This is a genomic window from Streptomyces sp. NBC_00647 (assembly GCF_045207245.1).
Classification (GTDB): Bacteria; Actinomycetota; Actinomycetes; order Streptomycetales; family Streptomycetaceae; genus Streptomyces.
The window spans coordinates 10552577-10660720 of record NZ_CP109040.1 but is presented as its reverse complement, the minus strand read 5'-3'; the positions used below and the strand labels follow the sequence as shown (position 1 = coordinate 10660720).

At 68.2% G+C, this 108144-nt stretch carries 83 protein-coding genes and 10 pseudogenes (1 of these 93 running past the window's edge); 51 read left to right on the top strand and 42 right to left on the bottom strand.

The genetic code is table 11. The annotated features are described in order from the left end of the window. The first annotated feature begins 834 nt into the window (after positions 1-834). Positions 835-1278: a hypothetical protein gene (locus tag OG788_RS46945; protein ID WP_406368197.1), complete on the top strand. Its 444-nt coding sequence runs from the start codon at positions 835-837 to the stop codon at positions 1276-1278. A 413-nt stretch (positions 1279-1691) separates the two neighbouring features. After that, positions 1692-1838, top strand: coding sequence for a hypothetical protein (locus tag OG788_RS46940; RefSeq protein ID WP_406368198.1), 147 nt, complete (start codon positions 1692-1694; stop codon positions 1836-1838). Between the two features lie 304 nt (positions 1839-2142). Here the strand turns inward: OG788_RS46940 and OG788_RS46935 are convergent, their stop codons facing one another. Beyond that, positions 2143-2403 carry a hypothetical protein gene (locus OG788_RS46935; RefSeq protein ID WP_406368200.1) on the bottom strand — a complete coding sequence of 87 codons (261 nt, stop codon included), beginning with the start codon at positions 2401-2403 and terminating at the stop codon, positions 2143-2145. A 114-nt stretch (positions 2404-2517) separates the two neighbouring features. Between OG788_RS46935 and OG788_RS46930 the strand changes: the two genes are divergently transcribed. Then, positions 2518-3717, top strand: a complete 1200-nt coding sequence (locus OG788_RS46930; protein ID WP_406368202.1) for a hypothetical protein — start codon at positions 2518-2520, stop codon at positions 3715-3717. Here the strand turns inward: OG788_RS46930 and OG788_RS46925 are convergent. Next, on the bottom strand, positions 3673-4503 hold the full coding sequence (locus OG788_RS46925) for a hypothetical protein (protein ID WP_406368204.1): 831 nt from the start codon (positions 4501-4503) through the stop codon (positions 3673-3675). The two genes, OG788_RS46930 and OG788_RS46925, sit on opposite strands and share 45 nt — an antisense overlap. A 484-nt stretch (positions 4504-4987) precedes the next feature. On the opposite strand from OG788_RS46925, the gene OG788_RS46920 reads away from it, so the two are divergent. From OG788_RS46920 to OG788_RS46910, 3 genes and pseudogenes are all read left to right on the top strand, one after another. Next, on the top strand, positions 4988-6169 hold the full coding sequence (locus OG788_RS46920; RefSeq protein WP_406368206.1) for a hypothetical protein: 1182 nt from the start codon (positions 4988-4990) through the stop codon (positions 6167-6169). 532 nt (positions 6170-6701) lie between these two features. Then, positions 6702-7568 carry a PIN domain-containing protein gene (locus OG788_RS46915; protein ID WP_406368208.1) on the top strand — a complete coding sequence of 289 codons (867 nt, stop codon included), beginning with the start codon at positions 6702-6704 and terminating at the stop codon, positions 7566-7568. A 32-nt stretch (positions 7569-7600) separates the two neighbouring features. Further along, positions 7601-8385, top strand: a pseudogene (locus OG788_RS46910) (hypothetical protein). Positions 8386-8428: 43 nt separating this feature from the next. On the opposite strand, the gene OG788_RS46905 reads toward OG788_RS46910, so the two are convergent. The 4 genes from OG788_RS46905 to OG788_RS46890 form a co-directional block, all read right to left on the bottom strand. After that, on the bottom strand, positions 8429-9196 hold the full coding sequence (locus tag OG788_RS46905; RefSeq protein WP_406368210.1) for a hypothetical protein: 768 nt from the start codon (positions 9194-9196) through the stop codon (positions 8429-8431). 184 nt (positions 9197-9380) lie between these two features. Further along, the gene (locus OG788_RS46900) at positions 9381-9629 is read right to left on the bottom strand and encodes a hypothetical protein (protein ID WP_406368212.1); all 249 of its coding nucleotides are present in this window, start codon (positions 9627-9629) and stop codon (positions 9381-9383) included. Continuing rightward, the gene (locus tag OG788_RS46895; RefSeq protein WP_339135258.1) at positions 9626-9883 is read right to left on the bottom strand and encodes a toxin-antitoxin system HicB family antitoxin; all 258 of its coding nucleotides are present in this window, start codon (positions 9881-9883) and stop codon (positions 9626-9628) included. Before OG788_RS46895 ends, OG788_RS46900 begins: the two co-directional genes overlap by 4 nt. 62 nt (positions 9884-9945) lie before the next feature. Beyond that, positions 9946-12408: a Helicase associated domain protein gene (locus OG788_RS46890; protein ID WP_406368214.1), complete on the bottom strand. Its 2463-nt coding sequence runs from the start codon at positions 12406-12408 to the stop codon at positions 9946-9948. Between the two features lie 191 nt (positions 12409-12599). Between OG788_RS46890 and tap the strand changes: the two genes are divergently transcribed. The 9 genes from tap (at position 12600) to OG788_RS46845 (ending at position 24836) form a co-directional block, all read left to right on the top strand. After that, complete coding sequence (tap, locus tag OG788_RS46885; protein WP_406368216.1) at positions 12600-14843, top strand: telomere-associated protein Tap; 2244 nt, start codon at positions 12600-12602, stop codon at positions 14841-14843. An 11-nt stretch (positions 14844-14854) separates the two neighbouring features. Next, a complete protein-coding gene (gene tpg, locus OG788_RS46880; RefSeq protein WP_406368218.1) occupies positions 14855-15412 on the top strand; it encodes a telomere-protecting terminal protein Tpg in 558 nt (185 codons plus the stop codon). A gap of 872 nt (positions 15413-16284) precedes the next feature. After that, positions 16285-18288, top strand: coding sequence for an ATP-dependent nuclease (locus OG788_RS46875; RefSeq protein ID WP_406368219.1), 2004 nt, complete (start codon positions 16285-16287; stop codon positions 18286-18288). Next, on the top strand, positions 18276-19916 hold the full coding sequence (locus tag OG788_RS46870; protein WP_406368220.1) for a UvrD-helicase domain-containing protein: 1641 nt from the start codon (positions 18276-18278) through the stop codon (positions 19914-19916). Before OG788_RS46875 ends, OG788_RS46870 begins: the two co-directional genes overlap by 13 nt. Positions 19917-20145: 229 nt before the next feature. After that, complete coding sequence (locus OG788_RS46865) at positions 20146-20994, top strand: hypothetical protein (RefSeq protein ID WP_406368222.1); 849 nt, start codon at positions 20146-20148, stop codon at positions 20992-20994. A 113-nt stretch (positions 20995-21107) separates the two neighbouring features. After that, positions 21108-22097 (top strand): integrase, encoded by a 990-nt coding sequence (locus OG788_RS46860; protein WP_406368223.1) that lies wholly within the window; start codon positions 21108-21110, stop codon positions 22095-22097. 142 nt (positions 22098-22239) lie between these two features. Next, positions 22240-23193 (top strand): PIN domain-containing protein, encoded by a 954-nt coding sequence (locus OG788_RS46855; RefSeq protein ID WP_406368224.1) that lies wholly within the window; start codon positions 22240-22242, stop codon positions 23191-23193. Positions 23194-23724: 531 nt separating this feature from the next. Continuing rightward, positions 23725-24534, top strand: coding sequence for a hypothetical protein (locus OG788_RS46850; protein ID WP_406368226.1), 810 nt, complete (start codon positions 23725-23727; stop codon positions 24532-24534). A 170-nt stretch (positions 24535-24704) separates the two neighbouring features. After that, entirely contained in the window at positions 24705-24836 is a 132-nt protein-coding gene (locus OG788_RS46845) for a hypothetical protein (RefSeq protein ID WP_406368227.1), read from the top strand. A gap of 99 nt (positions 24837-24935) precedes the next feature. Here OG788_RS46845 and OG788_RS46840 read toward each other — a convergent pair whose 3' ends face one another. Both OG788_RS46840 and OG788_RS46835 read right to left on the bottom strand, forming a co-directional pair. Then, positions 24936-25535 carry a hypothetical protein gene (locus tag OG788_RS46840; RefSeq protein ID WP_406368229.1) on the bottom strand — a complete coding sequence of 200 codons (600 nt, stop codon included), beginning with the start codon at positions 25533-25535 and terminating at the stop codon, positions 24936-24938. 34 nt (positions 25536-25569) lie between these two features. Beyond that, positions 25570-25686: pseudogene (locus tag OG788_RS46835) on the bottom strand (hypothetical protein); the annotation flags it as partial. A gap of 482 nt (positions 25687-26168) precedes the next feature. Here OG788_RS46835 and OG788_RS46830 point away from each other — a divergent pair. Further along, positions 26169-27373: pseudogene (locus tag OG788_RS46830) on the top strand (IS110 family transposase). Between the two features lie 16 nt (positions 27374-27389). Here the strand turns inward: OG788_RS46830 and OG788_RS46825 are convergent. Next, a complete protein-coding gene (locus OG788_RS46825) occupies positions 27390-27623 on the bottom strand; it encodes a hypothetical protein (RefSeq protein WP_406368230.1) in 234 nt (77 codons plus the stop codon). A gap of 355 nt (positions 27624-27978) precedes the next feature. Between OG788_RS46825 and OG788_RS46820 the strand changes: the two genes are divergently transcribed. The 11 genes and pseudogenes from OG788_RS46820 (at position 27979) to OG788_RS46770 (ending at position 40945) form a co-directional block, all read left to right on the top strand. Then, positions 27979-28293, top strand: a complete 315-nt coding sequence (locus tag OG788_RS46820) for a trypco2 family protein (RefSeq protein ID WP_406368232.1) — start codon at positions 27979-27981, stop codon at positions 28291-28293. Between the two features lies 1 nt (position 28294). Further along, the gene (locus OG788_RS46815) at positions 28295-31060 is read left to right on the top strand and encodes a trypsin-like serine protease (RefSeq protein WP_406368233.1); all 2766 of its coding nucleotides are present in this window, start codon (positions 28295-28297) and stop codon (positions 31058-31060) included. A 579-nt stretch (positions 31061-31639) separates the two neighbouring features. After that, positions 31640-33085, top strand: coding sequence for an NF041680 family putative transposase (locus OG788_RS46810; RefSeq protein ID WP_406368235.1), 1446 nt, complete (start codon positions 31640-31642; stop codon positions 33083-33085). A gap of 174 nt (positions 33086-33259) precedes the next feature. After that, positions 33260-33808: pseudogene (locus OG788_RS46805) on the top strand (transposase); the annotation flags it as partial. 316 nt (positions 33809-34124) lie between these two features. Beyond that, entirely contained in the window at positions 34125-35105 is a 981-nt protein-coding gene (locus tag OG788_RS46800; protein ID WP_406368236.1) for a hypothetical protein, read from the top strand. After that, positions 35102-35761 (top strand): lysophospholipid acyltransferase family protein, encoded by a 660-nt coding sequence (locus OG788_RS46795; RefSeq protein WP_406376635.1) that lies wholly within the window; start codon positions 35102-35104, stop codon positions 35759-35761. Before OG788_RS46800 ends, OG788_RS46795 begins: the two co-directional genes overlap by 4 nt. Before the next feature lie 291 nt (positions 35762-36052). Next, positions 36053-36757, top strand: a complete 705-nt coding sequence (locus OG788_RS46790; RefSeq protein WP_406368237.1) for a hypothetical protein — start codon at positions 36053-36055, stop codon at positions 36755-36757. Then, complete coding sequence (locus tag OG788_RS46785; RefSeq protein ID WP_406368239.1) at positions 36726-37775, top strand: polyprenyl synthetase family protein; 1050 nt, start codon at positions 36726-36728, stop codon at positions 37773-37775. The genes OG788_RS46790 and OG788_RS46785 overlap by 32 nt, the downstream gene beginning before the upstream one ends. Positions 37776-37936: 161 nt before the next feature. Further along, complete coding sequence (locus OG788_RS46780) at positions 37937-38698, top strand: hypothetical protein (protein WP_406368240.1); 762 nt, start codon at positions 37937-37939, stop codon at positions 38696-38698. A 1-nt stretch (position 38699) separates the two neighbouring features. Next, positions 38700-39377: a lysophospholipid acyltransferase family protein gene (locus tag OG788_RS46775; RefSeq protein ID WP_406368242.1), complete on the top strand. Its 678-nt coding sequence runs from the start codon at positions 38700-38702 to the stop codon at positions 39375-39377. After that, entirely contained in the window at positions 39371-40945 is a 1575-nt protein-coding gene (locus OG788_RS46770) for an AMP-binding protein (protein ID WP_406376634.1), read from the top strand. The genes OG788_RS46775 and OG788_RS46770 overlap by 7 nt, the downstream gene beginning before the upstream one ends. A gap of 124 nt (positions 40946-41069) precedes the next feature. On the opposite strand, the gene OG788_RS46765 is transcribed toward OG788_RS46770, so the two are convergent. The 3 genes and pseudogenes from OG788_RS46765 to OG788_RS46755 form a co-directional block, all read right to left on the bottom strand. Then, entirely contained in the window at positions 41070-41396 is a 327-nt protein-coding gene (locus tag OG788_RS46765; RefSeq protein WP_406368244.1) for a hypothetical protein, read from the bottom strand. 888 nt (positions 41397-42284) lie between these two features. Continuing rightward, a pseudogene (locus OG788_RS46760) lies at positions 42285-42592 on the bottom strand (IS1380 family transposase); the annotation flags it as partial. Positions 42593-42773: 181 nt separating this feature from the next. Then, positions 42774-43805, bottom strand: a complete 1032-nt coding sequence (locus OG788_RS46755; protein ID WP_406368246.1) for a hypothetical protein — start codon at positions 43803-43805, stop codon at positions 42774-42776. A 989-nt stretch (positions 43806-44794) separates the two neighbouring features. Between OG788_RS46755 and OG788_RS46750 the strand changes: the two genes are divergently transcribed. The 4 genes from OG788_RS46750 to drmB are packed head-to-tail and all read left to right on the top strand — an operon-like array spanning position 44795 to position 56496. Then, positions 44795-49501: a DEAD/DEAH box helicase gene (locus OG788_RS46750; protein ID WP_406368248.1), complete on the top strand. Its 4707-nt coding sequence runs from the start codon at positions 44795-44797 to the stop codon at positions 49499-49501. Between the two features lie 8 nt (positions 49502-49509). Next, positions 49510-51408: a UvrD-helicase domain-containing protein gene (locus OG788_RS46745; protein WP_406368250.1), complete on the top strand. Its 1899-nt coding sequence runs from the start codon at positions 49510-49512 to the stop codon at positions 51406-51408. Further along, positions 51405-54656 carry a DNA helicase gene (locus tag OG788_RS46740; protein ID WP_406368252.1) on the top strand — a complete coding sequence of 1084 codons (3252 nt, stop codon included), beginning with the start codon at positions 51405-51407 and terminating at the stop codon, positions 54654-54656. The genes OG788_RS46745 and OG788_RS46740 overlap by 4 nt, the downstream gene beginning before the upstream one ends. Before the next feature lies 1 nt (position 54657). After that, the gene (gene drmB, locus OG788_RS46735) at positions 54658-56496 is read left to right on the top strand and encodes a DrmB family protein (RefSeq protein WP_406368254.1); all 1839 of its coding nucleotides are present in this window, start codon (positions 54658-54660) and stop codon (positions 56494-56496) included. 115 nt (positions 56497-56611) lie between these two features. On the opposite strand, the gene OG788_RS46730 is transcribed toward drmB, so the two are convergent. Together OG788_RS46730 and OG788_RS46725 are read right to left on the bottom strand one after the other, a co-directional pair. Beyond that, a complete protein-coding gene (locus OG788_RS46730) occupies positions 56612-59083 on the bottom strand; it encodes a P-loop NTPase fold protein (RefSeq protein ID WP_406368256.1) in 2472 nt (823 codons plus the stop codon). 17 nt (positions 59084-59100) lie between these two features. Next, the gene (locus OG788_RS46725) at positions 59101-59457 is read right to left on the bottom strand and encodes a nucleotide pyrophosphohydrolase (RefSeq protein WP_406368258.1); all 357 of its coding nucleotides are present in this window, start codon (positions 59455-59457) and stop codon (positions 59101-59103) included. Positions 59458-59554: 97 nt separating this feature from the next. Between OG788_RS46725 and OG788_RS46720 the strand changes: the two genes are divergently transcribed. The 3 genes and pseudogenes from OG788_RS46720 (at position 59555) to OG788_RS46710 (ending at position 62306) form a co-directional block, all read left to right on the top strand. Beyond that, positions 59555-61462 (top strand): DNA/RNA helicase domain-containing protein, encoded by a 1908-nt coding sequence (locus OG788_RS46720; protein ID WP_406368259.1) that lies wholly within the window; start codon positions 59555-59557, stop codon positions 61460-61462. Between the two features lie 91 nt (positions 61463-61553). After that, positions 61554-61699 (top strand): annotated as a pseudogene (locus tag OG788_RS46715) (L-threonylcarbamoyladenylate synthase); the annotation flags it as partial. Between the two features lie 151 nt (positions 61700-61850). Continuing rightward, positions 61851-62306 carry an SMI1/KNR4 family protein gene (locus OG788_RS46710; protein ID WP_406376633.1) on the top strand — a complete coding sequence of 152 codons (456 nt, stop codon included), beginning with the start codon at positions 61851-61853 and terminating at the stop codon, positions 62304-62306. Position 62307: 1 nt separating this feature from the next. On the opposite strand, the gene OG788_RS46705 is transcribed toward OG788_RS46710, so the two are convergent. Next, entirely contained in the window at positions 62308-63231 is a 924-nt protein-coding gene (locus OG788_RS46705) for an ISL3 family transposase (protein ID WP_406368261.1), read from the bottom strand. A gap of 275 nt (positions 63232-63506) precedes the next feature. Here OG788_RS46705 and OG788_RS46700 point away from each other — a divergent pair. Further along, positions 63507-63683: pseudogene (locus OG788_RS46700) on the top strand (IS630 family transposase); the annotation flags it as partial. A gap of 110 nt (positions 63684-63793) precedes the next feature. Here OG788_RS46700 and OG788_RS46695 read toward each other — a convergent pair. Further along, entirely contained in the window at positions 63794-64288 is a 495-nt protein-coding gene (locus tag OG788_RS46695; RefSeq protein WP_406368263.1) for an RICIN domain-containing protein, read from the bottom strand. Positions 64289-64711: 423 nt separating this feature from the next. Between OG788_RS46695 and OG788_RS46690 the strand changes: the two genes are divergently transcribed. Together OG788_RS46690 and OG788_RS46685 are read left to right on the top strand one after the other, a co-directional pair. Continuing rightward, on the top strand, positions 64712-64927 hold the full coding sequence (locus OG788_RS46690; RefSeq protein WP_406368265.1) for a hypothetical protein: 216 nt from the start codon (positions 64712-64714) through the stop codon (positions 64925-64927). Between the two features lie 192 nt (positions 64928-65119). Beyond that, a complete protein-coding gene (locus OG788_RS46685; protein ID WP_406368267.1) occupies positions 65120-65335 on the top strand; it encodes a hypothetical protein in 216 nt (71 codons plus the stop codon). On the opposite strand, the gene OG788_RS46680 is transcribed toward OG788_RS46685, so the two are convergent. Beyond that, positions 65230-65562 (bottom strand): hypothetical protein, encoded by a 333-nt coding sequence (locus tag OG788_RS46680; RefSeq protein ID WP_406377026.1) that lies wholly within the window; start codon positions 65560-65562, stop codon positions 65230-65232. The two genes, OG788_RS46685 and OG788_RS46680, sit on opposite strands and share 106 nt — an antisense overlap. Here OG788_RS46680 and OG788_RS46675 point away from each other — a divergent pair. Then, positions 65522-65950, top strand: a complete 429-nt coding sequence (locus OG788_RS46675; RefSeq protein WP_406368269.1) for a hypothetical protein — start codon at positions 65522-65524, stop codon at positions 65948-65950. The two genes, OG788_RS46680 and OG788_RS46675, sit on opposite strands and share 41 nt — an antisense overlap. 286 nt (positions 65951-66236) lie before the next feature. Here OG788_RS46675 and fxsT read toward each other — a convergent pair whose 3' ends face one another. The 11 genes from fxsT to OG788_RS46620 form a co-directional block, all read right to left on the bottom strand. Beyond that, on the bottom strand, positions 66237-70538 hold the full coding sequence (gene fxsT, locus OG788_RS46670) for an FxSxx-COOH system tetratricopeptide repeat protein (RefSeq protein ID WP_406368271.1): 4302 nt from the start codon (positions 70536-70538) through the stop codon (positions 66237-66239). Beyond that, positions 70539-71600 (bottom strand): AAA family ATPase, encoded by a 1062-nt coding sequence (locus OG788_RS46665; RefSeq protein WP_406368273.1) that lies wholly within the window; start codon positions 71598-71600, stop codon positions 70539-70541. It lies immediately after the preceding gene. Then, complete coding sequence (locus tag OG788_RS46660) at positions 71597-73126, bottom strand: effector-associated domain 2-containing protein (RefSeq protein WP_406368275.1); 1530 nt, start codon at positions 73124-73126, stop codon at positions 71597-71599. Before OG788_RS46660 ends, OG788_RS46665 begins: the two co-directional genes overlap by 4 nt. 160 nt (positions 73127-73286) lie before the next feature. After that, on the bottom strand, positions 73287-76799 hold the full coding sequence (locus OG788_RS46655) for an SAV_2336 N-terminal domain-related protein (protein ID WP_406368277.1): 3513 nt from the start codon (positions 76797-76799) through the stop codon (positions 73287-73289). After that, positions 76771-77736, bottom strand: coding sequence for an AAA family ATPase (locus OG788_RS46650; protein WP_406368279.1), 966 nt, complete (start codon positions 77734-77736; stop codon positions 76771-76773). The genes OG788_RS46655 and OG788_RS46650 overlap by 29 nt, the downstream gene beginning before the upstream one ends. Beyond that, the gene (locus OG788_RS46645; protein WP_406368281.1) at positions 77733-79748 is read right to left on the bottom strand and encodes a trypsin-like peptidase domain-containing protein; all 2016 of its coding nucleotides are present in this window, start codon (positions 79746-79748) and stop codon (positions 77733-77735) included. The genes OG788_RS46650 and OG788_RS46645 overlap by 4 nt, the downstream gene beginning before the upstream one ends. Before the next feature lie 2 nt (positions 79749-79750). Next, the gene (locus tag OG788_RS46640; RefSeq protein ID WP_406376632.1) at positions 79751-80131 is read right to left on the bottom strand and encodes a CU044_2847 family protein; all 381 of its coding nucleotides are present in this window, start codon (positions 80129-80131) and stop codon (positions 79751-79753) included. Between the two features lie 537 nt (positions 80132-80668). Next, positions 80669-80902 (bottom strand): hypothetical protein, encoded by a 234-nt coding sequence (locus OG788_RS46635; protein WP_406368285.1) that lies wholly within the window; start codon positions 80900-80902, stop codon positions 80669-80671. Between the two features lie 203 nt (positions 80903-81105). Next, positions 81106-81774, bottom strand: coding sequence for a hypothetical protein (locus OG788_RS46630; protein WP_406368287.1), 669 nt, complete (start codon positions 81772-81774; stop codon positions 81106-81108). A gap of 59 nt (positions 81775-81833) precedes the next feature. Then, positions 81834-82259, bottom strand: coding sequence for a DUF6415 family natural product biosynthesis protein (locus OG788_RS46625; RefSeq protein WP_406368289.1), 426 nt, complete (start codon positions 82257-82259; stop codon positions 81834-81836). Next, positions 82259-82681 (bottom strand): ATP-binding protein, encoded by a 423-nt coding sequence (locus OG788_RS46620; protein WP_406376631.1) that lies wholly within the window; start codon positions 82679-82681, stop codon positions 82259-82261. Before OG788_RS46620 ends, OG788_RS46625 begins: the two co-directional genes overlap by 1 nt. 297 nt (positions 82682-82978) lie before the next feature. Here OG788_RS46620 and OG788_RS46615 point away from each other — a divergent pair, with 297 nt between their 5' ends. The 3 genes from OG788_RS46615 to OG788_RS46605 are packed head-to-tail and all read left to right on the top strand — an operon-like array spanning position 82979 to position 85089. Then, positions 82979-84052: a helix-turn-helix transcriptional regulator gene (locus tag OG788_RS46615; protein ID WP_406368293.1), complete on the top strand. Its 1074-nt coding sequence runs from the start codon at positions 82979-82981 to the stop codon at positions 84050-84052. Positions 84053-84065: 13 nt separating this feature from the next. Next, a complete protein-coding gene (locus OG788_RS46610) occupies positions 84066-84656 on the top strand; it encodes an HD family hydrolase (protein WP_406368295.1) in 591 nt (196 codons plus the stop codon). Further along, entirely contained in the window at positions 84571-85089 is a 519-nt protein-coding gene (locus OG788_RS46605) for a helix-turn-helix domain-containing protein (RefSeq protein ID WP_406376630.1), read from the top strand. Before OG788_RS46610 ends, OG788_RS46605 begins: the two co-directional genes overlap by 86 nt. 397 nt (positions 85090-85486) lie before the next feature. Here the strand turns inward: OG788_RS46605 and OG788_RS46600 are convergent, their stop codons facing one another. Then, on the bottom strand, positions 85487-86098 hold the full coding sequence (locus OG788_RS46600; RefSeq protein ID WP_406368299.1) for a hypothetical protein: 612 nt from the start codon (positions 86096-86098) through the stop codon (positions 85487-85489). After that, positions 86095-86697 carry an RNA polymerase sigma factor gene (locus OG788_RS46595; RefSeq protein WP_406368301.1) on the bottom strand — a complete coding sequence of 201 codons (603 nt, stop codon included), beginning with the start codon at positions 86695-86697 and terminating at the stop codon, positions 86095-86097. The genes OG788_RS46600 and OG788_RS46595 overlap by 4 nt, the downstream gene beginning before the upstream one ends. A 673-nt stretch (positions 86698-87370) precedes the next feature. On the opposite strand from OG788_RS46595, the gene OG788_RS46590 reads away from it, so the two are divergent. Further along, positions 87371-88309, top strand: coding sequence for a GntR family transcriptional regulator (locus OG788_RS46590; RefSeq protein ID WP_406368303.1), 939 nt, complete (start codon positions 87371-87373; stop codon positions 88307-88309). Between the two features lie 108 nt (positions 88310-88417). Beyond that, complete coding sequence (locus OG788_RS46585) at positions 88418-88600, top strand: hypothetical protein (protein ID WP_406368305.1); 183 nt, start codon at positions 88418-88420, stop codon at positions 88598-88600. A 3-nt stretch (positions 88601-88603) separates the two neighbouring features. Here OG788_RS46585 and OG788_RS46580 read toward each other — a convergent pair whose 3' ends face one another. Both OG788_RS46580 and OG788_RS46575 read right to left on the bottom strand, forming a co-directional pair. Beyond that, positions 88604-89239 (bottom strand): DUF1524 domain-containing protein, encoded by a 636-nt coding sequence (locus OG788_RS46580; RefSeq protein ID WP_406368307.1) that lies wholly within the window; start codon positions 89237-89239, stop codon positions 88604-88606. 239 nt (positions 89240-89478) lie between these two features. Continuing rightward, a complete protein-coding gene (locus OG788_RS46575; RefSeq protein WP_406368309.1) occupies positions 89479-89949 on the bottom strand; it encodes a lamin tail domain-containing protein in 471 nt (156 codons plus the stop codon). A 544-nt stretch (positions 89950-90493) separates the two neighbouring features. On the opposite strand from OG788_RS46575, the gene OG788_RS46570 reads away from it, so the two are divergent. After that, positions 90494-90853, top strand: a complete 360-nt coding sequence (locus OG788_RS46570; protein ID WP_406368311.1) for a hypothetical protein — start codon at positions 90494-90496, stop codon at positions 90851-90853. 1131 nt (positions 90854-91984) lie between these two features. On the opposite strand, the gene OG788_RS46565 is transcribed toward OG788_RS46570, so the two are convergent. The 4 genes from OG788_RS46565 to OG788_RS46550 form a co-directional block, all read right to left on the bottom strand. Beyond that, positions 91985-92794: a hypothetical protein gene (locus tag OG788_RS46565; protein WP_406368313.1), complete on the bottom strand. Its 810-nt coding sequence runs from the start codon at positions 92792-92794 to the stop codon at positions 91985-91987. Between the two features lie 47 nt (positions 92795-92841). Continuing rightward, positions 92842-92994: a hypothetical protein gene (locus OG788_RS46560; RefSeq protein ID WP_406368315.1), complete on the bottom strand. Its 153-nt coding sequence runs from the start codon at positions 92992-92994 to the stop codon at positions 92842-92844. 1153 nt (positions 92995-94147) lie between these two features. After that, positions 94148-94747: a class IV adenylate cyclase gene (gene cyaB / locus OG788_RS46555; RefSeq protein WP_406368317.1), complete on the bottom strand. Its 600-nt coding sequence runs from the start codon at positions 94745-94747 to the stop codon at positions 94148-94150. Between the two features lie 96 nt (positions 94748-94843). Further along, positions 94844-96247: a hypothetical protein gene (locus OG788_RS46550; RefSeq protein WP_406368319.1), complete on the bottom strand. Its 1404-nt coding sequence runs from the start codon at positions 96245-96247 to the stop codon at positions 94844-94846. Between the two features lie 1189 nt (positions 96248-97436). Here OG788_RS46550 and OG788_RS46545 point away from each other — a divergent pair. From OG788_RS46545 to OG788_RS46535, 3 genes and pseudogenes are all read left to right on the top strand, one after another. After that, positions 97437-97664 carry a hypothetical protein gene (locus tag OG788_RS46545; protein ID WP_406368321.1) on the top strand — a complete coding sequence of 76 codons (228 nt, stop codon included), beginning with the start codon at positions 97437-97439 and terminating at the stop codon, positions 97662-97664. Between the two features lie 826 nt (positions 97665-98490). Next, a pseudogene (locus OG788_RS46540) lies at positions 98491-98619 on the top strand (hypothetical protein); the annotation flags it as partial. A gap of 109 nt (positions 98620-98728) precedes the next feature. Beyond that, complete coding sequence (locus tag OG788_RS46535; protein ID WP_406368323.1) at positions 98729-99217, top strand: helicase associated domain-containing protein; 489 nt, start codon at positions 98729-98731, stop codon at positions 99215-99217. A gap of 216 nt (positions 99218-99433) precedes the next feature. Here OG788_RS46535 and OG788_RS46530 read toward each other — a convergent pair whose 3' ends face one another. From OG788_RS46530 to OG788_RS46510, 5 genes are all read right to left on the bottom strand, one after another. Further along, complete coding sequence (locus OG788_RS46530) at positions 99434-99643, bottom strand: hypothetical protein (RefSeq protein WP_406377027.1); 210 nt, start codon at positions 99641-99643, stop codon at positions 99434-99436. Positions 99644-99845: 202 nt separating this feature from the next. After that, on the bottom strand, positions 99846-100238 hold the full coding sequence (locus tag OG788_RS46525; protein ID WP_406368324.1) for a hypothetical protein: 393 nt from the start codon (positions 100236-100238) through the stop codon (positions 99846-99848). Between the two features lie 14 nt (positions 100239-100252). Next, on the bottom strand, positions 100253-101206 hold the full coding sequence (locus tag OG788_RS46520; RefSeq protein ID WP_406368326.1) for an FHA domain-containing protein: 954 nt from the start codon (positions 101204-101206) through the stop codon (positions 100253-100255). A gap of 960 nt (positions 101207-102166) precedes the next feature. Further along, positions 102167-102349, bottom strand: a complete 183-nt coding sequence (locus tag OG788_RS46515) for a hypothetical protein (protein WP_406368328.1) — start codon at positions 102347-102349, stop codon at positions 102167-102169. 142 nt (positions 102350-102491) lie between these two features. Then, on the bottom strand, positions 102492-103436 hold the full coding sequence (locus tag OG788_RS46510; protein WP_406376639.1) for a protein NO VEIN domain-containing protein: 945 nt from the start codon (positions 103434-103436) through the stop codon (positions 102492-102494). A 325-nt stretch (positions 103437-103761) separates the two neighbouring features. Here OG788_RS46510 and OG788_RS46505 point away from each other — a divergent pair, with 325 nt between their 5' ends. The 3 genes and pseudogenes from OG788_RS46505 to OG788_RS46495 form a co-directional block, all read left to right on the top strand. Beyond that, entirely contained in the window at positions 103762-104691 is a 930-nt protein-coding gene (locus tag OG788_RS46505) for a hypothetical protein (protein ID WP_406368330.1), read from the top strand. A 246-nt stretch (positions 104692-104937) separates the two neighbouring features. Further along, positions 104938-105861 (top strand): hypothetical protein, encoded by a 924-nt coding sequence (locus tag OG788_RS46500; RefSeq protein WP_406368332.1) that lies wholly within the window; start codon positions 104938-104940, stop codon positions 105859-105861. 69 nt (positions 105862-105930) lie between these two features. Further along, positions 105931-106322: pseudogene (locus OG788_RS46495) on the top strand (transposase); the annotation flags it as partial. Positions 106323-106824: 502 nt separating this feature from the next. Here the strand turns inward: OG788_RS46495 and OG788_RS46490 are convergent. Then, complete coding sequence (locus OG788_RS46490; protein WP_406368334.1) at positions 106825-107451, bottom strand: hypothetical protein; 627 nt, start codon at positions 107449-107451, stop codon at positions 106825-106827. A gap of 183 nt (positions 107452-107634) precedes the next feature. Here OG788_RS46490 and OG788_RS46485 point away from each other — a divergent pair. Next, positions 107635-108144: pseudogene (locus OG788_RS46485) on the top strand (transposase family protein) (its annotated part continues 41 nt past the right edge of the window); the annotation flags it as partial.

The following is a 108144-nucleotide window of genomic DNA, read 5'->3' as shown; positions in this document are numbered from 1 at the left end:
AAGAACCTGCTTCGCAGGTTCCAAGGGAACTTCCGCGCTGCGCGCGGAAGTTGGAGCGGAGCCCCGCGCTGCGCGCGGGTGACGGAGCGGCACTCCTCGCGGTGCGAGGAGTTGGCCTCGCGCAGCGCTCCGAGCCGTGTTTCCTTCCGTCAGAAGTTTGGGTGAATCCGGAGGTTGGGCTGGTGCCTTCCGGCTCTCCGCTTGCGCTCCGAGCCGGCGGCTCCTCGTCGCTGCGCTCCTGGAGGAGCCTGAGGGGTCCGTCCGCTGCGCTCCCGGACCCTGGCCCGCGTTCGCGGGCGGCTGGCTACAAGAGGCAGAGGTCGGGGTGGATGGCGGGCTGTTTCCTTCGCTTCAGAACTTTTGGTGAATCCGGGTTCGAGGTAGATGGGTTTCGAGACTGCGGGTGGGTGCTCTGTGATGTGTCTCGATGAGATGAGGGCGCGGAGGAACTCAACGACTGTGTAGCGCGGGCTGTGTGACATCACCTCAGCAGGCCATAGGTGTGGCGGTTATGGCTGGCTGTCAGTCGTGCTGTCACCGGGTGGCTGCGGGGCGCTGCTCCGGGGCGTGGTGTGGCGGTGGGGTGGGTCCGGGCACGGTCGTGCTGGTGGCCCTCTGCGGGGTCCGCGGCGGTCGGGACTGCCGCTGTGCTGGGCGTCGGCACCGTCGTGTTGGGCGCCGGCCGAGACCCGGCGGGCGCCGCTGTCCGTCCCGTTGTCCTTGTCGAGGAGCCCGTCTTTGTTCCGTCGTCCCCTCCCCCGCCCCGCTCTGTGCGCCCTTGCTGTCTGCCTTCTCTGCCTGGTGTTGCCCGGGGTGCCGCAGGAGGTCCGGAAGGTGGCCGAGTGGGTGCTGCGCCGGGTGGCGCGCACGGTCGTCCGGAAGGTGGCCCGCTCCTGTGTCAGGGCGCGGCAGGGCGGCCGGGAGACCGTTCCCTGTCCGCGGGCTGACGCGCCGGTCGAGACGGCGGGAGGCCAGGGCGGGTGTGCGTGGCTCTGGCCGACCGGCAAGGTCAATGGGGCTGGCCGGCAGGCGGCTTGGCCCGGAAAGGACTTCGTGTACCTGATAGTCGAGCTCCTGGTAGCGGTTGCCCGTCTTGTGCTCACCGCGGACGGACCTGCCGCGTCGGCGGCCCGGTCCCTCGTGGCGAAGGCGGCCCTGTGGGCTGCCGAGAAGGCCGCAGGAACGGTGATTGAAGAGGCCACCAAAGCCGCCGTGGAGAAACGGCTGAGCCGCCGCCAGACGCAGCAGGCTCCGTCCGAGGACACCGGCAACCGGTAGCGGAAGGGCGGCGGGTGGGTGGCCGGGGTTCTCTCCGGCCACCTGCCGGGCCAGGTGGAGTGGCGGGAGCACACGGACGCGGCGACGGGCCGGTGGCGTTCCGGCGCGCAGCCGGGGCCGGGGCGGTCGAGCGTGTCGGGGCGGTGCGAGACCGGCAGCCTCAGGGGCAGAGCCTGTCGGTCGTCTGCCCGGCGCCGGTCTGCCAGGGAGCCGGTCGAGCGTGCCGGGACCCCCTGCCACCTGCACGGTAGTAGTGGGGCCTGGAACACCAACAGGCCTCGCTCACCGTCCAGTTACTCATTGGAGAGCCGTTGCCCGCACGTTCGTTCCTTCCCGCTTTTTGCCTTCTTCTGTGCGGCATCGGGGCTTGCGCCGCCCTCGCCCTCCTCTGCCACGCGGTGCCGGAGGCAGAGTTGCGAGAGGCAATCTGGTGGGCGCTCCGCAAGGCCGCCGAGGCCACCGCCCGCGCGGTCATCCGGCACTACACCCGGGCCTGGCTGCGGCAGCGGTTCGGTAGCCCCGCCAGTGGTGATGCCAGCCGCAACCTGCCGCAGCGCTGACGAGGCAGCGAGCAGGGCGGGCGCCGCCACCTGCTCCCGGCCGGGACGCCACGTTCAGTCGCAGGCCCGGCCGCGGGGGCTCCGCTCGACGCCTCCCGTGGCCGGGCCCGGGCGGAAGGCGGTCGAGCGGGCACGGCGTTCCCTCAGCGGCATGGTCACTGTGAGGCTCACCGACGGGCGGCGGGCTCACCGAAAGGGCTGAGCCCCGGGCCGCCTGCCTCGTGCCAGGGGCCGACCGCGGCGCGGCAGGCCTCGTCGCCTCCGGGGGCGCCGTCCTGTGCGGGCAGCGCTCTCGCCCGTGCCGTCAGTTCTTGTACCAGGGCACCAGGCGCAGCAGGAGGTCGAGGGTGGTGCGGGCGGCCGTCCGGGTGGTGGCGGTGGGGGCGAAAGCCGCGGCGAGGGCGAGTGTGGCGGTGAGGGCGCCCAGCACGGCCGCGAGGACGGCCAGGAGGCGCATCAGGTGGCCGGGGTGGTGCAGGCCGGCGGTGATGGCGCCGGTCAGGAGCACGGTGGTGAGGGCGGCGGCGACCTGGGTGCGGACGCGGGAAGGGTGGCGAGGGGTCATGGCCGGGCTGGTTCCTTGGAGTTGACGGGCTGCCGGTGCTGCTGTTGGAGACCAGTGAGCCAGAGACGGCACTCCGTAGAAAAAGGCACTTCTCGGGGTTCTAAAATGGCGGGCATGCCTAGAGGAGCTGCGAGCCCTGCGGATCAACGGGTGATCCATGCACTGGCAGGGCGGGACCTGACGGTGACGGCGAGCCAGCTGGAGAGCTGGCGGCGGACGGGGCTGCTGCCCCGGCACCGGCGCCGGGGACTCGGGCAAGGCCGGGGATCGGTCGTCGACGCGGTCGATCCGCTGGTGGTGGAGAGCGCGGCGGCGCTGGCCCGGCATCTTCGGCAGGGACGTGACCGGCGGCTGGCCGTGCTGGAGTGGTTCGCCGAAGCCGGCATGCCACCGGCGTCGCCGGGGGCGGCCCCGGTGCCGGAGCCGCCGGTGGCCGCCGTGCGTGAGGCCCTGGTGTGGGCGCTGCAACGCTCGGCATCGCAGCGGCTCGTGGAGTTCGCGCGCAGCGCGGCCGGGGCGGGCGAGGAAGGACAGGACGCGCTGTACGCGGCCGCCGGACGGCTCATGGGCTCGTACCGCGGGGCGGTGAACCCTGCGGTGGTGCGGGCGGCGCTCGAAGCCGGCGGGGACGTGCCCGCCGAGGCCGAGGGGCCGGACTTCAGGAGCATGGTGCACGTGGCAGCCGCGATCGGCCTGGGAGCGCAGGAGGTCGGGGCGGACGCGTTGGCCGAAGCGTTCGCCGCGTTCGGCATGTTCGGGCTGACGGCCGAGAACTGGGCGCAGATGCTGGGCGCGGCCGAGCGCGGCGAGGGGCCCGAGGTGGACTGGGGACTGCTCCAGCAACACGCGGACATGGTGGCTCAGGTGCAGCGGGCGAGCGACGAGAAACTGGTGCGGGCGCGGGAGGTGCTGGTCGGCCTGCGGATGTTCTACGCGCTGTACGTACTGCACGGACTGCTCCTGCCCGACACCCCCGCGCAGGCCGCGCTGCGGCAGCGGATCGACGACCTCGGCATGTTCCCCTTCCTGGACCACGTCATCGCCATCAACCCCTCCCCCAGGCAGCTCGCCGAGTCCCTGGCGATCTGCCTCGAGCCGTTCTTCGACGACGTGTACGAGACGCTGATGGACCAGTTCGCCGAGAACCCGGACATCTTCAGCATCCCCGGCGACGAGACGGGGGCCGTCGGCTTCGGGGAGAGGTGGATGCGCTCCATGGAGGAGCTGACGAAGGGCTCGCGCGGGGTGGGTGAAGATCCCTGCCCGCCCTCAGAGGCTTCCGCGCCCACGCCGAGGCGCGCACTCCAGGGGTGACGGGGCTGGCCGCCGAAGGCCACGGCTGCGGGTGCCGGAAGGCATCACTTCGTCGTCCATGATCGACCGGAGTTGTTCGGTGAATGCCTCGTCCTCTGCGGCGCCCGGGGTGCGCGTGTAGGTGCACACCAGGCACTGTCCGTACCCGACCCGGCCGAAGACAGGGTCAAGGCCCTCCACGCAGAACGTCTCGTGCCCGCAGACGGGGCAGGTGCCAAGGTCGTGTCCATCCGGGTTGTGCTTCGGGTGGTAGGCGTTGGGGTTGGCCACGTTCTCGGCGCGCCGGGTGGCTTCTTCCCCACCGATCCGTTCGAGGTACTCGGCAGCTCGTTTCTGGGAGGCCGCGTCCTCTGCCTGGGCGATCTGCTGGATCCGGTCCTGCTGCTCCTCTCCCATCACTCCAAGGCTCCTGTGGCCGTCGAGGGCCAGCAGGGCCTCGACGTGGCGATGCTGCAGAGCTCCGGCGCCGCGGCCGTGACGGGCCGCCTGACTGGCCTCGATCCCGTTCTGGAGCGTGTGCACATCGATCCGGGTGTGCGAGGACAGACGAGGCGCCTGGAAGAGCGAGTCCGTGTCGTCCTGGGAGATGTCCGGCATCGGATGCTCGTCAGACACGCAGACGATGCCGTCCGTAGCCGGGATGTGTTCCTCGATCACCCTGAGCAGCGCGCTGGCCGACAGGACCCGTCCGTTGCGGTCCACCTCCTTCCCTGGCCACTCGGAAGCGACGATCGCAGCCAGCCCGTTGGACAGTGCCTGATCGAAGACGCCCTCCCGGCCCGCCATAAACGGAGCGAAGGGGTCATCACCTGTCGGGGCAGGAGCGGCGAAAGGGTCCGCTCCTGCCTCGGGATCGGCGGCTACCGCACCGTCTCGCCGTGTCGTGCGCAACTCCGCAGCCAGTAGTACGGCGCACCGGGCGAATTCTTCAGCTCGCTGATCCCTCATGGACAGCATGGTGCCGTCCGGCCACCCGACTCGGCCAGGCCACCCCTCAAGGGGCGGAGCAGGCCCGTTCCCGGCGCCGCGCATCAGGTCGCCTCGGACCTCGAACCTGGGACGGCCCCTGTCACCAAGGACGTTGAACCCTGGGGACGTGCCGCGCTACCCTCGTCGCGGCGACCGTGATCGCCCGACTCCCGTCTGCGGGCCCCCACGTGGCTCGCGGCCTGGTGGACAAGGTTCTGCGAATCTCACGATGAACACCCTCTGCCTGCACGTGATGCGTACCAGGCGTGGGACGTGGGGCTGCGCCGGAGACGAGACCCTCATGACGCGTAATCGTGCACGCAAGCAGGCCATCCGTGCTGCGGCGGGCGAGAGCGGGTACGCCCGTACGGCCCGCATGCACGCGGAAGGCTCCCGGGCCATCCTTACCGCCGATGTGCAGCGCACCGCGGTCCAGGCGTTCCACCAGGCCGGCTGGCCGACGGAGAACGATGGCTTCCCCGAAGGGGGGCAGTGGTCCTCGTACGCCGGGCCGGTGTGGTCACTGCTCTCCCGCCCCGGCACCGGGGACACGGACGTTCACCCCGACGACGCCGATCACCATGACCTGACGACCACTCCTGCGTTCACCTTCATCGCCCCGCCCATCAGCATCAACACCGGTGAAGCGATGGTCCTCGAGGTGCCGGGCGACACGCCCCCGCAGGAGCTGGTGAGCCAGGTGTCGGCCGCGGTGGCCCGAGCGCGGGAGAACGAGATCGCCAAGCTGGTCAACGACGCGCAGTGCGCGATCTGTGGCGACAGCTATCCGGCGCGGTACCTGCTGGCGCCCACCGCGGCACAGGAGGTGACCGTGTGCCCCTCCTGCGTCTTCGACGGTGACCTGTTCGGCGGGTACGACCCTGTGCGTCTGGCTTACGACATCGACCACCTGTGGTTCGAGGAGCTGGCCGTGCCCGCGGGGTGGGCGGCGGTGGCCGCGCTTTTGGCCTGCGCGGGCGGCGCGGCTTTCGTCGAGCGTCTCAACGATGCCGGTGGCCTGGCGGCTCCGGGCGCGCACTGGTCGGATCTGAGCCAGTTGTGGATCTGGCTGCCCCCGCACGCACGTCCGGCTGCCCTGGACGGCCTGGGTGCCGGGGCGGGTCTCACGCGGGTGGTCGAGGCCGTCGAAGCGGCCCACCCGGACCTGCGGGAGCGGTTCCGCGCGCAGCTGGCCGAGGAGTTGGAGCAGGAGTCGGGCGAGGACGGCCGGGACTACCTCGTCGAGCAGCTGTGGCCCGCTGTGATCGCCTACACGGTCGCCCTGGCGACCCAGGAGCAGGAACGGCCGGGGCATCGCCCGCCCTGGCACGTGCTGTCCGACTCTTTCGAGCCGGGCACGCTGGCCGGCCACTTCCGTCAGATCGGCAGCAGCCTCGACGCCCACGATCTGGGGGTCTGCTTCACTCTGGAGGTGGGTCTCCAGGTCGTCGCCGAGGCACTGGGCTGGAACGTCCACTACTAACCCCGTGTCGCGTCGGCCTGCAGTCCCGATGCTGCAGGCCGACGCCGCCGGTAGAGGCCACCGCCGCCGGGGCCCCTGTCTTCCCGCGAGGGGTCCCTCCGGTTACTCGAGGCGCAGCAGGTCGCCCCCGGTGCTCTCCCGGTCTCGTACGCGCGCTCGGGCCCGCTCAGACGCCGATGACCGTCGAGTCGGAAGCTCCGGCAGACGCTCCTCAGCCGGCGGTCTTCAGCGGCACCCGCTCGGGCTGCATCGCCGCTGGACGCCGTCACCCGCTTACCGCTGAGTGGCACCTGGGCAACGACACCGGGAAGTCTCGGGCACGGCGGTTCCCGCCCAGAAGGAAGAAGCAGAACTCGCATCGGACGTAATCAACGCTGGCAGGATGGCCGGGACGGGGCGCACCGAGCCAGTCCCGGGGGAGAACAGGGGCATGCTGAGATCCGGAACGACCTGTGCCGAAGCAATCAATTTCCTGGATAACGATCTTGTTTCCGGGAGCCTCAACGACGTCTCCACCCGGATCCCTCTTTCGATGAAAACGGGCGCAAAGGCCGAGGAAGCGATGCGGGCCGTGCGCAAGCGGTACGACGAGTGGACCTGGAAGGCCGCCGAGGAGCTCAACCGGCGGTTCAGCGACCGGGAGATCGCGGGACAGCTCCGCGCGGGCCGCTACCGGGCGATCCTCACCGCACCGCTGGACGAGGCCCGGCTGATGATGTACGTGGAACTCTCCGAGCTCCAGGACTACTTCAGAACCCTGGCCAACCGGGTGCGTGCCCTGCAGGAGCAGTACGGGCACGCTGGTGCCGTGCGGTACGCGGTGCTGGACACCAACACCACGCTGCACTTCACGCGGCTCGACAAGGTCCCCTGGCAGAAGGAGTTCGGGAAGGGCACCGCGGTCATGGTCCCGCACGTCGTGGTCGACGAAATCGACACCAAGAGCTACCAGACCGGGGACAAGAAGATCTCCCGGCGGGCGCGCGGCGTGTTCGGGCTACTGGAGTCGGTGCTGGAAGCGGAGCCCGAGAAAGCGGCCGCGGACGACGGAACCCACGTGTTCATCGCGGCCGATGAGCCCGGGCACGCCCGCCTTCCCGTGCCGGACGACGAGCTGGTGGCCTCGGCACTGCGTCTGCACCAGGCCGTCGCTCCCGCGGAGGTAATCGTCGTCAGCCGTGACATCGGCGTACGGACCCGCGCCCGCGCCTGGGGACTGCCGGCACGACCCCTGCCCGACAAGTACCTGATCGAGGGCGGCGAACTGCGCCGGCAAGAACTGGAACAGGCAGCCGCCGAACTCGTGCCGGGCGGAGGCGCACCGCAACAGCCCGAATCGAAGGAGTCCGGCGCGCCCTCCCCCGACTCGGCGGCACGTCAGGCAGGGAACGGCTCGTGAACGAGCAGAGTCGCCAGGAGCGTGCGGACGCAATGGACCGCGAGATGGCCGCACGCCTGCTGCCCGACGCCGCCGTACGGGCGCTAGGCCGCTGGTGGAAGACGAATGCGTCGGCTTACCCGGACGCGACACCCGGCTCGCACACCGTCCGCTACACGCCCGCCCGGTGGGCGCAGATCTCCCCCTGGCCCGCAGCGCTGGCTCCCGTCGCCGCCGAAGGTGATGCCGCGGTCAGCCGGGCGGAGGTGGCCGCGGCCGTCGCCGACGCGCTGCGGCGGGAGGCGTTCACCGAGGCGCTGGTCGCGACGTACGTGTGGGGCAAGGGAAAGCGCGGCACTCCCGGCGGCAGCGGACCGGCCACCCTCCACAAGATCCTGGCCCACGACGGCCTCGACACGGCGCTGGCCGCCGCGGTCACAGCACTGCACGAACACGGTGCACCGCAGGCGTACGCCGCGCTTCAGGGGCAGGTATCCGGGCTCGGGCCCGCCTTCTTCACCAAGTTCCTCTACTTCGCCGACACTGCGCGGCGCCCGCCCACGGCGCGCGGCCGCTCATCCTCGACCGCGTACTGGCCAGACGCCTGCGGCAGATAGCGGCTGCGGTCGGCCGCGAGAGCGGCCACGATGCGGACGGCTCCATCGCCGCCTGGGTCTGGTCGGACGGGAACTGGACGCCCCACCGCTACCGGGTCTACCTCTCCTTCATGCACGCCGCCGCCGAGCAACTGGGCGCGTATGAAGGCTGGCCGTCTGGCGCGGCCCCCGACCTCCTCGAATGCGCGCTGTTCCACGCCGACTGGGAGACATCCGGCTAAGCGACACCCCGGGGGCAGGCAGGGGCGCTGCTGGCGTGCTCGGTCAGTGGGCCTGGGCACGCGCGGTGTAGTGCTCCTGCAGTCGGCGCAGCATGCTGTGGCAGTACTGGGCCAGGGGCCGGTGCTGGTCCTCGTCGATGACCAGGGCCAGGGTGTGGATGCCGTTGTCTGCCTGGAAGGCGGCGCGGGGCTGGGAGGCCCTGAGGTTGGGCCAGTAGCGGCCGTGCGCGAATCCGGAGGCTGCCCGCCAGGCGGCACCCACCTTGATGGCGGTCAGGCCGGCCGAGGGCGCGGCGGCGAGCAGGATCTGGAGGGTGCCGGGCCGGGTGAGCGGGGGCAGGCCGAGGCGGTCGGCGATGTCCTTGATCTCGGCGCGGCGCTCCGCGCCGGTCTTGCCCGCACCCGACGGCTGGTGGCCGGTGTCCTGTTCGTGCTGGTGACGGTTGCGCATGTCCTCGTCCCACAGCGACAGGGCCCGGTGGCGGCGTTCGTCGCGGCCGGCGCCGTCGAGGAGCCACAGGCCGGTGGCGAAGTTCTCCAGCGCGCCGCGCAGCAGGGTCCAGGGGCTGATGGGGTCGACCTCGCCCGCCACCGTGAGGCGGCGCAGGGCATCGGCGTGGGCCAGACCGGCGGTGTGGGAGTTCTGGACCAGGTGGGCGATGGCGTAGGGGCCCAGCGTGGCGTCGTCGGCGGCCAGGCTGCTGGCCGGGTGCGGGGCGGGCAGTTGCCGGTAGGCGCCCTCGCCGCGGGCCTGCTCGATCGTCTCGAAGAGGGGCAGAAGGTAGGCGCCGTTGAAGGCCTGCGTGCTCATGCCCGCACGGTAGAACGCGGGCTCGGGCAGCAGGTAGCCATTTCCTATCCTGCGCTACGCCCTCCACCGCCTCGTGCCGTATGCCTCGGCCGGGAACCCGCCGCAGCGATCGGCCGCTGCGCCCAGGGCGTCCGCCGGAGCCGAGAGGCGGCGTACCGCCTTTCCTCGCGCAGCACCGTGTGCGTCAGACGGTGATGGCGAAGACCCACAGGTGGGGGTCGGGGCCGGGGATGATCACGTAGTGGACGATGGCGGTGCGGGTCGTGATGACGCGTACCGCCTCATCCATGTCGTGTTTGTCGGCCTGCGGCCAGGACCAGGGGTCGGCGCATGCCCGGATCACCGCGTCGTGGAGCTCTTCCTTGGCCGGGCCGGGCAGGTTTTTGACGGTCTCACCGACGTGCACGGCGAACCGGGCGGGGATGGCCGTCACGCGCCGAAGACCTCATCCATGGTCATGGAGCCGGTTTCGGGCCGGCCGCTGGCGATCCACTTCTGGTAGGCAACGCGGGCGTGCATGCGCGCGCGGGCCTCCCGCAGGTCTTCGGGGCCGTCCGCGGCGGCCTGGTCGGCTTCGAGGACGCCGGTGACGTAGTCGTTGAGGGACATTCCGGCGCGCTGCGCCGAGGCGCGCACCTTGTCGGCCAGCTCCTGGTCGACCCGGGTGTTGAGCTGTGCGATTCCCATAGAAGCGATGTTAGCGATTTGCTAGCAGGTGGGGAAGGGGGTCTGTCGGGCGACAAGGGCACCTACGCCACGGCGGCCGGGACGGCGCCCTCGGTGGTCCAGTCGTCGTCGAACAGTGCGGCGACCAGGCGGGCGTGAGCCTCGGGGAGTTGGCCGTCGCGGTGTTTGGTGCGGGCTTTGGCGAGCCAGGCGCCGAGGTGGACGGTGTCGCCGTCGACGACGATCTTCTCCCGGGAGGCGGGGGCGCGGCCTTCGCGGTGGAGGAAGAGTTCCAGGAGCTGGACACTCTCCTCGAAGCTGCGGCGGGTACGGCGGGCGGGGGTGAGCGGGTTGGCGTCGGGGGTGAGGCCGAGGGTGGTCATCATCTCCTGCTGGCCGGGGGTGAGGGCGGGCCAGGTGGTGAGCTGACGCTGTAGCCAGGAGCCGATCTTCACCCCAGCCAGGACCATGTCGCGGGTGAGCGCGGTGGGGTCGGCGCCGGTGGCGAGGTGGGTGCGCAGCAGGTGGTATTTGCGGTGCCAGTCCGCGCCGTGGGGCAGGCGCCAGTCGGGGGCGAGGGCGGTCAGGTCCTGCGCGCGGGCCGCGTCGAGCCGGTCGTGGGCGGCGAGGTGGCGTTGTTCTGCGAGCCAGGCGCCGACGGGGGTGGTGGCGGGGGCGGCGAGGTGGCCGTGGGCGTGCAGGTAGTCGGAGGCCGCGGTGAGGCGGGCGCGCCAGGCGGCGGTGTGCTTGTCCCAGATCATGCCGAGCGCGTCGAGTTCGGCGATCCAGTCGGCTTCGAGGCGGCCGGCGGTGCGGGCGTCGCGCATGGTGGTGATGAACGTGCCGAGCCGGTAGCCGGTGGGGTCGGTGTAGTCGGCGGGGACGTCGAGGTGGCCCATCTCGTCGCGGTAGTTCTGGGCGGCCGCGAGGCCGAGGCGGCGGCTGCGGGAGACGGGCTGGTCGCGGGGGTCGAAGGAGACCAGGTCCATCGCCTGGGCGATGCGTTCGGGGTGGACGGTGAAGTCGAAACTCCAGCGGCGCGCGATGACCTGGCTGCTCTCGCGGGGCAGGCGGTTGGCCTTGTCCGGCAGGCGCTCCATGATGCGGTGGTCGTGGCCGGCCAGCGCGGTGGCGATCGCCCACACCGGTTCGTAGGCGGTGCCCAGGATGTTCTCGCTGTCGGCGCCGGGCGGGATGTAGACGGGGACGATCAGGGAAGCGGTCTTGCCGGAGACGTCCAGGCGCAGCGCGCGGCCCAGGGCCTGGGCGCAGCGGACGACGCTGCGGGTGGGGTCGGCGAAGACGATCGCATCGACGCTGGGGATGTCGACGCCCTCGGCGATCAGGCGGGAGTTGGCCAGGATCGCGCAGTCGGCGACCGAGAAGGCGGTGAACGTGTCGCCGCGCTCGGCGGGGGTGTTATCCCCGTGCGCGAAGAACATCTGCGGGACGATGTCGGGAACCAAATCGGGGTCGGTGCGGGCCAGCAGGCGCAGGGTGTGCGGGAGTTCGCGGGCGAAGCGGCGGGCGTCGGCGACCAGGTTGAAGTAGACCAGCACCTTCTTCAGACCGTGCTCGGTCATCGCGCGCAGGACGGACAGGTGCAGGGCGGTGGCGCGCAGCGCACCGTCATCCTCCTCGCCAGAACCGGCGCCGACGGAGGTGTCCGGGGCCGTGCCCGCGGTGCCTGGGGCGGGCGTGTTCAGGCGGCGGCGCAGGTCGGCGTCGGTCAGGGTGGGCACCACGATGCGGTAGTCCGCGGCGCGCCCGTCCTCCACCGCTTGGGCGAGCGGGTATTCAAAAACTTTCTTGCCGTAGACCTGCTCGTTTTCCATCGAGTTGGCGAACGCATCGACGTCGGAGGCCGGGGGAGCGCCGCGGCGGCGGCGCGGGCGGCTGGTGTCGGCGGACTCCGCCAGCTCCGGGGCGAGGAAGGTCCGCGGGGTGGCGGTCATGTAGAGACGGCGGTCCGCATGGATGCGCTTCGCGTCGTTGATACGAAACCACTTCTTGTCCGCGCGCCCGGCGATGCGGTGCGCCTCGTCCATGACCGCGAGATCGAACGCCGGAACCGCGTACCGGGTCTTACCGGTCTTCTCGATCTTGTCCAGGGAGTCGTAGGTGCAGATCACCGTCAGCGCGGGGATCTGGTCCTCCTCGTCGCCGACCACGGACATCAGCGCGGCCAGGGTGCGCGGATCGGTCGCCGACATGACCTGGGCGGCAACCAGGTCGTCGCGGCCGGCCACGTCCATGGAGGAGACGATCACCAAGTGCTCGAGGTGCCCGTCGCGGCGCCACGCCAGCGCCGTCTGCGCGGCCAGGTCCAGGGTGGGCACGACGAACAGGACGAGCCGCGCGTCGAGTTCGTCCGCCAGCCGGATCGACACCAGCGTCTTGCCTGTACCCGTCGCCGACACGTACAGGGCACGCGTCCCGGGCCGCCGCAGATGACGCGCCAGCCGCGAGACGGCCTCGGCCTGGTCGGCGAACAGCCGCCGCCGCTCCTTCGGCTGGTCTGGGGTGAACACAGCGGCCACGGTCATGCGAGCTTCCTCAGTCCGAGAGGTGACGGCAGCCGGTCGACCACCGCGGTCGGGGAGGTCGGCGAGACCCGGTATTGAAGCCCCACCAATCGAGCACCCTACCAGCCCGCCCATCATTCGTACGCGAAAAGTACGGTATCCGTACGCACATTGTGCGATCCATGGGATAGAGTCGGTACCGGAGGTGTCCCATGTCCGAGCTCTTCGACGCGGTCGACGCGCTGATCGCGTCCCGGTCCCCGCTGCCGCCGCCGGCCGAACGCAGGCGTCTGCGGCAGGCGCATGCCCTGACCCTGGACGAGGTGGCCGCGGCCCTCGACGTCCGGCGGGCGACGATCGGCGGCTGGGAGTCGGGCAAGGCCGAGCCGAGGCCTCCGCAGCGGGAGGCGTACGCGCGCCTGCTCGCCCAACTCGCTCTCCTCTACCCGGCCGTGGAGGCCCCGGCTCCCGCCGCAGGCGCAGCCCTGCCGCCCGAGGCCCCGGCACCGGAGGCGTCCGGCGGGGCGGGGCCGCGGCCCGCGGACGCGAAGGCGACAGCCACGCCCGCCCCCGTTCCGGCCTCCGTTCCGGCCTCCGTTCCGGCCTCCGAGTCCGGTGCCGCCGCTCGGGCGCCTCATCCGGCGCCTGCTGCCGCGCCGTCCCGTCCGTCCTCGCGGCGTCCGGGTGCGCCGAAGGCTGCTGTGCGTACGCACGATGCCGGGCACGAGCACGGTCCGCTGCTGGTCCTGGACGCCGACGCGGACGGACAGGTGACCGGCTACGGCGTCGGCGGTCTGCTCCTGGACGTGCCCGCCAAGTCCCTGCCCGCCCTGGTCGAGTGGGCGCTGAGCGAGGCGCAGTTGGGGGCGGAGCGGCTGCACGGTTCGGGCAAGGACTCCGACCCGCTGCTGGTGCTGACCGGGGCGGCGTGTGAGCGCTACGGTCTGCCTGCCCAGCTGCCGGAGGCGGCGCGGCTGGCCGGGCGGCTTCCGGAGGGGCACAAGGTGCTGGGCCAGCTCGAGCCTGCCCAGTGGCAGCTCACCAAGCGGGGATTCGGGCCGTGGGCGCGGATCTACCGTCCCGCGCAGGGGGGCCGGCGCAGTTGCGTGCAGCTGTGCATCCCCTCCTGGCACGCCCTCGACGACCGTGCCTGGGGCCATGCCGCGCAGCTTCCTCCGGCGGAACTCGCCCGGGTGCTGGGCGTGTACGCGCAGCGCGTCGTCACCCCGGTCGGGACCACCGCGGTGACGGGGCTTCACCTGATGACGGCGCTCAACCCGCCGACCCGTGCCAGCGAGCCGGACGAGGACGGCAAGCGGCACCGCGAGGTGCGGCCCGGATCGCTGGGGACCGAGGCTTTGGATCCGGCGCCGTGCGAGGCGACCGACGGTCACCCCGTCCTGGCGCACCTGCCCCGCTTCCACGTGCGCGGCCCCGACGAGAAGCTGATGGAGGAGGCGTACGACTGGGCGCGGGAGATGACGGGCGCCGATACCATGCAGCGTCACCTGGTGGGCATCGACGTGAACCTGGCGTTCGGGGCGGCCGCCAACGGTGCGGTCGTGGGCCTGGCCACTCCCCCGGTGCACGTCGTGCGTCCGGCGTTCGATGCGGCGGTGCCCGGTTCCTGGCTGGTCGACCTCTCCCACGTCGATCCGTCCCGGGTGAAGATCGGCAAGCAGTGGCGCGACGTGCACGGCGGTCTGCTGCCCAGCGCGTTCACGCCGACAGGGGAACGCCCCACGGGCCCTGCCTGGTACGCCACCCCGACGGTGGCCTACGCCGTCGAGCTGGGCTACGACGTCGCCCCGCTGGAGGGCTGGCTGCGCCACGACAGCGGCCGGTACCTGGACGGCTGGTACAAGCGGCTGCGCGACGCCTACGTCGCCACCATGGCCGATCTGGGCGTGGGCGAGAAACTGGGCCCGCGCGAGTTCCTTGAGGCGATGGACGGCTACAAGCAGCGCGATCCGGAGCTGGCCCTGGTGCTGGACGCGGTGAAGATGACCGTCAAGGGCGGCATCGGCAAGTTGCAGGAGAAGGCGCGCGGCGGGGGCTGGAAGCCGGGCAACCCCTGGCCGGCGCTGGCCCGCCCGACCTGGCGCCCCGACATCCGCGCCGCCGTCATCTCCCGCGCCCGCATCAACATGCACCGCAAGATGCTCAACCTCGCCGCCGCCACCGGCCGCTACCCCCTCGCGGTCCTCTCCGACTGCGCCGTGTACGCCGCCGAGGGACCCAGCCCACTGGACGTGCTGCCCTACGGCGCCGACGGCAAGACCGTCGCGGGCAGCTTCCGGCTCGGCGTCTCCCCGGGGATGGTCAAGCACGAGGGCACCCAGAGCTTGCAGTGGGGGGCGGAGAAGTCCGAGGAGCTCGGCGGCGACGGCCACGTCGCCAACCTCGCCCGCTACATCAAGACCGGCCGGGCCGACAGCCCGGACACCGGGAAATAGAGGGGGACAGCGTGGTCACCGTCGCGGAAGAACTCGAGCGGGCTGTGCAGGGCGCGTTCACCCGCCCACTGCCCAAATCCGCCGGGGCGCAGATGCGTTACCTCGTCAAACAGCACGGCGGCAGGACGAAGCCGGTGGCCGACCTCCTCGGCATCAGCCAGCGCACCGTGGAGCGCTATGTGAGCAACCAGATCAAAACCCCCCGCCCTCAGCTCGCCGACCGGCTGGGGGCCGAGGTCCTCGCCCGCTGGCAGCCGCAGATCAGGGCCCGGGCCAGGCAGGCCGCCGCCACCAGCGGCGGCATCATGATCGACGTCCAGGGCCGGTTCGGCTACACCGCCGCCGGCGGCAGCACCGACCAGTCCCGCGTACGCCACCTCACCCTCCCCCTCCCGCCCCACCACGCCGCCCGCCTCCTTGCAGCCCAGCAGGACGGCACCGACGAGGACGACCTCCGCCAGATCGCCGCCGAAGCCCTCGGCGAGGTCTACTTCCGCGACGGCGGCCGCCGCGCCCACGGCCTCGAAGTCCACCTCAAAGACCTCGTCGACCTCCGGTTCGAGCTGTAGAAACCGTAGGAACTGGCGCGGCTTGCGTCGCGCGCTGCCGTGGCCCGGCGCGCGAGGCGACGTAAGTCTCCTAGGCCATCTGCAGGCCCGGCTGCCTTCGGCCGCGCCCGGAGCGCCCGAAAAAGTGCCAGGATCCGGCGGCGAAAAGAGATAGGGCCACGCGCCGTTCCCGGGCCGGGGCAGACGCGTTCTGCCTGGACCGTTTCGCCGACCTTCGCACCCAGCGCGTTTCCCTGCAGATTCCTGTGCAGAAAAGGCCGCCGATTCTACGAGGAATCACCACACGAAAACCTCTAGACACCCCTTCGACACCCAGGGCCGTGCGATCCCCGAGCCCGTCAGCGACACCGACGCCCGCCTCGCCTACGTGGCCGTCACCCGCGCCCGCTACCACCTCGACCTCGGCGGCCTCACCTGGATCACCACCCACCCCACCACGTGACACGCTCGCGCCGTCTTCCTCGGCCACCAGCCCACAGGCCGAAAGCTCCGCGGGCGCCGGAAAGCGATGGTCTGGTCGTGGTGGCGCAGGGCCGCGGTGGGGAGCCAGAGGGCTTCGTAGGGGGTGCCTAGGAGATCGGTGGGATCGGCGCCGGGGGATGTAGGCGGGACGATGAGGCTGGCCGTCTTCGTCTTGCGTGTGGGGCGGGGGTTACGCAGGCCGCAAGGAAACCTGCAACCCGAGCAGCAGTTGATCTACCCTGCGTCGACCGAACTCGATCGAAACAGGCGCAACCTGACGCATCATCGGCCACTTTGAGTCAAGTGATCACCCCCTTCATCTTCAGCGTCACATACTGCTTCGACTCACGGTGGCCGCAGGCATATGCCGCCACCCTGTGGGCGGGGATTGGGACGAAGTCGGGAGTGCGATGCAGCTGACCCATGCCAAGGTGATCAATTTCCGCGCCCTGGACAGGGCAGATGTGCGGATTGATCCGCGGACCACGCTCATCGTGGGACGCAACAACAGCGGCAAGACATCGTTCGTCAACCTCTTCGAGAAGTTCTTCGGCGACGACGACACTCAGTTCATGCTGGAGGACTTCTCCACCTGCCGCATCGCTGACATCGAGCAGGCACGTCAGATCTTCGGGGAAGCGAACGGGCATGCGGCCCAGGACGATCAGCAGACGCGTGAGAGCCTGCTGGCCAAGGCGTACGAGCTCGTGCCGTCCATCCGGCTGGGACTCACGATCGAGTATGACGAGGACGATGACCTCGCTCCGTTGACCGACGTGATCCTGGACCTCGACGACTCATGCTTCACGGTCAAGATCGAAGCCTCGCTGGAAGCAGCACGGCCGCACGACTTCCTCAAGGACTTCTGGACAGCAAGCCAGAGGCAGAAGTTCGATTCCAGCAAGTGGCTGCGCAGGAATTTCACGGGCTACTTCGCTCCCGTCTTTCGAGCAGTAAGCCCGATCGACGAGAAGGTGACGAAGGGGATCAAGCGCAGTGCTGCGCAGGCGATCGTCTCGGTCAGGTTCGTCTACGCGCAGACCAAGGTCGACGACACCCCTGGTGACAAGGCCCGCACGCTGTCCAAGACGTTCGAGACCTATTACAAGGTCAAGAGTGGAGCCGAGGCACGTCACCAGAGTATCGAGCAGATCGAGGACGCCCTGACGGCAGCCTCGCTGGAACTCGACACCAACTACGAATCACTGTTCGACCCGGTCTTCGAGGACCTACGCAGTTTCGGGGTAGGAACGATCACGCCGGTCGAAAAGCCACGCATCGTATCCCTCATGGAGGGGTCGGGCATCCTCAGAGGCAGTACACGGCTCCAGTACCCGTCCGGAGATGACGGCTTTCACCTTCCCGAGGGCCACAACGGGCTCGGTTACAGCAAGCTGATCTTCACCATTCTGCAGGTCATCAGCTTTCACCAGGCTTACGAGCGTGCTGCTCCAAAGCCGGCGCTGCAGGTGTTGTTCATCGAAGAGCCGGAAGCCCACCTGCATCCCCAGATGCAGGAGGTCTTCATCAAGAACATCCAGGACTTCATCAACCGCAAGGCCCCGTGGAAGGTGCAGGTGGTCATCACCACGCACTCGTCCCACATCGTCGCAAGCGGCGGGTTCCACACAGTCCGATACTTCGACCGCTCCGAACCCGATAGCAAGGTCAAAGACCTCTCCACCTTCCAAGCGAAGGTCACGGCAACCCCGCACGGCGACGAGACACTGCGGTTCCTGCGCCAGTACATGGTCCTGCACCGGTGCGACATGTTCTTCGCCGACAAGGTGATCCTGATCGAGGGCACCGCCGAACGGCTACTGCTGCCCGAGATGGTCCGCCGGTGTGCCGAAGGACTCCTGCATCAGTACGTATCGGTCATCGAAGTCGGTGACGCCTACGCGGTCCGGTTCCGGGAACTCCTGGAGTTCCTCAATGTGCGGACCCTGGTCATCACCGACATCGACTCGGTCGGCCCCACGGACCAAAAAGCCTGCCCGCCCAGCACCGCGGGTGCCCTCACCTCGAACTCCACGCTCAAGAAGTGGCTGCCAGGTGAGTCCGCGATCACCGAGCTGCTGACCGTTGACTCCAGCTCCAAGGAACATGGCCACGTGCGCGTCGCCTACCAGGTCCCGGAGAAGGAAGCAGGGGTCTGCGCACGAAGCTTCGAGGACGCCTTCATCATCGCCAACGCGAGCGTTCTCGCCCGGGACCTCAGACATCTAGAGTTGAAGCGAGCCTTCCTCGAAGAAGCCGGAGCTGACCCCACCGAAGGCGACATCGAAGCCCATGCGTATGGCATTGCCAAGCGGCTGTCCAAACACAAGACCGACTTCGCGTTCGACGTCATGCTCCTGGAGGACTGGGTCGTCCCTCGCTACATCGCAGAGGGGCTCCAGTGGCTGACCTGACCACGATCGAAACCGTCGTCAAGGAACTCGACGCCCGGCACAGCTTCCTCGTAGAGGCCGGAGCAGGTGCCGGCAAGACGACCGACCTCGTCCGTGCCCTTCAGTACCTGCTCGGTCACCGACGCTCGGAGTTGGAGTCGAGCGGCCGGCGGATCGCCTGCATCACCTACACGAACGTCGCCAAGAGGAAGATCCTCGAACGCATCTCTGCGGACCCGCTGGTCACCGTCGGCACGATCCACGAGTTCCTCTGGGACGTCATCCAGGACTATCCGCGTGAGCTGTGGCAGCAACTCCTCGACTACAACAACAGCGACGACGTGCGCAACCCGGAAGACCTCACGGAGGTGGCCACTCCCCCGGTGATCGAGTATTCGGACCGCGGGCGAAAGTTCAGCGAGGGCCGCATCTCTCACGACGACGTCATCGCACTGTCCCTACGGCTCGTCGCCGCGTATCCCAAGCTCATACGCATCATCACCAGCAAGTACCCCGTCATCTTCGTCGACGAGTACCAGGACACCTCACCGAAGACGATCAAGCTGCTCCTGGATCACCTGGCGGGTGCAGGCAAGGAACCCTGCGTGATCGGCCTCTTCGGCGACTCGATGCAAAAAATCTACCGAACCGGTGTCGGCGCGGTACAGCACGAGCGGCTCACACTCATCACCAAGCACCAGAACTACCGTTGCTCACGGCCGGTAGTCGACGTGCTCAACAAGATGCGGCCCGAACTTCGCCAGGAAGCTGCAGGCGAGAGACAAGAAGGCGAGGTGCACCTCTTCCTCAAAGCTGACACGCCACCCGGCCCCCTCCGCCTGGAGGCCGCCAAATCGGCCCTCGCAGGCATGGGCTGGTCACCCGAAAACTCCAAGTACCTGATGCTCACACACCGCGGCATCGCCGGAACACTGAACTACCCCAACCTGCTGGAGCAGTACCGACAGCTGGGCAGCCATGGGCCAGATGACCTGATGGCACGCACCGAGCCGTACGTCCAGTACCTCACACAGGTCGAAGCCCTCTGCGCAGCACACCGCGCGAGGGATTTCGTAGAGCTGACCAGCCTGCTGGCCCAGGGTAAGAGTCGCATCACTGCGCACGCCGATAAGCGAACCATCAGCGAGGCCATCCACGCACTCAACTCCGTTCGCATGGCAGGGACCGTCGGCGACGTCATGGACCTCATGACCGAGAGCCCCCTCCTGGCCCTACCAGGAAAGGTGCGAGAGCGCGAACGTCGAAGAACGGCAACTGACCTCGACGAACGACGCCAACGGCAAGCAGACTTCGCCAACAGACTCCGCGACGTGCCCTACAGCGAAGTCATCGCCGTCACCCAGTTCATCGACGAACTCACCCCGTTCTCGACCCAACACGGTGTCAAGGGCGACGAGTTCGAGAACGTCGTCGTCGTTATCGACGACTCCGCCTGGACCATGTACAACATCGGCAAGATGCTGGCCGGCATCGACAAACCCGACCGCACCCAACGGTCACGCAACCTCTTCTACGTCTGCTGCTCACGCGCCCGCCGCGGCCTGGCCGTGGTCTTCACCAACGACCTCCCGGACGGAGCGGAAACGACAGCTCGCAACTGGTTCGCTTCGGGCACTATCCATCCGTGAGCCGTACCCGGGCCAGAACCGTCTCTGATGTTGAGGGCGGCTGGCACACGTTGCAGCATGCCGCTGGCGTCAAGGCGCAGTTGAACTGCGCGGGCCAGGCCCGGGTCACCGCCAAGGAAGCGGGAGACAGCCTTCTCTGGCGTCGGATAACCTCTCCTTATCCGACGTCAGAGAACGGCCGTGGCGACCCGTCAGGCGGGCGTCGCGAGCAAGGGGAGACACCGGCGCCGTGAGCACGCATCCCGACCTGCCGAACACTCTGGTCCACTTCACGGGCCGCCCCCGGGCCGAGAAGGACGAAATTCCGGACTTCGCCCAGGGCAGCGCCGAGGAAAGGCTGGTCAACATCCTGCACAGCGGTGTACTGCGCGGGAACTCGACCTTCTGGACCGACGCCCCGGTGATCTGCTTCAGCGAGGTCACCGAGGAAGCTCGCCGGGCGATGCTGCGCGAGGGCGTCCGCCGGGGGCCCTATCCGCCGTGGGGCCTCGTGCTCGACCGCGAACGCCTCATCGCCGCCGGTGCCCGGCCCGCGCTCTATGTCTCGCGCACCGAGCTCGACCGGATGAAGGAGGAACTGCCGCGGCGCACGTACAACCGCTGCGTGGTGTACGAGCCGGACCCGGCCAAGGGGCGGTCGGACTGGCTGTTCGAACGGGAGTGGCGGCTGTGTTACGGCCCGGCGCAGAGGGCCGCGCTGGACATCACCCCCGAACTCGTGGCGGGCGTCATCGTCGGCCGCAAGGGCTGGATGCCTCCACCCCGGCAATCTGCGGTCAATGCCGTATCCCAGCTCACCACCATGCTGGAAGACATCCCGTCCATGGTGAAGTCCTTGCGCGAGAACATGCCTGCCGGGGCGTCGATCGGCAGGATCAGCGTGAGCGCGGGCTCGTGGACGACGAAGTTCGCCGGGGCGGCCGACCGTCTGGCCCGCTGGTACTGGGACGGCGACACCCTCGTCGAAGACGGCTTCTTCGACATACAGGACCAGCAGATGAGGCACTCCGCGTACGGCGAACCGCCCGCCTTCGAGGTCGGCTTCAGCTTCGGCGTCTCCGAGAAGCCAGAGCAGTGACCGCGTGGCCGGCCGGCCGCCCCGGGCACCCGTCGGGAGAGGCCGCTGCGCCTCTCGTTCGATCCGACCCTGAGCGACCTGCCCTCATCGTCCGGTGGGCGGAGCGCCACGGGGTGGAGACCGCCCGGCGTCTCGCGGACGCGGAGACCTTCGCCGACGAGGTCCAGCGGCGGCTGCGACCCGCGAACACGACGGACACGTACGCGAAGGCGTGGCGTGTCTGGGAGCGGTTCTGCGCGGCGCAGAGCTTCCCGGAACTGGAGGCGACGCGCGGCGCCCTTGTGGCGTTCGTGGTGTGGATGCTGGACCGGGGCCAGGCGAACGGGAAGGGCTACGCCGCTTCGTCGGCCGGGACGATTCTCGCCGGAGCCGTCGTAGAGCTCCGCCGCCATGGCGCGGAGGTGGGCCGAGACGACCAGGCGCAGGCCCGGACGGCACTGGAGGCTGCGGCCGTCGAACTACTCAAGGCCGGGGAGCGGCGCGGCCGCGGCCAGGCGGCGGCGGCCGGTGTGCCCGATCTGTACCGCGTGGTGCGGGCCTGCCCCGACACCCTCGCCGGGGCCCGGGACAAGGCGCTCGTCCTGACCGGCTTCCACTACGCCTCACGCGCCCAGGACCCGGCCAGCCTCCTCGCCGGGGACGTCGCCCTGACACCCCGCGGCCTGGTCGTATCGGTGCTCACCGGCAAGACCAAGCACTCCGTCCGTGACGCGAAGATCAACTATCAGAGCGACCCGGAGATCTGCCCCGTGGAGGCGTGGAAGGCATACCGGGCCCGCCTCGCTACTGAGGCTGAGCCGCGCTGGTCGGAGCCGTCCGCGCCCGCGTTCGTCGGCGTCGACCGGCACGGCAACGTCACGGGCGGCATGGTCCCAGACTCGGTCACCCGGGCCGTGAAGCGGATCAGCGTCCGTGCCGGAATCGCGATCGCCTGGACCGGCCACAGCCTCCGCATTGGCCTGGCCACGACCGGCCGCAAGAACGGCAAGGACGCCGTGGTGATCGCCGACCAGGGCGGATGGGCCCGGCACTCCCGGTCCATGACCGGCTACTTCCAGCGGGTCGACGGGTGGGAGGACAACGCCACCGCCGGCCTCACCTGACCTTCCCTCACCCGACCGAATCACCACGGCGTCCAGGGCTACGACGACATGACCGGAGCCGGGGACTGCGGTCGTGTCACCGGAGGGTCGCGACGTCGGAAACCCTGGGCGCGCCAGCGGGCCTCGCTGACAGGATCACCGCATGCTCATCACACCTCGCCCCGGCGCAGACCGGAGAAACATCCGGCAGACCCTCAGCGGCGTCCACACCGCGGCGAAGAACCTGCAGCGGCCGTACGACAGCGCCTTCGAGGGGCTGCTGACGTATCTGGAGTGGGCTACGGAGTCCGCGCGGATGCTGCGCTCCCAGATCAGCAACCGGGACCTGGACCAGCTTGTGTTCACCGACCGCTACCAGGCGCTGCTGGGCAGCTGCGGCACGCTCGCCGGGACCGCACAGCAGCGCCTCGTGAACGGCCTGGTGCAACTTGAGGTCACCGAACGGATCGAGGCGTTCGAGGCGGCCGTGGACGCGCTGGATACGCAGATCGGCCGGTGGAGCCAGCGCGAGGTGTTCGTCGTGGCCGACTCCAGCTTCTACATCCAGAACGAGGTCAAGCTGGCCGACGTCGACCTGCACGAGGTACTCGACGTGCCGCGCTGGCAGTTCGTGCGCCTACTGTTCCCGATCGTCGTGGTCGACGAGCTGGACGACCTCAAGGACGCCAGCAAGCATCGGGCCCGCTGGCGTGCCGCCCACACACTCGGCCTCCTCGACGGGGTCCTCAACGGCCACACCCACGGGGTCCTGCATGAGGGTGAGCACACCGTTTCGGACGGCGAGACGCGCGGCAGGGTCAACGTGGAGATCGTCCTCGATCCCCCCGGCCACGCGCGCCTGGACCGCCCCGATGTCGAGATCATCGACCGGACAGTGGCCATCCAGGGCCTGGCCGGTGGCCGCGACGTTCGACTGCTGACGTGCGATACGAGCCAGCACACCCGCGGCCGGGCCGCCGGACTGCAGGTGACCAAGGTGGCGACGAAGGACCCCGGGGACGAGCCGGACTGGTCGGCCCCGGACAGGGCTGGCACGGGCGTACGCGCACAACGGCGCGCCCGGCAGGCCGAGGCCAAGACTCCGACGGCCAGTTGAGGATCGAGCACCCAGGGAGCCGCCGGGCGGCTCGCTCCGTACGATGCGGGAGGTTGAGCCTCGGCCCCGTGCCCTTCCGTCCTTGCTTCTGACAGATTCCGCGAACCGCTCCCCCGCCGGGTCCGTATCGGCCCCTTTTGGGGCCTGGCGCAGTACTCCGGTGCTGGGGCAGTCCAGTCGACAGGCGCAGTTCCGTCCCAAAGCGAGGGACCGGACTGCTGCGGCGCAGGGTGAGCGCGACGAGGGGCGAATTCGATCTTGCACAATGCCGCGCGGCGGCAGAACAAACGGCACACGGCCCGCCCTGGCCGCGATCGGCGCAGGGTGCCCGCGCAGGACGAACCTTCGCTATGGCGTAGCGAGCCCCACCAGCGAGCGAACAAACTTTCGGGGCGCATGCATTTATGCATATGCGCCTGACGCGCTTCGACGCTTCGGCACCACTCTCTTCAGCGATTACACCGCTACGCGGGAACCGGAGACTGTGGAGGTGCATCCATTTGCATACACGGAAGAAAGGGTGCATTCAGCGTGCCAGAACCAGATCCGTCGGCAAGAAGCAAAAAAGTGAAGCCATGGGGCGTGGCAGTACTCAGCGCCATCTCAGTGGGCCTGCCGACTATTCCCGCATTCGCAGAGAATACTGTGGGTCCTTTTTATGTAGCAACATGTGCCGCATGTGCGGGGGCAGCTTCATTTCTCACGCTACGTACCAGTAAGTCGAAGTCGGAGATTGAGCGGTCGGCGGTTTTCGAGGCCGCAATGGGGCCTCTGTCCAAGAGGATCGGAAAAATTTTGGAGAAGCCTCAAGAATTCGAACAGGAGCGGGATGGTGCGCTGACGCGCCTGGTCGAGGCAGCAGGTGAGATCGCGCATCCGCGCGCACTGAGTGCCCTGTACTGGCTGTCCGAGGACGGCACCAGTCTCGAGCTGGGTATCGTCAACCAGCCGGCCAAGGACGCGGGAATGCCGGATTCCTTCGGGAATACCAACAAGGGTCGGTTCCTGCTGACCATCGCGCAGTCCACCGGAGAGGCAGCCGGGGACACCGTCAGCGGACGCTACGTACAGGATTATGCGAAGGATCCCGACCACCGACGCATCTACATGACGGACGACTGCAAAACAGCATTGTTCAAACCCGTCCGCACCGGATCCACCTCACATGGCCTTCTGGTGCTACAGGCACAGAAGAGCGGACACATTCCCCACGGCCTCGAAGATGACGAACGCCTCAATTCGATCGTGAACTTGATCGGATTTATGCGGCAGCTCCAGGCTCCAGTAACTCCTCGAAGGAATGTTCCAGACCAGCCCGGAGATCCCGTGGTGCAAACGTAAAACGTTACTCCTGCCTAGCCGGGATCCGGGCGCGTTTGCCACTACACGGTAGCGGACACACCTACTCTATGTAGAAATGTCCAGGCTTCAATTGCACAGCACTCGGGGGTCTCATGAATCAGGTCAGGAATACTACGGTCCGGTTCGGCACTGGCTGGGTAGAAGGAGACGTGGCGAGCGCCGACTACTTCGCTCGTGCCCGGAGGGAGGCTGCCCAGCGTGCCCTGGGAGGCCAACTCCTGCGCAAATTCGGCGAGTCGCTCGGCCGACTCCTGACCCGGGCCCGCCACCGCTCCGGATAGCAGCCGTCACGAAACGGCCAACGCACCGCGAAGGGCGTGCTGGCTTCGGTTGGGGCAAACCGTGCGAGGTCGCTCCAACCGAAGGCCCGCAAGAGCGGGTCAGGAGTAGTCGCCGCGCCCGGCCCGGCGCAGGATGTCGCGTTCCCGGCCGGTCTGGGTGTCGAGTGAGTCCTCGTGGTCGATGACGATGGTGTCGCCGGCCGGTCGGGCTCGTACCTGGGCTCCGTAGGCGTCGGTCGCCTTCACCAGGAGGGCGTCCTGGTGGGCGGCGGGCCAGCTTTGGATCAGGTAGGACTCCACGATGTCGTCGGTGGTGTCGTCGACAGCCGTGTCCCTGCCGAGCGCGTGGACTCGTAGTCGGTACCGGCCCGGGCCCTGAGACGCCAGAGAAGGCAGATCAGCGAGGTCTTCCATCATGGGTGTGACCAGCACTTCCCCGGAGGGGGAATGGCATGGCATCTCAGCGATCTCTTCCCAGCCCGCAATGGGGCCGGGCTGCTGGGAGTACAACTCGACCGTGACACGGACGTTGCCGGTATGGATCCCGGTTGCCACCTCGATGGCGCCGCCGACAGCGGATACGAGCCCGTTCTGGGTTGCGTCGAGGTCGTCGGCCACGGGCCCTTGCGGGTCCGTGATCTGGAAGAGGTGGTACTCAGCGCGTACCAGGGCTGTCGCTCGGGCCGGCTCATCGTTCACGGGGTCTTGTCTTCCGGTCTCGTCCGCCTGGGGTCTACCTGATCCATACCAGGAACCGGTCTCCGTCGAGGACGCGGCTGTAGGTGTAGAAGCCGTTGAGCGCCCTGCCCGCATCCGTGTTCTGCGTGGCGTTGATCATCCGGCGGCTGAACGGGCCGCCGCTGTACCGGGCGCCCTGCCACGTGCTGGCGAAGGGATACTCGTCGCACGCAGACCATCACCCGCGGTGGCGGTCGCGCACCAGGGCGGACGCGGAACTCTGAGCCGTGAGCCCGTCCAACTCACCATCCAGAAGCTTCCGCTGGTCTCCGCTGCCTACCGACTACCAGACCCCCGGCGCCTCACAGCCTAAAAGCACACAGACAAGAGGCCGCGCGGAGCACAGTCCCTCCCCCCCGTTACCGTCTTCGTGGTTCCGCAATGGGGCCTCCGGCCTTCGGGTCCGGCATGACTTCCCCCTCCTGTTGTTGATGATCTGGGGGGTGGTGCACCGGGTCTGGAGGCATCGACGGACCGCTGATGAGGGGCTTGAGCACCGGCTTCACCCGAGCCGGATGAGCTCTCCGTAACGTGGATGTGGCAGCTCGGTGCCCTGGCAAGGCCGGACGAAAGCATGATGGAGGGGCCCTGCACGTGATCGACACCGGCAACATCGACGTCTTCCTCGGCCTGGACGTCGGCAAGGGCGAACACCACGCCACCGCCGTCACCCCGGCCGGGAAGAAAGCGTTCGACAAGCGCCTGCCCAATACCGAACCCAAGCTCCGCGAACTGTTCGCCAAACTCCAGGCCAAGCACGGAACGGTGCTGGTCGTGGTCGACCAGCCGGCCTCGATCGGCGCCTTACCACTGGCAGTCGCGAGGGACATGGGCTGCCCGGTCGCCTACCTGCCCGGCCTGACGATGCGGAGGATCGCCGACCTCTACCCGGGCGAGGCGAAGACCGACGCGAGGGATGCGTTCATCATCGCCGACGCGGCCCGCGCAATGCCCCACACACTGCGGGTGATCGACGGGGAGGACGAGACGATCGCCGAGCTGGAGATGATCGTCGGCTTCGACGACGACCTGGCCGGCGAGGCCACCAGGGTCGCGAACCGGCTGCACGGCCTGCTGACCCAGATCCATCCCTCGCTGGAACGGGTCCTGGGACCGCGGTTGCAACACCCGGCCGTCCTCACGCTGCTGGAACGGTTCGGGTCACCGGCCCAGATACGCAAGGCGGGCCGTCGGCGACTGGTCACGCTGCTGCGGCCGAAGGCCCCGCGGATGGCCGAGCGGCTGGTCGAGGAGATCTTCGCCGCCCTGGACGAGCAGACCGTGACCGTTCCGGGGACCGAGGCGGCCGCGCTGATCGTCCCAAGCCTCGCGACTTCGCTGACGGCCGTGCTTGACCAACGGAAGCTGCTGGCAGGGCGGATCGAGGAACTCCTGGCGGACCACCCTCTTTCCAAGGTCCTGACGTCGATGCCGGGGATCGGCGTCAGGACCGGAGCCCGCATCCTGATCGAGGTCGGCGACGGCAGCACCTTCCCGACCGCCGGCCACCTCGCCGCCTACGCCGGACTCGCCCCCACGACCCGCAGCTCGGGCTCCTCGATCCGCGGAGAACAGCCCTCCCGGAGAGGAAACAAACAGCTCAAACGGGCTTTCTTCCTCTCCGCGTTCGCCGCTCTGGGCGATCCGACATCGCGGGCCTACTACGACAAGAAGATCGCCCAGGGCAGGGCAAGCACCACACCCAGGCCCTGCTCTGCCTCGCCAGACGCCGGGCCGACGTCCTCTTCGCCATGCTCCGCGACGGGACCTTCTACGAGCCCCCAGCTGCGGCCGGGTGAGAGTCCAACCCCTCGATCAGTCCTCCGGCCGAAGCCGCTGACGAGCGGCCTCAAGCCGCTGCTCATAGTCAGGCGCGAACAGCTCAGGAAGCGCCTTGTCCAGTGTTCCGGCGATCCGATGGATCGGCGCCCAGACCGCCGGATCGTCGACAACACGGCTGAGGTCCGTCATCTGGAGCCTCTCCAGCCAGTGCGACAACACCACTGCCTCGTCACTCGTGAGCTTGATCGTGACCTGGCTATCACTCATGCACACCCCTACGGCTCAGCCCGCCCTCGACCGCACGAACCTACTGGCCTTGGACCTTGACCAAACACATAGGGGCACCCCCCCGCCCCCGCAGACCGCAGACCGCAGACCGCAGACCGCAGACCGCAGACCGCAGACCGCAGAATGGCGCAGCACCACCCCGACCCCGCGCCGCGAAGAGGGAGCAGGGCGCGCACCAAGGCCACAGCCGCTGCGCACGGCGCGCGGACGCAGCAGCGAGCGCGGGAGCCAGACGGGTTTCAGCTGCGCGAACCAGTCACGGGTTGACACACTGCTGACCTGGCAGGGACACCATGTCCGAAACGGGCTTCTTTCAGTTGACGGGGGTGGAGGGGTGGCAGAGATCGGATTGGCAGCAGCGATTGAGGAACTGCGGCAGGAGCTGTACACCGCGCAGGACGCCGCTGCGGGACAGCAGTTCGCCTTTGAGATCGAGGAGGCACAGCTCGAGCTGCTGCTGGAGCTGCGTCAGGAGCGCCGCGGCGAGGGGAAGCTGACGTTCGGAGTGGCCACCGTCGGCGCCGGCGGGACGACGGCCGCGGCGCGCACGCACAAGCTGACCCTACGGCTGAAAGTCAGGGACCGCGCCACCGGCGGCAGACACGCCGAGGTCGACGGGCAGGAGAACGGGTCCTGGGAGGAGGACTGAGATGGACCCGCGTCGACTCGCCGACATCCGCGCCGGTGACGCCCGGCAGCGCCGTACCCGCGGATCCGGATACTTGATCGGTCCGCGGTTAGTGCTGACCGCACGGCACGTTGTCGTCAAAAGGAAGACCGGCAGGAGCTGGACGAGGATCGCCGTCCGCGTCGGCCATCCCGATGCCCACCACGGCCCGATCGCGCAGCGCCGGGCTACCGTGTGCTGGACCCATCCCGACGGCGAGGACGTCGCACTCCTGGAGCTGGACAAGCCTGTCCAAGTGCCGGGGAGGGTCCGCTGGGGCCGTCCCGTGGGGACCACGGCCCTCCCCTACACCGGCCTCGGGTTTCCCTTACACACCGCGGGCGCCGACGGGGCGCGGGGCATCGAGCAGTTGCGCGGCATGCTGCCGCCGCTGGCCAGCGGCGGCCCTGGCGGAGGGCTCTACGTCCTGGACCAGGAGGCGGCGCCACGGCTGCGCAGCGACGGCCTGCGTGCGTGGGGCGGTGTATCCGGGGCCGCTGTCTTCTGCCAGGACCTGCTGGTCGGCGTGGCCATATGGGACGACGAGGAGCACGAAAACCGCCGTCTGCACGCGATACCGGCCCACGTCTTCGCCACCGAACCCGCCTTCACCGCGCACGTCACGACACCCGGCGGACCCGTACCGGAACTGACACCTGTCGACGCCCAACCACTGCCAGACGAACCTCTCGAGCTGCGGATCGACGCGATCGACCCGTTGACCGACCTGGACGTGCACCAACCGATCGACATACAAGGGAGCTGGTGGAGCCCGAGCCTGCCCAAACTGCCTATCTATGTTGAACGGCCCCACGACGCCAAGCTGCGGCAGATAACGAAGGCAGCAGCGGATGGGAAAAGCCGTCTGCTGGTATTGGTAGGCGGATCGTCAACTGGCAAAACTCGTGCCTGCTGGGAAGCGATTCAAGCCCTGCCGGACCACTGGCGGCTGTGGCTCTACGAGCCCAGCCCCTCCGAAGCCGCGCTCGAAACCCTGGACCGTATCCGACCGCACACCGTGGTGTGGCTGGACGAAATCCAGCGGCACCTCATCACCCCTGGGAGCCCAGACGGCGAAGACCGTGCTGCTGGCCTGCGTAATCTCCTCAATGCCCCTGGCCGAGCCCCCGTCCTCATCCTCGGCACCGTCTGGCCCAAGAACTGGGACCGCCTGACCACGCAGCCCGCCGACGGCGCTGAAGACCCCCACTCCGCAGCACGGATGCTCCTCACCGGCCACGACCTCATCGTCCCGGAGACCTTCACCGACGTTGACCTGGCCAACCTGGAGACGGCAACCGAGCATGATCCGAGACTCGCCTACGCCGCAGAGCACGCGGAGCAGGGCCACATCACTCAATTCCTCGCCGGGGCCCCAGCCCTCCTTGAGTGCTACCACACCGCTCGGCACGAAGTGCGGGCACTCATTGAAGCAGCTATGGATGCCCGCCTTGTCGGTCACAGCCCCGCTCTACCCGTGAGCCTTCTGGAAACTGCCGCCGAGGGATACCTCACCGAAATCCAATGGGATCTGCTCCCGGAAGACTGGCTTCGAACGGCCCTGCACGAGACGGGGCGCCCCATTCACGGGATCCGTGGACCCCTCAGTCCAATCCGTTCTCGCCGCGGTCGCCCTAGTTACGACGAGCCCCACTACCTCTTGTCTGATGTCCTCGAGCAGCACGCACTGACCACCAGACAACACAGACGAGTCCCTGAGTCCGTATGGCAAGCACTGGTCGACCACGCTCAACCAAACGACCAGTACCGCATGGCGACCGAGCTCCACATGCGAATGAGGCACCACGATGCCTGGCTCCTGTGCGCTGCAGCGGCAGAGGCCGGTATCGCGCCCCCGCTAATGGCGGCACACATGGCGCGGGACGCGCGCCTGACTGACGAGGCCCTCGTCTGGTACGAGCGCGCCGCCGACGCCGGAGACACCGACGCACTGTGGGAGGCAGCCCACGTACTCGAAGTCCGGGGCCGAAGCAGCGAAGCACTCGTCTGGTACGAGCGCGCCGCCGAAGACACAATTCCCCCACAACCGGTTGTGCACGTGATCGACGAGCGGCACTTCGCAGTCGTCAATCCAAGTCCGATGCTGATGGCGAGAGCTGAAGCGTTGCAGCGCGTGGGCCTGGTCGACGAGGCCCTCGTCTGGTACGAGCGCGCCGCCGACGCCGGAGACACCGACGCACTGTGGGAGGCCACATTGATGATGTGGGCCGCGGGCCGTACCGAGCAAGCCCTGACTCTGTATCAGCATGCCGTCGAATCCGGCGATCTTGACCTCTGGTCGCGAGCCAAGATGCTGCGCGACGCAGGCATGATCGACCAAGCGCGGGAGCTGTACCAGCACGCCGCCGACTCCGGCGACAATCGTGACGTCTGGTCGCGAGCCGCGATGCTGCGAGACGCAGGCATGATCGATCAGGCACTCGACTGGTACCGGCGCGCCGCCGACTCCGGCGAGACGCTCGCCCTGTGGGACGCCGCCGCGATGCTGCGGAACGCTGGCCTGATCGATCAGGCACTCGACTGGTACCGGCGCGCCGCCGACAAGGGCGACTCCAGCGCCTTGCTCGCGGCAGCCAACATGATGCGGAAAGCAGGTCTAACCAGCGATGCTCAAGCCTTACAGCAGCAGGCTGCCGAGCGTGGCTGCATATTGCCGGCGCGCCGCCGAGTACGGCGAGTGGAAGGTAAGCATCGGCCGTACCGAGCTCCGGATGCCGAGGAGGAGTGAAGAATTCAAACAACGTCTCTGGCGAACCGGTAGCGGTCGGTGGCCGCCATGGTGAGCGTCTCGCCTTCCAGCGTCCACGTGAGAGCGCGGAGCGCTCGGCCGGATGGCCGCGGAGCGGGCGTCCGGCACGCAGCAAGCGGCGAGGCCTGCGAAGCGGGTCCGCCCCGGGCCTTCGGCGACCGCCACGCCGTGGCCCGCCTCCGTCAAGAAGGTGCTGTGCCCTGCTCCGTCACCCGCGCCGGTGACAGGACGGTCGGGACATTGACCGCGGAGCGGATAGGCTCCGGGATCCGCGAAGCGAGCGGCAGTTGGCGGATCGTCACGGGCCCCGCGGCACGGACTTCAGACTGAACGCATGGACAACTGGGACGGTTCCGATCCGCCGGACTGGCAGCTGTACGCCGTTGGCTGACTGGGCTGCTCTCTCAAGATGCGTCCCTTAGCTTGTTCTTTATCTAGCAGTGTCGAAATGCGCCTCGAACTAGGTCGCTCACCTGGGCATTTGCCAGACATGGCAACAGCCTTCGCTTGATCCTTTGCTCCGTCACAGAGATACGGGATCAACCGAAGGCTGTTGTCATGAGTCTGCTGCATCGCCGTGTTCGGCGGGAAGCGTTCGTGGAAGCGTCATGCTTCCGGGCCGACTTCTACGAGTGTTTGACCGCGCGGGGCGATGAACTGTTCGAACTGACCGACGCGGTGCTGTGTGTCGATGGGCCGGTCCTCTCGCCGGTGGACCTGACGCTGGTGCCTGAGCATCGCCGTGGGCACGGAGCGATGTACGGAGCCCTCAACCGCGGCCGCATCGATGTTGAGCGGCTGCGAACTGTGCTGGCCGGGCTGCGGTTACCCCGGTTCGAAGCGAGGCGTCTGGTGCTGGCGGTCGATGTGTCGCCCTGGCTGCGGTCGGACGCGCCATGCTCGGCGGAGAGGCTGTTCTGCCACGTCTATGGGCGGGCCAAGTCGGCGTCACAGTTCATCCCGGGCTGGCCGTACTCCTTCGTCGCCGTCCTGGAACCCGGGGCCACGTCATGGACCGCGATCCTGGACGTGGTCCGGCTCGGCCCCGCCGATGATGCGACCGCAGTCACCGCCGCCCAGCTGAGAGCCGTGGTCGAGCGGCTCGTCGCGGCAGGCCAGTGGCAGACCGGAGACCCGGACATCACGATCGTCATGGACGCCGGCTACGACGTCACCCGTCTGGCCTGGGTGCTGCGGGACCTGCCCGTCGAGCTGGTCGGCCGGATCCGCAGTGACCGGGTGATGCGCCTGCCGAAACCGCCCCGTGTCTATGCCCCCAGGGGCGGGCGCCCGCCCAAGCACGGGCCCGAATTCCGCTTCGCCCAGCCCGAGACCTGGCCCGAACCGGCCGTCGTGACGGCCACCGACACCATCAACTACGGCAAGGCGGAGGCCCAGGCCTGGGATCGGGTCCACCCACGGCTGACTCACCGTTCGGCCTGGCTGGAGCACGACGGTGAACTCCCCGTCGTTGAGGGCACCCTGGTCCGCCTCAAGGTCGAGCACCTCTCCAAGGACCGCCAGGCTCCGCCGGTGTGGTTGTGGTCCTCGAAGACAGGCGCCGTCCCGCAGGACGTGGACTTGTGGTGGCAGGTGTTCCTCAGGAGATTCGATCTGGAGCACACATTCAGGTTCGGAAAGCAGACACTCGGCTGGACCACCCCGAAGATCCGTACTCCCCAAGCCGCGGACCGCTGGACCTGGCTCCTGGTCGTCGCCCACACCCAGCTCCGCCTCGCCCGGCCCCTCGCCATCGAACTTCGCCGGCCCTGGGAAAAACCGGCCAAGCCCGAACACCTCACCCCAGCCCGGGTCCGCCGGGGGTTCAGGAACATCCGCGCACGCCTGCACTGCCCCGCCCAGGTTCCTCAACCAACCGGAACCGGACCCGAACGCCCTCCCGGCTCGAAAAACCGGCGGCCCGCCACCCGCTACGACGTCGGCAAGACCGCCAAACGTCCCGAGACCCTCAAGGCCATCGGCAAACCTGGAAGATCTTGGTAGATAAAGAACAAGATTAGAAGCTGTTGTCTTTCCGGGCTTGAGGACGGCGCTTTCGCTGGTCGGGCATAGGGTGGACGATCCTGTGGGAGTGGTGGTCTGTCGTGTCGCCGCTGCTGTGGGAGGTCATGGATGCCGTCGGTCGTGGGGCTGCTGGAACAGCGCGAGCTCGTCGCTCGCCGTCGCGTGGACGAGCTGCGGGAGCATCCCGCACCGTCGCTGTCAGCCCTTGCCGCCGGCCTCCGACCAGAGGCCTTCACCACCCTCCCCTGGCGGCACGGCTCACGAGGGGAGTTACGCTCCCGCTTTGGCGCCGTGCGTGTCCGGCCCGCCGGCAAAGCAGTCGAGCGTCCGATCCGGAACGCTGCCTCAGCCGAACAGGGCTGGTGGGACGGGATGCTGCCCGATTGCTGGCTGCTGATTGAGTGGCCCACCGAATCGCAGGCGCCTACCGATTACTGGCTGTCCAACCTGCCCGCAGACACTCCGATCGCCAACCTGGTCCGTCTGGCCAAGGTCCGCTGGCGAATCGAGCACGATTATCGCGAACTCAAACACGGCCTGGGCCTGGACCACTTCGAAGGCCGTTCCTGGATCGGCTGGCACCACCACGTCACCCTCGTGACCGCCGCCCACGCCTTCCTCACCGAACAACGCCTGGCCCCAAAAGTGCCCGCACCGGTACCACCCTCTACCAAGTCCTCGACACCCTCCAGGACGTCCTGAGGTGCTGGACCTGTATCTGCGCCACCTGCCACCAACGCTTGCCCAGCAGGACACACCTGACATGCAGACACTCCTACTCACACTTCAAGATCGCTTCGGTTCGTACGGGCTCCAAATCGTCCACGCCACGGGAGTCACCTCGCAGTGACGTTGGTCCGCTCGACGGGTCGGACGATCGATTCGGACGCGGTCGAGCACGGAGTGAACCGGGAAACGCTAGCGAGTCCTGCCCTGCCACAGGGAACTGCACCAAATATTCCCCTATCCCCCATAGCAGGAAGTGCACATTACATCCCTGATACGGTAGGTTTGCGCAGTGGCCGATGACTTGGGCAAGGCGGATCCGTGGCGGAGGGTATCCGGCCCTCAGCAGACAACTCTGCTAGCCACCATCTCGCGCTATTCCCTCTGGCACTGGATCAGGCAGCCCTATCAACTCGGCAGGCCGGCAAAGCACGCCGGGAGCGCGGGGTCCAAGCTGCTTCTGAGCGCACGTTCCGCGGTGTACGACAGCGTCATCAACCACTTTCTTAATGGCTACGCCGAGTTGGCTGACTGCCGGTTGCGGCCTGAGACGGGGCCGCTCGTCATCCTGCTCTACCGGCTCATGGCCGCCTTCGACGATGAGTACGAGTGCCGAGTTCGCGAGGGTGGGTCGATGGAGTTCGGCGCTATTCTCAAGTCCGCACCCGTGCAGATGCACATGGATGCTCTCTCCAGATTTCTGGCAGACCACCCGGAGCGTCATGCCATCCGCGATTTCCTTGAGGGCTATGCGGCCGACAACTACAAACGCTACCTCGCGCTGACGAGATCCAGTGGGACGGCTGGGAACATCTCGCATCTAATCGAAATGGTCGAACTGGACTCCGGCGGCTTCCTGGTCTGCACCGCGCATGTGATCGGCATCTTCAACAGGCATGCCCCAACGGCCGATATCATTGCAGAGTTCGCCCATCTGGGCGTAGTGGGAAAGCTCGCTGACGACATGGTGGACGTGTGGTCGGATTACCGCGAAGACGTCGCGAATATCCTGTCTGGTGTGTGCCGCGAGTACCCGGAGGAGTACCGGGTACTCGCGGCACACGCAGAAGCTGCACCTCGGGTTGGCTACCGATGGTGGCGGGCCCGCTGCCCCCGCTCGTTCGCTTTGTTTACAGAGATCCTCGCCACCCATCGCTCGGCACTATCTGCGCGTTCACTGGGCGTCGCGGGTGACCTGATGCTGCTTCCAGCTGCCTGGGGAGGGCCCGCGACACGACCGGCGGCGACCGAGCGTGGGCCAGGACCGTCTTGAAGACCTGGCGGATCTTGCGAAACATCTTTCCAGGACCTGTCATCAGAACCGTCTATGGCCCTGATGCGGAGGGGCTGGAAAACGTACCCTCCGAGGGTGCTGCCGTTATCGTGAGCAACCACCTTTCGTATGCTGACCCAGGATTTCTGCAACTCGCCGTCAACCGACAGCTGGTCTTCGTGACCAATGTCCGACTCTTTCGCCGACGCGGCCTGTCAGGGCACCTGATGCGAAAATTCATGAACGCCTGCGAGGCGGTACCCGTGGATCCCACGGGCGGATCAGCGGTGGATTCCCTTGTGAACGCGGCGCGCACCTCCTTGACCGCTGACCAACTCTTCTGCCTGTACCCAGAGGGTGGGATCTCGCGAGACGGGCGACTCCACAAAGGCAAGACGGGAGTTGGCAGGGTCGTCTTGGCCACCGGCGCAACCGTCGTACCAGTAGCAATACTCAACACAGACCTGATCCTGCCGCCAGCGCGAAGGGCTCCAGCTCTCCAGCGGGCACGAATCCGGGTGGGTCGCCCACTTGACTTCTCCGGGTGGTCCGCATCACCCGAGGACTGGGGAACTGCGCGAGCAGTCACGGATGAAATTATGCGCGAACTCCACCGGCTATCCGGGCGCGACTACGTGGACCGCTACGTTCACTGACGTTTCTTCATCGCCTCATCGTGCCACTATCGGCAGCGGACTCTAGGATCCGGGTCGACCCCGCAAATATTGACGCAGCTCACGGCCCGCCACCAGTGGGATACAGCCTGGTGCGATTAGCACCAAAGCGACGGAACCGTTATAGGAATATCGAAAATTGGGCGTAATGCGTGGGGTGAACTCTCGGATAGGATGAGGGGCCCCAAACGTTCCGCGCGTCCACTCTGCGCCCCTTCTGACGGAAAACCTTTGCGACAGGTCGGAAATTTCTGATCTATTGAGAGTCCCTCCATGAGAATTCACGATTTCGAGGACTACACCCGCTCCCCCGGGTATGAATCAGACCTTGCGGCAGTCCGAGCGGTCTGGTCCGGCCAAGACCTGCTGGAAACCGCTGGCACGTTCGTCTTCCTCACTTACCTGACGTTGCCTGCTCTCACGGCCGTCCGGGCACCGTACGCCCGTGATGCTCTAGCCCGTTCCACACTCGACGGGGCAGCGGAGCGCGTGTTCCTGCTTCGGCTGTTGGGGTTCACCGACGAGCGAGCATGGTACGGAGGCGTCAGGAACGCAAAGGTTCGAGAGCTGGCGGGTCTAATCGCCCGGCGTCACGCGGAATTCCGCGGGATTCAGCAGGACTACCTGGACTTCATCGCCACAGTCATCGCCCTCGCACCGCTGCTCGTCCGGTTGGAGACTGACCAACCGCTCAAACCGAGTGACCTGCGGGGTTACTGGCGCTACAGCGCTGCAGCCATGGCGCTGATGAGGGCCCGGTTGGGCAGCAAGCGCGAGGCTGAGCATAAATGCCGAGCCTTCGTTGATGAGAATGCCGGGCTCTCCCCAGATGGGGCGGTGATGCTCGCGGCGTTCGCTGCGCGGCATCCCCGACACTTCGCTGCGGCAGTGCCAGCACTGTTTCCGAGATCACGTTCCGTTGTCTTTACCGCGCTGGGAGAAGCCAATGACCGAGTCCCTGAGGGCCCGCTACGCTGAGCAGCTCTTCGAGATCGACCGGCTTGTCGACGAGGAACTGGCGTGCTGGCCCTGGCAAGACGTGCCCGAGATGGAGCAGCTGGTCCGTGGACAGCTCAGCCGGAGGGGCAAGCGACTTCGCCCGCTGCTGATGTTCACACTGGCTGATCTGCTGGGCGGTGATCCTTGGCGGGTAGTCCCTGGCGCTACCGGGGTGGAGCTCTACCACCTGGCCTCTCTCATCCTCGATGACGTTCAGGACAACTCCGCCGTTCGACGAGGGATGCCGGCCGTTCACACGACGTCAGGGGTCAGCACCGCGCTCAACGCAGCAGGGTTGATTCGGGCTCTTTCCTTCCAGCCGCTACATCGTTCGACGACGTTGGAGCCTCTCGAAAAGCTCCGCATCCATGAGCGCGTCGGCACAGCCACGATGCACCTTTATCTGGGCCAGACCATCGACATCGGCTGGCACGACGGCTGGTACTCCACGATCAACGACTACCCATACGGACAAATGACGGCATGGAAGACAGGTGCCATGTTTGGCTGTGCGGCCTGGATCGCAGCCTTCGTCTCCGGCGCGCCAGAGACCCTCGTGAGGTCAGCGGATCAGTTCGGGACCAAGGCGGGAGCGCTCTACCAGCTCGTGGACGACTATCTGGACATCTTCGGCCCTGACGGCGCACTACTCCGTCCGGCCCTAGAAGACTTGCGCGGCGGGAAGCCGACCTGGCCACTGATCACCTTGTGTCGCGTGCTAGCGGCCCAGGGCGAGCGGGGAACGGCCGACTTGGTCGTGCAGCGGCTATGCGCAGCGGATGCCCAGGAGGCTGACTGGAACTGGCTGCTTGAGCTGGCCGGGGATCTTGGCATCGCGGAGATCCTCCGGAAAGAGCTGGACTGGCGGGCCCAACAGCTAGCCCTACAGGCCCAGGACCTCGCTTCAGGCCATGGTGGTAGCACTGCAGAGATCGAGTTGCTGATCGCAATCCTCTTGCGGTCAGCAACGTCCGTGACATCAGCGTGTGGGGGGTGAGGGGGGTGTGGACCGGTGCTTCAAGCTTGCGTCTCGCCGCACAGTCTGGTCCCTTCTTGTCGCACTTCGCGTGCCACCTTGCCGCGCGGCCCTACCGTCGTAGTCTCGGTGACGGCAGCGGGGCCCAGGCGCGTGTTCGCGTCGCGGTGTATGACGCTTTGATGAACCTGCTGCTCGACGGCTACGCCGAACTGACCGCTGAACCGGTCCGGGAGGAGACCGGACAGCTGATCATCCACCTCAACCGGCTTATCGGCGCGTTCGACGACGAATACGAGGAGAGGCTCGGTGACGGGCGCTCCCTCGGGCTGGGGGATGTCTTCGCGGGGAAACTTGTGCAAAGGCGTCTGCTAGCACTAGCCGACTTTCTGCGGCCCCATCCGGAGCAGCGTGCGATCCAAGAGTTCCTGGCGGACCGGCTTTCGGGTTCCTACGACCGTTATGTGGAGCTCACCCAAAACGAGCCGGACTTCGACCGGCTTTTCGAAAGTGTGGTCCTGGACTCCGGTGGCCTCGGGGAGTGCCTCGCCCACGTGGTCGGCCTGTTCAACGGCGTCAAGCCTGATCCTGAGGCGGTCGTGCAGTTCTCAAGTGTCGGGATCGTCGGGAAGCTCGCCGATGATGTGATCGACTTCTGGGACGACCTTGCGAAGGGGCGGACCAACGTGGTGGTTGGCCTCGTCAAGCGACATCCCGCCGAACGCGAAAAGGTCCTGCAGACGGCCAGCCCGACGTCCCGCGCACGCTTGGGCTGGTGGCGGCGGAACTGCCCAGACTCCTTCGGCGAGTTGGTTCACCTGATCGAGGAACACCAAGCGCGGCTGAACGCTCCGAGCCTGCGTCTGGCTGCGGACCTGATGCTCGTGCCCGCGCGCCGAGGCAGTCTCCCGCTGCGCTCGACCCCAGTCGGCCTGAGGCTCTGACATGCCCTGCTGGACGCTGCGTTACGTCTTTCCCAGACCGGCTCTGCGATTCCTGTGCGGGCTAGACACCGAGGGTGTGCAGCACGTTCCGGCGGCAGGGCCGCTGATTTTGGCGTGTGACCACCTGTATTTGGATCCCTCCTTGGTACAGCTGGCGGTACAGCGGCGTGGCATGTTCGCGGCCAAGCAGGAGTACTCCGCCGGACGTGGCCTGCAAGGACTAACCGTGCGGCGATTGTTCAAAGCCACAAGCATGATCCTGATGGACCGCTCGGGAGGACCGGCCGCAGAGAAAGCGATCATCGATACCGCGGCCGTGTTACTACGGGGCGATGCCGTCGGGATCTTCCCGGAAGGAACGCGTTCGCCCGACGGGCATATCCACCGGGGGCGAACCGGAGTAGGCAGGGTCGTGGCGGTGAGCGGGACGCCTGCAGTGCCGGTGGCGGTGATCGGCACTGATCGGATCCTGCCCCCAGGGAAGCACCTGCCAAGGACTGGGCAGGTGACGATCAGATTCGGGAGACCAGTGAGGTTCACCGAGCCCTCCTCCCAGGCCATCACCGACGCGGTGATGCACGCCGTGCAGCAATTGTCTGGCCGAACGTACGTGGATTCCTATGCGCCAATTCCCAGCCGGGGCCGCAGGAGCAGGCCGGTGAAGGGTGGATCATGCTGAGGACACTGCTGCGGAGCGGTCTTCTACAACCAGGCATGCCGTGGCGGGTAGCCCGACAGCTGCTCGCGTTTGGGAAGTGGGGGCTGGGTCCAGCAGGGGAAGTACAGGCGGCCGCCGCCCGATCACCCGACCGGGTGGCGGTCGTGGACGAGGACAGGCGGGTCACCTACGAGGAGCTGCTGGCCCAAGTAGAGGCAGTCGCGCAGACGCTGCAAAAGCTTCAGGCAGAGCGGGTGGGGGTGTTGTGCCGCAATCACCGGGGCGCTGTGGAAGGGATGGTTGCGGCACTGGTCTCCGGGGCCAACGCGGTGCTGCTGAACACGCATCTGAAGGCTCCTCAGTTGCTGGAGGTGGTGCGGGAGCAGCGTCTGGACGTGCTCTGTCACGATGCGGAGTTTATCGACTGGGCGAGTTCGATCTCTGGGATCGAGTTGCCGTGGGACAGGGTGGCCCGGGTTCATGCACCTCATCTGCCTGCTCCGGGGCCGCCCCCTGCCGAGCGGCCGGTCCCGGAGAGGCCCGTGTCTCCAGGGCGGCCACGACGCACCGCGCGAGTCGTCCTGCTCACGGCTGGTACAACCGGCGTGCCGAAGGGCGCGGCGCTGTCTCGGCCTCCCAGCCCGGCACCACTTCTGGCGCTTCTCTCGCGTATTCCGCTGCGCGTCGGCGACCGCATTCTCATCGCTGTGCCGCTTTTCGGGACGTGGGGGCACTCGGCGCTCCAGGCGGCCTTCGCGCTGCGGGCCACAGTCGTGTTGCGGCGACGGTTCGACCCCGCCGAGACGCTGCGCGTGATGGAGGCCGAAGGGTGCACGGTCCTGATCGCAGCACCGGTCATGCTGGAAAGGCTCCTGGAACGGCCGGAGCAGCCACCAGCCTCGCTCCGGCTCGTAGTAGTGGGTGGCTCGGCGCTGCGTGCCCGCCTCGCCACCCGCTTCATGGATGCCTACGGGGATGTGCTGTACAACGTGTACGGCTCAACGGAGGTGTCCTGCGTGAGCGTCGCGACCCCATCCGACCTGCGTCGCAACCCCGACACCGTCGGCCGGCCGCCGCGCGGCACCCGCGTGGCCGTGCTCGGACCAGCCGGGGAGCTGGTACCCACCGGCGCAGTTGGGCGGATCTTCGTCAGCAACTCGATGCTCTTCAGCGGCTACACCTCGCGCGAGTCACCCACTCTGGGACCGGAGCGGTACCAGGGAATGATCGCTACAGGCGATCTGGGGCACCTGAGCGATGATGAACTGCTCTTCGTTGACGGCCGGGAGGACGACATGATCGTCTCGGGCGGTGAGAACGTTTTCCCTGGACCGGTGGAAACCCTGATCGGGGAACTGCCGCAAGTGCAAGAAGTCGCGGTTATCGGCGTGCCCGACGCGACCTACGGGCAAAGTCTCGCCGCCTTCATCGTCCTCCGCGAAGGTGAGTCCTTGGGCCCAGAACAGGTTCGCACATACGTCCGCGCACACCTCATGCGCTCTTCCGTCCCCCGCGACGTAACCTTCTTGCCTGGTCTGCCCAGGAACCCAGCAGGAAAGGTCATCCCTCGGGAGTTGCCCGACCGGTGATACAGACGCCAGCAGGCGCACCCTCGCTGCAGCGGACATCGATGCCCACGGACTGCCGCTGCTGCGGTCACTGAACAACCTCGTCTGCGTGCTACTGGACCGCGATACGGCCCCTTCCGCGGATCTACTCGATACCACGGCCGAGGCGCTTGCACTGGCCAAGCGGCTCGCCACTCGCGGCCTTGGAACCAGGAACGATGTCGCACACACACTGCTGCCATTCGCTGAGGCACGTGCGCTGGCCAGGCGGGACCTCCCTGCGGGGCAGGCCGCCGTCGAAACCCTGCTGTCTGACTACCGTGAGGAGGCCAAAGCCACGGGCCTCCTCGAAAGCGCAACTGCCCTGCAGCGTCAGCTTACCGACCGGTGAATAAGCGGCAGAGCCAACGGCGGCCAGCAACAGGCAGCACGGGATCTGGCGCACACCGATGCGGAGAATGAGCGCTGCCATAAGCGCGGCATCCGCGTTGTGCGAGCGCGGCAAAGACGTGCAGCGCGGACTCCGTCGCCCACTCCAGATACGCCAGCAGCCCCTCGAAGGCGCTGCCGTACGGCCGCTGCAGGTTCATCGCCGTGGTGTGGACGCCACTGAGGGCCTGCCGGATGTTCTTCCGATCTGCGCCAGGGCGCGGTGTGATGAGCATGCTGTGATCCTGCCAGCGCGGCCCGCTGGGGCGCCGCCCCCCTCGACTACCAGTCGCCGATGGTGATCACCAGGCTGGCTGCTGAACCGGTCTAGGGGTGGCTAGGGCGGCGTTCAGCGGCCCCATCAGGGCGCCTCCAACTGGCTCCAGTGTGAGGGGCGTTCGGGAGCATTGAGGGGTGGTGGCGAGGCGAAGTGGCCCCACCCTGGGCCTTGCGGTGCGACGGTGGTTGTGGTCCGCCGAGGGTGGGTGCTGTGGATGTCGTTGTCCAAGCAGGAGTTGTTTGACCGGATCCGCCGGGACAGCTGACAGTTGAAGCTGTCGGTCCGGGCGTTGTCGCGGAAGTACGGCGTCCACCGGTGCGGGAGTCGCTGGCCTCACCGGTGGCGAAGCCGCGCAAGCGTCCGGTGCGGACCTCGCCGCGGATGGAGCCGTACAAGAAGACGGTCGACGACTGGCTTCGAGCGGATCTCGAGGCGCCGCGCAAGCAGCGGCACACGGCCAAGCGGATCGGCACGCGGCTGGAGGAGGAGTTCGGCGTCACGCTTCCGTACACCACGGTGCGGGACTTCGTCACCGCCCGCCGCCGGGTGATCGCTGCCGAGGAAGGGGCGCCGGTCGAGGGCTACTTGACCCGGCACAACGTGCCCGGGGCTGATGCCGAGGTCGATTTCGGGGAGATCTGGGTCGATCTCGCCGGAGAGCGGGTGAAGTGCTTCCTGTTCGCGTTCCGGCTGGCCTTTCCCGCCGGCCAACGACCAGACCCGGTTGCGGACTCGGAGCGTGCGGACCGGATTGCCTACAGGGCCTTCTCGCCGGATGCGGCGAGGGTGTCGATCAGGCGGGAGACGGTCGGGCCGGAGGCGACCGGCTCACACCGCAGCGTCGCGACGTCCGCGAGACAGTCCTCGCCGAGCGCGACCGCCAGGGCGACGTCCAGGAGGATCTTGCCGGGACCGTGGACGGCCCGCGGCTTCCGCCACGGAGCCAGAGCTGCGGATATCGCTCCACGATTTCGACCCTCGGGCGTCGCTGTCCGGGCGATCGGGGTGACGGGCCCCGTTCGTCCCCTCGCCGATCGACAACAGGTGTCGCACCCGGTCTCCGCCTGCTGTCCCTTGATGCGTACGTGGTCGTACGGGCGGAGCGAAGCCTGACGCCCCCGCACACGGATGGGATCCGGCTCAGTCGTGCCGGCGTTGCTGCCACAGCGGCATCATGCTCGCTCGTGTCTCCTGCGGTGCCCGCATGCGTTCGAAGGTCGCCGGAGCCGTGCGGTGGACGCAGTCGACGCCGTAGCGGTGCAGCAGTTCCAGATCGCGGTCGGCGGGGCGCTCCGGGAAGAGTGCCGACAGCCGTATCGCCGGTTGGGGGGTGTGGGGGGCGTAGTCCAACAGTTGTGCCAGGGCTTCCCGGACGAACCGGCGGCTGCTGGCGCGTTTGGCCTCCACGACCTCGCTGCCGTCCTGCAGGGCCAGATGCAGGTCGGTGATCCCGGCGGGGGTGCGCAGTCGCTGCGGCCGGTCGACGCCCAGGAAGCCGACGTACTCCTGTACCAGGAACGCCTCCGTGCGGTGGACGATCAGCTCGCGCTCCTCGAGTCGGTAGCGGGTGCTCGGGGTGCGCAGGACCTCGCCGTCGACGATGTCGGTGTGGGTGCGCAGGGCGCGGGCGACGGGTTCTTGAAGGCTGTCGTCGTCGCGGGCCTCGGTCTGTGTCTCGATGCCCAGGCCGTCCAGGACGGTGGCGGCCTTCTCGGGGTCCAGGATGCGAAGGCCCATGAAGTTGTCGCCGGCGTTGAATCCGGGGAGGTCCCAGATCTCGGTGTAGGGGATCTCGACAGGGGTGAACGACAGAAGGCTGTAGACGTTGTGCCAGCTGCCGTTGTCCTCGTCGGCGCCCCACATGCTGTCCGCGAAGGCCGCGTTGCGAAAGAGCGCGCCGATCTCGCCGATGCCGCGCACATGGTTCAGGCCGGTGAACAGGACGACGTCTCCCGGGCTCAGGCGCTCCATCTTCCGGTCCTGACGGCCCGTCGCCCCCCAGAACCGGGCGGATCCACCGGGGTGGAACCCCTGCAGTTGTTCGCGCTGCGAGGGGGTCAGAAGAGGTGCGCGCACGGTGTCGGTGAAGTCGACGACGTTGTCGAGCGTGTCACGCCAGTGCCGGCGGGCTGCAGGGTTGCCGTAGGACGGTTGGATGACAACGAGCGGCACACGAACCTCCGGTACATGACGGCGTATCCGATCAAGGATGTCATCCGCCCGTCGGCAGGCGCCCGCGTGGTCGTCCGGTCTTGCCGACAACTGTCCCCGGCCGATGGTTCCCGGACGGGGGCATTTGGCGTGCGGGTGTTGCCGATGGCGCCGTCGGGGACACCGAATCGCGACTCGGTCCGGCCTTCTCGCCCGATTCGTCGTCCGGTCGAGGAGTGCGTGAGGGTGTCGGCCTCCGGATCTCGTGGTGCGTGCGGGTGCAGCGCCGGGCACCGGGGAGCGGTTGGCCGCTGTTCGGCAGGTGCGCAGCCGCTCACGTCGCGGGCGCCGTCCGACGCACCCGAACACATTCGGCGCCGACCTTGGATGAATTGCAGCATGCCCGGTCGGATCTGTCGGCGATCGGAGAACTCTTCGGTCGGCTTCTTCCGGATCCCGTCAATCCACCTTCCTGGCACCGCAGTTCAAGGGATTCCGAGAATGCTCGGTGAACTTCGAATTTGTGATCGCGGTTACGAACTCCGTCTCGATATGCAAATTTGCGACCGGTCGGGGAGGTCCGCGTCGACGTGAGCGAGTACGCCTCGGTGAAGGCAAAAGGGCATGAACTTCGCGATATCCGCACATCGTCCGAGTTCGCCATCAACCCGAAATAGTACTCAACTGCGGGTCAATACTGACTGCCCGTCATAAGGCCGTCCATCAGGGTTGATTGAACCCCTTCCAAAGGTCCCGTCTGACGTCGGTGACCGTTGTCAAGGGTCCTTGCTCGGATCGAATCGCATGGTTAGGGTGTGCTCCGATGGGAAACCAGCCACTTCACGGCCGGTTCCGTAAGCCCGGGGGGGCCGTCGCACATATAGAGCCGCGCTGCGCTTTTCTGTCGCCGTGTCAGCGATAGGGAAAGCCTTTCGAGTCGAGCCTTCCGACGGGTTATCACGTCCGGCATCGAAGGCTTTCTTTCCCATGCGATCGGGGTATTTTCTTTCATGTCTGTTTTCGAGCCCGAGGCGGACGGCGTCGTCGAGGTCGTCGAGGAACTGTCGCAACGGGTTCTCAACGTCTACCGGGCCGATCCCGGCCATGTCCTGGAGCATGCGAACAACGAGCGGCGCATCACACAGGGCGGCTACGGCGAACGTCAGATCTACGAGCTCGTCCAGAACGGCGCGGACGAGAACATGGAGCGCCGGCCGGGCGTCGTGGGCACGATCCATGTCCTTCTCACCGACAAACACCTGTACTGCGCCAATACCGGCACACCGATGACCCCGGGCGGCGCCGACACGATCCTGCGCATGGCCGTGTCGCGGAAACGGACCGGGAAGATCGGACGCTTCGGGGTCGGCGTCAAGTCGGTGCTGAGCGTGTCGGACACCCCTCGCTTCTACAGCGCGTCCGGTTCGTTCGGCTTCGACAAGGACTGGTCGGCCCGTGTCATCCGGGAAACGGTCCCGGACCTTTCCAGGCTGGATCCCACCCCGGTGCTGCGGATGGCGCAGCCGCTGGACCTGGAGGCGGAACGTCGGCGTGACGAACGGCTCGACAAGCTGATGACGTGGGCGTCGACAACGGTGGTGCTCCCGCTGCACGAGGGGGCCGAGGATCGGCTGGGGCGCGACATCGTCAACTTCCCGGCGCATTTCATGCTCTTCTCGCCCCACGTGGACCGCCTGGTCCTGGAGGACACCCGTACCGGCCACGAGGTATGCCGGGAGATCACACAGGAGACACAGGGCGTCGAGCACCGCGTCGTGGAGCAGCGCGACGGTGCTCCACGCAGCAGCGAGCGCTGGTTCGTCTTCAGCGTCGACCATGAGCCCAGTGAGACCGCCTCTGAAACGGCTGGGGAGTTGCACGATCGGCCTGTCGTCACCATCTCCTGGGCGGTTCCCGACAAGGGTGTCCCGCAGCGCGGGAGGCGTGGAACCTTCTGGGCCTACTTCCCGACCCACTACGACACGACGCTGACCGGCCTGCTCAACGCGCCGTGGAAGACCCCCGAGGATCGCCAGAATCTGACCAAGAGCGATTTCAACGAGGAGTTGGTGACCCGGGCCGCGGAGCTCGTGGTCGACTCGATCCCCGATCTGCACGAGGAGAAGGATCCGGGGTCCTTCCTGACTCTGCTCACGGCGCGTGGGCGGGAAGCCTCCCAGTGGGGCGACGAGATGCTCAGCCAGAAGGTGCTGCAGGCGGCCGCCCGTCAACCCTCCCTGCCGGACCAGGACGGGACTCTCCGACTCCCCCGGACTCTGCGGCTGCATCCGGAGAACCTCGCGCCGGCCTGGCTCGAGCAGTGGGCCTCCCACCCTGGGCGTCCCAAGAACTGGTGCCACCACAGCGTGGAAGGCCGGGAGCGGCGATCGAGGGCCAGGGACATCCTCGACCAGGCCGAAGTCTCCGCGTCCCCGCTGCACAACTGGCTGGAGGCACTGGTCTCCGACCGCAGCGTGGAGGGCGCCAAATGCGCACTTGCGCTGGCGGCGTCCATCGTCGAGACCGGGACCGCGGCACAGGCGGCCGAAGCACGAAACGCGAAGATCCTGCTCACCGACGACGGTCGCTTTCGTTCCCTGTCCGAGGGCACGGTGTTTCGTCGGCACGACAGCGTGCGACTCCCGCACGACACCACCGTGTACCTGCACGACGTCATCGCGCAGGACCCCGAACTGGTCAGCGCGTTGCGGATCCTGGGGGTGGAGGAGGCCAACGCGGTCGGACGTCTTCGGGCCGCTGTCACAACGGGCTTCGACCGGTACCGGAACAACGACTGGGAGGACTTCTGGACGCTGACGCGCACGGTCGAGCGCGACAAGGTGGTCGAGGTCGTCAAGGAGCGCCACCCTGCACCGCACGAGGCGCTCAAGGTGCGCACCGCCGCCGGCCAGCTCCGCTTCATCCGCAACTGCCTCCTGGCAGGGCCCGTCGTGCCCGGTGACGGACTGCGCGACGCCACGGTCCTGATCGACCCGGCCTTCCACGCGGCCGACACGGACGTGCTCAAGGCCCTCGGGGCGGTGGATCGTCCGGTGCCCCGGATGAACCCTCGCTCGGATCCCTGGTTCAGCGACTACAGCGCGGTCATGTACAACCAGTTCTGCGCGACTCTTCCGCCCCACAGTTCCCGTCCTCGGCCGTCCTCCGTGAGCCTGATGGGTCAAGACCCCGCCGGCCCGTTGCACCTCCTGGCGGAGCTTTCCGCGGAAGGCAAGGCCGCCTTCGTGCGTGAGCTGCCCGACCCCGGGCTCGTGCCCGATTGGCGATGTTCCCGAACGACCGGTCAGGGCGGCGAACTGCGCGTCGAGTCGCCTCTCATCTGGATGCTCCGCGAGCGGGGCATGCTGGCCACCTCGTTGGGCGTGAGGCGGTCGAATGCCGCGGTGAGTCCCGAGCTGGACGTGGACGCCAGGCTTCTGCCGGTCGCCGAGGTCGCCGTCGCCCACGCACGTGCGCTGCGGCTGCCCTCCACGGTCCGGGACGTGTCCGCCGCCTTGTGGAGCGAACTGGCTCTGCGCGCGGATGCGGGCACCGACATCGAATTCGTCGGAAGCGCCTACGTGTTTCTCGCGGGTTCGGGCCCCTTGGACAACCTCGGGGACGAGACGCGTCTGTTCCGATGCAAGGTGGGCGAGGACTGGGCATCGAAGCGGCGCGAGAGCATCGCCGTCACGTTCGAGCAGGACCAGTTCGAGGTGCTGCTGCGTGAGCGTGTACCGGCGCTCCTCGTCCCCACCGAGGCCGACGCCCAACTCCTCATCGACCGGTTCCGTTTCCGCAACCCGTCCGATCTTCTGGTGGAGGAGATCCACGGGGTGCCGCTCACCGAACCGGTGTCCCTGACGGACGCCTTTCCTCGGCTGCGTCAGGTGCTTCCTCGAGGAACGGCCTGGAAACTGGCGCACTGCTCCGAGCTGGTCAGGATCGTCCGTGGCCCCGAGGGCAGACGGGAGCAGGCGCTGACCGAGACGCTCGACGGATACACGGTGCTGCTGTGCGGCGAGCGTGACGACGAGTCGACCCTGGGGGCCGTCGATCGGCTCCTGGGACTGCGGCTGGGAGCCGACGGGTGTCGGGACCTCCTGCGTCAGCAGGCGCGGGACCGGGACGACAAGAAGTTGGTGATGGTCCGCCAGGAGACCGATCCGACCAGAAAGCTGCTGCTGGCCATCGGCGAGGACCGGCTGACGGCCGAGCTGCCGCCGGGACTGGCGTCGGCGGACGCGCAACTGCGCGGGATCCCGGTCGACGGTCTGCGAGCGGCCGAGCTGCTGATCGCCGCTCACGGGGAGGACATCCTGCGTTTCCTGGCCCCTGCGCTTGCCGACGCGGGCTTCGACGTGCCGCGGATCTGGAGGAGCGGTTCGGCGGCGCAACGTTTCGTGCGCACCTACGGCTTCCCGCAGGCGTGGGCCGGTGACCCGCAGACCCCCAGCAGCCCCGAGCCGTACGAGACGGTCCCGGGCCCGCGCACGCCGCTGAAGCTGCATCCGTACCAGGAAGCGCTCGTGCAGCGCATGTGCGAGCACCTCGCCCAGGGCGAGGAGAAGCGGGCCATGCTGCAGATCCCCACCGGGTCGGGCAAGACGCGGATCGCCGCCGAGGCCGGTGTCCGCGCGCTGCGCGAGGGCCTGCTCGACGGCCCGATCCTGTGGATCTCCCAGAGCCAGGAGCTGGCCGAGCAGGCCATCGAGACCTGGGCCTACGTCTGGCAGACCGTGGGAACGGACCAGCCGCTGCGCATCACCCGTCTGTGGGGCGGCATCCCGGACGCCGTTCCCGTCGTCGACGGGCCGCAGGTGGTCGTCGCCATCGACGACACGGCCGTCAAGCGGCTCCCCAAGGAGGACTACGCCTGGCTGCGTGAGTGCGCCCTCGTCATCGTCGACGAGGCTCACTTCGCCGTGCCGAAGACCTACACACGGATCCTGGACGCTCTGGGCATCGACCAGTACCGGACCTCGCGCCATCTGATCGGTCTGACGGCCACCGCCTTTCGCGGGGACAGCGACGACGAGACGCGGACGCTGGTGTCCCGTTTCGGCCGCAAGCGTCTGGACTACGGGGTGTTCGACAACGACGACGCCTACGGGCACCTGCAGGCCTTGAAGGTCCTGGCCAAGGTCGAGCACGAGGAACTCCTCGGCGGCTCCTACACCCTGACGGACCAGCAGGTGGCCGAGACGCGCAGCACGAACGCGATGACGCTGCCGGCCGAGGTCGTCAGTCGCCTCGCCCAGGACGTCGAACGCACCCGGCGTATCGTCGACAGGATCGGGGAACTGCCCCCCGACTGGCCGATCCTGGTCTTTGCCACCTCGGTGGAGCACGCCCAGGTTCTTGCCGCACTGCTGCAGGATCGCGGTATCACGGCGGCCTCGATCGACGGGGGGACGCCGCCGAGCATCAGGCGGCGCCGCATCGCCGCGTTCAAGGACAAGAGGATCAGGGTCCTGACCAACTACCGGGTGTTGACGCAGGGGTTCGACGCCCCTGCCGTGCGGGCCGTCGTGGTCGCCCGCCCCACGTTCAGCCCCAACACCTACATCCAGATGATCGGTCGAGGGCTGCGCGGCGAGCTCAACGGGGGCAAGGAGTCCTGCCGGATCCTCAACGTGGCCGACAACATCGAGAACTTCGGTCGTGGACTTGCCTACACCCGCATGGAGCACCTGTGGCGCAGGGCGGGCCGGTGACCGCATCCATGACCGACAGGGTGGAACTCACCACCGCTCAGCGTCGCGTCGTCCAGGAGCCGGCGGACAGCAAGGCGCTGGTCACCGCAGGCGCCGGAACCGGCAAGACCTTCACGCTGGTCAGGCGGATCGAGCACCTCGTCTCGGAGGGTCTCGCGGGTGGGGACCTGCTCGTGCTGACCTTCTCGCGCGCCGCCTCGGCCGAGGTCCGCGACCGCCTGCACCTGTTGGGCGGCAGGTCCCGGCACGTGCGCGTGTCGACGTTCGACGCCTGGGCTCTGAGTCTGCTGCGTGAGGCCGCGCACGACGAGAACTGGCACGCCCATTCCTTCGACGAACGCATCGGTGCGGCCATCGAACTCGTCGAGGACGAGAGCCGTGCGCCGCAGTCGCTCGACGCGGTCCGACACGTCGTCGTCGACGAGGTCCAGGACCTGGTCGGTGATCGACGACGACTCGTGCAGGCCTTCCTTGAGGCCTACGAGTGCGGATTCACCGTGGTCGGTGACCCCGCCCAGGCCATCTACGGATTCCAGGTCAAGGATCCCGAGGAGCGGGCGGGCGAGACGGGCAGGTTCTTCTCCTGGCTGCGCGAGCGGTTCGCGGGCGAACTCGTGGAATGCACTCTCGAGGAGAATTTCCGGGCCGCTTCCGACGAGGCCGCCTGTGCCCGCCCCTACGAGGCCGCGGTGCGTACCTGCTCCACGCGTGCGCAGGCGGAGGCAGTGCACGAGCAGCTGCGCACGGAGTTGGCCTCGAGGATGGACTTCGGCGACCTGCAGGTTCCCTACCTGCGCGCCTCGCTGTGCGAGGCGGAGGTCAGCACCGGCGTCCTGTGCGCCACCAACGGCGACGCGCTGCTGATCTCTCGATGGTTGGCCGATCTGGGCATCGATCACCGTGTCCGCAGAGGTGCAGAGGATCATGCCGTGCCCGCGTGGGTGGCCCAGGTCGTGTCCCGGCTGCCCGACACCGTCTCGATCCCCCAGGACCGGTTCGTCGAAGCCTGGCGGGCTCTGGCGCACGCACCCGATCCCGACCGGGGCAGCGGCGCGTGGCAGCTGCTCCTGCGGGCGGCGGGCGACCGCACCGGACGCGTCGTCGAGCCGGGGCGGCTGCGTGAAGCCGTCGCCCGCGGGAATCTGCCGGACGCTCTGGTGACACCGCACGAGAGCGGGCTGGTCGTCTCCACGTTCCACCGGGCCAAAGGTCTGGAGTTCGATCGGGTGCTCGTCGTCGACCCGGGACCGTTGGAGGACGAGCACGAGCAGGTGGACGCCGACCGCTGCGACGCCGCCCGGGCCCTCTACGTCGCGATGACCCGGGCCCGCCACGAGCTGTATCGCTTGCAGCCGCCCGAGGAGCACCTCGCCCGTCGTCGCGGTTTCCGGCTGGTGCGCAAGGTCAGGGGCACGCAGCGGTGGGGACGCTACGGCTACAAGGCGAGCCGGCGATTGGGGCTCTCGTTGCTCGGTGGGGACGTCCATCGTGGCCATCCCGCAGGACTCGAACAGCTCGCCTGCGACCCGCGGCAGATTCAGGAGTACCTGGCAGCCGAGGTCCTTCCTGGCGACGAGGTGGTCTGGACGCGGCTGGACGACGTACCCGCGGCCCACGACAGCCGAACGGCGCCCGGTTACGCCCTTGTGCACGACGAACAGATCGTCGCTGTCGCCTCCGAAGCCTTTCGCCGCGACCTCTACCGCTTCATGCAGCAACGGCCCGCGCATCGGCCGACGGCCTGGCCCGGCCGCATCACCGGAACGCGGATCGACCTCGTCGAGACCGTCGCCGGCGAGGACGCGGCGGCCGTCCGCGCCGGTCTGGGCCCCTGCGGGCTCTGGCTCGCGCCGCGGCCGATGGGGATCGGCCGGTTCCACTACGACCGCAAGGACGACGACGCATGACGGACGATCACACGCAGCACTACCGGCTGCGTGGACAGTTGGCCCAGCAACTGAAGTCGGACCTGCTGGGCCCCCACGGCGAGCACCACCAGGACGTCGAGATCCTCGACGACTGGCCCGTCACCACCTACTCCACGGGGGTTCTGTTTCCCCGTGTCGTGGATCCGGCGCAGCAAGAGCGCCCCGAACCGGACCCGGACGCCGCGGTGCAGGACCTCGACGACGCCGACTCCACCGTGACGGTGGACGAGACCCCCGACGGGGGCATCGTGCTCGCAAGGGTCGCCCGCCCCTCGGCGACCGGTCTCACCTTCGCCGTCGATCCCGCGCGCGGCCGTCACGTCCTGGTGCACGCGTTCGCCGCCGTGTACGACCCGGTGGACGCCGCAGGCGCACCGGCCGTGCCCGAGCGAGCCGAACAGCGCAGCACCCGGCAGCCCGAGGTGCGCTGGCGCCGCCGTCCCCTGCAGCTCACCGTCACGCCGGTGGATGTCCTGGACCCGCCCGGCAAGCCTGTGGAACTCGCCGAGGGCCTGTTCCTGCACCTGCGGGTCCGTCCCCCTCGCGGACCCCACGGCACGATCTCGGTGACGGCCACCTTGATGAACACCCACACCGTGGAGCAGCAGGAGATCAAGGATCCCTGGTGCTTCTTCCAGGTGGGGCTGCGGATCACGGTCCCGGACGGGGTCCCGGCGCTGGTCGAGCGTCCCACGGTCCGCGATCTCGACGACGAGAGCCGGCTCGCCCTGCTCCTGCATCGTCATGCCCCGACCTTCGCCGTCGGCCACGGCTGTGCCGCGAACTGGTCCTGGTCCCCCTCACCGGTCGATCGGCCCGAGCGGCACACCGCGCCCGCGGGAGTGGCCTGCGTGTGGACCGAGCACGTCCCCGTGAGCGAGGTCCTCCTGTCCGACTCCAACTCCTCCGTCCCCGTCGAACTCCTGGGGATGCACCACCTCGCCCAGGCCCCGAAGCACGAGCTGATCGGTTCTCTTCGCAGCTTCGTCGCCCTGTACGGAGAGTGGATCGAGGAGCGGAGCGCGGACGCGGATCTCCTGCGCGAGGGGATCTACGGCGATCCCGCCTACCTGCGCCTTGCGCAGGAGCAGCTGGAGCACTGCCGCACCGCACGGCGGCGCATGAGCGCGGGAGTCGACCTCCTGGAACGCGATCCCGATGCGTTGGAGGCGTTTCGGCTGGCCAACCGTGTCATGGCGGTGCAGCGCGGCAGAGGCCAGTGGATCAAACGGGAGCGGGCCGGTGCGCCCTCGCCCGAAGGCGCGTGGAGGCCGTTCCAGCTCGGGTTCGTGCTGCTGTGCCTGAACGGCACCGTGGACGCGGCCCATCCCGACCGGGACGTCGCCGACCTGCTGTGGTTCCCCACCGGTGGCGGCAAGACGGAGGCCTACCTCGGGTTGATCGCCTTCACGGTCTTCCATCGCCGTCTGCGCCACGGCGCGGCCGGGGCCGGGGTGAGCGTGCTCATGCGCTACACCCTGCGTCTGCTGACCCTGCAGCAGTTCGAACGGGCGGCCCTGCTGATCTGCGCGATGGAGCGCGTGCGGGCCCAGCAACCCGAGCGGCTGGGGCAGGAGCAGATCTCCATCGGCATGTGGGTGGGCAAGGCCGCAACACCCAACAGGCTCAAGAACGCCGACAAGGCGCTGAAGAAGCTGGCGGGAGGCGGAAAGCTCCAGGAGGAAAACCCCGTCCAGCTCAAGAACTGCCCCTGGTGCGGCACTCCTTTGCTGGTCCGCAACCATAGGGTCGACCTGGTCGCAAAGCGCATGGTCATACAGTGCGACGACCGGGCATGCGACTTCTCCGCCGGGCTGCCCGTGCACGTCGTGGACACGGAGCTCTATCGGGTGCGCCCCACACTCGTGATCGCCACCGCCGACAAGTTCGCCCGCATCGCCTGGCGCGAGGACGTCGCGGCCCTCTTCAACCGGGACAAGGACCGGCTCTGGCTGAAGACTCCCCCGCCCGAGCTCGTCATCCAGGACGAACTGCACCTGATCTCCGGCCCGCTGGGAACCCTCGCCGGTCTCTACGAGGCGGCCGTGGACATCGCGTGCGCCCAACCGAAGATCATCGCCTCCACCGCGACGATCCGCCGCGCCCAGGAACAGGGACAGGCCCTTTTCGGCAGAGGCGTGGCGCAGTTCCCGCCGTCCGGCCTGGACGCCCGCGATTCGTGGTTCGCCGTCCAGGCACCCGCAGCGGACAGGCCCTCGCGCCTCTACGTCGGCCTTCTTTCGCCCGGACTCTCCCAGGCGACCCTCCTCATCCGCGCCTACGCTTCCCTGCTCCACAACGCCCGGCACCTGCCGTGCCCGGACGAGGAGGTACGAGACGCCTACTGGACGCTGGTGGGGTACTTCAACAGCCTGCGCCTGCTCGGCGCCGCCGAGCTGCAGGTCAACGCCGACGTCAACGAACGGCTGCGGACGCTCGCCGCGCGTGACGGGGTGGAGCCCCGGGAGGTCCTGCCGACCGAGATCACCAGTCGCGTTCCCTCCAGCGACCTTCCCGCACTGCTCGGCGCTCTCGGGCGATCCCTGCGAACCGGGTCGGCGTTGGACGTGCCGCTGGCGACCAACATCATCTCCGTCGGTGTCGACTTCGACCGCCTGGGCCTGATGGCCGTGACGGGGCAGCCGCAGACCACGGCCGAGTACATCCAGGCCACCAGTCGTGTCGGTCGTGCCCACCCCGGTCTCGTCGTCACCCTGTTCAACGCGGCACGATCCAGGGACCTCTCCCACTACGAGAACTTCGTCGGCTACCACTCGGCCCTCTACCGGCAGGTCGAGTCGACCAGCGTGACGCCGTTCGCCGCCCGCGCCCGCGACAAGGCCCTGCATGCAGCCTTCCTCGGACTCGCCCGCCTCCTGCATCCGGAGATCCGGGACAACACGGACGCCAAGGACGTGAACGAATTCACCTCCCAACTGGACTCGACCCGCGAGCAGTTGGTCAAGCGCATCCGCCGCGTCTCGCCTGCCGAGGCCGACCACGCGGATGCGGAGATCCGCGTCTTCGTCGACCAGTGGCGTCAACTCGTGGAGACCAACGAAAAGCTGGAGTACGAGGCCGCCTTCACGTTCAAGGCCAACCCCCGCCGCCGGCCGGACCTCGCCCTGCTGCGCACCCACGAGGACCACGACCTCACCAAGGCCCGTCCCACCCTGTGGAGTCTGCGCGACGTCGATGTCGAGTCCCACCTGTACCTGGAGAGCTGACATGCCTCGCAGAAGCACCCCCGGCACCACTCCCCCCGGCGACGAGCGCAAGCGCCCCTCCGTGGGCTCTGTCCGGCGGGCCCAGCAAATCACGACGTACGGCGTGGGTGGCCTGCTCGCCGTGGCCGACCAGTCCTACATCGTCAGCGGTCTGGACACCTGGGACGTCGCGGGTGAGCCCGACCTGCGAGACCAGCGCCTGGAACCGATGCTGCACGTCAACGGGTTCAGACGGCCACCTGCGGCGCGCGTCGCCACCGGACGTGGCGTGCGCGTGCGTCGTTTCCCGGACACCTACGCGTGCCCCCAGTGCAAGGCGCTCAAGGCGTTCCGCGACCTGAGTGCGGCAGAGGGCGACAACCGTTGCGCGCACTGCGCGGCCCTGCTGACGCCCTCGCGCTTCATGGTGGCCTGCGAGGACGGGCATCTCGACGAGTTCCCCTACGAAGCCTGGGTCCACGCCGACCCGGAGCGCAAGGACGCTCACCCCCGTACGTGCTCGCAGGCCGCCAGTGAGCTGACGTTGGAGACCGACGGTCGCACCGCCAGCCTCCGCAGCATCGTCATCAGCTGCAGCTGCGGACGGAAGGCCTCGATGGAGGGTGCCTTCGGCAAGGCGGCTCTACGCCGCCTGGGCCTAATGTGCCAAGGCACCCGCCCGTGGCTGGGCCGCGGCGCCACGGAGCGCGGATGCAAGCGTCCCCTGCGGACCCTCCAGCGCGGTTCCTCGGCAGCCTGGTTCGCCGACCTGCGCTCGGCCCTGTCGATCCCGCCGTGGCACACGGAACTGATGGAACTCGTCGAGGCGCACCGCAGACACCTCGTCGGCAAGAGCGACGAGCGCATCGCGGAGTTCGCACAGGACGAAGGCTGGCTGACACCCGGCGGCTACTCCGCCTCCCAGGTACTGCGCACCGTCCGCACCCTGGAGAACGCAGTCCACCCCGAGCCCACGGAGGACGACGAGGACGAGATCCGGTTCGCCGCCGGCGAGCCGCTCCGGCAGGAGGAGTACGAGCAGCTTTCCAAGGTCACCGAGGACACCCCCGAGAACAAGCACTTCGTGTGCGAGCCCCCCGAGGACGCGCAGCGATCCGACGTCCCGGGCGTCGACCGGGTGATGTTGGTCAAGCGCCTCCGCGAGGTTCGGGTCCTCACCGGCTTCACCCGCATCCGCCCTCCGCAGGGCTCGAAGGCCGATCGTGATCGCATCGGTCGCCTGAGCAGGAACGCGGACCTCGGCTGGCTCCCGGCCGTCGACGTCGTCGGCGAGGGAGTCTTCCTCACCCTGGACCAGGAGCGACTCCACCGGTGGGAGTCGGCAGTGCTCCGTATCGACTCCAACCGGACCGACCGCATGCGAACCGCGCACGCGGACCTGCTCCGGGAACAGGAGTGGGAGAACCCGCGCTCGCCGCTGACGTCACGCTTCGTCCTCCTGCACACCCTGGCGCACGCACTGATCAACGAGTGGAGCCTGGACTGCGGCTACCCCGCGGCCTCTCTGCGGGAACGGCTCTACGTCGACGACGAAATGTGCGGGGTCCTCCTCTACACCGCAACCAGCGACTCGGCAGGAAGTCTGGGCGGCATCGTCGCGCAAGGACAGGTCGCGGAGCTGTCGAGGAGCCTGTCGTTCGCCTTGGAACGTGCCACCTGGTGCTCCTGCGACCCTCTGTGCATGGAGGCCGACGCCAACGGTGTCGGTGGGCTCAACCTGGCCGCCTGCCACGCATGCCTCCTGCTGCCCGAGACAAGCTGCGAAATGAACAACACATTCCTTGATCGTGCGCACCTCGTCGGAACACCCGCCAAGGACTTCCCCGGCTTTTTCGCTTGAGATCGGGCCGGACTTGCGGCCCGGGTGAGCCTGCGAGCACGCCGTGGCTGTGGCCCAGCCGCCGAGGACGGCCGCAGGTCGCCGAGCGTCCTGGGGCTGGGCCACGGCTGCCGGGTCAACCGATGAGGTTGCGGGTGTAGAAGGAGAAGCGGGCCAGTTTGGGGCACCACTGCTGGTACACGGCGGTATCCATGATCACGGGCCGGGCGGTGGTCATCTGCTCGATCAGGTCGACCGCTTGCGCCGCTGCGGGGACATCGTCGGGGAGCCCGCGCAGCGCTTCGGTGATCTTGCTGGTGGGGGGTGCCTCCAGGATGTGTCGGAAGACGGCGGCGGCCTGGTCCGGGCTGCCCACGAGCAGGGCCAGCAGAATCTGGACGGGCTGGTGCTCGCCTGGAATCGCTTCCGTTCCCACGAAGGCTGCCAGGTCGCCCGGTTCGACCCCGATGCGTGCCAGCCGGTAGAGGTTGACCAGCTTCTTGGCCGCCCTGGGGGTGCGGGTCAGGCCGCCCATCTGGGACATGAACGCGATCTCCGTCTCCTCGAGCTGCAGTTGGACGGGGGTGCGGTCGGGGCGGGGGCCAGGCATCGGGTCGTCGGCCGGCTCTGGTTCGGGTGCGGGGGCAGAGGCGGTCGGCGGTGCTGGTGCTTCGGGCTCCTGCGCATCCGGAAGGCTCCCGGGGTCCGCAGGCTGCGCCGGGTCTGCGGGACCGGGAGTGTCGGGGGTGTCGGGGGTGTCGGGGGTGGTCAGCAGGGCGCGGATGAGGCGTGCGGCCTTCTCCTGGGTGGTCGGCGGGACGGCGAAGGGGATCTGGAAGATCTTGTCCAGGTAGTCGAGGGGGGTGGCGGTGTCCTGGGTGTCGGCCCAGCCGGGCGTGCTGTCGCGGGAGGTGAACAGGTCCCGGTAGTGGTGCTCGAGTGATGTGAGGAGCCAGCGCGGGTCGACCGCCACGACCACGACGAACAGCGGCAGCGCGAGCATCAGGTGCACGGCGGACAGCACCTCCACCACGCGTGCCGGGGGGCACCGGTCGAGGTCGTCGATGTAGAGGACGATGCGTTCCAGGGGCGGCGGCTGCTGGGATTGGGCGCCGGCCCATTCGGCGCGGGCCTCGCGCAGTCGCTCGTCGAGCTGGACCAGGTCGTGGTGGACCGTGCCCAGCAGTCCTCGGTAGTGCTGGTAGGTCTGGGGGGCGCTGCGTTCGGTGAGGAAGTCGGCCAGCCGGACGGCGGCATCCGCCTCGGCCAGCCGGGCGCGGGCCGCGCTGACGTTCTCGGCCAGGGTGCGCTGGTGCTTCTCCAGCAGGGCGCGGAGTTTGCCGGTAAGGGACGTGTGCTGCGCGTGTGTGGCCCTCAGGGCCCACAACAGGGGCAGGGCCGGGGCGGCGAGGCCCGCGACGGCGCTGAGGAGCAGGGGCAGCCAGCTGGACAGCCACAGCCCGGCGGCGCTGGTGCCTGCGAGGACCGCCAGCCAGGTGGCGAGGACCCACCGGCCGTGCCGGAGGTCGCGCAGTAGGAGGCGGCCAGCCGTGTACAGCAGCCGGGGCCCCTCCAGGGGGGAGCCTGCGAAGGACAAGAAGCCGACCGGCCGGTCCTGGGCGGTGCGGGCGAGTCGGGTGTCGAGTTGCTGCTGGTCGCTCTCCAGCCGCGCCAGGTGTGCGGCTCGCCGCTGGCGTTCCTCGGCGGTCGCCTCCACGGAGGGTGCTTGCGGTTCGGGGGTGGGGGCCAGGGCGCGGAAGAGGTGGTCGACCAGGCCCGACCACACCTGCTCGTCGCTGTAGTGCCAGGCGTTGAAGTGGACTTGGCGGACGGTGGCGGTGAATGCGCTGTGGGCGGGGTCTTCGGCCGCGAGCGCGGCGAGTTGTTCGACTCGGCTGCTCATCTGGCGGATGAAGCTCGACTTGCCGGCTCCCCATTCGCCCAGCAGCGCGACCGCCAGGGGCGGGGTGGTGACCGTGGCGGCCGCCAGTTGCGCGAGCATCTCCACGTCCGCCTCGTTGCTCAGGAGGTCCTCGCCGCTGGCGGTGTCGCTGTGCACGCCCGCCAGCACCGGCGGCCGCCCGGCAGGGTCGCCCCCGCCCGGCGGGGTGTAGGGCTCCAGGGAGAAGTGCTGCTCGAGCAGGTCGGCCTCGGCGGTGTTGAAGGCCTGGAAGCGCATGATGTTGCGGGTGGGCTTCCAGCTCAGCAGGTCGCGCAGCTCCTCGATGGGGGTGTCGAAGTCGCGCAGGCCGGCCAGCGCGTACATGTACTCCCACGTTCCGCTGTCCGGATCAGTGCCCCACAGCCGTTCGGCGAGCTGCGGACTGCGCCAGGTCGCGGCGATGGTGGCGCCCAGATACAGGCGCTTGTCGCCGCTGAAGAACACCCAGGATCCGGATTCCATCTTGCGGATCTCGGGGAGGTTGGCGCCGTTCTTGCCCGGCATCACGCCCCACATCGCCGCGCTGCCGCCCGGGAAGAGGCGCCGCAGTCTCTGCAGGGTCGCGGGGTCCAGGAGGTCGGCGTGCTCGTCGAAGGCGACCGGGCGGGCGATGGTGTCCTGGTAGTGCCGTTCGACGGTGCGGTCCGAACGTCTGGCCGGCTGCATGAAGATCCGCACGTCCGCTACGCCCCCAGTTTCGTGTACTTCTCGGCGCGCCCGTAGGCCAGGTCAACGGGGTAGCGGTGCCGGTTCAGCTCGATCTTCTCGGCCAGCGCCTCTTCGAGGTCGATGCCGGTGACGTCCGCCAGGCGCAGGAGGTAGGCGAAGACGTCGGCCAGTTCCTGGCGCAGAGCCTTCCCCCCTTCGGGCTGGCTGGTGAGGGCGTCGGACTGTTCGGGGGTGAGCCACTGGAAGAGTTCGAGGACTTCACCGGCCTCGCCGGAGAGCGCCATGGCGAGGTTCTTCGGGGTGTGGAACTGGTCCCAGTCGCGCTCGCGGGCGAACTGCGCCAGCGTGTCCTGGAGATCGCGGATCGTCATGCCCCATCCCTATCAGCCGCCTCGGACATGAGCCGGCCCAGGCCGTCGGGCGAACTGCCGTGCGGGTGCTGTCCGTTGGGGCTGCTATAGATCGTCCATGCATGTTTTCGAGGGAACCGTGCACGAGGCCGCGGCCCGTCTCGCCGAGCCGGGCTTTGTCGCGCGGTGCGCCGCACGCTACACGGCAGGGCACGGCCGGCCCCCCGGTGAAGAGGAACTCGCCAGCTGGGAGAACAGTTGGCCTGCTCTGGTGGAGGCGTTGGGCGCTGCCGGGCTGGGCGAGCTGCAACTGCTGCTGGAGTATGAGCTGCCCGGCTCCAGCCAGCGCATCGACGCGCTGATCCTCGGAGTGCGTGCGGGGCGGCTGACCGCCGTCGTCGTCGAACTCAAGCAGTGGACCGCCGCCGCCCCGCATCCGGCGGGAGCCGGGATGCTGAGGGTGGGCAGGCGCGAGGTGCTGCACCCGGCCCGCCAGGTCGGCGGATACGTCACCTACCTGACGCACTGGGTCCCCGCAGAACTGGGCCTGAACGTCTGCGGGCTGGCTTTCTTGCACAACGCCTCCGCCGACCTTGTGGGGCATCTGCGTGAGCAGACTGCCGACGGTCCCAGCTCCTGCTACCCGCTGCTGGGCGCCGCCGATCTTCCCTTGGATGCCGGTGCTGCGCAGTTGGCGGAGCGTCTGCTGTGCACGGGGCTTGAACCCGCGGACCGCTCCTCGATCGACGGGTTTTTGCAGGCTCATCACCGTCCCTCCCCGCAGCTGCTGTCCCGGGTCGCCGTCACCATCGGCGGGCACGACGGCTTCAGGCTCATCGGCGACCAGGACAAGGTCCGCCAGGTGATCCACCGGGCGGTCCGGGCCGTCGACCGCAAAGCGCCTGGGCACGTGGTGGTCGTCACCGGCGGGCCCGGGACCGGGAAAACGGCGATCGCCGCACGCATCCTGGGCGACCTGTGCCTCATGGAGGGTGCCAATCCCCGGCTGCTGTCCCCCTCCGGCACCCTCACCCAGCAACTCGCCCGCGCTGTCGGGGATTCGGCCAAGGGCCTCATTCACACCCTCACCACCACCCTGCCCGTCGGCCTGGACAAGGACAGCAGTGTGGTCTTGCTGGACGAGGCCCATCGCGCCCGCACTGACCCGCTCAGGCGCCGCACCCAGTTCCCCAATCTGTTCACCCGCCTCATCCAAGGCTGTGCCGCGCTCGTGCTCTTCCTCGACGAGCGACAGATCGTGCGCCCCAACGAAGGCACCACCCTGGACGAACTGCAGCAGCTGGCCGAAACGTACGGCTACACGTTCGCCCACATCGATCTGTCCACCCAGTTCCGCTGCGGGGGCTCACGGACCTACCTCGACTGGATCGACGCCGTACTGTCCGCTGGCGGCCCGGCTCCCACGTGGCGAAGCCGCGACTACGACCTCGCCGTCGCCAACTCCCCTGCCTCACTCGAGGACTGGGTCAACGCACGCATCCACGACGGCCACAGCGCCCGCATCACCGCCGGTTTCTGCTGGCCCTGGAAATCCTCCCCCACCCCGCCTCTACTGCCCGAGGTATCCCACTCCTGGCACGACGGCACGGGCGAGCACCACTGGCAACGGCCCTGGAACGCCAGAGCCGACGGCATCCTCGCAGGCACCAACACACCCGGGCGGGCCTTTTGGGCCACCGATGCGGGCGGTCACCAGCAGATCGGCTGCGTCTACACCGCCCAGGGCATGGAATACGACTACAGCGCCGTCATCCTCGGCGACGACCTCACGTGGACGACGAACGGCTGGCAGGCCCACCCCGAGAAGAGCCACGACCCCGCCCTCGCAGAGCTGACACCACACCAGTATCTGCGCTACGCACTCAACACCTACCGCGTCCTGGCCACCCGCGGCGCCCGCGGCACCCGCCTCTACTCCACCGACCCGGACACCCAGGCATACCTGCACCAACTCATCCACCCCGATGACCACGGGCGCGACACAGCCACTCAGGACAGGCAGTAACCCGCAGCCAGCAGCCAGCAGCCAGCAGCCAGCAGCCAGCAGCCAGCCGTGAACGAAACGCTCGCACGAAAACGGGGAATCAGAGCCAGGGCCGCCGAACCCGCTGATCGTCCACATCGCCGCCGCTGACCAGCTGGACGACTGGGTCGAGGAGGTGCCCGCGACCGCGCGCTGCTGGCCGAACACTTCTGGCCCGGGCCGCTGACCTTGGTCCTGCGACGTGGCCATCGCCCGCCGTCGCGGCGCCGCCATCCCGCCCGCACCTCATACGTTGAGGAGTGATGATGGGGCTCGTTGAAAACGGCTCTGACCGCGATTCCGTGAATGATCATGAAGCGGCCGGTTGGCGATTCCACTGATACATGCTGATGCGATCTGAACCTGGGGCATGGCTATGCTCGCGATCATGTGGAGAGAGTCAGTTCTGGAAGTCTTCCCTGACGCAGGGCTTCGGGAGCCGGTCGATGCATCCGAGATCGTCTCGGCGGAACGACTCCTGGGCCGACCCGTGCCAGCGGATCTCAAGCGGTTGCTCCTGGAGAGCAACGGGGTGATCGGCCACACGCACGTGGACACCGTTTGGACCTTGGAGCAGATCGTCGACCAGAACCTCCAGTTCTGGTCCGACTGGACGTTCGCCGACCTCTACATGCCTTTCGATGCCTTCATGTTCTTCGGGGACAACGGAGGTGGCGATCAGTTCGCCCTCGTGCAGAAGCCACAGCGTCCGGACGTCTTCGTCTGGGAGCACGAGACCGACAGCCGCCGATGGGTGGCAAACAATCTGCGCGACTACCTCGGCCGTTCCCTGCGCGTCAGTGGGGACGACTGGTATCGGTTGTAGATCACGGCCGAGTGAGGATCCGGATCCGCAGAAGGCGGTGGATGTCTTCGTAGCGGTGGCGGGTTCGTTCGATGATCTGGGTGCGGGGCAGTTCCGCGGGCGGTAACAGCATCGGGGGTGGTTCCGGCACCTCGGTCACGGTCTCCTCCTTGGTATGTTTGCGCAGGCAGTCGCGGTGCTGGTGGCAGGTCTTCTCCACCGCGGCGGACAGGTTCTGCAGCAGGTGCCAGCGATCAGCGACTTCGAGGGCATGAGGGGCGGCTTCCTTGACTGCCTTCGTGTAGGCAGTGGCCCGGTCCCGGCAGATGATCTCGGCTCCGGGATGCTCGGTGAGCCAGGCGGCGAACGTCTCGGAGGTGCGGTCGGGCAGCACGTCCACAACCCGGCCGGCCTCGACGTCGACCAGCACGGTGCCGTAGGTGCAGCCCTTGCGGAAGGCAAACTCGTCCACCCCCAGCACCCTCGGGGCACGGTCCGGCACCGCCGGCGCCGTCAGCAGCCTGAGCAGCCGGGTCCGGCCCGCGGTCAGCCGCAGTCGACGGCACAGCCGTGCGGCGGGACGGCCGCCGAGCTCGATCGCGATCGACCGCAGCCAGTCCGCAAGCCCGGTACTGGAACGGCGGTAGCGCGTGGACAGCCCCGGCACCTGCTCGACGAACGTCGTACGGGAACACCTCTTCCGGTCGCAGAAGTACCGGCGGACCCGCAGCCTGACGATGACCCGGCGAAATCCCAACGGCCTTTCATCCAGGCTGCGTTGGTACGTGCTGTGCGCGCGTTTCGCCTGTTTCCGGCAGTCCGGGCACCTGCCCGGGCGAGCGGTGGACAGCGCCTCCACCACCAGGACGTCGGAGGAGTCGCTGACGCGCTCCACTCGCACATCGATCCCGGGAAACAGCACAGCCTCGACCGTCTTGCTCGCCATGCCGGGACATACTCTGCCGAAACGATCCCTCGCTCACTTCGCTGACCTGGGGATTCACGGAACTGCGGACAGAGCCGTGAAAACGGCCAGGGGTGCTCGTCGCCTCACTTGGTTGGCTTTTGATGTATGTGGGGAGGTTGGGGAGCGAAGAGCGGGCCTTGATCACCGGTGGCTAAGTTGGGGCCATGACTGGTGACTGGCGGATGGATCGGATCGGAGCTGCTCTGGTGAGAATCCGACCGTGCTGCGGCGGCTTGAGGCGGGATTCGCGGTGATCGAACTCCCACCACCCCAACCACACCGTGCAGACCCGGGCCCTGCACGCCTACCTGCGCTGGCGTAACGCCAACGCCCGCCACCGCGATGTCCTCGCCGCCGAACGCAAGGAACGCGCCCGCATCCGCAGCGAGAAAGGCATCCGCTGGGGCGGACGCCCTCTCAGCACGGCGGCGCACGACGCCGGGGGCGGGGCTGGAGGTGAGGCTGCTCGCTGCGACGAGCAGCCCGCTGCCGGTTTCACAAGGGTGACCTTGTTCCCTGACCCCCTGTTACCGGGGGTGAATCACAGCAGCCAGGTATGCGACGGTTCTCCCACCAACGGGTGAGTACTAAGGCTCACGATTTCATCCCCGTTGCCGTCGCAGCAACTGCCGTTGGTGACTGCGTACTTATACCTGTTGTTGACCAGGAGGACCTTCGTTGCAGCAGGGTCCCAGTCCTCCCAGTACTGTTCGGACTTCAGCCCGTCGCATGGTTCTGTGACCGGGTACCAAGCGCTCTGACTCTTGCCGGTGAGGCATCGTCCGGTCGCCACATTTTGGACCATCATCCGATTGCCGTCGCGGTACGTGTTCCATTTCTGAAACGAGTTGTTTGAACCACAACTCTTCGCGTAAACATATCCGCCCGTGTCGCTGTCCAGGCACAATCCCGTAGCCGCGCTGCTGAATTGCAGCACGACCGGCTGGCCGGCTGCTGCTGCAGCATTGGTCGGTGTCATGAATACGAAAGCACACGCGACAGCCCATACCACGGAGAGGATGGCTTTTAATTTCATTGGATGATTTCAGCTTCCTTCGAGATCCATGCGCTCATGTACGAAAATCTCCGTTCTCGCGGTCTGCTGTTCCTGACGCACCACCTTCGCAATCCCTGCTGACGCTTCGCCAACGTTTCGCTGACGTCGATCCTTTCGCGGTGGTCCGCCGGTTCATCCAGCGGACCGTCTCGGCTGGTTGGGCTGGTCGTGGACCAGCAGCGGGTGCCGGCTACTCCCGGGCAGGCGCTTGCCCCTCGCCCTGCCGGTGGAGCGGTGTGCCCTGTGCCGTTCGGAAACCCATCGCTGCAGCTCACGCCGCATATCTGTATTCGTTGATCAAGCCGCCTAACACTCGAGTACACGGGAGTCGCTGACCGGTTGCAGTCGTGGTGGGCCTTGGGTGTTCCTGGCCGAGCGCAGGAAGCTGCCCTCGCGCCTGGTGTGGGCAATGACCGTGGTCGTGCCTTGCAATGCCGGCCGTCGAGGCACTCGAACGAGCTGTTCGGCGCCGTCGTCGCCGCCTCCTACCTGTCGGTGAGCGGCGTCATCGTGGACGTGCAGCCCAAGCAGGCTGCCGCTCTCGCTGCCCGTATCAGCCGCGACGCACTGGATGTGCGGAGCGTCGCGGCTGAAATCAAGGGATGGGCCGCCCGCTGAACGACCAGTTCCGCGGTTGTCACTACATGCCTGCCGCGGGGTCACCGTCGCCGAGGCCTATCCACCAGCGCCCGTCATCCTTCACCAGCAGCAGCTCCTGGCGCTGGTCGGTCCGTTCGTATGTCACTGTGACGGGGTTGAAGTAAGGGACAGGAGGACTTCCCGCACCTGGTCCATGCTCTGGACCAGGTGATGCGCAAGCTCGGCGGGACCGCCCGGCGCTGGCGCTTCGACCGGATGGCCACCGTCTGCTATCCCTCCAGCGGGCAGGTCACCGCGGCCTTCGCCGGGGTCGCGAAGTACTACGGGGCCGGCGTCGGCATCTGCCCGCCGCGGCGCGGGGCGTGGTGCAGAAGGCCAACCACTCGGCGGCGCAACGCTGGTGGCGGACCGTCCCGGACCATCTGACGGTTGAGCAGGCCCAGTCCGGGGTCGACAAGCGCGCGCTCCGCATGGACGAGCGCCGCCGCAAGGTCGACGGGATGACCCTCACTTTCGCCGAACTGGCTGCCGGTGAGCCGTTGTTGGACCTGCTCGGCCAGGCCGTTCCCGGCCGAGCTCGAAGTGGAGCGGCCGGTCAGCGCGCAGAGTTTGATGTCCTTCCGCGGCAACTTCCATTCGGTGCCGCCCGGCATGCCGGGCGTCCAGGTGCGGCTGGTGCACCGGCTGGGTGAGGACTACCCCCACGTCGTCACTGCCGGCCGGGCGGTGATCGCCCGGCACCGGCGGGCCGTCGACGGCGCGGGCCAGACCGTCCGGGACGCCGGGCACGTGATCGCGTTGGAACGGACGGTGCCGGCCGCTTTCACCGACCGGGCTCCCTGCAAGACCAAGGTCCGTCGCCCGCCCTCGGACGCCGCGCTCGCGGAAGCCGAACGACTGCGCGGCCGGGCCACCGCCGGTGATCCGGCCGAACGGGTCGTGATCGACCTTTTCCCCTCTGCCGCCGTGGCCGACCGGCTGCGGACCGCCCCCAACTCCGAGGAGGAGAAGGCGGATGGAGTACGTCACCGATGCAGGTGAGCGAAGCACGCCGCTTCCAGCAGCTGCGGGGCCATCTGTCCTCATCCTCGGAGGAACCCGGTGATCCGCGCCTGGTGGTCGTTGCGAAGCCTGCTGGTGATTCGCTGGCTGGTCACCGGATGCACGCCCCGGGCATCCGCCCGCGCACACCCGCACGGTGATCGCCTACACCATCACGCGGGACGCCATCTGGGCTCTTGACCGCGGCTCACGCAGAAGCGCGAGGAACGTGCCTGCCGACAGGCGCGCACCCGCCCGGAATCTGCCGATCCGCTGTCAGGAACCGCTACAGCGAGACGTAGACGGGGTCACAATCGATCCGCCGCCCCGTCCGGGCCGCCGTGAGCCAGGCGTGGCCGGCACGCAGGGCACTTGCGAGCCCTTCGATGGCGGTGTGTTGCAGTGCATCGGCCTCGGCGCCTCGCCCCAGCCCTCGAAGGTCGAGTGCAAGGTTGGCGGCACAGGATGACCTCAGCGGGTGCTGTTCGCCCACCACCGCGTCCAGGAGGGACAGGTTGCGCTGGTCGATCTCGCGTGCCCGGTCGAAATCCAGCTCCACGTACGCTGTGCAGGCCCTGCCGATCTCCACAATCAGCGTTGTGGTGTGACGGTGCCCCACCGTCACTTTCAGCCGGCCTGCCACGCTGTCCTCGATCTCGCGGGCGAGGTCGAGGTCGCCGAAGGCTCGCATGGTGATCGCGAGACCGGTCTGCGCCACCAGGGTGCACAGATGATCCTCGCCGAGGCGTGCGGCCAGACGCTGTGCCGTGGTCTCGCTCAGTAGGCGGGACTGGCCGAGGTTTCCGGCGAGACGCAGGTCGATGGCGGCGTCGACTGCAGCTGCGAGCGACGCGGGGTGATCGGGGCCGTACCGGGTCGTGCTGTGTCTTAGGGTCTTTGCGGACAGCAGGGCGGCGCCGGCGAATGCCCCGTCTCGTCGCCGGCAGCCCGCGAGGTGGCGGGCAGCATCGAGGGTGAGCGGGTGCTTCTCTCCGAGTTCGGACTCTGCCGATAGGTAGAGCCGCTCCTGGAGGTCGCGGGCGCCGGAGTAGTCGCCGCTCTCCCGCATGTCGACCGCGACGGCGTTGAGGCTGTGAAGAGTGCGGCTGTCTGCAGGCTGAAGGAGCAGTTCGCACCGATGGGCGTTCTCCTGGTCCAGTGGCAGTGCCTGGGTGAACAGTCCGCGCAGCCGCAGATCGGTGGTCCAGCTGTGGGTGGCGCGCAGTGTAAGAGGGTCTTCGTCGCCGAAGTGATAACGGGCCAGCCGGGTGGCTTCCTTGCTGAGGTCCTGTGCCTGCTGGAACCGACCTTGGTGGCGGCGGGCGTCGGCCAACTCGCATAGGGAGTCGATCAGGTCGTCGCTGGCCATCGCTGTTCGACGCGAGATTTCCAGCGCTCTCTCGGTGAGTGGGACGGACTCGGCGATCCGGCCGGCCTGCCGCAGCAGCATGGCGTTGGTCTTCGTCATGCGGGACACCTCGCGGTGTTCTTCGCCGGAAGCCGCGAGCCAGGCGGCTCCGGCCTGCTCGGCGAGTGCGGTGGCGCCGTTGCGGTCGCCTCGGTGCTGGAGGAACAGCACGGTGTCATGGACGAGGTCGCGCACTCGTGAGTCCGTGCTGGTCAGCGCCTGCGAGGCCAGCAGGTGGGGCAGCAGCAGCCAGTAGGCGGGCCACTCTTGCGCGTCGACGTGGTGGCCGGGTCTGGCCGCCACCAGGAGCTGATGGACGGTCTCGCGCTGCTGTTCGCGCTGTTCGGAGGTGAGCCGAGCCAGGATCAGGTCCCGCAGGGCCCGGTGCAGTTGCAGGGTGTCGGCCCGGTGGTCGAGCTTGATCAGGAAGGCCTGTCGAAGAGCCCGGAGGGCACGGCCCACTGCTACAGGGTCGTCCAGGGGCCCTAGGTCCTGTGTCCCGGCATCGGCAAGGATCTGCCGGGTCAGCAGGGCTCGCGGGATCGGTTCGCACGCCATGGTCGCGCAGAGGTCGAGGAGTTTGAGCGCGGCCGGGTTCGTTTGCCGGAGTCGCTCCAGCGTGATCTCCCAGGCCGCGATGAGAGCGGGTCGGCATCGAAGTTGTACGGCAAGCACGTCGGCGTCCCGGGCGCGCTCCTCGATCAGTTCGATATAGACGTGGGCAGGGAGGTGGGTGTCACGGAGCCAAGCGCCCGCCTGCTCCACGGCCAGGGGCAGGTCGTGGAGGGATTCGGCAAGACGGTCGGCGTCCTGGACCGAGAGGGTGGACGCCTGCGCCTGCAGAAGTGCGACCGAGTCCTTGCGCTCGAGAACGTCCAGTCCGATGGTGTCAGACACTTGCGCCCACCTGCGGTCGCGGGAGGTGACGAGGACACCGCCCTGGCCGCCCCGAGGCAGGTACCTTCGTACCGTTTCGACGTCCTGCGCGTCGTCGAAGACCAGCAGCCATCGACGGTCGGTGTCCGTGCGCAGCGCCTCGTGAGCGGCGGACACCGCGGCATCGACGGGCAGGGGGCTGCTGTCGCTCGTGCCGATCCCGAGTTCGGCTGTCAGCTTCGCGAAGGCCTCCAGGATGAGGCTCTCCTGCCGGGCGGGGATCCAGCAGAGGAGATCGTAGTCGCCCACGTGTCGGTGGATGTACTCGAGCGCCAGCTCGGAGGTTCCTGCCACATCGCCGTGCAGTGCGTCCGGCAGTACGCACACGGTGCCCCCAGCGGCAAGGCGCTGTGCCAGCGCCTGCAGCTGTTCCTGCCGGCCGGTGAACTGAGGGTTGCGCGGAGGGATGTTCAGCATGACGGGAGGTGACGCCAAATGCCCTGCAGGTACCGGGCCGAGCGCCGTCACCTCCGCGGCCGCCGGGGCCGCAGAGGTAACAGGGTGCGGTGCGGAGTCCGGGCGAGGCTGCTCCAGCCTGACCTGGTCCGCCAGCCCTCCGGGCGCGTCACCGGCACTGGGGGCGACAGTGTTCTGAATGCGTCTGGCGCGGTGGGAGTACGGCCCTCCCAGCGCCCGCATCACCGCAAGTTCGGTCTGCCACCACCCTCCCTTGTCCGGGTCGGGCAGCGCGGCCTGCGTCGGGTCGCGCAAGGCGGCGCGCAGGGCGGCGCCCTGTGCTCCCGCTGCGGGAAGCTCTCCGACGATTCCCACGACCCTGGCGAGTTGTTTGCGTGTCGTCATCGCAAGGAGCGCCTGGCGCACCCCGTCGGCGAACTCGGGGTGACGTGCGCCGTTGTCGTCCCAGTCGATCAGTCCGCCCATCATGATCTCGGCGAGGTGCTCCGCGCCGGTGTCCGGCATGATGCGGCTACGTAGCTGCTGGATCAGGTCGAACTCGAAGGGGGCCGCCGCCAGCTGGGTGGCGAGCAGGCGGGCGGACGGCGTGGCCAGCCTGAAGAAGCGGCGCACCGCTGCGGGCGCGGCGCTGTGTACACGTGGGGCGATCAGCCCGGGCGTGGGATTCCCCTCGCTCAGCGCCCCGGCCACCACCACGGGAAGGGCGCGGCGTACGCCCCGCTCCCCGACGACCAAGCCAGCCCAAGCGGCGAGGGACTCCGGTTTCAGGGACAGGACGGGCACCACCACGCGGTCCTCGCCGGCCTGGGGCAGTGGCCGCAGCGGATCCAACCCGCCGGGTGACGGTCCGTAGGACAGGTTGCGGTTCGCAGCGCCGAAGCCGGCCGCTTCCAGTACGGCGTTGTGGGGGTAGAGCGAGGAGCGGTGCCGCAGGTGGGGAGGCAGGAGGCTGACCAGAGCGGTGGGACCCGCGTGGCCGAGGCGCGCGAGCAAGTCGTCGGCGCCCGAACCGACCCAGCCGTGCGCGAGGCCGTCGGTCACGATGAGGAACAGCTGACCCGCTCGGCCGCTGAGCATCTCACCGGGGTCCGTGAAGCTTTGCGTCGCGCTCCAACGCAAAGTCGGCGAACCGCTGGCATCGTTCGGCAGGTCCAGCCGGACGGTGCGCACCGACCCGAAGGAACCGCTGTGTTCAGCGGCGGACAGCAGGGCGGTGGTCTCCTGATGCCAGATGGACATCGTGGGGCTGTCGTCGATCAGGACCACAAGCTCGAAAGCTCTGGCCTCGCTGGGCCTGAGCAGCGGCATCCACAGCCCATCGGTGAACATCTGTTCGGCGGTGGCTTCTTCGTCGAACTGCAGCTGGTGCCGGGACGGCATCCGCCTCCTGAGCCTGTGCAGGGAGCGTGCCAACTGCGCGGAACGTCGCGCTGCCGTCGGAGCCTCCGCGGAGCGCGCCCTGGGCAGGAGGGGCGATTCCACGAGGAGTTGGATCGGCTCCTGAGAAGCGAAGGACGGCTGGGCAGCTGCCGGAGTACTGGAATCAGGCTCGTCGGCCGCCGGTTGCGGCCGCGTATCGAATGGCGGGACAGTCGGCGAGGGTGCCTCGTCGTCCGGGGCCTCGCCGTCCATGAGGCCGGACGGTCCCGGCCCGATCCGTCCGGCCAGGCTCCAGTGCGCGGCCAACCAGACGGCGTCGGCGAGCTCCTGCCACTGCGGGGCGTTCAGCGGCCGGTCCTCCTCGGCCGTTGCCGGCTGCCGATCGGTCTCGCCCGCGGCCGCCGGGTCCTCGCTTCCCGGCGCACGCTCTCGTGGCTTTCCGCTCATTCAGCGACCCTTTGCCAGGTCCCGCAACAGCAACTCGACAAGCGTGCGGCGCGCAGCGTCGGTCTGGAAGCCGCTCTTCGTGGTCAGTTGTACGGCATTGAGCAATTGGTCCAGTGAGTGGGTTCCACCCATTCGGACACGTTCCATGAAATCGTCGATCAGGGTCCCGGCGTCCGACGGCAGCGCCCTGAAGTGGCTTTCCACCATGGTGAGCAGTTGCTCCCGGGTGGGTGTCCTCATCTCCAGAGGCAGGCAGCGCCTGCGGAAAGCCGCCGGGAACTCACGCTCGCCGTTGCTGGTGATCACTACGACGGGGAACTCACGGCATTCCACGCGCCCGTCGTTGACCACCGCGCGCAGCCCTGGATCGCTGGTGTGCACCAGCGCCTGGCTGTCCGCCTCACGCACCAACTCCGGAATTTCGTAGTTCCCGTTCTCCAGCACGTGCAGCAAGTCGTTCGGCAGGTCGATGTCACTCTTGTCCAGTTCGTCGACGAGCAGGACACGCGGACGGTCGTAGGGCAGCAGCGCAGTCCCGAGCGGGCCCAGGGTGATGAAGTCGCCCAGGGCTGGCACGGAGCGGCTGCTGTCGCCCGGAGCGGCATCGTCGGGTGCCAGATGCGCTCTCATGCCTGCTTGCCAGGCCGCGATGGCCTGCGCCCGGCCCAGAGCGTCATAGGAGCACAGGCCATCACGCAATGTGGTGCGGCTGACGATGCTCCACTCCAGCACCTGTCCGAGGCCCAGTTCGCGGGCGATGAGGTAGGCGAGGGTGGACTTGCCGACTCCTGGCGGCCCGGTGACGAGCAAGGGGCGGCGCAGCAGCAGGGCGGCGTTGACTGTGTCGATGCTCTTTTCGTCGAGTTGAGACACGGGCTCCGCGTGTCCGAGACGACGGCGTGCAGCCTGCTCGTCGTCGGGGGGCGGGGGGAGTGCGGGCCCGCCGCCGAATCTGCGCCAGGGCGGGGCCTCGGGCAGGGTGCGGGGACCCCCGTCAGGTGCGGAGCCGGTGGCGTGGAACACCCGCCAATCCTGCCCGTCCGCCGGTGTCTTCCCGCTCATGTGCCGTTCTCCTCACGGTCGAGAGTTTCCACGTCGAATTCCATGTCGGCGTCCTGGTTGTCGACGAGCCGCGTGGGATCGTCCCAGAGAAAACCGATGTGCCGTCCGAGCAGGCGGGCGTCGTGCTGGTGTGCTGCAGCGCTTCGTCTGAGCCGGTGCACGGCCATGGGGATCTGTGGCGGCTGCACCGAGGCAAGGACAGTGCGGACGACTTCTCTGCGTTCGTCCAGGAACTCTCCTCGCCGGTCCCACATGGCCAGCCCGATCCCCTCCGCGATGGCCGCTTTGAGCGCGTTCATCGCGCCCTCCCGGTCGGGTGCATCGAGCACAGCCGCTGTGTGGTGGGGCTCACGTGCCAGATCGAGGCGCCACTCGGCCGGCCGTCGGGTGTCGGGGTCCTTCCACTCGTACACGCCGATTCCGTCGCTCTGCAGAGTCCGCCAGCGTTCCCGCCACCGGCGTACGACCAGAGGATCGCGGGTTCGCATGCGTTCCAGGCTGCGGAGGTGCACGCCGTACCGCAGTCCGAGGGGCGGTGATTCGCCACGTCCCGACTCAGATGCCAGCCCTGCTACATCGCGGTTGAGGAGGTCGTAGGGCAGGACGAACTCGACGTACGGGGGCATGGACGCCGGGCCGGTGAAGGGGTCATTTTCCGGCGGCGAAAGCCGTGCCAGCTGCCTCAGAGCCGCACTGACCGCCATGCCGAGCTGGTCGAGTGTGGTGATCGTGGGCTCGGCGGGCAGAGGGTTCCAGCTGTCGGGGCTGGTGTTGAGCCAGGGCCGGACGGTGACGTCGTCGGAACCGTCTCTGGCGGGCTCGACGATCACGAGGAGGCATCGGGGTACAGGATGGCCGGTTCGGGTGGCCGCGCGAGCAGCCCGCCGGTGTTCGAGTTCCGTGAGCAGACCGGCCCTGCTGGCCCAGTCCTCCGCCCACGCGGACAGGGCGCCACGGTTGTTCGGGGCCCGGACCGCCGCGGCCGCGTGTTCCATGAGGAGGACTGCGGGCGGCAGGCCGTCAGGCTGCACATTCCACTCCAGCAGGTGGAGCAGGAGTCCCACAGGGGGCAGACCGAGCGGCGGCGACAGGCCTGTCTCGGCCGCGATTCCGTCACGTAGTGCGGTCCACGGCAGCTCGTCCGTCATCGTGCTCAGGAGCGCCCGTGCCGATGCAACGTCCCGCTCGGACAACGGACCGGCCAGCTGTGGCGCCGAGTCGTACGGACCGGCCACGGGCGCAGTGATCTGCTCGATCCCCTCCGCAGCTGCCGGCCCCTCGAAGAGGCCGACCACCGACGCGAGAATCTGCTCGCCTCCTGCAACACTCAGCGCAGCCCGGACCAGGCAGAGGGCGTCACCACGCAGTCCCGTATCCGGGGATGCGATGTGAACGCCCAGTTGTTCTGCGAGCACCTCGGCGAAAAGTTGTCGCCCTCGCGGTTGTCGCATGCAGGAAAGACCGCACAGCGCGTCGGTCAGACCGGACAGCAGGGCCAGGCCCGACGCGTTCTCGAACTCGCCCATGGCGCCGACGACTTCACCGACCTTCCCCGCGGAGCCGGTATACCTACCCAGCCTGTGAAACTAGCACGTCGGCAGTGGGTGAACAGGCTTGTTGCCGACATCGAACGTGCTCCGCCAGGCCGGATCGCCGTGCGGGAATCCCCGCCCGAGCCGCGGACGGTCAGGCGCCTGCCGCCGCCCTGCGGCGGCGCAGGGCGCCGGACAAGCCCATGTCCGCGGCCCATATCTCGGCGCATGCGGCCAGGGCGGAGCGGTGCGTCGGCGATGACGTGAGCCGCGACGCGCGCTCGACGAGCAGGACAGCGGGCGGCAGCCCGTCGGACTGCGCGGTCAGTTCCAGGGTGTACGCGAACAACTGTTCCAGCGAGAGGCCGGCAGGCAGACGAAGGCCGTTCAAGTCGTGGACGAGTGCCTCGCGCAAGCTGGAGACGGACAGGTCGGCCGTGACGGCGCGCAGGAGAGCCCGGCCTTTGCCTTCTTCCCCGGCAGACAGCACCCTGGGCACCGGGGAGTCGGAAGCGGCCGTCATTCGACGCGCCACCTCATCGCCGGCCTGGGTACCCTCCAGAATCCGCGCAGCGTCGGCCAGGGCGTGCTCCCCGCCCACCGTGTCCAACGCGGCACGCACCAGAGTGGCGGCGTCCTCACGCTGCTTGCTCCCCCGCAGCTCGATTCGCCGGCCGAGCAAGTCCGCCAGCACCGCGGCGAACTGCCCGCGCCCCGGCGCGTCCTGCATGCAGTCCAGCTCGCACAGGGCATCGGTCAGCGCTTGCATCAGCGCGAGCGAGATCCGGGTATCCCGTGGCTCGGTTGCCCCGGCCTGCGACGCGGCGCGTGGCGATTCGGCACCGGCTTCATCGAACAGCCGCCGTATCTCCCAGCTCGCGGCCTCTCCCTCGAATACCCGCACGACGTCAATCAGCGTGTCGGCCCCGCCGGCCGCGTTTAAGGCGGCTCGCGCCATGATCACGACGTCCCTACGTAATTCGGCGCCGTGCAGGTTGATCGGGCGGCCCAGCTGCTCCGCGAGCAGAAGCGCGAAGATGGCCCGCCCCTGGACATCCTCCAGGCACGACAGCGTACTGAGGGCATCGGTCAGGCGAACCAGTACTCCCAGGCCCCGCCCGCGTGGGCGGCTCTTGTCCCGTGCGACATCAATGACGCGTTGCGCCGATATGCCGCACTGCGCCCAGCCGACGCCGATGTCGGCCCCGATGCTGACTGCTCGTCCATCAACTCCGATCGGCGCGATGATCTCGTTGCGTAGACGTGCGGCAAGGTTCTGCGCTTCGGCTGGGTCCAACTGGCCCACGAGGACCAAAAACTCGTCGCCGCCGACACGGGCGACGGTGTCGTCGTCTCGTACGGTGTCGCACAGCCGACGGGCGACCTCGACAAGAACGATGTCGCCTGCGCTCCGGCCGAACCGGTCGTTGATGCTCTCCAGGCCGTTGAGGGAACAAAAGAGTACGGCCAGGCCTTTACGGTCGGCTTGAGGCTCATCCTGGGGGGAGCGCAGGTGCGTGTGATGAGGATCGTCGTTCGTCTGCGGATCGACGCACAGCAGGTCGGACAGCTGTGCGTCGATCGTGGGCGCGTTCCGGAGGCCGGTGAGGAGATCGTGTCGGTCGCGGTAGGCGGGCGTCAGGTCTCGTGCCGGGAACTGGTCCCACGGGGACTCGTGGGTGCGTACGGTCATCAGGAGATGCCCGTACGCACCGATACGGTCGGCGAGTTCTGTCACTTTCACCGCGTCGGTGACGTGGTCGAGGACGAGCAGCCAGCCCGGGTGGGACTCGAGCCACTGCAGGGCTCTCTCGGTGGGGTGGATGCGGGCTGAGTCGGGGGCGGGCTCCGTGAGCAGGGCGTGGGCGATGCTCGCGATGCCGCTCTCCACACCGTCCGGCTCGCGTGCGTCGACCCACCACACCAGGGTGTACTCCTTTAGGCGGCGGTAGGCATAGTCCAGCGCGACGGTCGTCTTGTCCGACCCTGCGGGCCCGCAGAGTGCAGCCGCCCGGTGTCGGCCCCGGCCCGCCAATGTCTCGTCCACCCAGGTCACATCGCGATGGAGGGCAGGATGCCATCGAACCGTACGGCGGTCGGGCAGGTTGTGCGTGCCTGGCAGCAGCGGCGCTCTCCCCAGCTGCGGTCCCGGGTAGCTGCCCTCGCCACGCGGTGCGCCTGCAGACGTCCATTCCGCGAGCGGCTCCCCCTCTCGTGGCAGGCTCAGCGTTCCTGTCCGGTCCGCGATGACCGCGGGAAAGTCCGGTGTCCGGCCCAGGCGCGGGGTGATGAAGTCGCTCACCGCGTCGACGGTGCGCTGGGCCGCGCCTGCTCTCACCACCGCGCGAAGGCGGCTGCGTACCTCTGGTGGGAAGGCAAAGACGTCGTGGCCGACGAGCGGCTCGTCGACATGCATGAGACCGCTCAGCATGACCTCGGCCAGACAGACGGGATGGCTGTCGGGCAGGGCTGCTGCCTGGACGAGCCGCATGACGGGAAGCGTCAGCGGATCAACGGCCGCCAGGTGACCGGCCAGCTCGTAGGCGTTGCGGGAGGCCGATGCCCGGAACATGCTCACGCGATCAGCGGCCGTGTCCGGCTCCTCGGTGGCCAGATCGCCGGTCTCGTCATCGAAGGGGCGGGGATTTCCAGGAGCGAGCGCGTCGATGACCCGCAACGTCGCCACGCCTCCGTGCGAGGCGATCAGATCGGCCCAGGGGCGCAGGCTCAGCTCCTCCAGCGCGAGCACGGGGACGGGCAGGCCGGGCCGAGGACGCGATGAGGTGGTGAGCCAGGGATCGTGAGCGGTAAGCAGGGTGTTGGGCGGCGCCGGGCCCGTGGTGCGGACGATCGCTGGTTCGGCGGCCAGACCGGTGCCGTTCCACAGACGCGGGGGAAACAGATGGAGCACGGCCGTCGGTGCCCTGCGGGCCAGGACGGCCAGCCGCCTGCGGGCAGAACCCGTGTACCAGTGATCGGCGACACCGTCCGTCACGGCCAGGACGACGGTGCGGCCTGCGACCACGAGAGCCGCCGCCGCGTCGAGCGGGCCTGCGCGTACAGAGCGGAAGATGCCCGAGCCCGTGAGCGCGCTCTGCAGTTCGCCGACCGTATCGCGCCACACTCGCATGGAGGGCCCCTCATCCACGGCGAGGACGAGGTGGAGCCAGCGGTCCCGGGCTGGTTGCAGAACAGCATCGAGAACACCGCTGTCGGCGATGGCCTCGGCGGTAGCGCCCTCGTCGAGCTCGTGCCGGTGCAGGGAGGGCACTTGTCGCTTGAGTGCGCGCAACCCCCGTACGAGGCCCAGCGGATGACGCAGGCCCCGCACACCTGGAATGCGCAGCGGCGTACCGGGAGCACCGCCGTCCCGCGTCCGTATGAAGGTGTAGACCGGACGAGGGGGCTCGCTCGGGGTAGGCTCAGCGGCGTTTCGTTCCGAGGGATCGGGCCGTGCAGCGAGGCCGGAGGTCGCCGCAGGCCGGGCGGGTGCATACGGCTCAGCCCCAGCCTCGGCGGTTCGCCCCGGCGGCGTGTGCAGAGCCAGCCACAGCGCGTCGCTCAGCTCCCTGGGTGAAAGCTCCGTTCCGACGCCGCGCAGTGCGGCGTGCAGGCGAGCGGCCCACAGCTCGTCCGGGTCACCGGACTCCGCTGCTCCTGAGCTCACGCAGCACCGCCTCTCTGAGGTGCTCCACTTCGGGGTGGACGCCCTGCCTCAGCAGGTGGATGGCATGCAGCAGTTGGTCGGTGGCGAGCCCGCCAAGGCTGCGCCGGTCGGTGAAGGTCTGGATGAGTTCCTGCACTCGCGGCCACTGTGTTTCAAGCTGCGGCAGGTCGTGGGCGAAGTGCGCTCGCACGATGCCTTCGAGCTGGTCGGCAGCCGGCTCAGGCAGTTCCAGTCGGATACAGCGGCGGAGGAAGGCTGCGGGGAACTCTCGTTCGCCGTTGCTGGTGATCACGACGAAGGGGAAGTCCTGGCAGCGGACGGTGCCCTGGCGCACCCGCACCTTCTCCTGCGACCCCTGCACGTTGACGGCGACCTCGGCCTGTTCATCGGGTAGCCGCGCCAGTTCGGGAATGGTGAACTCGCCCTCCTCCAGCACGAACAACAGGTCGTTGGGCAGGTCCAGGTCGCTCTTGTCGAGTTCGTCGATCAGCAGCAGCCGCGGCCGCCCGTTGTTCCGGGTTGCCAGCGCGGTTCCCAAAGGCCCCAGCCGCACGAAGCTGCCGATGTCGTCCTTGCCGTCTCGCTGCTCACGCAACCGGCCGATAGCGTCATAGCGGTAGAGCGCGTCCGTGAGCGTGGCGCGGGTGTTCACCGGCCAGACCAGGACCGGTCCAAGACCGAGTTCCGCCGCCACGGCGTGCGCGAGCGACGACTTGCCGGTGCCCGGAGCACCGGTGACCAGAAGGGGGCGCCGCAGCCGCAACGCGGCGTTGACCACTTCGACCTCTGTGTCGCCGATCAAATACGGTCGTGGGCGCTGAGCCTCGCCTTCCTGTCGCGGTCGTCGCCACGGCGGAGGCTCGGGCAGCGGCACGGAGTCGTCGTACGTGCCGCCGCCCCCGCGGAAGAGCCGTTCCTGAGGACGTCCGTCGTTCACGCAGCGCCTCCATTGCGCCTGGGCGGGCTGGCCAGCCGCCTGCGGGGCGGTGCCCAGTTCGGGTTCTCCCACAACAGGGCCAGGTGGGCGCCTATGTGCGCGGTGTCGTGCAGGGCTTCGGCACGCCGCTGTCTGACCTCTTCGCGCAGGCTGTGCTGCCAGTCGTCGCGGACGAAGGCCCGCAAGGTCTCAGCTGTGTCCGGGCCGTGGGCAGCCCGATGCCACAGGACCACGGGGACCCCCAGCCAGCGGCACAGGGCCAAGGTGCCGTCGCGCTGGTCGGGCGGACAGCAGGCGATGACACAGGCGATCTTCTTCTGTGCCGACAAGGTGCCGTTCGCCGTGTCCAGTTCGTGCAGTACGTAGGGTTCGGCCACCGTGCTGTGTCCGTGTTCCCAGCGTGCCTTCCAGTCCCCCCGGCGGGGGGCGTTCTGGCCGCGAACGACCACTGTCCTGTCCAGCCCGATGGCCCGTGTCCCCAGAGGCCCGGCGTGGGTCGGCAATCGGTCCACCGCCAGGCCGAAGAAGCCTTCCTCCAGCAGGAACTCGACGCCTGCCGACTCCTCGTACTGGTCGAGATCGTCGACGGCCTCGGAGAGCGCGGCACACAGCTCATCGCCGTCGCGCAGGACGTCCTCGTCGGTCCAGGTCCGCATTGGCTCCCCGCGCGTGTCGTCGTCGTAAAGGCGGATGTCGTAGTGGAAGACGTCGGCTGCGGGCTGCGGCCACAGCCACACTCGCAGCACGGGCTGCACCGTCCGGGCGGCGGCACGGGATCTGGCGGACCAGCGGCATTGTGCCATCGCGTCCGGGCTGACACCCAGGCGTGCGACGAGGTTCTGCGACCAGTCCCGCAGCGTGTCTCCGCCGTCCCCGCGGTGCGCGGCCACCTCCTCGACCACCTGGATCAGCGGTGGCACCAGACCGGGTTCGCTCGCGCGGTCCTCCAAATCCTCGACCAGCGCCTCAATACCCTGAGGTCCGGCCTCGGCGAAGGCAAGGTGCGGCACGGCCCGTTGGGCCGCCGCGCGGACCTCCGGGTAGGCGGCCGCGCCCAGGAGTTCTGCGAGTTCGTGGTACTCATCCGGAGTGAGCAGGCGCACCGACCCGAGTTTCGCTGCGGCCTCCCGGACCCTACGGCTCACATCCTCGAACGCGGTGAGGGCGCTGAGGAGGACTGGCATGCCTCGGGGGTGGCTCAAGGCCGCTTCGACGAGTTCCTCAGCAGTGTCCGGAGTCCAGGACATGCCAAGAGCGTCGGTCACACGGCTGGTGCATCGCACCAGTTTCCGGTCGGGGAGTCCGTCCAGAGCATCCGCCACTTCACGGCACCGGGCGCGTCTTTTAGGGTCGGACAGCCCCCTCACGGCCAGCGGCACGCCGGCCGCTACGAGCAGTTGCATCATCTCGGACGCCCTGATGGCGTACGAGCGGGGACGGTCAGGTTCGGTGGACACCACCAGACCCGTCACACAGCCGCGTTCACGGTCCCACAGGGGCGCTCCGCTGTGCCCCGGCTCGATCTCCAGCGGGGCGTGCCCAGGGTCCAGGATGTACCACGGGCCCATGCGTGCCTGCACGTAGACGTCCACGAGCGAGCGCGGGGCACCATGGGCGTACCAGGTCGACATCCATCGGCCGGTTGTTTCCCGGACGGGTACCGGGCTGACGGCAGAGTCCCGCAGATCGACCCTCAGCAGGGCGAGGTCGCCCTCCCACCACTGTCCGCCCGCAACCCTGGGGGCCAGCCACCTGACCAGTTCCACCGGGTGATGCTCATCCCCCAGGCACGGCAGCGACACCCCCACCCGAAGCATCTCCGTCGCGGTCGGCTCGTCGGGCGCCAGCATGTCTCGGTCGAGAGCCGCGTTGATCACGTGGGCACAGGTGATCAAGAATCCGTCGGCGACGACCACTCCCGCGCCAAGACCCGTCCCGATCACGTCACGGGTGTGCACAGTGACCCAGGCCCGGCGGATACGCGCGTCCGCGTCGTCGTGTTGCCGGTGCACGACTACTCCGTCGGCGCAGGAGTTTCGAGATTCCAGGTCGCTGACACCGTGAGACTCGCCTCGCCCTTGTTCGCGACGATTCCGAGCGTCAGATCGTTGCCGACCTTGACACCGAGGTCCACGGTGAGTTGTTGGGGCCGTCTGTCCATCGCCGACACCGTGTCGTGCACGGACTGCAGGACCGGGACCAACGGCTGCAGCACTTGCCGCAGTGCGCCACGAGCAGCCCGCGCCACCCGTCCGTTTCCGTCACCCGCGACGGGTACAAGCGGCGCAGATCCTGGTGCAGCGCCACTCCCCGCAGAGTCTCCCAGCGGGCTGGGAAAGACCTCCAACAGCACTGCCTGGCCGTCGTCGAAGGTGAACTCCACAAAATCCCCCATGGCATCAACTATGCCAGTTCCGCGGGCTCTTGACCCTTGCATCGATCAACTCCGATCGGGCCTGGGAAAGTAGTCGGCTGCAGACGCCGGACCTGGCTGGTTCGGACACCGTTGGATCGTCACCCCGAAAGGGCGATTGTCAGATGGTGAGCGGCACGTTCAGCAGGCCGCCCCCGCAACCCAGACACCTGACCGGCGGAGGAGACCGCCTGGCAGCCGCCGATGCCGTGACCGCCGCCGACCTCATCGTCGTGCAGGCCCTGTCGGTGAAGCGGCTCTTCCTCCGTCCCCCTCTCCAGAACGCGCGCCTCCCGGCTATCCGGCCTGTCCCGGACGGAACTGCTGAACCGCGGAGGACGCCGATTCCGCGAAACGCCTGCGGAGCGCCCTCGATCCATTTCCGCCGCTGTCTCTGCACCGAGCCGGACGCTGACCTGCAGATCCTTGGCGATCTGTGGACTCGCGTCCGGCGAACGCCTGGGTCGGCACCGCTGAAGATCGAACGGTCGATCGCTCGGCTCCTCCGCTGCCGCCGCCTCACCATCCGATACGAACGAAGGGCAGGGTCTCGGAGCAGAACGAGCAGTCGAAGTCGCACCGCTTGGTGACCTGCACGATCACGGACAGCGGTGCGGTCAGCGTCTTGGCGACGGAGTCGACGTCAGTATCCGCCGGAGCGTCGAAGTGCTGGCCGTTGAATGCGTATCCGACACCTCCGCCGAGGTCCCTGCGCTTCTGCGCGGGAACAGTGGGCAGTCCGAGGTTGGTCATGGTTCCTCCGTGTTGTTGACGGTCAGATACAGGAGCGTTGGGCCCTCTTCGCCGCCCTGGGGGAAGAGCGGCGAAGGGGGTGAGCACCAGCGCGGGAAGGGAGAGCCGGGCCGTAGGGGATCGGCCGGCAACTCCCTGCGCTGGGCGTACGGCCCGCCCGATGGCCCGGGCACGGACGGTCTTCCGGGCCACCGGACAGGGGCCTATGCGGCCGTCGCGAGTTCCTCAAGCAGCTCGCCGAACTCCAGGACGCGGAAGCTCGAGAGCCGGCGGACCATCTGCGAGGCCAGGAACGTGGCCAGGTCGGGGTTCCCGTAGGGCACGGCGATGTCCGGCCGGGCAACGACGTGCAGTCCCCCGCGGGCGAGGCGGCCGTAGAGGACTCCGCTCACGCCGTACAGGGGTGCGCTCCGGGCGAGGAACACCATCGGCTGCTTCTCCATGTGCGGGCACAGCGCCGCAACGGTGCGGACGTGCCGGGCGCACACCGGGGGCTGGTTCGTCAGGATCTCCGTCCGGGTGGGGTCCTCGTCCCTGGGCCCCGCAAGGAAGATGAAGCCGGCCTTCGTCCGGGCGGGCTGGGTGCATACCTGGCACCGGAGAGTCTGCATGGTCATCATCTGCCGGTGCGGGTGCATGAACTTCCACTGCGGCTCCCCGGTCGGCATCCCGTCCACACCCAGCGGATTCCAGCCGACCCGCGCGAACAGCACACCGCGAGGATCACGATCCCGGGGATCTTCGTCGAGGTAGTGGAGCCTACTTCGGCCCGGCGCGCTGCGCCTGATGACCAGGTTGTCGGGCGCCGCCTCCTCCCCCACCCGCTGGATGACGTACGGGACTACGGCCGGTCCGACTGAGGTGGAAGGCATGGAGCGATGCGTCCTTCTCGACGGGGCGGGCGGGCTGTACGAAAGCAGGGGTCCCAGCATCAGGCCGCCTCCCGTAGACACTTGATCGCGCCGAGGCGTTCGTGGAGTTCGTCGACGGCCCAGGCCATCCGGCGCAGGTGCCCCACGGCCTGGAGGTAGTCGCCAGGCACCGCCTCGGCGCGTAACCGACGGGCCCGCTCGATCAGTTGTTCCACTTCCGGATCCTTCTGGTCAGCCTCCGCGGCGATGGCGATAGTGACGAGTTGCATCAGGTGGCCGCGAAGCCGCTGGCAGTTGTCTTCGAGGGCTTCCTCGGCCGGGACGACGACGTCCAGAACCGCGCCGACATCGTCAAGGAGCGATTCACCGTCGAACGGCTGCCACCCATGAACCTTGCTCAGAACTGATTCCAAAGCTTCAGGGCTCAACGGCGGCGTCCACACAGGTACGGCCCTGGTTCGCCCCGGAACAGTGGGGGCGGTCATCACACCCTCTCCTTGGCCGGAACGGTGAGACGGCACCAGGTGACCGCTCCTGCGTCGCCGGTCCCCCATGCACCGCCGCTCTCCTTCACCAAGGCATCGACGAGAGCGAGGCCGCGCCCCGACTCGGCACCCTCATCGACCTCACCGTGGTCGGCGCAACCAGCCATGCCGTCCCGGACGGCAATCCGAAGGAAGCCGTCGCGGACAGCGATGGTCAGGCTGATCTCCTTCGTTCCGCTGTGCAGCAACGCGTTGGTCAGCAGCTCCGAGATGATCAGCGCGACGTGGTCCGTCATCGCCTCAAGCCCGCAGTACCGAAGTCGCGCGGCCGCGATCCGCCGTACGGCACCGACCCTGCAGGCGTCCTTGTCTGAGGGCGGGGTGCCGCCACGGCGAGGAGCAATCTCAAAGGTCAGTCCCATGACGTCCTCGTCGCGATTAGGGACCGTCCGAGGCATCCGTACGGCTGTCGTTGTCATCTCAACCTCAGTGGCGGGTTGCAGCACCGGTCGGAGGCGGATTGGCACGGTCGGCTGGTGAACATGAAATAAGCCCATGAGTTACTACCTCCCTATTAGGCTCACGGTGATGGCGAATACGCTAGAAAAGCCGTCGCAGCTGCTGAAGTGACCGCGAGTACAGGTGGCTTGCTGAAAACTGCCCCGATTGGATCTCCCATGCGGCCGAACCCTCGACAAACCCTGACCGGTAGTACGGGTATGACTTCACGCGGCCGCTTCGGCGTCATCAGCGGTCATGTCTGGCGCGTGATACGGGAGCAGCAAGGCTTCACGCAGGAGGAAGTCGCCGAGCGCCTGAAGGTGAGCCTGAACACGATCGCTGGGTGGGAAACCGGGCGGCGTCCGCTTACTGCGGTGCCTGTCGGACAGATGCTCGTCCACCGTCGTCGGTTGATGCAGATGGGTACCGCGTCCGCTCTCTTACAAGTGCTGGAGCGCGCCTTGGAAGCAGATGTGCTCCTCTCTGGCGTCCTCGAAGAAGGTTCCCAGGTCGAGGAGAGTTTGCTCGGTGCGATGGTGATGCAACGCGAGTTCGCCGAAGTGCTGGTGTGGCCGCTCAACGGCGTCCCGCCACAACCAGTGCGCAACCTGCCCGCGCCATCCCGTCCTCGCCGCGGACCGACTCCATCCGGGCCCGAACTGTCATCGGCTGAGCGGCAGGGCTTCTTCGCTCAGATGCGGCGTGCTGCAGAGCAGGCGCGCGGTACTGACCAGTTCCTCCTGCGTCGTCAAGCCCTCTACCTGTGCGGATACGACCGGGAGACGGACACGGAGGAGTGGCTCGTTCACCAGCAGCGCAGAGAGCGGCCGGCCGATTGGCTTACCGGCTGGCTGAACGCCCGCAGCGTGGCAGCCATTGCCGCCCGACAGGGCGATGTCGATCGCCTGTCTCACTTCATCGACACCGCGCTGGTGGACGACGATGCCGGAGAAGCTGCCAACCTCAACTACTTCGGCTATTGGGTCGGTGAGGTGAGGCAAGTCGAGCTCACCGACGCCTTCATCGCCGACCGCTCTCTCGGGCCGTGGACAGGCGACAAGCTTCTGAAACATCTCGTCGACGGGATCTCGCCCGAACATGGCTATGTGGAACTCAATGTCCACAGCATCTGGGCCCTCCTCCAAGCCCGGCCCGGCCTGCTCCGCTCGGGTGCAGCGTCCCGCGCGCTGCGCGAGAGGCTATCGATCATGTTGGATAGCGGGGGACTCTCTCCGCGCGGACGGCGGGAGTTGGAGAGCATCCGGTACGCGATCCGCCTCGCCGAGGCGTGAGAGGAGCCTGACGGTGTCCGAGGACCTGACCGCGGTGGCCCGCTTCCTGTACGAGGCGGGGACGCTGAAGAACACCGCACGCACCGGATGGTGGATGGCCGGGGTCAAAGAACCGGAGTCGGTCGCCGATCACTCGTGGCGCACCGCCCTCATCGCGACGATCATCGCCAAGCTGGAAGGCGCTGACCCAGCCAGGGCGGCATTCCTCGCGGTATGGCACGACTCGCAGGAAACCCGTACCGGGGACGTGAACTACCTGGGCAGGAAATACGCGCCGCAGGCCGACCCCCGCCACGTCACTGCCGACCAGGTCGCCCAGATGCCCGAAATTCTGGCTCAGGCGGTACGCGAGCTGATCGACGAATACGAGGCCAAGGAATCCCCGGAATCGGTCTGCGCGCGGGACGCCGACAAGCTGGAATGCCTGATCCAAGGCGTCGAGTACAAGGCCCAGGGATATCAGAACGCGCAGCGCTGGATCGACAACAGCCGCAGCCGCCTCACGACGAAAACCGCCCATGCACTCGCCGAAGCGGTGCTCGAAACAGACTCGCTCGATTGGCTACGCACAGCACTCGGCGAAAGCAACAGGGAACAGGCCTGATCAATTTAGTCTCTCGGGACGCAAGGCGCGTCCCGGGGACCCTCCCCCGCCCGCACGGCAAGCAGCCCCGCTCCGGCGCCGCTGGCGGGGTCATCCCCACACGTGCGGGGATGGTCTCGCGTTCCGCGTCAGCCAGCCACCAGGAGACCGTTGCACGGGGACGACCTCGCTCAAATGGTCTACGACCGGCGGACACAGCTCGGGCTCAGCCAGGCCCCAGCTCGCCGTGCGGGCCGGGATGAAGCAACCGGCGATCTCCCGCATCGAAGGGGGTGGCACCACTCCCACCGTGCCTCTTCTGCGACGCCTGGCAGCCGCGCTCGACGCCCACCTCAACGTCGAGTTCGTACCGCATGGCACCGCATCGCAAGAGAAGCCCGAACAACGCACTGCGATAGAGGCTGCAGCCCGCTGGCGCATTCGGCAGCCTTGAGCGCCGCCGGAGGGGTAACCGAAGCACGCTGGAGAGGCCATCGCGCTCGTCCTGGTCGCCGCTGCGGCCGGCCTCGCCTCCTGGCAAGGTTCACCCATCCCGCGACAAGTCCCACGTCTACAAAGTCTTGTCAGGAGCCGGGTCGGACCGGCCACGTCCAGAAGCCCGCCAGGCCCCTGAGCGAGCTGACTACTGCCGCCGCGCCGTGAGGCGTTGCCGCGTCCGCCTGCTCGCACCAGACGGATGTCATTGCACTCCTCTGTCACGCAGTCGAAAGCGCAGGACGACTCGTTGCGGTGCCCCCCAACGTCGGCCCTCCTGGCACCTCGCCCCACGCTCCGGCCGCGCGGGGCCCGGGTCGCAGACCCAGACGCTCTTGCCGTATCCGCGCCCCTGTTCACTCCCCTGCCAGGAGCCGTGCAACAACGCCGGCACAGTCCGCCAGCGCCGGATCCAAGGGAGCGTCGGTGAGTACGGTGCGCAGTTGCTCATACAGGCCGACGGAGATCTGTCCAGTACGGCTGAGCTCTTCCTCCGTCTGGGCCAGCACACGGTGCAGCAGTCGTGTCTGCGCGTCCGGTCGCACCAGGGTCAGACGGGTGCGCAGTTCACTGACCGCGCTCAACGCGGCCTCGGCCGCTTCGTTTTGCCAGCCGCTCGGGCGCCCGCAGCTGCTGCCGGCAGGAACCGTGCGGGCGTGGTCTCCGACCGGCCAACGCAGCCGGGCCATCGGGTCCCTGTCGGGCTCGCGTGCACGATCGAGTGGCTTCAATGCCAGATCGGGACGGAAGTTGATGAACCGGGGCCGGGCCCCGGGCGGATGCTGGCGGCTGGTGGAATCAGCCTCGGTCTCAGGCCGGTCGGTACGGTCCACGCCGGCCATCCAGTCACGCAGCTCGTTCTTGCGCCGCTGCATGCTGCCCGGATGCGTGTCGATGACGCATTCGGCATCCTGCAGCAGGCGGGCGATCACGGCGTCGCCCTTGCGGTCGTCCGCATCCTTTGTCACAGCTGCTCCTCCTCCCGCGACCTGGTGGCCTGCATGCTCTGCAGAGGACCATCCGCCGCGTGCCGCAGCGCTGCGCGGGCGATCGCCACGTGCTTACGCACCCCCGACGGCTCGATCCCCAACAGCTCGCCGATCCGCGCCGTTGAGCACTGCTCGACAAAGTACAAAATGGCCACCTGCCGGCGCCGCTCGGGAAAGGAGCGGATTGCTTTCCAGCAGCGCTCGAGAGCATCACGGGCCAACACGACATCGGCCGGATCCGGTGGCGCCGCGGCTTGGCTGCGCGCCAGCTCAGGGCCCAGTTGGTTCAACCGCTGTGCCCTGCGGACGTCATCGATCCATTGATTGCGGCACACCCGGCGCAGCCAGGCCCGGTGTCTGCCGGGCTCCACTTTCCAGCCCGTGGTGAACAGGCCGGTCTCGGCCAGGGAATCCCACTGCTGGGCCACCGCCATGAACACCCGTTGCACCAGGTCCTCGGCGGCCGGCTGCGAACCACCCGTGAGGACCATGGCATAGCGCAGTAAGGGCATCGCTTCGCAATCCCACAGCCTCGACACGTCATGCGCTGTCTGTTCGGAGATCCGCCGGTCCCTCACGGTGTCCCCCTTCCTTCACCGCAGACCCGAGGCGGACCTCCATGGCAGGCCCGCCCATGCCCCGTTGTTGGCGTACCACTGTCCCCGGCGGCGCGTGCCGTACCAACGCCACCAGCGTGACCCGACGACCCCGCTCAGCGAGCCACACCGATCCGCTCACCACTGCCACCACCACGCAGACACCGGCCCCGGCTTGCCACGACACCACCGACCCCAGCCCCCACACCCAGCCTCCTCCACCAACTGTCATGCCTCTTCATCGGATGAAGGCCTCCACACGCTGCCATCGGTGGCCCACCTCTTCGCCACCGTCCTGCCCACCAGCCCCACCCGCTCCCCTCGCCACGCACAACAGCCCGCCCCCGCGCCGTTCACCGCGTCTGGACCCACCACAGCGCAGCGGCCACCATCCCGGATCCCGCCGCTGCGGCGGCGCCCCAGACGGTGGCAAACAGTGCGGCCCGGGCCAGCCGTCGTCTGGTCGAACGCTGCGCCATATTCCCTCCGCTCCCTTCGAGGCCGACCGCCCGATGCGCGCGGCCGCTACCAGGCATTGACGCGCGGGAAGCATGCCAACGGCAGAGATGTCGAACAACGTCGGAAAAGTCGTCAGATGGGGTCCTAGACTGCTTTTCCGGGTCGGAATTTCCGACGGCCTTCGTGAGAAGGGCAGTTGACGCCTGTGCCCGCCTCCAGCAGCAGTCAGCCCCCCGAGGTCCTCACCGAACTGAACAGTCTGTGGCACCAGGCGCAGACCCGCCTGGCAGAGGCCGGCTCCCGCCTGACCCTCGCCCGGGCCAGTCGCGCGACCGGCGTTCCGCTGGCCACTCTCAGCGACTGGCTGCGCGGCAACCATCTCCCCCGGGAGACTGCGGACCTGCTGAAGGTGGTCACGCAGCTGTGCACGTGGGCAGCAAAAGCGCCGCCCTCCACACCCCACTGGAGGGGCCTGCTGGATGCCGCCGGCCGCGACACATCCCGCCCGGCACCCAGACCGACCCCGGCACACGGTTCGGCCATCGCCGCGCTCGGCGAGCTGCTCACGGCAGCATTCGCCGAGGACGAGGTGACCATCGACGCCGTCTGCCTCAGCGGCCAGGCCCTGTCCATCGCTATGGCCCGCCCGATCCATGCCGTCCACACCGGCCAGGTGAACCCCCAGACAGTGACGGTCCGAGTCCTGCTGCCCAGCCGCGACATCGACCTGGCCTTCCCCAGCCCCGTCTCCTGGGACGAGAGCGGAGACACCATCCAGCGGCGCTGGCTCGCCCAGCGCAACGCCTACGGACAAACCCTGCGCGCCGCACTCCTGTCACTGCGTGACACCCACGGCATCGAGGCCCACATCACCTTCCGGGCCCTGCCGTTCACCCCCATGGCCAAGCTCTACCTGGTCAACCACACCGAAGCCCTCTTCTCCTACTACACCCTCCACCGTCGCCCCCTCGACATCGACGGCCGCCAGATCGACATCTATGACGCCAACCCCATGCGACTGGTCCGGCTGTTCGGTACCGACAGCACCAGCGACGACACCGCCTTCGTCATCCAGTCCCAGCAATGGTTCGACTCCCTGTGGGAATCCGTCACGACCGACCTCACGACCGACTGACCACAACTGCCCCTGCACCACCTGCCTCATCGGGCTCCAGGCCTCCTCGAGGTCCCGCGCGAGAGAGACCGGACGTGCTGCTGGCCGGGACCCTCGCCAGGTGTGGCCGTGACCGGTGACGGCCACGGTGACCACTCGGCCAAGCAGCGCCGGCACGGCGTCAACGTCCAGGTCGTCACCGACCCCACCAGCAAGATGCTGTGGATCTCGCCCGTGCTGCCCGTGGCTCAGGCAAGGCTGAGCGCGCGGTCTGACCGCAGCCACTTTGCGGCCTCTTGCTGCGCTGCCTGAACCTCAGTCGGTGCAGGTGTCGATCATGGAGGACAGGGCGGACTTCTCGTCGTCGGTGGTGGTGAGCTTCCAGATCGACTTGATGTGCGTGTAGTCCTTGGCGTAGATGCACCAGAAGGCGTGGTTGGTGGGTTTCCAGTCCGCGGGGCCGCTGTCGGACTTGGAGGAGTTGGACGACTCCGAGGCGATCAGGAGCTGGGGGTCCTTGAGGTCGTTGCCGAAGGCCTTGCGCCGATCAGCGGTCCACGTGGCGGCGCCGGAGCGCCATGCTTCCGCGAGGGGGACCATGTGGTCGATGGTCGCATCGGCGACGACGGTGACGGTGGTGTCGTCGTAGGCGGAATACCAGGAACCGCTCGCGGGCCGGCAGCTGCCGGGCTGGTCCTGGACGTTCTTGCCGTCGCGGGCGAGGACGTCCTGGCGGGTGGTGCATCCGTCGGGCTGGGTGGACCAGATGTCGAACTTGTCGCGGGCGTAGCCGTCCATCGAGTGCGGAGCGGCGACGGTCAGGGCGGCGAGCTCGCTGCGCGCGGTCGTGGTCGACGGGGGTGCGGGCGGCTCGGCCAGGGCCGGCGCGGCACACACGCCGAGGATCAACAGCGAGGCTGTGGGCAGGCCGAACACCGTGCGGCGGAACATGAACTCTCCAAAGAATGTGGGGGGTTGGAGATGCGCGTTCCTGAGGAAACCGCACCGCCCGGCGGGCGCGCTACGCGCGTCGATCGGGCGTTTCAACCCCTCCACGGCGCCTTCACCGGGCGGTCACCACGCAACGACGGACAAGGAGGCGGGGGCGGGCCGCAGTCACCGGCCCGCCCCCTTCTCTCGCGCCGCTGCCGGGTGGCTCACGCAACCCGCGGCGTACGGCTCAATTCCGCTTAGCGGCGGAAGTGGTGACGGCCCCAGGAGGCGTCGTCGACGAAGCGGTCGTGGTCGTTGCGCAGGGTGGCGGTGTCGGAACGGTTGTCCCAGACGTAGGCGCGGCGGTCCTGGAAGAGGTCGGTGCGGGTGTCGCGGCCGATGCCGGTGTGGACGCGGACGGTGGCGCGGCGGTCGAGGCGGTAGTGGTCGAAGGTGTAGGTGTGGCCGTCCTCGTCGGAGAGGGTCCAGCCGTCCAGGTTGACGCTGTGGCGGGTGGTGTTGGTGATCTCCACCCACTCCTGGTTCAGGGAGCGGTTGGAGCGGTCGTCGAATCCCGGGGAGTCGTACTGCACCCGGCTGATCTCCACACCGGACCGGTGCGGGCGCGGGTCGGCGGCGGACGCCGGCACCGCGATCGCCGCGGTGATGGCCGCGGTGGTCAGCGCGGCGGCGGTCAGACGACGGACTGCAGTCTTGGATACGGTCACAGGTTCCCCCTGCATCGTGCGGGCACAACCAACGCGCCAGATCCCTGGCCGGGTTGTGCGGTGTGCGGGTGGCGGCCGGGCCGGCCGCGCATTCACACCCTTCCCGCCAGTTCTCCGGAATGTGAACGAGACGCGTGTCGTGTTACCGATCATCCGGATCGCGGTGACGTTCGCCTGTATCGCCCATCTATGTTGCGAAGGCGCGAAGTTGACGCCCCACCACACGTCTCCTCGTTGCGGCAACTGGCTACTGGACCACACCCGCCAGGCCACGCCACCCCAACGGGCATCCGGCCGTCACCCGAAAGTGAGTAACAGCCCGCATCAGTGCACGCCAGCCCAGACCGCGCACGGATGCAAGAGGGACCCTGCCCCGCAGAAAGGCGGGACAGGGTCTTCGTGGAGCGCCGGGCAGGCCTTGCACCTGCATCTCCCCGCAGGAAGCGGGACGTCTTTCCTTGGACCACCAACGCATCACCAAACCAGCGCGACTTCCGCCGATCAGCTCAAGATCAATAACATCAGACAGGGCGCGTCGGCCTCAATGACCGCCTCCCAGGAAGACGGCGAGTGTGTTCCGGGCACAGCCATCTCCGGAAAGGCATGCTGCCCACCCGCTTCGCACCGCGCTGTTCTCTGTCGCGCCATCTCCAGCCGGGACGGCGCCCTCGGTCGTCCAGTCACCGTCGAAGAGCGTGGCGACCAGGCGGGCGTGAGCCTCGGGGAGCTGGCCGTCGCGGTGTTTGGTGCGGGTTTTGGCGAGCCAGGCGCCGAGGTGGACGGTGTCGCCGTCGACGACGATCTCTTCCCGGGAGGCGGGGGCGCGGCCTCCGCGGCGGAGGCAGAGTTCCAGGAGCTGGACGGTCTCCTCGAAACTGCGGCGTTGTGCGGCGGGCGGGGGTGATCGGGTTGGTGTCGGGGGTGAGGCCGAGCTCGATCATCATCTGCTGCCGGCCGGGTGGAGGGTGGGCCAGGTGGTGAGCCGGCGGTGCAGCCAGGAGCCGATCCTCACTCCGGTCAGGAGCGTGTCCGGGGTGAGGTGATCGCCACCGGTGTCGCGGCGGCCGTCACGTCAGACTCGCGCGCGCGAGAAAGCCGTGTCGGCCGCTTGGCTGGGTCATCCCGGGCCGGTTTTCCAATGCAGGTCGAGCACTTCGAGTGCATCGAGCTGTTCACGGCGGAGGCGGCAGGGCTGTAGTCGGCGTCTACGGAAGCCGGACTGCGTGCGACGTTGCCCGAAGCCCACAACGAAGCCCGGATGTCTCTCTGGTCCCTCGCGCCCCCAGAGGTTCGGTGTCCGGTTGACGCTGGCCGTGCAGCTCTCGCAGAATTCCAAGCAGAACACAGGGGGACACAGCTAGGAGGCGCGACAGGCTGGTTAGCCGATGCCCTGCTTGTCAGGCCGACGTACTGGCACAGCAGGCTCGGTCCAACGGCCGGTTGCGTCTCTGGAATTGATTTTGAAGGGGTGGCTCGCGATGACGTAGGCCGCCCATGCCGCCCCGTTCGCGAGACCTTGTTACGTCGGCAGGTTCTCGGTTGGACCACGAAGTTGGTGGTCGGACCGAGCCTGCCTGTGCGCCGGACCGACCGCCCGAAGCGGAAAGGGCATCAGTCCGGATGGACAGTGTCGGCTGGGCCGCAGTGGTAGTGGCCGCCATCGGCGGGGCCGCATGGATCCTGCGCACTCTCTTTGAAATGGTCCCTCCTCTGTGCCGTCTGCTGGTTGACGCCATCAGGGCCATCCGTGAGGTGCGGACAGAGTTGCGAGGCAGCGCTTCGACCGCGTCGGGGCAGGAGCTGCCCGGGCAGTCCGGTATCACTCCTGGGCGCAACGAGCCGCTGCCGTGAGTGCGATGGGCCTTCCCCCAAGGCGGGCCCATCGGACTCGAGCCCGCTGCCCTTCAGCCAAGATCGCCGCGTGCGTGGGACAGCCACTCGCATACCTGCGCCCAGCAGGAGAACGCCGGTTGCTCACCTTCCTCGGTCGCGGAGTGCCAGATGGCGAAAGCGCTCTCGTGCTGATCGCCGCGGCTCAGTCCTCGGGGTGCTGTCGTGCGCTGCGGACGATGTGGGACCAGGTGCCTGCGGTGCCGCCGTGTTCGTGGGCCAGTCGGCCGGCGAGTTGGGCTGCGGGAGTTTCGGGGTGTGCCTCGATCGCGGTGCGGGCCTGGTCCAGGCGGGGGTCGCCGTCGTAGGGGTAGCGGCGATCCGTCCCTCCGGTCGGGCGGCCGCCTCCACGTTCGCGGTGCTCGGCGTAGGTCCAGATGTCGCCGCGCCGGTACTTTCGCTTGACGAAGCCCTTGTCCGTCGTTGTCTCCTCGGCGGGTGCCGGCCAGTGCTTCGGCGGCCTCACCGGGTATTTCGTGATGCTGGTCGGTTCCATGCCCAGGACGCGGGCGGCCTCGGACAATGAGATCAGGTCGTCGGCGTTTCCGCTGAGGTCGACGTTCGAGCGCCACTGCTGATTGGTTTTGTAGCTCTCGTACCAGGTGTCCCAGGTCTTCGGGTTCCAGTACATGGTGTTGCCGATGGTCTTCTCCGGCTCGGGGTGCCGGTTGGATTTCCTGTCACGCCACAGCAGTTGGAGGGTGCTCAGGCCCAGGCCCGTACGGTCGTGCAGGTCCGCACGGCTTTCCAGCGCGGCGACGTCCGTGTGGCGCTCGTACCACTGGTGCCAGTCGGCGGCGTACCAGACCAGCGCGCGGTTGATCGTGCCTGCGGCCTCGGGGTGGCCGTTGGCCTCGCGCTCCCGGTACAGCCTCTCCAGGTGGGTGATGCTGAGCTCGTAGATGTCGGCGATTTCCTTGCGCGTCAGTACGGGGCGTTTGTCCAGCGTGGCCATAGCGGTGTCCTTTATGGTCTGTGGGTTCTGCGGCAGGGCCTCACGCGTCAGTTCGGCTTGCTCCTCGCGGCGGTCGTCCCGGTCGGCGGGCTGCGCAGGAGCACCACGCCGGTCGCGGTGAGCGCGTGCTCGGCGTCACGCTCTGCGTTGCTCGTGACGTTGCGGCCCTGGGTCTGCTGCGCCGTGTGCTCCCACCGCACCGTGCCGGCCTCGGGCGGCCTCGTGGCCGTTGCGATGCCGCTGTCCTGATCGTCGATGCCCGGTCCGGAGCACCGTGCCCTGCTCGTCGGCGAGCGGTGAACCAGATGCCGCCGACGCAAGGGAGCTGGGCCGCCCTGAACGCGGTGGGTCACAGCGGGGTCGGCTGCGGCCGGGGCGCCTGCGCGGAAGGTCACAAGGTCGTCGAAGGCGGGGGTGCGTCGAGGTCTGCGTCGTTTACCATCATGTGTAGATGCCTTCCTGGATATGGGCTTGTTGAAGGGCCTGGGGCCAGGGGGCATAGGGCGGCCGGCACTACTCCTATTGGGCCGGCCGTCCGCCTTCGTCTTCGGCGGGTTGCGCGGTGGCGAAGCCGAGACCCTTACCCTCTCGAATTCACTAATTCTGCCTTACTTTCTTCTGTGCGTCCAGCCGGTCGCCCGATCCGCGTCGGCAGACCGTACGCCGGTTGGCGACTTACCCCCTTGGGGGCCTGTCGGCGCCCTTCGACGGACTGGCAGCTGGAGGGTTCGCGGTCTGTCCAGGTGAAGTGGCCGTTCGATCACCGTGGTGATGAGCTGCATGTCGGTGTCGTTCGCAAAGCGGCGGTCACAGGTCCTGCGCAACGGAACCTGTCGGCGCGAAGCGCCGCACCGCCGCCGTAGGCGGTCGACGCCGCCCGACGAAGGAGGGCGGCCGGCCGGCGACGAAGGAGCCGGCCGACACAGTCACGCCGCCAGGCGTGGCTGTGTCGAGGGCTGTGGCCCGAAGGGCGTCCGCCGGCGTGGTCCGGGCCGAGTCGGTGCCGCAGTCCGGCGGCGGCATTGCCGTTTTCGGACCGGTTCGGCTCGGTCCGCGTCAGCGGACCCGGCCCCGCAGGGGCCAGATGGAGCTGTCACGCCGTCAGGCGTGTCCTTTTCCAGCGCCGAAGGCGCAGGGGCAGCCGCGCCCCCGCGGGGCGCGTCCACGGTCCGGTGCCCGGAGGGGCTGGCCGGAGCGAAGCGGAGAGCCGGACCCGCAGGAAACGCACCGGACCAGCAGGCGGCCGCCCCGCCAGGGGCGTCCTTTTCCCGGGCCGGGCGCACCCTGTGGAGGGTGTGAGCCGCGCCGTCCCTGTGGCCGGGCGGCGCGGCATTCGGCGTAGAGGTGGTTCGATCACCTGTGTGCCGTGCGGGTCGCGGGCTGTTCGTGCTGGCTGAGCACGAGATCGCGGTAGGGCAGGGCGACTGTGGGGTGTCCGGTGATGCCGAGTTGGTTCTCGATGTGCGCGATGAGTTCGGCGGCGCCGTCGGCGGTGGGTCGGTTGACTTCGGTTTCGACGAAGGTACCGGCGCCGTGGACGGTGTCGATGCTGACGCTCACGCCGGGAGTCTGCGGGTGGCGGTAGGTGGTGCGGGTCTTTTCGACGCGGACGAGTTCACGCATGCCGATCGAGGTCAGCAGCCTCTCAGCCGTGCGTGCCTGGGTGCCCTCGCGCAGGATGACGTTCGTCTCGATTTTGGACACGACGTCGTCGGCTGCGTGGGTCGTCGGGGTGGAGGCTGGCTTGTATGTGATCTCCGCGAAGTCGCCGCGATGGCGCACGCGTAGGCACTCGATGGTTTGCAGGTAGTCGACGTCGGGGCGGCTGTAGTAGGTGTCGACCTCGGTGACGGGGGCGGATGCGACGTAGCCGAGTCGGGCGAGCAGGGGCGCAAGAGTGCTGCCGTCGTCGGGCAGTTCGCGCTTGCGCTCCACTTCGATGGTGTCGGTCATGGGGTCATCCTCCTGTGCTGTTTGCGGCGTACATGCGGGCCGGTGCCCCGGCGGGGGCGGGGCCCTCGGTCGTGGTCCGAGGGCCCCGGGGGCGGGTTACATCATCTGGGTGAGTGCGCAGTTCAGGCGGGCCATGGCCGCGCGGCTGCACAGCGGTCGCAGGGTCTCGATACCGGCCGTGAGTGCCTGGGTGTCGTGGGCGGGGATGTTGGTGAAGAGAACCAGCTGCTTGCCGTCGGCAAGGGGGTTGGGCAGGCGCTTTTGCAGGTAGCGGGTGTAGTAGGCCCGCTCGGGGGTGACGACGTCGCGGGGCGTGCGGGGCATCATCACGGTGTCCGTGTTCGCCTGCGCCGACGTGATCGCGAACTCGGTGAGGAGTTCGTTCAAGGTGAGGTAGACGTAGGTCTCGTGGCCTTCGCGCTCGATCCACTCTCGCCACACCGCCGCGCACCGCTCGTCGCCGCTCTCGGCAAGGGTGAGCAGTTCTGTGATGGCGGCGTCGGTGCACTCGTCGAAGATGTCGCCGTCCATGGCGTAGTGGTCTGCGTACGGCTCGCTGACGCTCTTCAGCAGCGCTCGCTGTCGCGGGGAGATCCATTCGGCCTCGGTGAGGGTGAAGTGGACCCGCTTGTGACCGGCTGCCGCGTCGATCCAGTCGGCGGAGAGCTGGCCTTCGAGGCGGGGGAGGAATCCGAGGGCACCGGAGCGCCACGCGTGGTCGCGGAAGGTGATGTAGTGGCGCTGGATCTCGCGGAACAGGCCGATCGGTGCGGTGATGACGGCGCTGGTCCTGGGGTCGATGTCCTCCAGGGCGACGATGCGGGAGTTCTGACGGACGGTCGGGTCGTCGCCGCAGTGGTGGTAGGGATGGCGGCTGTTGTTCAGGTACGGCGAGGTGAACATGCGGATGAACTGGAGCCATCCGCGATGCGTGTAGGTGTGGGTGGCCGTTTCGTGCAGGGTCGCGGCGTCGGTGGTGCGGACGTCGCGGTAGGCGAAGTGACCGCCGGGCTTCAGGACGGTGGGCAGGGTCTGCATCATCGCGTGGATCGACCGGTACCCGCTGCCGTAGGAGTAGACCTCGTGCATGAGTGCGGACGCGGCGACGATGTCCACGGGGTGGTCGAGGATGGCGGCGAGGTCCTGCGCGAGACCGTTGGTGAGGGTGCAGGTTCCCAAGTCGGCGGCGTGGTAGCCGTCGATGGCGCGGGCGAGGGCCTGCGACAGGACGCCGGGGGCCTCGATGAGGGTGATGTCCAGCGTGCGGGGCCGGTCGGCGGTGCGGGTGAGGCTGGCGGTGAGGTGCTGGAGGGCGGCGCCGCCGCCGGGGCCGATCTCCACGAGATGCGGCGCGTCGGTGTTGGTTCGCGCGAGCGCGTCGAGGACCATCCGAATCTTCTCGCGGCCGTGCGAGTTCGCGGCCTCGTCGAGGTAGCCGGCGGCGGACTTCGCGGCGGTGGCGAACGCGTGGCCCGCTGCGGTTTCGGTCTGCACGGTCATTCTGTTCTCCGTGTGGCGTTGAAGGTTTGGGGTTCTGCCGTGCCGTCCAGGGCTCCTATCCCCTTCCGGTACCCATAATTATGCCTTATTCAAGGTGGGGTGTCCACCCCCAACAGCCCCTCAAAGCAGGCGACTTGGAGCACAAAACCGCAGCTCAACACCGGTCCCACCCTCAAACCCGACCGACGGCGGGCGGGCCTCCGCCACACCCCAACCGGTGGGCGGGGGCTCCCCTCGGTTGGCCGGGCAGCTCCGCCACACCACCGGGGCTGCGGGGGCCGCCGGGATCGCGCTCGCGCGACCGCGTAGCGGCTCGTCCTGGCGGCCCCCGCAGCCCCGGTGGTAGCCCGAAGGGTGCCCGGACAGCCGAGGGGAGCCCCCGCCCACCCCCACACCCCAACCACCCACCGACCCGCACCCGGCACGCCCCCCCCCTTGGGCAGGCCCGGCGCCCGCCGGAGGCACCAGCTCACAGCCCAGCCCCTCACGGACAGCACGAGCAAAGGCCCTCAAGTCCCCTCCGCGCCCCTCCCTCTTGCCGCACCTCACAACTGAGCCAGACCCCCCAGACGACCAGCACACCGGCTACCCGCACGAGGACCTCACCACTGCTCCCCCAGCAGAGCCACACCGACCCGCACTCGGGCACCACAAGGGAAAAAGGGCCACCCCACCGAGTGAGCCGCTTGCCGCCGTCAGAGACGACGACTGACACTCCCTCACACTGCGTGGAAGCTCCACAACGGTGGCGGGCGCCGTCCCCGCGACGGACGAGAAAACGCATTGGCCGGCTACCCCCGAGGTGCGACGGTGCGGCTGTCTCCCATGCAGAGGGCTCTTGTTCGTTTTCGGCTGTGCGAGGTATGACGCCGAGCTGACCATTCCGCTGTCGCAAGGCTCTCTCCCGGTCCACGCCCATCAAAGCTACGGGAACGGGATCCAGATGCCGGTGCTCATGAAGCCGGGGACGTTCGCCGTGAACCCGCACCCCTGGGGACCGCCGTGGCGACCGTGGGAGGAGATCGACCCGGTAGAGGACGGAGGCCCGCGGCATCCACGCGCCGGCCTGCGCCCCGTCTGATGGCGCGCCCGAGGCGATTGTGACCACACCCGGAGATAACCGCGGTACCCGGCTCCCGAGAAGCGCGGCGGTGCCTGCTGCGGTCTCGACGGGAGCGACGGTCCCAACATGGCCTGCCAGACGTGCGGACTGGCCGTGGCGAGAAGGATCGACGACTGCTCGCTCCGGCAGGCGGTGTGGCTCGCTCCAGATGCCGTACGCCGCCTCCTCGTCGACGATGTCGACGCAGCACCGCTGTCATGGGACGAACTGTTGGTGGAGGGCAAGAGCACGCCCCCGTTCGAGCCGATCGCCAGATGGAGGTCAAGGCTCGGGTCGAGCCACTACGGGTCGTGAAATCCGCAATGGCAGGCAGCGGCCGGCCGAGCGCTCGCCCACCTGCCGGCGGCCTCCGAAAGGCGGCCGGTGAGGGTCCCGAACGGCCTGAACGGCCAGCCTGCGCCCAGTCCGCGGAGCGGACCGGTACCTGCGGAGCAGGTCCCCCCCGGTGCGGAGCACCGCACAGCCGGTGCGGAGCACCGCCCCGCCAAAGGCGGGCCCAGGGCGCAGCGCAGCGAAGCCCCCCGGTGCGGAGCACCGCACAGCCGGTGCGGAGCACCGCCCCGCCAAAGGCGGGCCCAGGGCGCAGCGCAGCGAAGCCCCCGGTGCGGAGCACCGCACAGCCGGTGCGGAGCACCGCCCCGCCAAAGGCGGGCCCAGGGCGCAGCGCAGCGAAGCCCCCCGGTGCGGAGCACCGCACAGCCGGTGCGGAGCACCGCCCCGCCAAAGGCGGGCCCAGGGCGCAGCGCAGCGAAGCCCCCTCCAACCCCACCCCAATCACTCACCCATCACCAATCGTCGCGGAAAGGGGCAACAAAGGGGATGTCAGAGAACCGACCACGCCCACACGGGGAGGTGGCCTGCACGGATTCCGTGATGTGGGCGATCCTCGCGCAAGAGAAGTCGCAAGAGATCTCGCAGGAGATGCGGCAAGAGTTGGTGCAAGAGATGTTGTTGCGAGGCGTACCCGAGATGCGGTTCGAACGACAGTTCCGTCGGGTCGTGCATCCGCGTACGGCTTTGATCGACGCCCAGGACGGACTCGGTCATTCGCGTGGCGCCCGTCATCGGCTACCACCACCGCTGAGCGCAAGCGCAAAGGGCCCCGCTCGAAGCGCTGGGAATGGTGTGGTCGGCGTGGGAGAGCGCGTGGGCTGATGGCCTGGCTGTGGCGCAGGACTACGCGGCCGTACACGGGCACCTGCTCGCGCCCACGAACGCGGTGTGGGGCGGTGACGAGATGGCGATCGGGGTATGGCTGAAGAACCAACGTGCCGCAGCCCGCAAGACCCGTGAAAACGCCGAACGGCGTGCGTTCGCAGAAACCACAGTGTCGGCGGCAGGAGAGCCGTCTGGAAGCGTTGGACGCGATCGATCCGGCCTGGTGCCCGGCCTGGGGAATCGACTGGCAGCGCGGCTTCCACCTCACCCACACACACCTGCGAGCCGGCGCCACGCTCCCTGTACGGGCAGGCGAGGTACTCGTGCAGGGCGAAGACCTCGGGGCGTGGGTGGTGGCGCAGCGGATGGGCTGGGACAAGCTCACCCCGGCCCAGCAGTGGATGCTCGACAGCGTCCTTGGAATCGAACCCGCGGACAAGGGCGAACTGCCAGTGCGGCAGACGCAGGCGGACCGGTGGGCCACCCATCTCGCTGCGGCCCGTCAGTTCCACGCTCGCGAAGGCCACCTGCGCGTCCCGAGGAAGTACGTGGAGGAACTGGCTGGTGAGGACGGGGAAGGCGTAGAGCTGAAGCTCGGGGGCTGGCTCGACGACACGCGACGCAGGGCCGACAAGCTCACCCCAGAACGGCGAGCCGAGCTCGATGCGCTCGGGATGCGCTGGGCATGAACAACTCCCTGATCGGCATGGCACGTGATGGATAGGAACGCCTGTCACGTGTACTCATGACGACGCTCAGACGCTTCCCGCCGAATAGGAAGATTCGCCTGAGAGCCCGCCGGGGGTCGGCTGTGTCGCCGGAAGCGTGATCACGCGGCGTCTGCCCCGGGGCCGGTACCCCCGGGACACGTCACAGCGCGAACACCGGGACCCCGGGGGTACGGGTCACACTGCACACCCCCGTGCCCGCGAGGGCGCCGCGGGCGTCGGCACGAGGGCCGGCCCGATCAGCGGCATGACGGCCGCCCGCATCTCCGCCTCGCTCGCGGTCCCGTCCACGACCAGATCGGCCGCTGCCCGGGAGGGCGCGACATGGGCTGCGTGGCGGTCCCTGCCGGTCTGCAGATAGTTGCTCTCCTCCGCTTCGCCCGGCACCGCATGGGCGTGCTCTTCGCGATGCTCCCCGACGGCACCTTCTACCAACCACGCACCACCGGAACAGCCACCGCAGACCACTCAGCCTTGATGAAGGACAGAGAGGATCCCTGTGGTGAGCGGCTGAGGCCGGGTCTTGTCGGACCCGCGTGGCCCATGTCCAACATCCGGGGGCAAAGCCGTCTCCGTCAGCCTCCTCCCATCAGCCTGCGATCGCCCGCAAGATCGGCTGGCCGAGTGCGCCGAGCCAGCCCGCGAGCGCTCCGAGCGGCCCGATCAGCCCAGTGCTGGCCGCGGCCAGCGCACCCGCCGAGGACAGCAGCCGGGTGATCCGGCCGAGCCGGCCCGCCACTGCCTCCCGGTCCGGCTCCGGCCGGGCGACCTCCTCGTCCAACGAGTCCAGCTCGGCCCGCACCTCGGGCTCGATTGCTGGCGGCAGCGCCGTCCGCTCGATCGACGCCCTCAAGTCCCGGACCAGGCCGCGCACCTCCTGCCCGCCCGCCGTGAAGACGGCCGACTGGCCACCGTGAACGGTCTGGTTCCCGGCGACGTTGTTGACCACGCCGCCCTGCTGGTTGCCGATGTTGAAGGCCATGGCTCCCCATCTCCTCACCGCTGCCGCCAGGACGCCTGCCGCTCGGCATCCTCGAAGCGGCGGCGCCGGGACGTCGTCACGATGTGCAGAACGATCCCGATGACCATCAGAACCATCCCGATAGCCGCCATCGCGAACCCGACCGCCCCCACCGGCACCCCGGCCACCTTCGGACCGAGCAGCTCCGGGGAGGAGTCGAAGGTCGAACTCCCCGACGAAATACCGTCGTTGGTCCCGGCAACGAATCGAATGACCACCCAGCCGTAGATCCCGCCCCCGACCAGAAAGAGCAGGAAGCCGAACATGATCAGGTGTCGCGCCCTGGTACGGGTCGCGGCGATCTCCTTGAAAAAGCTCTCGCGCTGCGCCTGCTGAACGTAGTTGTACTGGTCCCCGGCGACGTTGCTCAGCCGGTCGGCCTGCTGCTCCCCGATGTCGAACCGCCGCTCGCCGCCGGGCGGCGTACGGCCGGCCTCGCGCGGTGCCGGGCGGCCCGGCGGGCCGGCGGGTGGCGGCCCCGCGGCGGGAGCGCCGTGAGGCCTGGGCCCGGACCCAGGGGCGGGGCCCCAGCCCGGCATGGTGTCCCAGGTACCGCCCGGGGTGCCGCCGGCTCCGGGCTTCGGGGTCTGAACGGTCCGGTCGGCGGGGCGCAGCTCTTCGTAATGCACCTCTAAGGGCCCAAAATCCAGCACGTCGCCCGAGTGCAGCACCTGCTGCCCGAACACCGGGTGACCGTTCAGCATGGTGCCGTTGGTGGAGGCGAGATCCTCGACAGTGGTCCGGCCCGAGGCCCGCCACACCACCGCGTGCCGTCGGCTGACGCTCGGATCGCCCACCTGGATCTGGCAGTCGGAGTCCCGCCCGACCAGCATCGGCTGATCGTCGAGGACGAAGACCCGGCCGCGCAGCCGGTCCGGGCGGTCGACCACGAGGTGCGGTAGGTCGCGCTCTCGCAGAGGCGGGTCCATGGCACGACCTCCTGCCTTGGCGAAGCATCCAGCGTCGGGCGAAACGATTCGGTCGCCTATTCCGGTGATCCTCTACCTTCCAGTAAAGGCCGATCAGCCCCGTCCTGCCACAGCATCCCGGACGGCCCGAACTCGGCAGTGCGTTCGACCGCCGTCCCCTCGATCCGCAGCCCTCCGATCCCGACAGGCTGGTCTCCGCGACTTTGGCCCGTGCCCATCCGGCCGCCCGCCTCTCCGCGATCCACGGCGCCTTGATCCAGGACGCGGCAGCACCGCGGTGATCGCGCCGAAGGCTAGGCCGCGGGTCAGGTCACGGTCTGTGCTGCCTGTCCGCTCGCCTCGGCCCGCTCGCCAGGCAGCCACGTCGGCGTCGGTGATCTGGTACAGCACCAGCGCCACACGCAGCATGAGGCGGGTACCGGGCCGCTTGGCCTCCGGCACGTCGGCCAGGGCCACCCCGGCCGGGTCCCCGCCCAATCGCTGGAAGCCGACGCTCTGCCACAGCGCGGCGATCTTCTTCTTCGCCTGGCGCCGGCATGCCTCGGTGAGCTGCCCGCGGTCCTCGGGGTATTCGCCCGTGTCCGGGTACACCGCCACCGCACAACAGCCGCCGGACAGGCGGCGGATCGCCTCGGCCGCCAGATCCTAGCCCGAAGCCCCTCCATGCCCTGCCGAGATGGACACGGTCGAGGATCAGCAGATCACCGACGCGATGAGTGACCGCCTTCTCGAGCGCGGCACTGTAGCCCGCGCGTCCGGACCGACCGAGGACGGCTGAGGCAATGACCTCGAGATCTCCAGGTGACAGCAGACCGAGATGGCCCGGCCGTATACGTACTGCAGGGCCGCACGTGCCTCACTCCGCAGCGGTCGAGTGCTGCGTCAAACTCCGCCCGGCACGGTTGCTGCCCCGAGGAAATCTCGCCGGAAAACACCTCCCGCATGCGCCTTGCCTGGGCGTCAACGGGCGCCGACGGTGACGATCGTGCCAACGATGGCAACGAGGGAGCCCACAGCGGTCAGAGCGACCAGGACGGGCTGGGTGAGCACGGGGCGGCGGTAGACGGCATACGCCAGGGCGACAACAACCATGCCGATGACCAAGATCAAGAGCAGGCCAACCAGTATGGCAAGCGTGGACACGGGGTCTTCCTCTCGGCGGGTGCCTGGTCGAAGCGGGGCTAAACAGGTGGCGACGGCAGGGCGGCGGATCCGCCGCCCTGTCCTGCTGTGAACCATGGACCGGATAGAGCCCGTGGTGGACATGCTGCTGGGACGCTGCGTGTCAGGACGGCTGTGAGGGGAGGCGGTACTCGTATTTGCGGGGGCGCAGGTCTTCTTCGGCGGGTTCCCAGTCCTGATGGTGGGTGACGGTGTCTCCCGTGGCGGTGTAGGGGTCGGTGCGGGTGTCGACCTTGATGTCGCTGACGACGTACAGGTCGACGGTGTTGTTTGGGTCGCGGGCATGGAGGACTTCGTTGATGGTCAGCTCCACGCTGGTCGCTGCGCCGGTGGTGCCTTTGACTTCGACGTGGCGTTCCTCGCTGCCGCGGGTGCAGCGCAAGTCGTAGGGCTTGCCGAGGCGTTCGACGTTCCAGCCGCGGCTTTCGTAGTAGGCGGCGGCGTGGTCTTCGGCGTGCTTTTCGATGGCGGTGCGCTTTTTCGGGTCGGAGATGTAGCCGGCGCCGCGGCGGCGGCGCTGGGGCTTCTTCTTGCCCTCGACTTGATCGGCGGTGAAGCCAGGGGATTTATCGAGGGGAACCGTCTCGGGTTGGGCGGGGTCGATGGGGATGCCGGCCTGCTGCAGGAGCGGCAGCGCGGGCATCGGGACGAGTTTGCCCATGCCGCGATCGGTGCCGGAGCGGCGGATGGCGTCACTCCCAGCTTCGGTGAGAGGACCTCCCGGGCCGAGGGGGACATCGTGCAGGACGGCCAAGGGCTCAATACCGAAGCGGCAGGGGTACTTGATGCGCTGCTCGACCTCTTCATCAGGCCAATGCCAAGCCGTACCGGAGTAGAAGCCACCGCGGACTTCGAACAGGTAGAGGGTGGCAGTCTCCTCAAGCCAGTTCTTGAGCTGGACGCGTGGAGAGGCCCCCGTGGCCAGGACAGCGAAACGCGGGATGGCGCCGTCGTACTCGGGCTTCTTCTCCGGAAATCCCCAGGAGCAGGTCTCGATGCCGTGCTCGAGGTTCCGCTGAGCCTCGACGCTCTGGCCCACGTGAACCATCAGGAACAGACTGGAAGTTGTCACACAGCACATCGTAAGGCATCCACTATGCAGTGGTCGATACAGATGGGAAGGTGCTGCCGGCGCCAGCCGCCACGGCCGGCCCGACCGAACTACCGCGCCAAGCAGCCTCACTGACAGGGCAGTTCGCACGGTCACAGGGCCGGGCGTAAGCCGCGCCATCTGCCACCGACCAGACAGGCGTTGCCGAGCTTGGTCGCGAGCGTGTAGCTGACCATCCGGCCTCGGTGCCCAGGGCGAACCGACGCTGCCGCCCCATCCGCCCGAACTGACGGCTCGTCCGGCTACGCTACGCTCGTTCGGCATGACGACCGAGGTGTATGTCGCGCAGTTCCTCCTCTGCGCACTCGATGCGTCCGGGGGCCGTCTCAACGAGTTGCTGGCCCCTGAGGCGATCATGGAGTCCGCTCAGCTCGACACAGCGGAGAAGGACGCCGTCATCTCGTCGCTCATCGCCCAGCAATACGTCAGCAGCGAGGGCGAGCGAGCCGATGGTTCCGTACACCTGATCAGGCTGACGGCCAACGGCTTGGAGCAGGCACGGCACTTGCGCCGAATCTCTCAGTCAAGGGCCGAACGCGATATCTACCTCCACAACGTGCTGGTGCGTTGGGCGTACACGCACACCCCTCCTGCGGGTTCGGTAAGTCTCCAGGAGTTCGCCGGCAACGAACGCTGGTGGTTCGCCGGAACCCAAGTCACCTGGGACGAGGTAGAGGCCGCTGTCGGTTTCCTTGAAGCCGAGACACTTCTCGTGGCGGAACGCACCGTCGGCCGCATCGGAGTCCGGCCAACTCCCCTGGGCATCAGGTTTGCCCACTCCAACATGACCTTGAGGACCTTCATGACCACCCAGCAGCCGCACTCTCCCGGTGTCACGAACAACTTCAGCGACAGCATCGTCGTCCACGGGGCGGTATCCGGCAGCGCCCTCGCCACGGGCGGCAACAACACCCAGACGGTCACGCACGGGGTGGATGCGAATGCGTTGGCGTCCCTGATCACTCAACTGCGCCAGGTGGCACCCACGTTGCAGCTCCCCGAGGACGACGTCCAGGACCTCTCCGAGGAGATCGACACTCTTGAGCGCGAGGGGGACGACCTCGGCCGGGGCCAGAGAATCTGGCGCAGGATCGCGCGCATCATGACCCCCGCCATCACATCCACCGCCGCGGCAGGCTCCGAACAAGCCGTTCAGGCCGCTATCGCGGCCGGTTCGCAGTTGTTCAGCTGACCTGCGGATCAGCCGAGGGGATCCCGCCCCCTGCCATCTCTCCGCTTCCACTCGCTCATCGCATCGCCTGCCGTGTGTGGCGGTTACACCGCTCGCTGCCCGGGCCGGACAGACATTCCCGCTGGATCCTGAGGGGACAGCAGGTGGTTGGATCCCGGGTCGGCTCTGGCGCGTACGGCAGCCACGGGTTCCAACTCGGCTGTTTCGCAGCCTGGATGGCCGCTTAGCGGTCTACGATCCTTCGGCATGACACTCCTGCGTTTGGTCGCGCAGTTCGTTCAGGCGGCGTTCGAAACGCAGTCGCCCTACACCCGGGTCCTGAATGTGAAAGAGGCCCTTCGTACCGCTCAGATTGACAAGGCGTACAAAGCTGAAATTCTCGGGATGCTGCAGGAACACGGCATCGTGCAGAACGAACAGCGCCTCGTCTGGGAGCAGTGGGTGTGGACAGATACGGGGTTGCTGCACGCACAGCAGTTGCAGCAAGACTCGCAGGACAGAGCCAAGCGAGACATGCACCTCCACAATGCGCTGGTGCGCTGGGTATACGAGAGCTTCCCTCGCCCCGCAGGATCAGTAGACGCTTGGGAGTTCGTCGGCACAGAGGGCGGGTGGTATTTGGGAACCGAGCTCTCCTGGGATGAAGTAGTTGCTGCCCTTCTCTACCTCGAAGCTGAGGCCCTTCTCATCATTGAACGTCTCCCAAACGGCAGCGCCCTCGTCCGGCCGACCAACATGGGCATCAACTTCGCTACCGGACGCGAAGACTTAAAGACCTTCATGGCCAAACAGCAGCCGCGGAGCACCGCATCCGTCACGAACAACCACAACAGCATCACCGTCCACGGAAACACACACAAAAGCAACCTCGCGAGCGGAAGCGGCAACTCCCAGGCCATCACGGTCAACGTGAATGCAGAAGCGTTGACATCACTCGTGAGTCAACTCCGCCAGACCACGCATGCCCTGGATCTACCCACAGACGACGCCCAAGACCTCGCCGACGGCATCAACGCTCTGGAGCGCGAAGGCAGCGATCCCAATAGGGGCCGCCGCATCTGGCGCTCCATCAAGCGCATCCTGATCCTCGCCATCACATCCGCCGCCACGGCAGGCTCCGAACAGGCTGTCCAAGCGGCCATCACGGCCGGTTCAGAACTGTTCGACTAGCTGATCGTTTCAGAATGAAGTGGGTTGTGAGGCTTGGCAGTTGGGTGTCGTGTCGGCAGGATTTGTTGGGTGCCTGCTGATCTTGCGCCTGACGACCTGTGGGAACGTGTGGCCCCGCTGTTGCCGCCTCGTGCGCCCAGACGGCATCGGTATCCCGGGCGGTTGCCTGCGGATGACCGGGCTGCGCTGCGTGGCATCGTCTACGTGCTGTGCAAGGGCGTGAGTTGGCGGAACGTTCCCGCGGAGCAGGTCGGCTGCAGCGGCGTGACGGCCTGGCGGCGTCTGCGGGACTGGACCGAAGCGGGCGTCTGGCCGCAGCTGCACGACGTGCTGCTGGTCGAGCTGCGGGCCGCGGGCCTGCTGGACATGGACGACGCGGCGATCGACGGCTCGCACGTCCGGGCGCTGAAAGGGGGGCTCGCACCGGACCTTCGCCGGTCGACGGGGCCCGGCCCCGGTCAGCAGGCGGGAGAGGTACCGCAGGGTCGAGCTGGACAGATCGATCCCTGATGGGTAGACAAGCATGTGAAGCTCCGGGCAGACAGGTTGCCCTTGGTCGACAACCCATCTACCAGGAGCTTCGCCCTTCCCCCGACATCACCCGGCGCCAACTGCCCGCTGACACTGTCGAGTTGGAAACGGCTGACTGCGGTTCTCGTCCGGCAAGAGCATGGCCCGTCTGGGGCGCTAGAACCAGGAGGTGAGCTCACACCTGTGGCTGCCGAAGTCATGGTGACCTGGCAATCGGACGACGTGGGTGTCGCTGGCCAGGTTCTGTTCCGCGGCAGTTGGGAAGCGCTGCTGGATCGTGTCGGAGTGGCTCATCCGAGAGCAAAGCTGTTTCGGCGTGCTGCCGTTGTCGACTTCCTCATGTCCTGGCGCTTCGGCTTGGAGCAGGTGGCCATAAGAGGTCGAGGGTCAGACTGTTCCGGCCCGCCCACATTCGGCCTCGTGCGGCCTTCCTCAGTTCTCGAGGAGGGCTTGCTCCTCAGCGGTGAGCCGGCCAAAGCAGGCTTCCTCCGTGGCCATGACCGTCGTGAGGTCGAGCACGGGTGCTGCGGCGTGCCGGGCGTGAAGGAACCAGCCCTTCTTCTTGTACGAAGCCATGTAGTAGGTGCCGTTGCCTTCGAGAGGCTCCTCCTGCGGTGGCCTGATCTCTTTCCAACCCCGAGCGGTGAGACCGGACAGCATGATCTTCAGGCGCCGCCGCGTGTCAGCCGGATTGGCGGCGCTTGGGGAGCGGTGTCGATTCCCGGTGGACGACCAGGAGACCACGCAGGGGGTCAGTCGGGTGTCGAGAGCGGCGGCCTTGCGTCCCTTCTCGGTGTCGGTGAGGGCGCGTGGCTCCCGGGGCGCGCCGAGCCCCGCCTCCACTTTGCCGCCTGCCAGTCCGGCTGCCGCGACAGCCGCCTGCAGGTCCCTCCGAACGGCCTTCTGGTCGAAGGGCACCGATGCCGAAGAAGAGGAAAGGGCAGGGGCCGTGGTCGCGGCCGGGTCGGCGGGGCCGACGCCCGTGCCGCATCCGGTGGCGAGAATTGCTCCCACGGCGACGGCGGTCGTCCGTGCGACATTGATCGTGTTGGTGCGCATGTGCTCTTTCTCGGCGCCCCGACTGCTGGGCATGATTCGGTCCGGTCGGTGCCGAATCTTCGCACGACGGCTTCTCCACGATGGGAGGGGGCCGAGGTCTTCCGGGCCGGTGAACCGCCGTCGAGCGCTGGTGACGGTCTGCCGCGGTTCCCATGGTCGCCATGCGCCGGTGTCGTGCCGCCGCTGTGGTGCGGCCATACCTACGCCCAGCTTGCAGCCGGGTTCGGCGTCGGGATCGCCACCGTCTACCGCTACGTTACCGAGGCGGTTGAGGTCCTGGCAGCCGTCGCCCCGGACCTCGCCGCAGCCGTACGCACTGCCGCGCGCAAGGCGTTCGTGATCCTCGACGGCACCCTACTACCCATCAACCGGATCGCCGCTGACCGCCCGCACTACTCCGGGAAGCACAAGAAGCACGGCATGAACATCCAGGCCATCGCCGACCCGTTCGGGCGCCTGCTGTGGGCCTTGGCCGCGCTGCCCGGCGCGGTCCACGACGTCAAGGCGGCCCGCACCCACGGCGTCATCGAGGCGCTGGCCGAGGCCGACATGTGTTGCTGGGCGGACAAGGCGTACCAGGGTGCCGGCGGAACCGTCCGCGTCCCTTACCGCGGCCGCTGGGAGAATCTTCCGCAGGCCAGAAGGCCGTCAACCTTTCCCACGCGAAGATCCGAGCAGTCGGCGAGCAGGCGA

Excerpts from the sequence above, each read along its gene's own strand:
- OG788_RS46935 (WP_406368200.1), bottom strand. The coding sequence starts at position 2,403 with ATGACCCCTCGCCACCCTTCCCGCGTCCGCACCCAGGTCGCCGCCGCC.
- OG788_RS46930 (WP_406368202.1), top strand. The coding sequence starts at position 2,518 with ATGCCTAGAGGAGCTGCGAGCCCTGCGGATCAACGGGTGATCCATGCA.
- OG788_RS46925 (WP_406368204.1), bottom strand. The coding sequence starts at position 4,503 with ATGGCGGGCCGGGAGGGCGTCTTCGATCAGGCACTGTCCAACGGGCTG.
- OG788_RS46920 (WP_406368206.1), top strand. The coding sequence starts at position 4,988 with ATGACGCGTAATCGTGCACGCAAGCAGGCCATCCGTGCTGCGGCGGGC.
- OG788_RS46915 (WP_406368208.1), top strand. The coding sequence starts at position 6,702 with ATGAAAACGGGCGCAAAGGCCGAGGAAGCGATGCGGGCCGTGCGCAAG.
- OG788_RS46905 (WP_406368210.1), bottom strand. The coding sequence starts at position 9,196 with ATGAGCACGCAGGCCTTCAACGGCGCCTACCTTCTGCCCCTCTTCGAG.
- OG788_RS46895 (WP_339135258.1), bottom strand. The coding sequence starts at position 9,883 with ATGGGAATCGCACAGCTCAACACCCGGGTCGACCAGGAGCTGGCCGAC.
- OG788_RS46890 (WP_406368214.1), bottom strand. The coding sequence starts at position 12,408 with ATGACCGTGGCCGCTGTGTTCACCCCAGACCAGCCGAAGGAGCGGCGG.
- tap (WP_406368216.1), top strand. The coding sequence starts at position 12,600 with ATGTCCGAGCTCTTCGACGCGGTCGACGCGCTGATCGCGTCCCGGTCC.
- OG788_RS46875 (WP_406368219.1), top strand. The coding sequence starts at position 16,285 with ATGCAGCTGACCCATGCCAAGGTGATCAATTTCCGCGCCCTGGACAGG.
- OG788_RS46855 (WP_406368224.1), top strand. The coding sequence starts at position 22,240 with ATGCTCATCACACCTCGCCCCGGCGCAGACCGGAGAAACATCCGGCAG.
- OG788_RS46825 (WP_406368230.1), bottom strand. The coding sequence starts at position 27,623 with ATGAGTGATAGCCAGGTCACGATCAAGCTCACGAGTGACGAGGCAGTG.
- OG788_RS46815 (WP_406368233.1), top strand. The coding sequence starts at position 28,295 with ATGGACCCGCGTCGACTCGCCGACATCCGCGCCGGTGACGCCCGGCAG.
- OG788_RS46810 (WP_406368235.1), top strand. The coding sequence starts at position 31,640 with ATGAGTCTGCTGCATCGCCGTGTTCGGCGGGAAGCGTTCGTGGAAGCG.
- OG788_RS46790 (WP_406368237.1), top strand. The coding sequence starts at position 36,053 with ATGAGAATTCACGATTTCGAGGACTACACCCGCTCCCCCGGGTATGAA.
- OG788_RS46785 (WP_406368239.1), top strand. The coding sequence starts at position 36,726 with ATGACCGAGTCCCTGAGGGCCCGCTACGCTGAGCAGCTCTTCGAGATC.
- OG788_RS46780 (WP_406368240.1), top strand. The coding sequence starts at position 37,937 with ATGAACCTGCTGCTCGACGGCTACGCCGAACTGACCGCTGAACCGGTC.
- OG788_RS46775 (WP_406368242.1), top strand. The coding sequence starts at position 38,700 with ATGCCCTGCTGGACGCTGCGTTACGTCTTTCCCAGACCGGCTCTGCGA.
- OG788_RS46770 (WP_406376634.1), top strand. The coding sequence starts at position 39,371 with ATGCTGAGGACACTGCTGCGGAGCGGTCTTCTACAACCAGGCATGCCG.
- OG788_RS46765 (WP_406368244.1), bottom strand. The coding sequence starts at position 41,396 with ATGGCAGCGCTCATTCTCCGCATCGGTGTGCGCCAGATCCCGTGCTGC.
- OG788_RS46750 (WP_406368248.1), top strand. The coding sequence starts at position 44,795 with ATGTCTGTTTTCGAGCCCGAGGCGGACGGCGTCGTCGAGGTCGTCGAG.
- OG788_RS46745 (WP_406368250.1), top strand. The coding sequence starts at position 49,510 with ATGACCGACAGGGTGGAACTCACCACCGCTCAGCGTCGCGTCGTCCAG.
- OG788_RS46740 (WP_406368252.1), top strand. The coding sequence starts at position 51,405 with ATGACGGACGATCACACGCAGCACTACCGGCTGCGTGGACAGTTGGCC.
- drmB (WP_406368254.1), top strand. The coding sequence starts at position 54,658 with ATGCCTCGCAGAAGCACCCCCGGCACCACTCCCCCCGGCGACGAGCGC.
- OG788_RS46730 (WP_406368256.1), bottom strand. The coding sequence starts at position 59,083 with ATGCAGCCGGCCAGACGTTCGGACCGCACCGTCGAACGGCACTACCAG.
- OG788_RS46725 (WP_406368258.1), bottom strand. The coding sequence starts at position 59,457 with ATGACGATCCGCGATCTCCAGGACACGCTGGCGCAGTTCGCCCGCGAG.
- OG788_RS46720 (WP_406368259.1), top strand. The coding sequence starts at position 59,555 with ATGCATGTTTTCGAGGGAACCGTGCACGAGGCCGCGGCCCGTCTCGCC.
- OG788_RS46710 (WP_406376633.1), top strand. The coding sequence starts at position 61,851 with ATGGCTATGCTCGCGATCATGTGGAGAGAGTCAGTTCTGGAAGTCTTC.
- OG788_RS46705 (WP_406368261.1), bottom strand. The coding sequence starts at position 63,231 with ATGGCGAGCAAGACGGTCGAGGCTGTGCTGTTTCCCGGGATCGATGTG.
- OG788_RS46695 (WP_406368263.1), bottom strand. The coding sequence starts at position 64,288 with ATGAAATTAAAAGCCATCCTCTCCGTGGTATGGGCTGTCGCGTGTGCT.
- OG788_RS46685 (WP_406368267.1), top strand. The coding sequence starts at position 65,120 with ATGCGCAAGCTCGGCGGGACCGCCCGGCGCTGGCGCTTCGACCGGATG.
- OG788_RS46675 (WP_406368269.1), top strand. The coding sequence starts at position 65,522 with ATGTCCTTCCGCGGCAACTTCCATTCGGTGCCGCCCGGCATGCCGGGC.
- OG788_RS46680 (WP_406377026.1), bottom strand. The coding sequence starts at position 65,562 with ATGCCGGGCGGCACCGAATGGAAGTTGCCGCGGAAGGACATCAAACTC.
- fxsT (WP_406368271.1), bottom strand. The coding sequence starts at position 70,538 with ATGAGCGGAAAGCCACGAGAGCGTGCGCCGGGAAGCGAGGACCCGGCG.
- OG788_RS46665 (WP_406368273.1), bottom strand. The coding sequence starts at position 71,600 with ATGAGCGGGAAGACACCGGCGGACGGGCAGGATTGGCGGGTGTTCCAC.
- OG788_RS46660 (WP_406368275.1), bottom strand. The coding sequence starts at position 73,126 with ATGGGCGAGTTCGAGAACGCGTCGGGCCTGGCCCTGCTGTCCGGTCTG.
- OG788_RS46640 (WP_406376632.1), bottom strand. The coding sequence starts at position 80,131 with ATGGGGGATTTTGTGGAGTTCACCTTCGACGACGGCCAGGCAGTGCTG.
- OG788_RS46635 (WP_406368285.1), bottom strand. The coding sequence starts at position 80,902 with ATGACCAACCTCGGACTGCCCACTGTTCCCGCGCAGAAGCGCAGGGAC.
- OG788_RS46630 (WP_406368287.1), bottom strand. The coding sequence starts at position 81,774 with ATGCCTTCCACCTCAGTCGGACCGGCCGTAGTCCCGTACGTCATCCAG.
- OG788_RS46625 (WP_406368289.1), bottom strand. The coding sequence starts at position 82,259 with ATGACCGCCCCCACTGTTCCGGGGCGAACCAGGGCCGTACCTGTGTGG.
- OG788_RS46620 (WP_406376631.1), bottom strand. The coding sequence starts at position 82,681 with ATGGGACTGACCTTTGAGATTGCTCCTCGCCGTGGCGGCACCCCGCCC.
- OG788_RS46615 (WP_406368293.1), top strand. The coding sequence starts at position 82,979 with ATGACTTCACGCGGCCGCTTCGGCGTCATCAGCGGTCATGTCTGGCGC.
- OG788_RS46605 (WP_406376630.1), top strand. The coding sequence starts at position 84,571 with ATGCACTCGCCGAAGCGGTGCTCGAAACAGACTCGCTCGATTGGCTAC.
- OG788_RS46580 (WP_406368307.1), bottom strand. The coding sequence starts at position 89,239 with ATGTTCCGCCGCACGGTGTTCGGCCTGCCCACAGCCTCGCTGTTGATC.
- OG788_RS46570 (WP_406368311.1), top strand. The coding sequence starts at position 90,494 with ATGACCGCCTCCCAGGAAGACGGCGAGTGTGTTCCGGGCACAGCCATC.
- OG788_RS46565 (WP_406368313.1), bottom strand. The coding sequence starts at position 92,794 with ATGGCCACGCTGGACAAACGCCCCGTACTGACGCGCAAGGAAATCGCC.
- cyaB (WP_406368317.1), bottom strand. The coding sequence starts at position 94,747 with ATGACCGACACCATCGAAGTGGAGCGCAAGCGCGAACTGCCCGACGAC.
- OG788_RS46550 (WP_406368319.1), bottom strand. The coding sequence starts at position 96,247 with ATGACCGTGCAGACCGAAACCGCAGCGGGCCACGCGTTCGCCACCGCC.
- OG788_RS46545 (WP_406368321.1), top strand. The coding sequence starts at position 97,437 with ATGGCCTGCCAGACGTGCGGACTGGCCGTGGCGAGAAGGATCGACGAC.
- OG788_RS46525 (WP_406368324.1), bottom strand. The coding sequence starts at position 100,238 with ATGGCCTTCAACATCGGCAACCAGCAGGGCGGCGTGGTCAACAACGTC.
- OG788_RS46520 (WP_406368326.1), bottom strand. The coding sequence starts at position 101,206 with ATGGACCCGCCTCTGCGAGAGCGCGACCTACCGCACCTCGTGGTCGAC.
- OG788_RS46510 (WP_406376639.1), bottom strand. The coding sequence starts at position 103,436 with ATGGTTCACGTGGGCCAGAGCGTCGAGGCTCAGCGGAACCTCGAGCAC.
- OG788_RS46505 (WP_406368330.1), top strand. The coding sequence starts at position 103,762 with ATGACGACCGAGGTGTATGTCGCGCAGTTCCTCCTCTGCGCACTCGAT.
- OG788_RS46500 (WP_406368332.1), top strand. The coding sequence starts at position 104,938 with ATGACACTCCTGCGTTTGGTCGCGCAGTTCGTTCAGGCGGCGTTCGAA.
- OG788_RS46490 (WP_406368334.1), bottom strand. The coding sequence starts at position 107,451 with ATGCGCACCAACACGATCAATGTCGCACGGACGACCGCCGTCGCCGTG.